Genomic DNA, 115,343 nt, shown 5'->3' with positions numbered 1-115,343 from the left:
CCCCGATCTTGTCCATTCTCAGGACAAGCTATCCAGCTCAGAGGTATGTAAACTGATTAAGAATCGGAAAAATGGCGGGTTTATGCCAATACTTATTTTCTTTTTTTCAATAGCTATTAGCTATTAATCTATTTTTATAAAAAGCAAGCAAAACAGTTGTCTGTAGGCTATGACATTATTTTCCGAGTCATTGACTCGGCAATTCGCAGCAATCTTAAAATGTCTTAATCCTAACTTTAGACTAAAAGCTAAGCCTTTTTATGACGCTCCCAAAAGTACATAAAAAAAGAGCAACCTGAAATTTTTCAAGTTACTCTAATTTCAAATTCATCTAAATTGTTTTACTGGGTTTAACTCGCCTGACGTAAACGATATTGCTGCACTAAAAAATCATGCAAACTCGGCACATCATCTGCAATGGTTAAAGGCTGATAACGCTGCAACACCTCTACACTATGCACGCCATAACTCACGCCTACACGCGGCATGGCAATGTTTTGTGCCATTTCCAAATCGTAAGAAGTATCACCCACCATAATCGCTTGCCCGACCTGCACATCGGTACTGCTCAAAATTTCCTGCAACATTAAAGGATCAGGTTTAGATTTGGTTTCACTTGCAGCACGTGTCGCCACAAACAAATCCTGACTTTTGGTTTGCGCCAACACTCGGTCTAAACCTTTACGGCTTTTGCCTGTTGCCACTGCCAATTTCAGTCCCAAACCTGACAACTCATCGAGCATATCTGCCACACCCTCAAACCAAGCATCGGTTTTTGAGTGTTCGACATAGTGTTCTGAATAGCACTGCAAAATCGCTTGATGCAGCTCTGGCACTTCAGGAAATAAACGCTGTGCCACTTCAGGCAAACCCAAACCAATAATACTTTTAGCCGCAGCATCGGTCAGGGGTTGCTGAAATTGTTGTGCTGCGAACTGCAAACTCGCCACAATTTGACCGACGGAATTAAATAAGGTGCCATCCCAATCAAAAATGATGAGTTCTACAGGTTTATTCATATTAGGTTCCTAAATTTGATTCGGCTTTTAAATTCCCTCGCTTTACCTTAACTCAAAAGGATAAACGACCAAGAATCAGCACATATATCACAACAAATATTCGATACGCGAAGGGCGACATGGATGTCGCCGTTTCGCTGTGGCACAGAGATGTTCCATCAGCGAAACAAAAGTTTTTTGTTACTTTTCATCTTTGAAAAGTAAGGCATAGCCTATACACCAAAAATTTAAATTAAAAACTATAAAATGTGGCTGTGAATTACCCCTAAAAACCTCATCTCCTTGTTGCGAAACAATGTTCCTCATCTTTAAAAAGAAGCAAGCTGCTATCGCACAACAGAGAGTTACAAAAATTAAAACTCAGGTGGCGCCGTCGGCTTATCCGCCTTTTGCGCTCTCAACTGCGCCACCAAACTCTGCATATCTTCAGGTAAAGGCGCTTCAATCACAGGATAGCCTGGAATTTCCAAACGCATGGCATGTAAGCACAAACGACGTGGCGCAGGACCCCGATATTCAGTTTGATGACCATATTTATCATCACCTACTAGCGGATGCCCAATACTTAAACCATGCACACGAATTTGATGGGTACGTCCAGACAATGGCGAAGCATATACCAAGCTTGCATGCATAAAACGCTCTGCCACATTCCACTGGGTTTTAGATTCTTTACCTTCTTTAGACACACGTACACGACGTTCGCCATTCGCCAATTCATAACGATGTAACGGCGCATCAATCAATTGTTTATCCAAACTCACCTGCCCTTTGACAATGGCAGCATAAGTTTTTTGGATTTTATGTTCGCGCAATAAATCTTGCAGGGTTTTTAAGGTACTGCGTTTTTTGGAAATCATCACCAAGCCTGAAGTATCACGGTCAATACGGTGAATCAATTCCAAATATTTTTTACCTGTCGCAGCACGTAAGCCTTCAATCAACCCGTAGGCAACGCCACTGCCGCCATGGACTGCAATGCCCGAAGGTTTATTCACCACCATCAAGCCTTCATCTTCATAAACCACACGGCTCAATAAACCCTGTGCCACCTTGTCTGAAATTGGAGCAGCACTGTCGTCTTTTTGTTCATAGCGAATCGGCGCCACACGAATTTGATCGCCAATATTCAGTTTGGTTTCTGCTTTAATGCGCTTTTTATTGACCCGCACCTGCCCTTCACGAATCAAACGATAGATGCGACTTTTAGGCACCCCTTTTAAACGACTAAACAAAAAATTATCGATGCGTTGACCCGCTTGATGCTCATCCACTTCAAACCAAGTGACACTTTGCCATTGTTGGGTAGAATTCATACAGTTAAGAGACCTAATAAAATACTAAAATTGATTAAAAACTGATCATTTAGGCTATGCTTTACACAAGAAACATAAGCTTAGCCCATAGGCAGATGATGCAAGGTTTGATATAGTCAGCGCACGGAAACCATCGTCAGTGGGTTCACGTTGAATCTTTTCAGGTTTTTCTGAAATAGAGCAATCAACCAACATCCCACTACATACGAGCAGGTCCCAAAAGAATTATGCCGACGCCGAAGGCTTATTATATCGGCAAAAAAGCAAACTGTTGCGTTTAATTGTACCTCAGGTACATAAATCAGTTTGCCTGAAAAAATATGTCGCCAACTCCAGTTGGTTTTTAAACGTAAACTGATACACATCAGATTAGTCGCACCCTGAAAACCACTTCAGGCTAAAGCGTTTGATGTATTGGATCTGCACAATTTGTAAAGATACGACGATAATTCCGTATCAAGACACTCTATCTATGAAAGAAGAGATGATCTTCGAGCAATGTGACAGTGAAAGTTACACACATCCAATACACCGCTCGTCCGCCAGTGAAGCGATCAGGTGACTTTATCCGTTTAAAGGTTAAAGCCGTATTGCCATCATCAATACGTGAATCATACACCGCAGCCCCACACAAAAAGGCCGGTAAAAAAAGCTCAGACCACAATTGGTTTTTTTGAGATCTGAGCAGTTGATCCGTGATGCTTGATGTTCGCTACGTGTCTAGCGATTTTTTGCTGTGTATCACTATTAGGTGTTACACCCATGAAACGTATGTTGATTAATGCAACACATGCCGAAGAAATTCGCGTTGCACTTGTCACTGGTCAGCGTCTTTACGATTTCGATTTAGAAAATCGTACCCGTGAACAAAAAAAATCGAATATCTACAAAGGTCATGTGACCCGTGTAGAACCTTCTTTAGAAGCCGTATTTGTTGAATACGGTGCAGGTCGCCAAGGCTTCCTGTCGATGCGTGAAATCGCAAACTCTTATTACAAAGCCGACCCTCGCCAAACTTCTAATATTCGTGAACTGATCACTGAAGGCACTGAGCTTTTGGTACAGGTAGAAAAAGAAGAACGTGGCAACAAAGGTGCTGCGCTCTCTACCTTCATTTCTTTGGCTGGTCGTTATTTAGTGCTTATGCCAAATAACCCGAAAGGTGGCGGTATCAGTCGTCAAATTTCAGGTTCTGTGCGTGAAGAACTCAAAGAAATGTTGGCATCTTTAAACGTGCCACGCGGCATGAGCGTGATTGTACGTACTGCGGGCATTGGTCGTTCACAAGAAGAATTACAGCTTGATTTACAACACTTGCTTGACCTTTGGGCGCAAATTCAAAACACCGCAAGCTCTGGCCCATCGCCAATGTTGGTACACCAAGAAGCAGGTGTGGTGACACGTGCGATTCGTGACTACTTACGTGATGATGTTGCCGAAATTTTAATTGACTCAGAACAAGCTTATAACGAAGCCTATAACTTCGTAAAAGCCGTGATGCCACGTCAGTTAGACAAGCTAAAAACCTATACTTTAAATGAGCCGCTATTCGCGCATTTTGGTATCGAAAGCCAAATTCAAACAGCTTATGAGCGTGAAGTTAAATTGCCTTCAGGCGGCTCAATTGTCATTGACCAAACTGAAGCATTAGTTTCAATCGACATCAACTCGGCTAAGTCTACCCGTGGTCAAGATGTTGAAGATACTGCGCTTAATACCAACCTTGAAGCTGCCGAAGAAATTGCGCGTCAATTGCGTTTACGCGACATCGGTGGTTTGGTGGTCATCGACTTTATCGACATGACCAAAGACCGCAACCAACGTATGGTTGAAGCCAAACTTCGTGAAGCAACACAAAGTGACCGCGCACGTATTCAATTTGGTCAATTATCACGTTTTGGTTTAATGGAAATGAGCCGTCAGCGCTTACGTCCATCACTTGAAGAAGCGACTGGTTACGTTTGCCCACGCTGTCACGGTACAGGCATGGTACGTGACCTACGCTCTCTTTCACTTTCAATTATGCGTAAAGTGGAAGAAATTGCCCTGCGTGAACGTCATGGTGAAGTTCAAGTCGAAGTACCTGTTGAAATTGCAGCATTCTTACTGAATGAAAAACGTCACAGTCTGGTTTACCTTGAGCAAACTTCAAATGTGCGTGTGACTGTATTACCTCACCCACACTTAGAAACCCCGCATTACGAAATTTCGTATAATCCTGAAGGCTTTGCACCAACCAGCTATGAACGTACTGAAGCAACTCGTTCAAGCGAAAAAGAGTTGGGTTATGAATCTTCTGAATGGCATTTAGAAGAAGCCGATCAATCGCACAGCCACGCTGCTGCACCTGCGGCAGAAAAAACTTCTGCAAGAAAACCACAAGCAGCACAGCAAAATAAAGCATCTGCACAACAGCAGCTTGCACCTGCGGCAGCCACAACAGCTGCAAGCCCATGTGCATGGTTAGAAAACCTGTTTGTTCAAAAGCAAGCCAGCACCATTGATCAAGCACGTAGTGCCAACAATGCGGCGGCAGCCATTGAGCAAATGGTAAATAGCGGTGCCGTGAGCCGTGGTCAGTTTGGTCAAATTGCAACTGCATCTGCTGCCCCTGCTGCAAGCAGTCAAAATGTATACCTTACACCATCGACAGTGGCACAAAAAACTGAACGTGACTCTGCAGAGAAATCTGCTGAACGTGAAGACAAACCTGCTCCGCGTCACAACAACAAAAAGCCGCGTCATAGCAACAACAATAACAACAAGCACAAAGAGCAACGTGAGCCACAAACTCAGCACGACAATCAACAACATCAAGTGCATGAAGAAGTGGTTCAGATGTCGCGTCAGGAGCAACGTCAGGAAGCGCGTGAAAACAAACGCAATTCTCGTCGTCAGCACAGCAATGACCAAGCACCGCAGCAGCAAGAAGCTCAAAATAACAATGAGCAGCAAAATGCCGTGCCACGTCGTGACCGTCGTAACCAGCCTCGTCCAGAACGCCCAAATCGTCACCGCGACCCAAGCGTATTGAATGAGCAAGCACCTACCGCAGTGGCTTCTAATCAGCCAAAAGTGGACTTAATTGATGCACCGCGTCAAGAGTTCAACACGACGGCTTTGGTAGTGAATGTCGATCAAGCTCAAACTGAAATTGTGGCATTGAATGCTGCGCCAGTAGCGGCTGAACCAGTGACAGCAGTAGAAGCAACTATGCTTGAAACGGTTACTGAACCAACTCAAGCTGTTGCAGTGGTAGAAGCTGCAACCGTTGTTGCAGAAGAAACAGCTGCACCTGCGGAAGCTCAAGCACAACCGACTGCGCCTGCAAAACGTGCCAGCAATGACCCGCGTCAGCGTCGTCGTCAGCAACGTGAAGGTCAAGCGCAGCAAGTAACTGCACCAAAGTTAACACCTTCACAGGTGCCAACTTTAGCGCAATACAGCATTGGTAGCCTGATTCGCCACGTCTATGGCGAAGATTGTTCAGTTCTGATTGAACAGTTTGGTTTAATTCCAACGTTCAATCGTGCTTTGCAGAAGTTCACTGACGAGTATGCTGCAAGCCTTGTTAGCACTGCGCCTGTGGCAGAGAAAAAACCTGTCACTCGTGATGTGGAAGTTGCCAAAGCTGCTCCTGAAGCTGAGCCTGCACCTGTGTTAGACCTAACACCACCAAAACCAGTGTCAGATAAGCGTGTTGCCAACGATCCGCGTGAGCGTCGTCGTTTAGCCAAACAAGCTGCTGAGCAAGCATTGGAACAAGCCAAGCAAGCACAGGCAGTAGAAAAAGCTGAAGCGGAAAGCACACCTGCAGCAGAGCCAACGACTGAAGTTGTGGCAGCTACAGAAGGATCTGTAGAAGCAAGTTCTACGGTAGAAACGTCTGCAACAGTAAGCACTGAAGTCGAAGCAACTACAGAAGTAAACCCTGAAGCAGTGGCTACAACTGAAGCTACTCAGCCTGAGTTGAACGCGCAAGACGACCTTGCACAAGCTGTCACTGAAACTGCAGCAGCGCAAGAAGAAACTGCCGTTGAAGTGGTCGCACCTGTACAAGCGGAATTGGCTGTAGACGACCCAGTCGAAACTGCTGAATCTGAACAGGACAAAGCAGAGAAAGAGAAAACTGCGCGTCCGCGTCGTCCACGTGGCCGTCCACCTAAAAAAGTAACTCCGCCAACTGAGTCGTAATTCGCACTTTTGCAGCGGAATAAAAAAATCCAGTCATTTTAATGGCTGGATTTTTTTTGCTACTTTAGAGCAAATGCAGTGGTGACTTAAATTTAAGCAAGTTAATTTGGTGTTAGGTGTTTTTGATTTTTAACAGCTTTTATAAAAACATCAGTCAAAGCTAAAAATTAGGTTGATTGCACTAGGACTAAGGGATTACAAAACAATAAGACGCGATGCTTTGCAGATGCAACGGATGATGACAAAAACAGGATTCTTATGTACCAGATGACAAAAAGCGATTTAATTGGCTTAACGGATGTTGCGGCAAAAATTCCGCAGTTTATGACTAAAGTGCCCCACCTGATCACAGGGTTAAAGCAAGCCTATTTACGCACACCCAATACGCCTGCAGGCTTAGGTCTTGCGTTTGAAAAAGCCGTGCATCGTAACCCGCATGGTTGTGCCTTGATGTTTGAAGATCAGCAGTACAGCTATTTGCAGCTCAACGCATGGGCTAACCAAATTGCACATTACTATTTAAGCATTGGCGCACGCAAAGGTGATGTCATTGCGGTGATGTTGGAAAATCGCCCTGAATTAATTGCCAGTGTCATTGGCTTGGCAAAAATTGGCGTTATCGCGGCTTTGGTCAATACCGCACAAGTCGCCAAAGTTTTGGCGCACAGCATCAATTTAGTCAAACCAATTGCCGTGATTGTGGGGGAAGAATGTCGCCAAGCCATTGCCGATATTCGCCAAGAACTTGAGCTTGCAGAAAATCGTCTGTATTGGTTTGCAGATCAAAATACCCGTACCGATGCCGGCACTGCGCCTGAAGGTTTTCAAAATTTAGCGCAATGCATTGCATCATTCCCAAGCTTTAATCCTGCCACCACACAGTCGGTACAGGGCAAAGATGGGCTGTTTTATATCTATACCTCAGGTACAACAGGCTTGCCTAAAGCGGTGATTTTCACCAATAGCCGTTGGACGTTGGCTTATGGTACCTATGGTCATGTCTTGGGTTTAAATCAGGATGATGTGATGTACTGCACTCTGCCGCTGTACCATGCCACAGGTATTGTGGTGTGCTGGTGTGGCGTAATTGCAGGCAGTGCCACCTTTGCCATCCGTAGAAAATACTCCACTTCATGCTTCTGGCAAGATGTACACAAATTCAATGCCTCTGCGATTGGCTATGTGGGCGAATTGTGCCGTTATTTAATGGATGCGCCTGCTTCTGATTTAGAGCGTGGGCATCGTGTGACCAAAATGATTGGCAATGGCATGCGTCCTAATATTTGGAGCAAATTCAAAACACGCTTTGGCGTTCAGGAAATTCTGGAACTGTATGCGTCTAGCGAAGGCAACGTCGGCTTTAGCAATGTGTTTAACTTTGACAACACGGTTGGTTTTTCACCGACACCTTATGCGGTCATTCAGTTTGATAAAGAAAAAAATGAACCCGTACGCGATGCCAAAGGCAAATGCATGAAAGTCAAAAAAGGCGAAGTCGGCTTATTGATTGGAAAAATCACCCGTCGCTCACCGTTTGATGGCTACACCGACCCTGAAAAAAACAAGGCGGTGATGATGCAAAACGTGTTTAAACAAGGCGATGCCTATTTTAACACGGGCGATTTAGTCCGCGACATTGGCTTCCGTCACGCCCAGTTTGTTGATCGTTTAGGTGATACCTTCCGCTGGAAAGGTGAGAACGTATCCACCACAGAAGTAGAAAACATTGTCAGTGACTATGAAAAAATTGCTGAAGCTGTCGTGTATGGCGTTGAAATCCCACATACCAATGGTCGTGCAGGTATGGCTGCTATTACCTTAAACGAAGGCTGCCAGTTAGATGAACAAGACTTGCGTCAAATGCTGGTGGAGTTTAAAAAAGCAATGCCCGCTTATGCAGTACCCGTTTTTTTACGCATTCAAAAGCAAATGCAAACCACAGGTACATTTAAATATCAGAAGAACACCCTGAAAACTCAAGGTTTTGATTTAAAACAGTGTGATGAAAAAATTCTGGTGTTATTGCCAAACCAATCTGCTTATTGCGAGCTGACCCAAGAAATTTACGACAATATTCAACAGTATCAATATCGCTTCTAAGCCACTATGTTGCCTATTTTTTGATTAGATACGACAAATTTGTTGCATTTATAATCAAACATAGGCAACTTTTTTATTTTTTACTTGCGCTCGCTTCATATCTTGCTACAATACGCTCCATCAAACGAAGTGGTGCTTAAAACCCTCTGGTTTTTCTTGCACTTCACAATCAAGCCTGCTTGATTGCTGGTTCAGGGTCGTTAGCTCAGTCGGTAGAGCAGCGGACTTTTAATCCGTTGGTCCCGCGTTCGAATCGCGGACGACCCACCATTTCCTTGATCAACCTTAGATGGGTCGTTAGCTCAGTCGGTAGAGCAGCGGACTTTTAATCCGTTGGTCCCGCGTTCGAATCGCGGACGACCCACCATCTTCTTCAAGGTTGATACTTTAAAAATGATCATCGTCATTTTTACTCCTCTGGGTCGTTAGCTCAGTCGGTAGAGCAGCGGACTTTTAATCCGTTGGTCCCGCGTTCGAATCGCGGACGACCCACCATTCCTTCTAAAAAATCTTTAAATTACCAGTCATCACAGCACTGTTCTGTGGATCGTGCAGTTTCGTAATTTACTATAGAATTCCCGTATTCTGCCCTGTTTGACTAACACTTTTATCCACTACACCTTGCTCAATTCAGTTGTAGACGATGTGCCATCATTGATAAATCATACTTTACACATCCCAAATAAAAACTTGATGTAAAAAAACAAAAGCCCAAAAGTTTTTCACGAATGGGCTAAGAATTGAATGAGCGAATAATTAACTTGCTCTGATTAAATGATAATTTTGCGAAGGTAAGGGATTGGTTTTAAAGTATTCACGATTATTTTCTGTCGCAATCGCAATTTTGTTTTTATCCATAATTAAATTATGATCTTGATCAACATTATAGTAAAAGTTCACCCCAGAGGCGCGTGCCACCACAATTTGATGCGCGTCTTCATCATAGAACCATAAGTCTTTGCGGTATTTTTTTTCATTGTCGTAACTGATTTGCCCCGCATTGACAAAAATACGATGCGCTGTCCCATCAGGCAATAAGGTCAGAATATAATCGACTGTTCCGCGTTCGCACATAACAAACTTATCTTCACAGCTAATCTGAATGGTATAGCGTCCCACATAAGTTAGATGATTCTCGGGAATATGATGTTCCGTTGCAGCCGTTTGTATGGGTGCGGTTGCCTGCCCTGCCACCTCAGTCAGTCTTTTGGTTTCTGCCTGTTCTGTATATTTTTGCACGGCAGCTTGCTCAAGTTGTGAATCATCGCATCCAAGCAATGCCACTGCACTCCATATTGAAACTGCGCAAATATTTGATTTAGCTGACACACTATCCCTCATATAGAGTGACCAGACTGAATACTCAGTCCTATTCAAACCACTGAATAGGCAGCTCGATGTAAGCCATGCTTTTCCTCAATCCTTTGTGGTCAAGCGCTTACTCTGCCCATCGCTTCTTTAGGATATTTTAGGTGGATGCTGGTTTAAGCAACACCAAATGTTACATAACTTTACTAATTGCCTTGCTTACCGCCCTTTAAAAACCCAAGTGCATCACCATTTTTATTTTATATATAGATGATGTGCTGTGAAGCTAAACATCAGCCTGTATTTATTTTGAATTTTAGATCTCTTAAGGAGAATTAGATGGCCAATGTTGGTTTATATCGCTCAAACCGCTCAAATATGATTGCTGGGGTTATGGGTGGTATTGCTGAACGTTTTGGTTGGAACGCAAATTTACTGCGCTTAATTTTTGTGATTGTTTCCGTGATGAGCGCTGCCTTTCCTGGCATTTTGGTGTATTTGGTGTTGTGGTTGGTGATTCCTAAACAAAACCAGTCGAATACAGCAAACTATACTCAGGGCTACACAAGACCTGTGCGCACAGTCAATCCTGATCAAGACCGATAAACGGTATTGAAATTTGAAAGACTGACCATATTTAAAGATTCATAGGCTTGAATCGTTTACCGATTCACTCGTAGACACCACCCTATTCACACAACTTTCTTCTTTTTCGCTACGATTGCTCCCCCAAGCATCGTAGCTTTTTTTTGCCTTTCAACCTGCACCATATTTCAGAGTGTCATAACAGTTCAGTGTTTTCAGAATTGAAGCGTGTTGAATTCGCATCGACAATGTGAGTCAATCAATTCGTCTTTACAGCAAGCTGTTGATTCAAGACGGCAATCATGTCGGCACGGCTAATAATCCCCACCAAACGCTGCTGTTCTACCACAGGAATATAGTTAAAAGAACGCTCGACAAAGTACGGCACAAGGTCTTGAATACTTTGTTGCGGTTGCACCGTGACCACTTGGCGCAACATGATATGTTTCACCTGATGTTTCCAGCTATACGGAAAATCTGTTGCGTGTTTAAACCATTCCACCACTTCATACAGCGCCAAAGTTCCGACCAAATGTTGTTCAGTATCAATGACAGGTAAACTCATTAAATTCATGTGTTTGAATTTTTCTAAAGCACTGTGAATATCATCATCTTGGTGCAAACTGACTACATCTTTACTCATAATATCTGCACAAGTCAGTGCTTGAGTTTGTCGTTCACTGGCTTTGTGCTGCGCTTCTAAAATGATTTTTTGTAAGTCGTATTCACTAATATCTAGCAACTGGGTTTGTGCATCTAAAACATCTTGAATATCTTGCGGCTGAATAGTGGCTTTTTGAGTAGGCGTTGGGTCTTGGGTACGTTGATTCAACTGTGGCGTTTGAGGATAAGGCTTGCCAATCATGCGGTTAAATACGATTGCAATCATCATCAGCAAAACTGAATTAAGCAGCACAGGATAAAAGATGAAGTGATAACCCAGCTCACGCACGGCATCTCCGCCAAGCACTGCGGTAATGGCCACTGCTCCACTCGGTGGATGCAGCGAATCGGTGGTCATCATCAAGAAAATAGATAAAGCCACAGCCACACTAAAGGCTTCGGTTAAATTTGGAATATATAAAGCACAGCTCACGCCCATAATTGCTGCAATACTGTTCCCAACTACAATATTCCACGGCTGCGCCAAAGGACTGGCAGGCACAGCAAACAACAATACCGAAGATGCACCCATTGGCGCGATATACCATGCGTTAATATCGCCCAACACCCACCAACTGATCAGGGAAGATAATGCCAAACCCAATAATGCGCCCAAACCACAAAGTAGGCGTTCTTTTAACGGCAATACTTTAAAATTGGGTTTCAGCGTATTCAGCCAATCAAGTTGTGAATGAAACACGGGCAGGCAATCCAGTGGTGACAATTGGACAAGATTATAAGGCAATCATTTAGTAATGATGTATTTGTTTTATATCTTTCATTTATCAGTGAATTTGTAAAACCCCAAACAACCAACCGCTAGTTGTGCTTTAACCTTTGCCAGCACCCCGCAAAATCCTTATAATTGAGCACAATTTTTCTCTAATTTTAAGTGGATGACCATGAGTCGCGCCATATCGCATATTGATACCTTTCAAGGCTTAATTCTTGCCTTACAAAACTACTGGGCGGAGCAGGGCTGCGTCGTTTTACAACCTTACGATATGGAAATGGGTGCAGGGACATTCCACACTGCCACTTTCCTACGTGCTTTAGGTCCAGAAACATGGAACGCGGCGTATGTACAACCATCTCGTCGTCCTAAAGATGGTCGTTATGGCGAAAACCCGAACCGCTTACAACACTACTATCAATTTCAGGTGGTGCTGAAACCAAACCCAGACAACATCCAGCAGTTGTATTTAGATTCTTTAAAAGCGATTGGAATTGACCCATTGGTGCATGACATTCGCTTTGTGGAAGATAACTGGGAATCTCCAACACTTGGCGCGTGGGGCCTAGGTTGGGAAGTATGGTTAAACGGTATGGAAGTGACGCAATTCACTTACTTCCAGCAAGTGGGTGGAGTTGAATGCTACCCTGTAACAGGCGAAATCACTTATGGTCTTGAGCGTTTGGCAATGTACCTGCAAGGTGTAGACTCAGTTTACGACTTGGTTTGGACTAAAGGACAGTTTGGTACTGTGACGTATGGCGATGTGTTCCATCAAAACGAAGTTGAACAATCGACCTATAACTTTGAATACGCACCTGTAGAAAAAATGTTTGAACTGTTTGACTTCTATGAAGTAGAAGCGAGCCGTTTAATTGCAGCAGAATTACCATTACCTGCTTATGAGCAAGTGATTAAAGCATCTCACTGCTTTAACCTGTTGGATGCGCGCGGTGCAATTTCTGTGACTGAACGTCAGCGTTATATTTTACGTGTTCGTACTTTGGCACGTTCTATTGCACAAAGTTATGTGGCTGCACGTGCAAAATTAGGCTTCCCAATGGCTGAACCGCATTTACGCGATGAAGTCTTGGCACAATTAAAAGCACAGGTTGAAGCGGAAGCCAAAGCGCAAAATACTGAGGAAAGCAAATAATGTCTAAACATACAGTTTTATTTGAACTCGGTTGCGAAGAACTCCCACCGAAAAGCTTAAAAACCTTACGTGATGCACTACTTGCAGAAACTGAAAAAGGTTTGAAAGATGCAGGCTTGGCTTTTGATGCAATTGAAGCCTATGCAGCACCACGTCGCTTGGCACTTAAAATTGCTAATGTCGATGCCGCACAAGCAGACACACAAAAACGCTTTGACGGCCCTGCTGTTCAAGCTGCTTACGATGCCGAAGGCAAACCAACCAAAGCCCTTGAAGGCTTTATGCGCGGTCAAGGCATTACGGTAGATCAAGTCTCTACATTCCAAGCAGGTAAAGTTGAAAAAGTGTGCTACTTAAAAGACGTGAAAGGTCAAAGCCTTGATGCGTTATTGCCACACATTTTACAAACAGCATTGGACAACCTGCCAATTGCAAAACGTATGCGTTCTGCTGCAAGCCGTACTGAATTTGTGCGCCCAGTAAAATGGGTCGTTTTACTTAAAGATCATCAAGTAATTGAAGCAACGATTCAAGACCATCAGGCAGGTAATGTCACTTATGGACATCGTTTCCATGCACCTGAAGCTATCACTTTAACGCATGCCGATGAATATCTAGCGAAGTTAAAAGCTGCTTACGTTGTGGCGTCGTTTGAAGAGCGTCAAGCGATCATTGATCAGCAAGTAAAAGCATTAGCGGATGAAGTGAATGCGATTGCAATTGTTCCTGCGGATCTACGTGACGAAGTCACTGCACTGGTTGAATGGCCGGTAGCTTTACGTGCCAGCTTTGAAGAACGCTTCCTTGCCGTTCCTCAAGAAGCCCTGATCACTACCATGCAGGATAACCAGAAGTATTTCTGTCTGGTGAATGCTGAAAACAAATTACAGCCTTACTTCATTACCGTTTCAAACATTGAGTCTAAAGATCCGACTCAAATTATTGAAGGTAATGAGAAAGTGGTTCGTCCACGTCTGTCAGATGCTGAGTTCTTCTTCCTGCAAGACCAGAAACAGCCATTAGCTTCTCGTAAAGAGAAACTGGCCAACATGGTATTCCAGGCACAACTGGGTACTTTGTGGAACAAGTCTGAACGTATTGCTAAACTAGCTGTCGCACTTGCTCCGATTACGGGTGCAAAAGCTGAAGATGCTGAAAAAGCTGCCCTGCTTGCAAAATGCGACTTAACTTCTGAGTTAGTAGGTGAATTCCCAGAACTTCAAGGCATCGCGGGTACTTACTACGCACGTCTTGAAGGTGAAAATGACGAAGTTGCAGAAGCTTTAGGTGAACAATACTTACCTAAATTTGCGGGTGATGTGCTTCCACAAACCAAAACAGGCACGACCATTGCCCTTGCAGACCGTTTAGACACGCTCACAGGTATTTTTGGTATTGGTCAAGCGCCGACAGGTTCTAAAGACCCATTTGCATTGCGTCGTTCTGCGATTGGTATTTTGCGTTTAGTGACTGAAAATAATCTTGATGTTTCAATTGAAGAACTGATCAAGCTTGCTTTGGCAGCTTATGGCGATGTATTGAAAGACCACGACAAGACGTTAGCGGATGCTGTTGCATTCCTTGAAGGTCGTTACCGTGCGAAATACGAAGACCAAGGCGTTGCGGTAGATGTGATTCAAGCCGTTCAAGCTTTATCACCAAAATCTCCACTAGATTTTGATAAGCGTGTGAATGCAGTAAATCACTTCCGTGCCTTGCCTGAAGCGGCTGCATTGGCTGCTGCAAATAAGCGTGTTGCCAACATTTTAGCCAAAGAAACCGCACCTGAAGGAAGCGTCATTGAAGCAAACTTGGTGGAAGATGCAGAAAAAGCATTATTCGCTGAACTTGCAAAAATCACACCTGTGGTTGAGCCATTATTGGCAGCAAAAGACTACACCACTGCACTCTCTCAATTGGCTGCATTACGTGCGCCTATTGATGCCTTCTTTGACAGTGTCATGGTGATGGCTGATGATGCTGAGTTGAAAGCCAACCGCTTACGTTTACTCGCGCAATTACGTGATTTATTTACACGTGTTGCAGATGTAAGTGTGTTGCAGCACTAAAGTCTTAATTGCTTGTAAATTAAAAGAAACCCCGCTATAAGTTAGTGGGGTTTTTTATTTTTCTCAAAAGTATGAAATTATCACAAGCTCAAAAAGCATTAGAATTTTTAAAATCTAATCCTAATCAAAAATTTACAGCTAGATTTATTGCTGATAAATTAATTGCTACATATCCTCAAGATTATATCGAGAAAAGAAATAATATTAAATTTGAAAACAATGAGGGTGCTTTTAAACAACAAGTTATTCGAGAGTTATATAGTATTTTCCCAGACTTAATTCAAAATAATCCTTGTGTAAAATATCAAGAAAGACCACGTCCACGCCAATATTGGTATGACCCCCCTTCAAATCTTTCACCAACAACAGGAATTGACTTCCATAATTCATTAATTATTGATGCAGAAGACAATAATCCACCACCAATTCAAGAAAAAATATTTTCAGAGTACGACTTATACCCTATTCTCATCGAATATTTGTCTAAAGAGCTAAACCTCTATAGCCTGAGAATTGATGAAAAAAAGTCTTCAAATAATCGAGGACAAAATGGTAATCAATGGTTACACCCTGATATTGTTGCTATACAGCCTATTGATAAAAAGTGGCATGAACTAGTGAAGTCCTGCGTTAAACATGGTTCAGGTCAGAATGTTCGCCTTTGGTCATTCGAGGTAAAAAGAACTAAATAACTCAAATATTAGAAGTAGCTTTTTCCAAGCAGTCAGTAATTCCAGTTGGGCAAATGAAGGATATTTAGCTGCGACCTCAATTTCTACCAATGACGTTGAAGAAGAACTGCGTATGCTTTCAGCTTTACATGGTATAGGTGTAATTTTACTCAACCCAGAAAATCCAACTGAAAGTGAAATCTTACTTCCTGCTCGCAGAAGACCCGAAGTGGATTGGCAATCAATAAATCGAATTTTGACTGAAAACTTGGATTTTAAAAACTTTATAGAGTTAGTTTCTATCTACTATCAAACTGGACGTATTCGTTCACAAGATTGGAATCATTAATCTGTAGGCATTTCACTTCAGATTCCCTATACTCAACCTAACAACACTCAACAAGAAAACAAGCTTATGAAACTTAAAACACTCATTTTATCGGGTTTAACTTGCCTTTCTCTTAGTGCGTGTACTTCTGCACCTGTCATTCCACAGCTCACAGCAGGTGTTTTACAAGAAGTGAAAAACATTGAAGTTTACCCAGACACTGTCAATAACAGCGCCAAACTCACAAAATTTATTGATAAATGCGTGATCGAATTTACAGGCACGCTGCAAGCAGGTCGTTCTATTGAACAGTGGGCATTTAAAGGCAATAGCTTAATTTCAGCAGGTTCTGCAACATTTGCACAAGATGGAACCAGCACAGCAACTAACTTTGACTTACATGATGCAACCGTGCAAAAAAACTTTATTACCCTACGCAACCATTTTCATAAAGATGCGCTTGCACAATGCAACTAAGCTAAAAACAGCTTTGAATGTATCTTGATGTAGCAAGATTGTTGGACTTTCAATATAAATGCAGCATCACTGGATATTTCAAACTAAGATGATAAAAGCAGTGTAGCCATTGTTGCCCTGCTTTAAAAACTCTCCAGAGTAACAAGACCCACAATTTTATGTGGGTCTTCTTCTTTAAGCCTGAAATGCTGCCATAATTTTAAATATTGTAAATTTCACCTAAAAATACATCATACTTGCGAAAAATAAACACTGCAGATCATCTAGGCTTTATACAATGCAGTACATTCTATTCAAAACCTTTCAACGACCAGTATTCGGCATCCTAAGAGGCGCAGCACAATGAAAAAGATCAATATCAGCATTTGTATTGGACTATTGCTCAGTAGTGCTTCAGTGTGGGCACAAAGTAGTGATACGCAACCTCAAAGCAACAAACCAATTCAGCCTTATGCAGACAATCCAAACCTCTTGCATGTTTGGGCATATAAAACTCAGGAAGGTGTGATTCAGGCTGCACAAAAAGTTGGTGAAGTAACCGAAAAAGGTATTGAAAAAATTCGCCCATCCGCACATCAAGCTTTAGACAACGCCAAGCAATTAGGCAGTCAGGGTGCGGCTCAAGCCAAACATACCGGGCAGCAACTGGCCAACAATGTAAATACTAAAATTCAGGAAACCAAAGAAGTGATTACGGGACAAAGTGATCATGCCGTACCTATCTATCAAGCACCATTAAGCGCGCCTTCGCAGAATATCGCCCCTGCAGCCACCACTACCGCACCTAATCAGGAAGCACAAACTCAGGCTGCACCAAGTGCAGAGGCTGAAGAAGAAATTAAAGTGATTAAACTATAATTTTTTTGATTTATTGGTTGCTTGAAAAGCACAAAAATAACTCAGCGCAAATAAATAAGCCTGCATTTAATCTGCAGGCTTATTCATGTGATAGCGTATCGATTTTTGAACTTGTCGGAATACATAAGCGCCTAATCCCAACAATACCAACAAACCTAAAGCGAAAAATAGATAAGCCTTCGGCTCAGGCGCATCTACAAATAAAGTCGCAGATAAAATGAAACTGGACAGCAAAACAAGCACAGCAGGCATCAACAACTTGGTCATACATACTACCCTTGGAATGATCAACAAAACCATGTTTTAAGATCATCTTAGCCCAATGGCAAAACAATACAAGTGTCTAAAATTTAAACCTTCTAAATAATGGATCAAACTTTGCAGCTTACTGTTCCAGTTCTAGGGTAAATTTGGCAGTATCTGGCAAATCTTCCACAAAGTCGTTGCCGCCAAACTCATCACTGCTCAGGTTCAAATCTTTATAGCTCAACACAAAATAGTCGCTATATTTTTTCAATATTAATGGGTGCATGCCTGCAGCAAGTGCATCTTGTTCCTTGCATAGTTTCATGACATGACGATCATTCATACTGATTAAGTAGCGTTCATCATTCAGATAAATTTGCACCAAACCACTGCCCTTTGCATAAATAGGAATCAGGAATTTATGGTTTAAGGCAATTGCATGTGCGGCATAGCTCTCAATTTTTTGGCTGATGATGTTAAACACCAAACCATGACCAAAATGGTCGAGCAAGACATTACGATTTTCATACGGTAACTGAATTTGTAAGCCAAGTTTGTTTAAATCGTGCTGATCGACCTGTTTATTGCTAAGCAAGGAGCGAATCAGGTTTTGTTTCAACTTGGCATCAAAAAAGTTACTGTCTAGCTGTAAGTTATTGTATTTTAAAATACGACCTAAAGACCAGCGATGGTTCGGCAAGACATTTTCAATCACTTTACGATAGTAAAACTTGCTGTTCTTTTTCACCTTGCGAATTTTTTGGTAAAAGAACGGCGCATCAAAAGGATGGGTTAAAAAGTCATTCAGTAATTCAGAGTTGGCTAAAATCGCAATTGCATCATGCCCTGTAAATGGCAAATGTAAGGTATGTAAATGCGGAATTAAAGGCTGAATTTTTAAATAATGCCCACGATCTTCAGCATAATATTGGTCATAGACCACAATATATTCACGCTGTGCCGATACATCTTGCGCTTGAATGCGCATATTGGCATTTAAGTCTGCATGATAAAACATGTTATAGCGTGGGTCATGAATATCTTCAGGGTCAATTGAATATTGCGGCACCAAAGCCACAATGCGGTTTAAATCCAGCAAATTGGAATATTTAATTGCCGCATAGCCACCCATTGAGCCGCCATAGCCCACGCGAATTTTAAACGGAGCAATCAGGTCTTGAATGGCTGCCAACATGGCACGCATAGAAGCTTCAGGAAACCATGATTTTTCCTTAGGCATGACCCCAATCACATTAAAATGAAACTTTTCCAGTGATTTTTCGGCATTAATAGACGTTCCTTTGGCCCGTGTAATTAAATCGCCAAAAGAAAAAATCAGCTCCTGAGATGAGCCTTTCATGAAAATAGCGCGGATATGTCCGTCTTCAAAAATTATGTGTTTGTCCATTCCCACACCGGCGCCAAGGCGCTGAATTAAACCGTTACTTTAAACTTGAATACCCTGTACGCAAGTCCAAAAGTGAATATGTTATTTTATAGATGCACAGCAGATTAAAAATCGCAAAATATGACACAATCTCTACATCCTGCCGCACAACAAGGTTTTGCTTTAGGGGCAAACCTATATCAACAAGTTCGTCCCAGTTACCCGCAAGAAGTCGATGTTTTCCTGCAAGATCAACTCCAAGTTCCACTTAATAGCAATATTGTAGACTTGGGTTCTGGCACAGGAAAGTTCCTGCCACATTTGCTCAAACTGACAACTCAGCTTATAGCGGTAGATCCGATTGCCAGCATGTTAGCCGAATTAGAACAACTTTACCCACAAGTTAAGACAATTCAAGCACGAAGTGAGCAATTACCACTGCACGATCAATGTGCAGATTTGGTGAGCTGTGCGCAATCTTTTCATTGGTTTGCCAATCTGCAAAGTTTAAAGGAAATTCACCGAATCTTAAAACCGCAAGGTCATTTGCTGTTAATTTGGAATCAACGTGATATTTCAGTCAATTGGGTCAATGCACTGGCAAAGATGATTTTGCCTTTTGAGGGCGATACACCGCGTTTTCACAATCAGGACTGGCGTCAGGTATTTGCCGATACAGATTTATTCCAACTTACTCACGAGCAGAAATTTCATCACACGCATGTTGGTACAGTTGAACAAGTCGTGTCTAAGCGTTTGCTTTCGACCAGTTTCATTGCTGCAATGCCAACTGAACAGCAACAACAACTCAAAACACAATTTGAACAATTAGTATTAGAATATACGAATAAGCATGTGCAAGATGAAATTGAATTTCCCTATTGCACACATTTGTATGTCTATCAAAAAGTTGAATGAGAGGGAGCAAATAAATGCAAATAACCTTTAAACACGCGATTGCTCCCTTAACAATTTTTTTGGCGTTCTCCCTCAGCGCTTGCGAGCGCAGCAAAGTAGAACATGCAGACAAACTCAGCCCTGAAGATCAAATCATGCAAACTCAGGTCGAGCAAGCCGCGATTCAGCCCTTTGAAATGACTGCGGATGACCCGCATGATATTCAATTGCTGATGGATTATGAACAACGCAATGACCAAATGAGCAATGATTTGGAAGATGAGTTAGAACGCTTGCATGAAAGCCAACAACTCGATGCTGCATTTGCACAAAATCGCCTGCAGGACAACATTCAATCTGCCTTGAGTATGCTCAAAGAACTGGATTTAAAGACACCGCAAGGGCGTTATATTCAAGGCCTAATGAGTCATTATTGGGAACAGCAAGCGCAATATCTAGCAACTCAAAATACAACTTCTGCACCTTATCCTGTCAGTAAAGAACAACGTCAGCAAGGCTTAGCAGACTTGCTACAGGCGCAGCAACAACTGGAACACTGGCGTGGGCAGTATCCTCAACTTGATGAATAGCGTGATTTTACGGACGCTGCTGTAAATACTGATGCACTCCTTCAGCGGCAGCGCGTCCTGTAGCAAAACAGGCTGTCAGCAAATAGCCGCCCGTTGGCGCATCCCAATCCAGCATTTCACCACAGAGAAAAACGTGTGGATTGGAATTTAACTGCAATTGTGCAGATAAAACCTCACGTTTGACTCCGCCCGCACAGCTAATTGCTTCTTCAATAGGACGAAAACCCTTTAAAGGCACCGTTAAATTTTTAATCTGCTGCGCCAATTGCATAGGTTGCTGCCAAAGGGCTTTATCCACCAACTCACGCACGACTGCAGACTTCACGGCATCCAAACCTGTCTTACGCCAAATATTGCTTACAGACTGTTTTTTGGAAAGTTGCAACTTTTGGCAGAGTTGCTCAACGGTTAAATCGGGTAGCAAATCGAGTTGTAACTGCAGCGGTTGTCGAGCGTGCTGCAACTGTCGCAATGCTCGCCCTTGCTTATAAATTAAGCCACTTTCCAAACCATAATGGCTAATCACAATATCGCCCATGCTCGGTTCAGTACCTTTCACCCATGCTTGCACACGTTTTAAAGGTTGCCCAAAAACAGGCTGCATATAGTTAGACCAGTGACATTCCACTCCTGCATTGCTGGCTTGGAAAGGCTGAATTTCATTGGCAGATAACCAACGCTGCCATGCACCATCACTACCCAATTTCGACCACGACACTGCCCCACATGCCATCACAATGGCGGCAAATTGCTGTTGTTCAATGTGACCTGTACTTAGATTTTGAATACTGAGTTGATTGTTCTTTAAATCACATACCTGATGCCGATAATGAAACTGCACGCCTGCATCAACCAAGCGTTTTAACCATTCGCGTAGCAAAGGTGCGGCTTTCATTTCTTGTGGAAAAATTCGCCCCGATGAACCTACATAAGACTGAATACCTAAACCCTGCATCCAGTTTTGAATCCAAGCCGCATCCCATTGTTGAATCCACGGCGCCAACCATTCCGCCTGATCATAACGCTGAATAAATTGTGCAATCGGTTCTGCATGTGAAATATTCAGACCCGTTTTACCTGCCATCAAAAACTTACGTGCCGCTGAAGGTTTCTGCTCATAAACATGCACATCATAGGCATACTGGCTCAGCACTTCGGCAGCCATTAACCCTGCTGGCCCTGCTCCTATAATTGCAATGCGCTGTTTCATGCCTGTTTACTCAGTTGTTGCACTTGAATCTGCAAGCGCTTTCGCCTCAACTGCAGCAGGTGTTAAAGTTGGCTGCTGTCCTTGCAAAGGCTGAAAATCATCAAAACGGGTTGTATAAGCTACTGGTTTGGTGATCAACAGTTCCTGACAACGCTCGCCACGTGCTAAATATTTGATTTCAAAGTGAGTGCGTGCTGAATCTACTGGAACATCCTGCTGAATAAATGGCAACTTCCACACTTCAATCAGCTGTTGCTGTGCTTCTGCAATATATTCAGGAATATTACTCACCAAAGTAATGCTGCCACCTGCTTTTAAGCGTGACAATAAAAACTCAAAAAACGGCATATTCAACCAACGCTGGGTGGCATTATGCGGTTCTGGATTCGGATATAAAATAAAGAATTGCTCGACTTGAGCAGGAAATAAAGCATGCACAATCCATGGAATCGCATCGGCATGAACAATCTGTAAGTTCTGCTGACCTTCAAGCTGATGCTGTTTTTGCATCGCCAAAAATTTTTCACGGGTGCGCTCAATTGCAATCAACTTGTGCTCAGGATGCTGCCCGCTAAACAATAGGGCGTGTTTACCTTTTCCGGCCCCAATTTCCACACAAACCGATTCATTGGCAATGGCTTGAAAATCACGAGGGGCATGCATACGCTGTGCTTGAAATTGACGAATTGGCATAATCAGATCAAACTTACAAAATTCGGCACAAGTCTATCAAGTCAGGTGCTATTTGCCTAATCCAATCCTGCATTTTTCATTTGGAGTTGATCATGCCACGCACTTTTCCTTGCCCTCGTTGTGGTGAACCTTCGCAATGGGAAAACAATCCATTTCGTCCTTTTTGTTCTGAGCGTTGCAAGCTCATTGATTTAGGCGCATGGGCAAATGACGAGTATCGTTTACCCACCCAAGATGCTCCGCAAGCAGAAAACTCTGAGGAATAAGCAATAAATTTCCACGCCAAATATTGCCTAAAACTACACACAGTTTCATGGAATTTTTCACATTTTTAGAAAAATTATTCAAAATTTAGTTGTTCTATAATTGCTTTCAGCAGAATTAGCACAGGTTATACTTTGCACTATTCGTGACTCCGTCACTGCACATAACAATAAAGAAAGCAAAAAATAACCTAGGAACATTTCACCATGAAAATCATGTTAAAAGGAATTGTAATGCTGTGTATTTTACTCTCTACCAGCAGTTTAGGCTTTGGACTGTACGCGCATGATTTACTCATGCTGTGCATAGGCATCTTACTGACAATTTTCACAATGCTGTTTGCAATTGAAAGCAAACAAATGCTGAATAATCCCTTTCGCAAATAAAAAAGTCAGCGACTGCTGACTTTTTCTTAAAGCATAAATACACACTGCTTTTAACCTGCTTGCCCTGCTACAAACGGGTTATGCTGTTTTTCAAAACCAATGGTGCTGATTGGCCCATGCCCCGAAATAAACTGGGTGTCATCAGGCAAACTAAAACACTCGCGCTGAATTGAATCTAATAATTGTTGATGATTCCCACGTGGAAAATCGGTGCGTCCAATCGAGCCTTTAAATAGCACATCGCCTGTCCACAAGACGCCATATTTTGCATTATAAAACATCACATGGCCTGGGGTATGCCCTGGTGCATAACGCACTTCAAAGCTTTCTTGACCCAATTGCAGCACTTCACCACCCTCTAACCACTGTGTAACCGTGACTTGTTCAGGGATAGGAAAACCATAACGTGCAGACACTTCTTGCAGTTGATCTAACCAAAAAGCATCTTCTTTCTGTGGACCAATCACAGGAACATTCCAGTAATGTTGCAACGCACCAACAGCCCCCGCATGGTCTAAATGTCCATGAGTGAGCCACAAAGCTTTCACCGTTAAACCCAACGCTTCAACTTCGGCTTTCAGCTTTTCAGGCTCACCGCCTGCATCAATCAAAATTGCTTCTTTGCTTTCTGCATCCCACACAATCGAGCAGTTTTGCTGAAAAGCGGTGACGGGAACAATTTTGACTTGCAACATGGTGGCGAACCTCAAAAATTAATGGCTTAGGTTAAGCTTTACAGCATCAAGATTAGCTTGAAGTAAATGTTTGAGCAAATCCAAATGATCGGCACGGGTATTCAGTGCAGGAATATAGGCATATTCTTTGCCACCTGCTTGTAAAAACAATTCTGCGTTTTGAATTGCCAATTCTTCTAGCGTTTCCAAACAATCTGCAGAAAAAGCAGGACTCATAATTTGCACCGACTTCACGCCCTGCTGTCCCCATTCTTCAAGTAAGACATCGGTATAGGGTTTGACCCATTCTTGTTTACCAAAACGTGACTGGAAGCTAATTGCCCACTGATCATCATTTAAATTTAAAGCATCGGCAAGCAATTTGGCCGTGATCCGACAACGCTCTGCATACGGATCACCCTTATCGGCATACGGCTGTGGAATGCCATGAAACGACATCAATAATTTTTCTGCCACACCATGCTCGGCTTGAAATTCACGCACACTTTGCGCCAACGCCTGAATGTATAAAGGATGCTGATAATAATCACGAATGATGGATAAGCCCGGCAAATTACGCTGCTGTGGCACCCATTTGGCAACGGCATCATATAAAGGTGCAGTCGAAGTTGCCGAATATTGTGGAAATAAAGGGAACAAAATCACGTGATCTTGAGGATTTTGACTCAAAGCTGCCAAAGCCTGTTGAATACCCGGATTGCCATAGGTCATTACCGGTAGAATATTCAATTCAAACTCAGGATATAGCGGCAATAACTGCTGTTTTAAAGCATCAACCTGTTGCAACAAAATTTCCCGCATCGGTGAATCTTGCTGCCAGACCATGGCATAAGCATGTGCAACACGCTTAGGACGAAATGGCAAAATGAATAAGTTCAAAATGATTTGCCAAATCGGTTTTGGAATTTCAATCACCCGTTGATCGGATAAAAACTGCTTTAAAAAACGGCGAACCGCTGCTGCAGTCGGTTCATCAGGCGTACCTAAATTGGCTAAAAGAACGGTTACTTTGGGTTTTGCTGTAGACAACATCCAGCCCTCGTGTCTGATGATTGAGCCCGACTACTTTAACAGTTTTTTCACTCTGTATTGAGAGATTAATACGGTGTTTTAAATGAATAAACCCGATCGGTATCTAGCAAATTGCTCTCTAAAAGTTTTTGCGCTTTTGCCGTGGTTTGCCACAACATCCGCTGACGATCATCACGCCCCGCCTGCACAATCCAGTCATTTTGACGCATTTGCATTTTAATCTGATGCAAGGCCCGAATATTGATTTGGGCACGTGCAACTGCATGCGCACGTGGCATGATCCGACGTGCATCCTCCAAACCAGTTTCATTCAAATATTCATTCATGCGTTTCGAAAAATATTCTTCAGGGGTTGGATGAATAAAAGTATTGCCTAAAATTGCCAACAACTGCGCCCAACTTAAACTTCGCTCAACTTTCAGCTCTCTAAAGTTACCATCCTGATAGGCATGCATGCGATATTCAAAACGATATGATTCATTCATCGACACTTTAGATACGCTTAGAAACGGGTCTGCTTCGCGCTGTCCCACATCGGTTTCCAGCTGACGTAACTTACTTTTTAAACGTTCAATTTCATCATGCAAAGCTTGTGTATTTTGCGGGCGCACCCAACCAGAAGTCGGATAACGTTCTAGCATTTGCGACATATTAAAGCGGACAGCAAGCTCTAAATCACGCAGAGTGCGGTAGCTAAACACCTGATCGACTTCTTGTTGTAATAATTTACGGAACTCTTTGAATTTTTCACGCAATTCAGGTTTTTCATCATGTAAAGATGAATCACGTGAATCTGGGTCTTCGTGCATAAATACAATGATCGGCTTTTGCTTGGTGACTGCATAAATATACTCTAAATGCATGTAACCCACGCCCGATACCGATTGCTCACCATATTGGCTGCCCAGTAATATCACCACATAATCGCAATCATCAATTTGACGACGTGCAAAAGCGGTACTGAGTGGGGTGCGTTGCTCTAATCCCCACGAAAAAAAACCCATTCCCACCAATGTTTGAGCCAAGATCACCCGTTCTGGCTGCATATCTGCCCCAGACGTCGAGATAAAGACCTGATAGCGCTTATCGAGCATTGGTTTCCCCTCTCCTATTGCCATTACAAGTCGGTCACCGTCTACTTGTAATGCCTTTCCCCAATCATAAAAAAATTATCTTAAAGTCAGTCCACAGTACTCACATTTGCGATACTCCAAGAAATATTGCCTGGAATAAGATGCTGCAACACGGGCTTTAATTGTTCTGCATTGTTCCCGCTGACATAACACGCAATTTGTAAAGTATCTGCCAAACTTTGTTCAAATAATAACTCATTTTTAATTAAAATGCGGGAAGTTTGACGCGCAACGGCAATTCCTGAGTCAATTAATGTCAGTTTCTGACCAAAAATGGACTCAATCGCAGGTTTTAGGAAAGGATAATGGGTACAACCGAGCACCAAATAGTCCGCGCCCTGATCGACCACAGGTTGCAAACTCTGCTGTAAGGAACTTAAACATGCCTCACTCATTTGCGCCCCTTGCTCAACAAAAGGCACTAAATCTAGATTGGTGACATTCAAGACTTGCACTTGAGCAGGAATCGCAAAACGCTGCATCACATCTTTAATAAGTTGTCCGCGAAAAGTCGCAGGCGTCGCAAGTACAGCCACAGTTTTGCTTTGGCTATTTAATACGGCAGGCTTTAAAGCAGGCACTAAACCAATAATGGGAAAATCTTCGCCGTAATGATCGCGCAGATAATCTAGACTAAAAGCAGAAGCAGTATTACACGCCACGACCGCAACTTTACAACCTTGTCGATATAACCATTCGATTGCAGCTGCAGTGAGTTCTCGAATATTTTGATCATCACGTGGGCCATACGGCACATGTGCAGTATCGGCATAATAAAGGATGCGCTCATTGGGCAAATATTCTGCAATTTCAATGGCAACTGACAAGCCTCCTATGCCCGAATCAAAAATACCAATTGGCGCACTGGCTTGTGCTTTTGGCATGGCTTGATTTAAGGGAGAAACAGGATGAATGGCTGTCATAGCAAGAGATTCAGCAATACAAAATGGGATGAATAAAGCTTAAACCTCAGCTGCTTAAATGCAAGTGCAAATCACCACTTTTCAACGATAAAATCGTTTCGCCCTGCGCATTTTCACTCAGCTCGCCCAATTCCACCAAATGTAAAAAAGCCGCACGCTGAATCAGGGCATTAATACCAAAACGCACATGCACATAAGGACGCAGCTCACCTGCATATTCACGCATAAAAATAGGATGCTCGGCATCAACAATCACAATATCCTGATGTGTAGTGATAAGTTGAATATAATTTTGCTGTCCGATTTCGACCACATCAACCTGATTGATGAACAAAGGCTCATCTTCTACCTGGATTTCAATTTGTTCCACTGGGGTTTTTAAATAAAACTTGCCCTGCTCTTTCCATAACACACTAGAAAACAGATCAACCAATGCCTGACGTTTGATCAATTGACCTTCGTGCCACCATTCTCCATTGGCTTTGACCAGCAAATCCATTGCTCCACAATGCTTTGGATGCCATTGCTCCAAAGGAGGGATTGATCTTTTGTGACCTGACTGTCCAGTTTTTATATATTGTGCAATGTGCATTAAATTTTTATTATCAGCCGTAGCTACATTTTCTGTCGGTTTGATTGAATTATCGTCATGCTTCATGCTGCAGTACCTTACTGACGGAAAAATAATACGATTCAGCCAATTGGCTAAGACTCGGTTTAAAACTATACTAGCTCACAATACTTACCCATACTGTAAAAGACACGATTAAATTTGTGTCTGGCAACTAAAAATACTCATGGCAGCACCGTTGCTTGATGCGGTTGCCACCTTCAATTATATGAGGAGTCCTACATGGAACACATCGAACGTGAATCGATGGAGTTTGACGTAGTCATCGTAGGCGCAGGCCCTGCGGGTCTTTCTGCTGCGATCAAAATTCGTCAACTTGCAATTGAAAACAATTTAAATGATCTGTCCGTTTGTGTGGTCGAAAAAGGCTCTGAAGTTGGTGCGCATATCCTTTCGGGTGCAATTCTTGAGCCTCGCGCCATCAACGAGTTATTTCCTAACTGGAAAGAAGAAGGTGCGCCTTTAAATGTGCCTGTGACTGAAGATAAAACTTTCTTCTTGATGTCACCTGAAAAAGCTCAGCAAGCACCGCATTGGATGGTGCCTAAAACCATGCATAACGATGGTAACTACGTGATCTCGTTAGGCAACGTGGTGCGTTGGTTAGGTCAAAAAGCCGAAGAATTAGAAGTTTCTATTTTCCCTGGCTTTGCGGCATCTGAAATTCTTTACCATGCCGATGGTACGGTTAAAGGCATCCAAACTGGTGACATGGGCATTGGTAAAGATGGCGAGCCAACGCATAACTTCACACCGGGTTATGAACTACATGCCAAATACACCATTTTCGCAGAAGGCTGTCGTGGTCATTTAGGTAAGCGTTTAATCCAGCAATTCAATTTGGATAAAGATGCCGATCCGCAACACTACGGGATTGGTATTAAAGAACTTTGGGAAATTGACCCTGCAAAACACAAACCAGGTTTAGTCATGCACGGTGCAGGCTGGCCATTAAGTGAAACAGGTTCTTCAGGCGGTTGGTGGTTATACCACGCAGAAAACAACCAAGTGACTTTGGGTATGATTGTGGACTTGTCGTATACCAACCCACACATGTATCCATTTATGGAAATGCAGCGCTGGAAAACTCACCCTCTAATTAAACAGTATCTAGAAGACGGCAAGCGTATTTCTTATGGTGCACGTGCTGTGACCAAAGGTGGCTTTAACTCATTGCCAAAATTCACCTTCCCAGGTGGTTCTTTAATTGGTGATGATGCAGGCTTCTTAAACTTTGCCAAAATCAAAGGCTCTCATACCGCCATGAAGTCTGGCATGCTTTGCGGTGAAGCAGTATTTGAAGCGATTGCTGCAGGTGTCGCAAAAGGCGGTGACTTGGCGATTGCTCGCGTAACTGAAGGCGAAGATTTCTTTGTGAAAGAGCTAACGGCTTACACTGAAAAATTCAACAACAGCTGGCTGAAAGAAGAACTTTATAGCGCACGTAACTTTGGCCCTGCAATGCATAAGTTTGGTCAATGGATGGGTGGTGCGTTTAACTTTATCGACCAGAACGTGTTTAAAGTACCATTTACTTTGCATGATTTAGTGCCTGATTTCAGCGCACTCAAAACTGTAGATGCAACCAGCTTTAAACCGAACTATCCAAAACCAGATGGCAAGCTGACTTTTGACCGTTTATCTTCAGTGTTCGTATCGAATACCGTACATGAAGAAAATCAGCCAGCACACTTAAAGTTGACAGATACCTCTATTCCAGTGAACGTAAACTTACCTAAATGGGATGAGCCTGCACAGCGCTACTGCCCTGCGGGTGTTTATGAAATCATGGAAAATGATGATGGTTCAAAACGCTTCCAGATTAACGCAGCCAACTGTGTTCACTGTAAGACTTGTGACATTAAAGACCCATCACAGAACATCACTTGGGTAACACCTGAAGGTGGCGGTGGTCCGAATTACCCGAATATGTAATTGCGAATCGCAATTGAGAAACCCAAAAGCAGTGCCTCGGCACTGCTTTTTTTATACACAGTTTACAAAATTACCAAGGTCTCATAATCCCTTACATTTTTCAGGTATTTCTCTATTCAAAAGCAGGCGATTGAATAACTTTCCTTGTTATGCTGTTTTTGCTTATTTTTTATCTTTTCTATTTTTAGTTTTTTATTTCGTTTTTTTCAGACTTGAACAACCGAAAATGTTGTTTTGTCAGCTTTTATACAATGCTATTCGGCATTTTATGCAGCACTTAGCACGGTAGCAAAATGTTGTAGATGCTGACTAAAACTGACTTGAGTGGAGTATAAAGCAGTACTTTGAGTTTTATCTTGCTCAAGCATTTGGTTGTTCTTCTTATTTTCATTAGAAGAGGAATTCCAACATGCTTAATTTAACAGACACCCTCAACCAACTTAAAAATGTGCAGGCACAACCTGCAGTCAGCTTATTTCTACCCACACATCGTACCTTTCCAGACAATCAGCAAGATGTGATTGCTCTTAAAAACCAACTTAAACAACTCGAAGAACGCCTGTTGGCAGACTATGACAAACGTCTAGTGGCACAAATTTTAGAACAGATTCATCATCAAACCAAAGATTTGAATCCCAACTACCATTTAGACAGTCTGGCTATTTTTGCCACAGCCGACAGTGCACAAGTACTGCGTCTGCCATTCCCTACCCAAGAACGTATTGTGATTGATCAACAATTTTCAGTGCGTGATTTTATTCGTGAGCTATCTTATGCAGTGCAATACTATGTGGTAGTGATCAGTCGTGAAATTGGACGTCTGATTAAGGCCTCCAATGATCGTGTAATCCATGAGTTTTCTGTAGATGACAGCGACTTGAATGAACGACTGCCACATGGTGCATTTCCTGTTCAAAATGATAACTTATATAGCACCAGCGGTGCAGAACGTGCCACAGCCGCCAATGAAGACCGTTTACTCAAAGAGTTTTTAAACCGTGTCGATAAAAATGTGCAAACTGTACGTGCCAGTGAGCCATTGGGCTTGGTCATTGTGGGTGATCGACGCAATATCAGTTTTTATGAATCTATTTGCGACCAACCCAATGCCATTATTTTCAGTGTAGATAACGTCACTCAGCTAGAACAAGGCAGCGCACAACACATTATTGACAGTATTCAGACCGAGCTAAAAAGCCATCAACAACAATTGCATCAGCAACATGCGCAGCAACTGGATGAACTCTATGCCAGTGACCGTGTTGTGACCGATCTGCAGCAAATTTATCAGGCAGTGTTGCAAAATAATGTCGATACTTTATATGTTCAACAAGGCTACATGCAGGCGGGTTGGGTCGATACCGACCAGCAACGAATTTATCTAGATCAAGCGCACGCACCTGACAGCGCACAAGCCACAGACGATGTGATCAACCATATTATTGATGCAGCACAGCAACACGCTGCCAATATCGTATTTATTCCTGCCGATTATTTACAGTCCAAAGCACCACTGACTTTAATGAGTCGCTATGCGGTCTAAAACTCAGTCCATTTGACTGTGATCTAAAAAACAGCCATGCAGATTTATCTACATGGCTGTTTCAATCAAGATTCAAACTTCTCATTCATACGCAAATCTACGCTTTCGCATGACTTTCTCATGAATAAAACGATCAATTAGAATCGAGTCGTTACCGCCAACTGTACCCGATGACTGTCGCTATGTGATCGCCCGCTATATTCATAATTCAAATTGAGAAAACTATGTTGTCCAAAGTGAAGTTGTGAACCTAAGGCAGCATGATATTGACCTTGATCGGCATGCCATGCATCAAACTTCAGTTTCTCCGCTGTGCCTACATAATGGGTATCTAAATATGCTTTTTCCTGAATCGGTTGGCTGTAATACAAGCTGCCTTGCAATTGCCATGCTGGATTCAACTGGTAATTGGCTTGCAAACCTGCACCAAAATTCCAGCGCTGCATCACCAAATCATCTAAGCTGTTGACACCATCCTGCTGAGTTTGTTCGGCATGAACATAATGTTGGAACGAAGCGTCTAAATACGGTTGAATCTGCATTTTTTGACTGAGTGGATAGCTATAATCTAGACGCAAACCTGCGGCATACATTTGTCCATCAAACTGTATTTTTTGTGCTTGAGCATGACCACGCTGCGCGTCAACATCCACCTGCATGCCTTTTAACCATGCCGCGACACTTAAATCACGATTAAGCTGCTGTGCTGTCCCCATAGTTAGTGCATAGGCTTTGCTCTGACTGCTATTTTTTGAGCCTGTTTGTACGGCATCATCTAAGTTCAGTTGACTGAAATCGGCCTGCGCTGCCAAGGTCATCCCTGCCAGTTTTGTTGCCACACCAACACCTTGATGATGACTACGGCGCTCACTATTTAAGCCGACATAATCCATATCATAACTTTGGTAATCACCCGAAAACCAAAGCTGTTTGGGTTGTGCGGTTGCCAAACGCTGTGCAAACTGACGTTCTTGCTTGCTGCTTTCTTCTGCGACATTTAAAACGGTATTGGCATAAAAACTTGGATCAAGTTGATGAAACAGTTGATTCAATGCCTGCGTAGAAACTGTACTTTCAGCAGCATTGCTATAACGTATAGTTTGAGCAAAATTGTTAAATAAGCGATTGGCAAAAACTTTTTCAGCATCTTCCAGCGTTTCTAACTGTTGTTTCTGATCAAGACTTGCTAAAACTACATCTAAATTACGGGCAACCTGAGTACGTCCTTCAAGTTCAGCAGCAAGAGCCGCCACCGTTTCAGTCGATTTACGCTTTGCCGTAATCACCACATCGGTATTGATTGTATCTGCCGCACGTACAGGCTCGCCCGTTGCATTCAGTTCAGGACGATAACTAACTTGTGTCAACTCAAATAATGGATTGCTTGAGCGATAAGCATCGAACTCACGCTGTACGCCTTGTTGCGCACGTAATACGGTAGTTTGTGAACCTTGTGCAGTAATAAGTGGCTGATCAAGTGGCACTTCATCAAACAGGTTCAACGTCCCTGCCAAATTGGCAGTTCCCGTTACCGTCAGCAAATTGCCAAAACGTGCTTTAAAACCCGCATGTTGCTGCTGATCTGCAGCAATCTGCATCGAATAGTTGCCTGTGATGGTTAAATTGCCTTCCTTTCAAGAAATGCACTGCCTGTTTCGACTTCTAAAGTGTTTTGTGAGGGTTCAAGTTCTTGAATCGTACTACCCATCTCAACTTCAGATGTATCTTGTGGTACTTCAATATCTTGAATTGCACTATCGACCAAAACGGTGTCGGTTAAAGCAGGCTCTACTGCAGGTGGAGCTACCACATCGACAGGTTGCTCTGCTTCTGACGGAGGTGATTCAAGTGTAGGTATCGTATCAGGCTGATTGACATCATTATTTTCTAAAACGGTAGCATCATCGCTAGGTACAGCATCATTGCTGTCTAAAAGTGAATCTTCAGTTGGTGATGTATTGCCATGATCTGTACTGCCACCACTCAAACCACCACCATTGGATGATACATCGCCATGATCTAGCTCTAAATTCACAGGAGGTTGATCGGTAATGGGTGCAGATGGTGCGACAGGTTGCTCTACTCCGCTGCCAATGCCTTCATTTGTAGTCGGTTGATCTTCTTGGCTGACATTTTCTGCCCCCAACACATCAGTGACTTGAACCGTGCTTGACTGAGAGCCTGAACCCGATGAACAGCCTGAGATACTCATGGTCAATAAACACGCCACACTCAGTGGCTTTAAAGAAAAGTTTTGCTTTTTATCTAAAATCATACCGTACTCAATCAAAATGATGATAACGCAAGATTTATTGATGATTGATCACGTAAAAAATTAAGCAGATTTTGCTCAGTCTAAATGGCATATTTTTTTAAGATAAAGACAATCAGTTAAGCCCCCCAAAATTATTTTTCTTAACTTGACTACTTTAATGCGACAGCTTAATCAGCTTTTTCAGCCTTATAAAACATAAACACTGCCATATAACATTCAAACCAAGCAAAACCCCAAATCTGCTTAATTTTATCCCCAAATGTTCTGCAATCGAACTCAATAAACTGATCGCATTATAGGCTAATTTTTCCATATATTAAAAAATATTTAAAATAATTTGTTAAAAATCAATAACTAAACAATAGAATAAACTCACACTCTAAAAATTATTTCTTATACAACACACAGAGCTTTGTTAGATTTTGCACAAGCACACAACTTGCCCTATAAATGCAGAAAAGTTGAAAAGTCCCTTAAAAAATGTGTAGCAGATAACGCAACTCGTGGATCGTTTCGCCATTTTTTAACTCAAACTGTGAAGCAGGTGGGATTGATGCAAAATTGATGAAAAATTAAAAATAAAGTTGAACGTCATGGCTAAAAACACAAAAGGCATATTTCAACTTGCATGAATTGCAAATGAAATATGCCTATATGGATCACATGACTATTTTATCGTGTTTAAATTATAGTGTTCTAAAAGTGCTGAGGCTAATTTTTGCCTATTAGCCTTTTTTCACCAAATAATGAAATTCTTTATTGCCTTGCTCATCTAAGCGTTCTTCTTGCAATAACAACTCATGCCCCAAATGCATGCAAAATTTTGGAATATCCCAAGACGTCGAATTGTCAGTTGCAAACACTTCAACCACATCGCCAGACTTAGATTTGCGAATGGCTTGATGCAACATCATCACAGGTTCAGGGCAACGCAAACCACGGGTATTCAGTTGAATGCTAGGTGTGACAGAAAGTTCAGACATGCACAGACTCGGTATTAAAACATCGGGCTAGTTTAGCATAAAGCGCAGCCTTGTTTTATGTGTTCCCGCTACGCATAGCAACACATCTCGTGACGTAATTGCCGTCATTTTCTCCCAAGATTAGCAATAGACAACTGTATTTTCTAAGGTATGATTAAGCTAAGTTTTTTAGATATAAAGAGTCTTTAGGAAAGATCATGCACGAGGAATCAGGCCCATCGTGGGGTATGCGTGGCCTAAGAAAATGGTTAGGCACTGCACCAGAAACCCGCGATGAATTGCTAAAATTAGTACAAGATTCACGTCGTTTTTTAGAACCCGATACGGTGGCAATGCTCGAAGGTGTTCTGGATTTACCTGCCACCAAAATCCGTGAAGTCATGACCCCACGTACCGCCATGATTAGCTTACAAGAAGATGATGAGCTACTCGACATTTTGCATGTACTGGTCGAATCGGCACATTCACGTTTTCCTGTGTTCTCATCTGACCAACCCGACAACGTGGTGGGGATTTTATTAGCAAAAGATTTATTGCCTTTACTGACTGAACAAAGAACCAAAGTCGATATTCGCGCCTTAATGCGTCAGCCGTTATTTGTGCCTGAAAGTGCTCGTTCAGACCAAGTATTGCGTATGCTCAAAAACACCCAAACCCATATTGCAGTGGTGATTGATGAGTATGGCACCACTTCGGGCTTGGTTACTTTAGAAGATATTTTAGAAGAAATTGTCGGTGAAATTGAAGATGAACACGACAATATTGACGAAGAAGCAGAATACATCATCCCCGATCACGACCCAAAAACGGCAAATACTTGGTTAGTACAAGCACTTACACCAATCGAACATTTTAATAATGTTTTAGATGCAGATTTTTCTGACGATGAAGTAGAAACTGTGGGCGGTTTATTGCTTCAGGAAATTGGTTTGGTGAGTGATTTGCAAGGACAAGTGATTGTGATTGGCAACTGGGAGTTTACCATTCTTGAAGCAGATGCCCGCACTATTCATCTGATTCGAGCCGTACGTCAATGAGGACTTTTTTTTCCAAGCTGTCTAATCCTGCAGAACATCAACAACTGCCCTTAATTTATCCATTAATCATTGCCCTATTGGCAGGTGCAGTGTTTAGTTTGGCACTTGCTCCCTATCATTACTGGTGGATTGCCTTACTTTCACCTGCTTTGCTGTATGCGACTTTAAGCAAACGCACCCCGAAACAGGCCTTTTTGATTGGTTGGTCTTACGGGATTGGGTTGTGGTTTGTCGGAGCATTTTGGCTCTATACATCCATTCACGTCTATGGCGACACCAATGCCTTTTTAAGCGTGCTGATGATTGTCATTATGGCGCTGTTGATGGGTTTGTTTACTGCCGTACAAACGTGGTTATATCGTCGGTTTTTCCCTGAAACACCACTGACTTTTGCACCGCTATGGGTATTTTTTGAATGGGCGAAAACTTGGGTCTTTACAGGTTTTCCATGGCTGTTTGCAGGTTATGCCTTCACCGAACGCTTTTTGGATAGCTATGCACCGTTGTTTGGTATTTTCGGGGTGTCTTTTGTGGTCATCTTGCTGGCCTGTGCGTTGGTTGAAGTCCTTAAAAAGCGTATCTTCTGGCTGATTCCATCGGCAATTTTACTTTTGGGTGCATGGGGTGCAGCACAACTCAGTTTTGTAACTGCAAAATCTGAAAAGCCACTCTCGGTTTCTCTGATTCAAGGCAACATTCCTCAAGACTTAAAGTGGCTAACCGAATACCAAATTAAGACCTTGGAAATTTATACCCGCTTGACCCGAACTGAATGGGGACGCGACATTATTGTCTGGCCTGAATCATCCATTCCAATGTTCCAGACCGATATTGAACCGTTTTTGGATGCCATGAAAACACAGGCTGAAAAAACGGGCAGTTCGTGGGTGACAGGTATTCCGTATTGGGACTTGCCTGAATCACAAGTGCAGCAACATCCAATGTATTACAACAGCATTATGGCAACGGGAGATGCGGCTGAAGGCTTGTATAAAAAGCAGCGTCTGGTGCCTTTTGGTGAATATATTCCGCTTTCAGGCTTACTGAGTTGGGTACTACCTGCGATGCAAAATGACCCATCCATGAGTGGTTTTTCACGTGGAGCGTCTGAGCAAAAACCGCTTGCAATTAAACAGCATCATTTGGGGGCAGCCATTTGTTATGAGGTGGCTTATCCGAACCTGACCCGCCGCAATGCTAGCCAAAGTGACTTTTTGGTAACAGTATCCAATGATGCTTGGTTTACGGGTACTGCAGGGCCATTGCAACATTTACAAATGGTACAAATGCGCGCCAAAGAAAATGGACGCTGGTTTGTTCGTGCCACCAATACAGGTGTGACCGCATTTATTGACCATCATGGGCATATTGTCAAACAAGCGCCAATGGATCAGGAATTTGTGCTGCGTGGTGATCTGCCTGCCATGCAAGGTCAAACACTGTATACCCAACTCAGCGATTGGCCTGTGCTGATTTTCTCATTGCTGTTGTTAATTATGGGGTGGATTTATCGACCACGTCAGGTGGATGTGTCGTTTAAATCACGTCGTTAATAGTACTGTTCAATAGCGGCTAGAAATAACCATTCATAAAAAAACCGAGCATTAAGCGCTCGGTTTTTTTTGGAGTTCACTGAATCAATATATAGACTCAACTCATCTTCTATTAAGGCTGATAATAAATGTCGGCATCGGTACCTTCACCACCCTGCTGACCATCTGCACCAAAAGAATATAAATCAAATGGACGACCTTCTGAACCCGGAATCACATATTGGATGTCATTATCCCAACTGTCTTTCGGATAGCCCCCTTTCACATAACCGCCTGGCAACCAGTTTTTAGCCGAAGCAGGCTGATTCACCAAGGCATCTAAACCACCGTCTTGCATTGAAGGATATTTTTGATTATCGAGTTTGTATTGATCGAGTGCGCCAGCCACACCTTTTAAAGTAATAACCGTAGTATCTACTTTGGCTTTTTCACCACGTCCCATTACGTTCGGTACGATTAAAGCCGCCAACACACCTAAAATTACAATCACCACCATGACTTCAATCAGGGTAAAACCAGACTGTTTACTCGGTTGCTTCTGTTTCATTCAATCTCTCTCATTTATTTATATCAATTCGACATTTATTTTAGATTCTGTTTGAAGAACGATGCTTCAAAACGATTTAAATCATATTGTTCATATTCACAATTGGCAGCATTACCGCAATCACAATCACCAGTACAATACTCGCCATCAGTACCAACATCAACGGTTCTAATAATGCCAACAGGGTAGAAATCAGTGTGGTCACTTCACGGTCTTGCATGTCTGAAGCACGTGACAGCATACGGTCTAACTCGCCCGAGGCTTCACCACTTTTGATCATTTGTACCATCATCGGTGGGAAATAACCACTGCGCTCTAATTGCGTCGCCAAGTTACCACCTTCAGTGACTTTTTCTGCCGCCAAATTGACCGCATCACGAATGACCCAGTTGTTACTGACCGCAGCACCAATATTTAGCGCATCCACCAAAGGCACACCCGACTGAGTCAAAATAGACAAGGTACTGGCAAAACGCGCGGCATTAATCCCACGTGATAATTTTGCAAATAACGGCAACTTTAAGGTTAAACGGTCAAAGGCATAATGCCCTGCGGTGGTGCGTAAAAAACGCACCAACAACAATACCCCCACCACAGAAGCCACCAGTAAAAACGGCCATGCAACACGAATAAAATCACTGGCTTTCATTAATGCCACGGTGATCCACGGCAAGGCATCTTTGCTCTGATCAAAGGTTTTAACAATATCGGGTACGACATAAGTCATTAAACCCATCACAATCGCAAAAGACATCAGCATTAAAATGATGGGATAAATCATCGCCCCTTGAATTTTTTTCTGCATGGCAAAGCGGTTTTCGGTGTAATCTGCCAATTGTTCCAGAATTAAATCCAAATGCCCCGAACGCTCGCCTGCGGCAATGGTGGCAATATATAAGTCTGGAAAACGCCCCGATTGTTGTAAAGCATTGGCCAGTGAATAACCTTCCAAAACTTTGGAACGCACCGACATCAGCAAATTTTGCACATGGGCTTTTTCACTTTGTTTACCCACAGCGCGAACGGCTTCTTCCAAAGGAATCGCAGCAGCCACCAAAACCGATAACTGACGGGTCAGCAAAGCCAAATCATAGGCGGTGATTTTTTTCTGAAACCATTGTTTGCCACTGTGTTTATCTTTTTGTTCAACGGTATCGACACTGACAGGAATCCATTCTTTGTCACGTAATTGCTGACGGATTTGTCGTGCAGAATCACCCTCTAAAACACCTTTTTGCTGCTTCCCTGAAGCGTCAATGGCAGTAAATTGATATGCTGGCATTGTAATGCTCTAATTTTCCAAAATTTCTTGCAACGCAGTTGCGTCTGACCACTAAAATCATTCATATTCTTAGATATAAATTCTGTGCTCACTCTAACACATGCCAAAGTCGAGCACGAAGCAATTTTTCACAGGACGATACGACTTTTTCTATGCCAGATTCCACTTTAGACCCACAGCCTGTTTATCGTATTCGAGTGGCTGTACCCGTATATCTTTACGACTGCTTCGATTATATGCTCAGTGCAGCACAATATCAGCAAGCAGAAGTGGGCGCGCGGGTCTTGGTTTCTTTTGGTCGGCAAAACTTGGTCGGAATTATTGTCGAAAAACTGGCACTCGACACCCCAATTGATCCACGTTTTAAACTCAAAGCCATTAGCGAACTGTTAGATGAGCAAGCGATTTTAGACCCTAAAGTTTTAACTTTGTTGACATGGTCGGCACAATATTATCAATTCCCGATTGGTGAAGTGATGCAAAGTGCCTTACCTAGCTTATTGCGCCAAGCCAAACCCTATAATTTATTGGCACGTACTTGGAAATTGTTGGATGCACATGCCGAAGCTAAAATTACACGCTCAGAAAAACAACAAGAAGCCTATAAAATTTTAAAGCTGCATCCTTCGGGAACTTCTGAAAATATTTTAAATTTGGCAGGCATTGAAACAGCAACCCTAAAAGCCTTGGCGAATAAAGAAATTTGCGCATGTGTTTTGGAAGCCCAAGATTTTAGCCCAATGCCAGTGACTTTGGCGCAAATGCCTTTAACCCCTAATCCAGATCAGAAAAAAGCCATCGACAGCGTACTTAAAGTACGGCAGCAATATAAGGCATTTTTACTGGATGGTTTAACGGGTAGCGGTAAAACTGAAGTGTACTTACACATCATGCATGAGGTACTAAAACAGGGCAAACAAGTGTTGGTGTTAGTACCTGAAATTGGTCTAACGCCACAAACCATTAGCCGTTTCCAATCGCGTTTTCACTGCCACATCGCCCTCTTACATTCAGGTTTAAATGATTCCAAGCGTTTGCAGGCGTGGCAAGCCGCACAAACGGGCAAAGCCTCGATTATTTTAGGTACACGTTCTGCGATTTATACCCCATTGCCAAATTTAGGCTTGATTATTTTAGATGAAGAACACGACCTGTCTTTTAAACAGCAGGAAGGTTTTCGCTACCATGCCCGTGATGTTGCGCTCTATCGTGCCCATCTGGAAAATTGCCCTGTTATTTTAGGTTCGGCAACTCCAAGCATTGACAGCTATGCACTAGTCGATCAAGGCAAAATGCAATGTCTGGAATTAAATCAACGCGCGGGCACGGCACTCATGCCCAAAATCCACCTGATTGATTTAAAAATTGCCAAAAAACAGCACGGTATTAGCCAACAATTGATTGATGAAATCAAAAAACGCTTGGCTAAAAAAGAACAAGTTTTGGTGTTTTTAAACCGACGCGGCTATGCACCCGTATTGATTTGTGAGAGCTGTGCATGGCAAGCCAAATGCCCACATTGTGATGCCAACTTTACCCTGCATCATCAACCTTATGTGCATTTACACTGCCACCATTGTGGGACAATTCACCGCAAACCTGAGCAATGCCCTGCCTGCAACCATGAAGAACTCAAACCTGTGGGCATGGGCACCGCCAAAGTGGAAGACAGTTTAAATGAACTGTTCCCAGATATAGATGTGATTCGGGTAGATCGTGACTCAACCAGTCGTGTTGGCAGTTGGCAAAAAATTTATGACCGTATTCAACGCAGCGAACCACTGATTTTATTGGGCACGCAAATGCTGGCCAAAGGGCATCATTTTCCGTATGTGACATTGGTGGCAATTTTAGATATTGATTCAGGCTTACTTAGTGTGGATATTCGCGCACCTGAACGCACGGCTCAACTGATTGTGCAAGTGGCGGGACGTGCAGGGCGTGGTGAGCATAAAGGTGATGTTTATTTGCAAAGTGTGCGTCCTGATCATCCACTTCTCACCACATTGGTCGAGGGAGATTACCGCAAGTTCGCCAAACAAAGTTTAAAAGAACGCAAAGCTGCACAATTACCGCCTTATCGTTACAGTGCTTTGATTCGCTGTGAATCTAAAAGTCAGGAATTAAACCAGCAATTTTTACAACAACATGCACAATGGCTTAGAGAACATTCAGAACAATTAATTGAAATTTGGGGGCCGATTCCTGCGCCAATGGAACGTAAAGCAGGACGTTTCCATGCACACATGGTGTTGTTGTCTAAAGATCGGGCACGCTTACATTTTTATATCAGGAACTGGTGGCAAAATATGTTGCATGAAAAGCCATCCAGCATGAAACTAAGTTTAGATATAGATCCGCAAGAATTTAGCTAATACTGTAAATTGAAACTTAGCTGTATCAGCACTTATTTCAATAATCCACCGCTTTAAACTTTGGATGACCACATGTCCTTATTGTTACAAATAACCATTTTTCTAGGCGCTTCATTGGTTTTGGTTCCCTTACTAAAACGCTTTGGTATTGCGACCGTATTGGGCTATTTGTTTACAGGCATTTTGCTAGGGCCTAGCGTATTCAATATTGCCAGCGACCCCGATGATATTCAGGAACTGGCAGAATATGGTGTGGTGTTCCTGATGTTTATTATTGGCTTAGAACTGCGTCCACAACGGCTGTGGGAAATGCGCAAGCCCATTTTTGTTTTGGGTAGTTTACAGGTCGGCATCACGGGTATTCTACTTGCAATCTTGGCTTTTTTTGCCTTACAGCAAGGCATTGCCTCAAGTGTGGTGATAGGTTTTGCACTGGCACTTTCCTCTACAGCCTTTGTGCTACAAATGTTGCAAGAAAAGCAGCAACTCAACAGCAGTTATGGACAACAATCCTTTTCCATTCTGCTGTTTCAAGATATTGCCGCCATTCCTTTAATTGCCATCATTCCCATGTTAGCAGGTGCAGAATCGACTCATCATGGCATTGCTTATTTTGCTGCAATCATGGCGACCTTTAGCGGTTTGTTCTTATTTAGCCGTTATCTCATGCGTCCATTTTTTCGTTTTGTGGCTAAAAGTGGCGCACATGAACTGATCACTGCTGTCGGTTTATTCATTGTACTTGGCGTGGTCAGCATTATGGATGTGCTGGGCATTAGCACCACCTTAGGTGCATTTTTAACAGGCGTATTGTTGGCAGATTCCGAATTTAGACATGAGTTAGAAGCCAGTATTGCCCCATTCAAAGGCTTATTGCTAGGCTTATTTTTTATGACCGTCGGGATGAGCACCGAACTGGCAATCTTAATGAATACCCCTTGGCTGATTGTAGGCGGTGCATTGCTGCTCCTGCTCATCAAACTGATTAGCCTCACGGCCATTGCCCGTTATTTCCAATATTCTTGGCGCAATAGTTTGTTGTTGGCGACTTGCTTGGCACAAGGCGGTGAGTTTGCCTTTGTGGTGCTCAGTGTCGCACAAAGTGAAAGTGTGCTCAGCCAAGCCATGCTGCAACCCCTGACCTTAATTGTGACTTTATCGATGGTGCTGACCCCAATTTTATATTGGTTGATGAGCAGTCAAATTATTCCTCGCTTAGAACGTGAAAAATCGCCTGAATATGACGAAATTCCCGATACACATCACCCCATGATTATTGCGGGTTTTGGTCGTTTTGGACAAATTATTGCCCGTGTGGCGTACTTGCAGCATCTGCACTTTACTGCCATCGACAGCAATATGGATAAAATTGATTTTGTGCGGAATTACGGCGGTAAAGTCTATTATGGCGATGCCACTCAACCTGAAATTTTACGTGCCGCAGGCATCGAGCATGCCAAAATCTTTATTCTAGCCATTGATGATATTGAAGACTCAATGAACGTGGCACGGCATATTCGCCTGAATTATCCAGCGCTAAAATTACTGGTACGCGCTCGTGATCGTCATCATGTGCACTTATTGCGCGATTTAGGCGTTACCTATATTTGGCGTGAAACGTATTTATCCTCTTTAGGCATGGCCTATCAGGCTTTGCGCGATTTGGGCATTAATGAAAAAGATGCCTATAAAAGCATTGAGTTGTTCCGTGATTATGATGAACAACTCTTGGCACAACAGCAGCACATTTATACCGATGAACAAAAAGTATATGAAACCCATCGTAACGCTTTGGCAGAACTGGAACACCTGTTTGAAAGTGATGCACAAAACCGTGAAATGCCCTTGGGTGTCGATTTAAAACGCGGCTTGCATAGCAGTCATATTGATGTAACACGTGATGCAGCAAACTGACTTGTGTTTTACAATATTGCCACCATTAAAACAGGGTTATGGAGAATTTTATGTCTGATTTACGCCAACGCTTTTTTATTGAAGATAGCCCTGTTCGTGGTGAAGTAGTTCATCTCGAAGAAGCTTTGCAAACCATTTTGAAACAACGTGATTATGTGCCTGCGGTACAAGTGTTGTTGGGAGAAATGCTTTGCGCCACTGCCCTACTGGCCAGTACCCTAAAAATTAAAGGGCGTATTAGCTTACAAATTCAGGCATCTGGCACATTTAAATGGGCCATGGCGGAATGTAACCACTTGGGTGAAGTGCGTGCGTTGGCAGACTACGAACAAGACCCGCGCTTTTTAAGCGCTGAAGACAGCAGTACCGTCCTGAAAAGTTTGGTCAGCCCTGTACTGTTTATTAATATCGAGCCTGAATTTGGTGAGCGTTATCAAGGTATTGTGCCTTTGGACAAAGCCAATTTAGCTGAATGTTTAATGCAGTATTACGACTTATCGGCACAAATTCCAACTCGTATTGTGTTGGCAAGCAATGCCGAACGTGCGGGCGGTTTGCTGATTCAATTGTTGCCGCGTAACAGTGAAGAAGAACAACAACGGGTCGATGAAGATTTATGGCCGCGTGTGACCATGCTGACTGAAACCTTAAAAGCGGAAGAATTGACTGATTTAGACGTCAATGAAATTTTGTACCGTTTATACAATGAAGAACAAGTGCGTTTGCCTGAAGTGGAAGCCTTACGTTTTGGTTGCACTTGCTCCAAAGAGCGCTGTGCCAATGCCTTAATGCAAATTGGTGTTGCTGCGGTACGTGAAACTTTGGAACATCAGAACCCTATTACTATGGATTGTCAATTCTGCAGCACACAATATAGCTTTAGTGCCGAAGAAGCCTTAGGTTTATTTGGAGAACATCTCAGTTAAATGGCATGGTGAATACCATGATTAATATGTGATGCAATGCTGAAAATTCATCAAAAATGAGCAGTACATTCTGCTCATTTTTTATTTACGTGATGACCATCGTCAAAACCTATTATTTTATTACTTTTCATGTGATTAATTTCACAAAACTTTCATGCAATTACTAGAAAATACCGCGTAAATTGGGTATAAATAATCCCATATTTTTTTTATGCCTTTATATATTTTAGGCTGCTTCTTCTCTGGGATATTGATTTTATGAACACCCTGTTCTTTTCTCGTTTAGCATTCATCAGCGCGATTTGCTGTTCAAGTTTAGCTTATGCAGCCAATGCAGACCCACTTTTGGGCAAATGGAAAACATTAGACTACCGCACAGGTTTTTCATTGTCTGACGTAGTCATGAGTAAAGATAAACAAGGTGCGTATGCCGCTACGATTATAGAACTACGTGCGGTTCCTGGCGCACCGCGTTTGGAAAATTGCACACTCTGTACGGGTAAAAATAAAGATAAGCCACTGTTAGGTTTTGTGCCATTAAGTCACTTAAAAGCTACGCCAAGCAATCAAATTGAATTTTATGAAGGTGACTATTTAGACCCGCGCACAGGTAAACAATATAAAACTCGTGCACGTTTAAGCAGCAATGGCAAACATTTAACCCTTTATAATGTAGACCTTGCCACCAATGCCAGCCGCAAAATGACGTGGGTGAAATACTGATTTTATTCCTCACCAATGCGATAAAAGCTGTGTTCTGCACACTTTTATCGGAATGATTAGATTTAAATTACCAACTCCATAACACTTATATCTTTTCCTGCCTGACATCTCACACTGCTCAATTTGCTTGTTTATTACATTCTTGCTATAAAACCCGAAATAGAATTTTTACTCTATTTTTTAAAATAACAATTTTGGGGATGCTGTTCATGAAAATAAATTTCAGAGGGATTTTTGCGGGTTTCGTTTTAACAACCCTCTCAAGTGTTGGCTTTGCAGAAAGCGATCTACTGGTCGGTAAATGGAAAACCATTGATGATCGCACAGGTTATTCACGTGCCGATGTCGAAATTCGCAAAAAGCCAGATGGCACTTATGAAGGCATTATCGTGGAAACCCGTAATATTCCGGGTGCAGAAAAAATGGTGATTTGTAGCAATTGTCCAGGTAACTTAAAGAATAAACCTTTTATTGGCTTGCCATTTATTTGGGGCTTTAAACAAGATGCTAAAAACCCACGTGAATTTAACCAAGGTCATGTTTTAGACCCAATTGGCGGTAAAGTTTATAAAGGCAAAGCTCGTTTAAGCGCTAACGGTAAGCGCCTCACCTTACGTGGCTATGTAGGTGTTTCAGTGATTGGTCGCAGCGTGACTTGGGTAAAATACTAATTCCAAAAACTAAGATATTGATTTACAGGGTTCTTTTTAAAGAGCCCTTTTTATTACCAAATTTTGAAACAATCCTTTTAAACACCGTACGACCGTTCAATCCAAAATATTGAAATAAAGGATGGCATTGAATAAAAAATAGACTAATATCTATAAGACATCTATACGCACAAGCCAAATTGACACATCAATATAACAGGCGTGAGCACAGCAAAGGGTTGGCTGAATTTCACCAAAGGAATACAAATAAAAGATTCTATTACAGCGTACACAGGCTAAATTAAAGAGAATCACTTATTGGATATCCACCAATTATTGATGTAAAGCAATCCCTCATTTCAGGCGAGCCAACTCGTTTGAATTCGATCAGAAGGAGTATGCCATGACCACCATTTTATATCGTGAAATCACTTCAGACGGACAGCACACAGAAATTATTGAAGAATTTACCCAGTTAGATTTAAAAAAATTTGCCGAAGCGTGTGGGCAAAGCCCTGAATGGGTCTTACAACTTTTAGAATATGACATCCTGCCTTCCCGCCCTGCCGAACGTATCCACCAATTTTTTGGTGAAGATGTCAGCCGTGCACGCCAAGCCTATCGGTTGCAACGTGATTTTGATGCCAGTTTTTCAGCTGTCGCCATGATGCTTGACCTGATTGATGAAGTACAAAAATTACGTAAAGAAGTTAAACATCTGAATTTTCAACATAGTTAATCCTCACGCTCTAGCTGTGTGATTCATCACCTTGCTAGAGCGTTTTTCTTTCTATGCCCGTAAATTTTTTTGATGAGAATGATCTACACAATGAAAACTAAAGACTGCAACAAGAAGATTAAAAATATGTTTCCTGAGTTTCGTGATTTAATTCAGGGATTACGCGACAGCAATCCACATTTTTCAAAAATTTTTGAAGATCACGAACAGCTAGACCGTGAAATCAGCCAGTTAGAGCTTGATCCTGTGCATCAAATTAATGATGACATTGAAGCGCTGAAACGCAAAAAATTAAGACTAAAAGATGAAATGTATCACTTGCTGCGTAATGCACAAAATGATCAATTGGCTTAAAAATACATACAAGTCTGAACTGCAAATCCTCATACGATCAAATGCAGGACACAGCAAGAAAAGACAAAAAGCAAAACAAGATGGCGTATTCAAGTCTGAAAACAGCATTCAAAAAACTGCCATCTTGAGCTAAGTGTCTGCCTATCTGGTTCAATCTGTGGATAAGCTTATCAGTCCTATGGATAACTTTTGAGGTCTGTGGACAACTTTTATCAACGAATTATCTTGTGACATATATTGGATGTGGAACTCAATTTATCACCACATCTGCAAGTCTATCTTCTGGATTATTTAATTTTAGTCAGTTTTTCGACTTCTTTAATGGTGCCTTTCACGGTTTGCTTAATGGGTTCATAGTCTAAAAACCAAAATAAATTCATGGGTTGGTCATTATGTTGCTGTGCCAACATATCAATCACACTTTTTTCACCCAGACCGACAAGGTGCCTACGATAAAAATAATACAGCAACAACAAAGTAGTCATCACCATTACCCCAAGCATGATCCAAAAGGCCTGTGCGTGTTTCAGCCCCGGCATAAACTCAAAGTTCATACCATACACCCCTGTAAATAAAGTCAAAGGTGCAAAAACTGCGGTAATGATGGCTAAAATCCGCATGTTTTCATTGGTCTGGTTGGCAATAGCAGAAAAATGCAGATCAATTGCGGTTTGCACTGCAGAGCGTAAGCGAATGGTATGCTTTTGAATTCGTTCAATGTGACTGGTCAAATCATCCAAACGTACCAAAATAATATCCTGCCGTTCACTACGTTTTTTGCCACGTAAATGTGGGTAGTTATCGACAATTTCATCACGCAATTCCTGCAAGGCTTCTATTTGCTCTTCACATAAATTTTCAACTTGCTGAAACGCCATATTTTCTTGCAGCAATTGATGCCAACGGGTAAAACGACGATGTCCCTGCAACAACTCTTGTTGCCAATATTCCACACGGCGGGTTAGCGGCATGCGAATATCCAAGTAATCATCCGCTACCAAATTCAGTAAACGCAACGTTAAATCTAATGGTGTTGCTGCCAGTTTGCGTGCTTTATTCTGTTCTTCAATCGGGCGTTGTACCGCTGCTTCCACACGTGACAAATAGCTTTCCATGACTTTATTGCCCTGTTCCCGCACACTAATCAAAATCTGCGGTGTCATAATAAAGCTCATCGGCGTAGTGGCCAGTCCAAAAATCCGTTCATGTTTCTCCCCGACTTGTTGCCCTGTTGCAATACGGTCTTCGGGTGTGATCAGTTTACGGAAAATCAATAAGTCATAATCATCTAAAGTATCAAACGCACATGGATGCTCTATATTTAAAATATCGCGCACATGATATTCATTGAGCGATAATTGACTGTACTGAAAAATCTCTTGTTGCCACTGTTCTGCACGGTTAAGCACATCATCACGGGTGCAATCAATCCAGATAAATTCAGGCTCAAGCCCTTCAATTGGCTGTTTTTGCACATAAATATTGGTTTTATGATTGGTATGCAGATAAAAATAATAACTTTGCATAGAACGGGCACTCTATTTCAGTTTTCTTGTACGGTTTTTTGAGATTTTAAGATGTACTCAGTTTAAGCATGGATCAGGCTTCTTTTCAAATACATGCTGTAATTTATGCCGCTTTTCATACAACAAAGATGGTTTGTACGATGCAACAAAATTTTTAGCATAAAAAAACCCGCATTCAGATTGAATACGGGTTTTTTGACCATTTCAGATCATCAACACAGCATTACGCTTGTTCGATATCTTTCATAGTTAATTTGATACGACCACGGTTGTCTACATCAGCAACCTGTACTTTCACTTCCTGACCTTCTTTCAACACGTCTGCAACGTTGGCAATACGCTCATTTGAAATTTGAGAAATGTGAAGTAAACCGTCAGTACCCGGAAGGATATTTACGAACGCACCGAATTCAACAATACGGATTACTTTACCTGTGTAAATTGTACCCGGCTCGATTTCAGCAGTTAAAGCCTGAATTTTTGCAACAGCAGCTTGTGCAGCAGCTTTGGTTTCACCAAATACGCGCACTGTACCGTTGTCTTCAATATCAATTGCCGCTTTAGTTTCTTCAGTAATTTGGCGGATGGTAGCACCACCTTTACCAATCACGTCACGAATCTTGTCTGGGTTGATGTTAATCACTTGGAAAGTTGGTGCATGCATTGAAATTTCTGGACGCGCACGTGAAATCACTTGGTTCATTGCATTTAAGATATGCATACGACCTGCATAAGCTTGGTTTAATGCAACTTCCATGATTTCTTCAGTGATGCCTTCAATCTTGATGTCCATTTGCAATGCAGTAATACCGTTGGCAGAACCCGCAACTTTAAAGTCCATGTCGCCAAGGTGGTCTTCATCACCCAAAATGTCAGAAAGTACAGCGAAACGCTCGCCTTCTTTCACTAAGCCCATTGCGATACCCGCAACTGGTGCTTTCAATGGAACACCTGCATCCATAAGTGATAACGATGCACCACAAACAGACGCCATAGAAGATGAACCGTTTGATTCAGTGATGTCCGATACGATACGAATCACATACGGGAAGCGATCTGCTGCAGGAAGAACTGCTTGCACACCACGACGTGCCAAACGACCATGACCAATTTCACGACGTTTAGGGCCAGATTCACGACCTGTTTCACCTACTGAATATGCAGGGAAGTTGTAGTGCAACATGAAGTTGTCAGTTTTAGTACCCGATAAGGTATCAACCATCAAGGCATCACGTGTATTACCTAAAGTGGTGGTAACCAAAGCCTGAGTTTCACCACGGGTAAACAATGCAGAACCGTGCGCACGGTCTAGAACGCCAACCTGTACGTCAAGCGCACGAACGGTTTTGGTGTCACGGCCATCAATACGTGGTTTACCAGACAAGATGTTGTCACGTACGGTACGGTATTTAAGATCTTCAAAGAGTTCGTTCAAGTCATCTGCAATGCCAGTTTCGTCATTTTCAGGAACGAATTGCGCAACTGCTTCTGCTTGAAGTGCATCTAATGCAGCATAACGGTCTTGTTTGATGGCAATGGTATAAGCTTCAGAAATTTTTGCTTCAAACGCTTCTTTTAATTTTGCACGAAGGTCTTCGTTTTTCTCTGGAGCAGTCCAAGTTGACTCAGTTGCACCTGCAGCTGCAGCAAATTCTTTGATCGCTTGAATCGCGATTTGCATTTCGTCATGACCGTAAAGCACTGCGCCTAGCATTTGGTCTTCTGAAAGTTCTTTTGCTTCAGATTCAACCATCAATACAGCAGATTCTGTACCTGCAACCACAAGGTCAAGGTCAGATTGCGCCATTTGTTCAAAGTTCGGGTTAAGCACGTATTCGCCGTTGATTAAACCCACACGCGCCGCACCAATTGGGCCACGGAACGGTGTACCTGCAATTGCAAGTGCAGCAGACGTACCTAACATTGCAGCAATGTCAGCTTCCATGGTTTTGTCAGAAGATACAACAGTCGCAGTAACTTGAATTTCGTTGTAGTAACCTTCTGGGAACAACGGACGAATTGGACGGTCAATTAAACGTGAAATTAAAGTTTCTGCTTCAGAAGCACGGCCTTCACGCTTACCATAACCACCTGGGATACGACCTGCAGCATATTGTTTTTCTTGATAGTTAACAGTCAGTGGGAAGAAATCTTGACCCGCTTTTGCTGTTGGTTGAGCAACCACTGCAACCAATACAGTCACGCCACCCATAGTAATCATTACCGTGTTGGCTTGACGCGCTACACGACCAGTTTCAAGTACAACTTGGTGCTGACCAAATTGGAATTCTTTACGAATAATATTAAACATCGACATGTTTTATTTTTTCCTAGTTCTTGTGAACAATTATTCTCGTGGAGACCCCTAAGGTTTGGCATTCACAATACAATTGTTTAGGTAAATGACAAAGCTTAGAAGCCGACCTCACTCGAATGAAACACGATTTTTAAACACAAAGAAGGAGCGAATCATTCGCCCCTTCCACTGATCTAGCCAAGGCTAGATATACTTTAGTTTTCAGTAATACAGCATTCAACATGCAATAGTCCGAAAATAAAAGCTTAAATCGAATTAACGACGTAAACCTAAAGCAGCAATCAATGCGCTGTAACGAGTCACATCTTTGCCTTTAAGGTAGTCAAGTAACTTACGACGTTGGTTAACCATACGGATTAGACCGCGACGGCTATGGTGGTCGTGTTTGTGCTCTTTGAAGTGACCTTGTAAGTCATTGATTTGAGCAGTTAAAAGCGCTACTTGAACTTCTGGTGAACCAGTGTCGTTTTCAGCACGAGCAAATTTAGCGATGATCTCTGCGCGATCTGCGTTTGTTAAAGCCATTCGATTTCTCCGAGATGCTTAATAAAAAGATTTGATACCGATCAATTGATTGCTCAATTGACTGCCGTGCATCACTACAGCAAGGGCATTATTTTAAGGCAAAAACGTGCCGATTGCAAAACAGAACGACAAACAAGCACTTTTAATTTTGAGATGTACCAATAAAAGTATGATTTATGCTAAGGGTATACACATCATGTTAGGTATAAAGTGTCTAAGGAAAATAAATATACAATTGTATATGATTGATAATATGTAATATTTTGCCAACTGCTTTTCATCCACTGGAATATTTTGCCGTTAAAATAAAACAGCCCGAGCATAGCTCGGGCTGTTTTTTGCGCTGTAGTTTCTTGTCTTATTATTCTTATTGTCTTGTTTATTGTGGTTATTTGCGCGTTTTCGCGTCTTATTCTCTGAACATTCCTGTTCTTGCTTTCACGTCCTTGTGTGGTAGATTTTGCCACAATACTAAAGTGAAAGAAGTCGTATTTCTCGTATCTGTTTGTAAGCTTTTTCTTACAACAGGTAAGCATTGTCAGCATTTTGCAAATCACCCAAACTTACAGGCATAAAAAAGCCCTGTAGTCTCTCCCAAAACTACAAGGCTTAGCGGCTGTAAGTTTCCTCTTCTCACTCACGTCCTGTCAGTTCGCTGTCTTTCGACATTTATCGTTATTATTCTGCGATTATGCTCAACTATCCCTATTGAGCTTTTTATGTGAAGTCATCTTCTCAAAAAGATCTTGAAATCTCTATGCGCAAATTTCTCGAATCAATGTAAGCCATTTCGTACAAAACCATCTCTTATTCAGTTTTACTTAACAATCCAAAGCGTCATTAATTCTGGCTAATAAACCACTGCTGCGACGGGTACGAATCATCAAAGCTTGCTGCAAAGCTTGCGCATCAACCAACAAACTTACGACTTTTTTAGCACGGGTAATGGCAGTGTAGATCAGCTCCTTACTCAGCAAGTTTTTTGCCGCAGCATCCAACACCACAGCTGTATGAGTAAATTCAGAACCTTGCGATTTATGAATAGTAAGTACAAATGCGGTTTCAATATTTTTAGGTAAGCGTGTTGCAGGCACCCACTTATTTAAACTTGGAAAATATACTTCAAACTGGCGCTGATCATTCTGCTCTCGCATAAAACAGATGCCAATATCACCATTCGACAACCCCAGTTGATAATCGTTATAGGTCATCATGACGGGGCGTCCTGCATACCAATCGCCATGTTTGGTTTGTTTTAACTGTTGCAACAAGCGTTTTTCAATCTGCAAATTCAGTTGTTGTAAACCCAAATGACCATGACGAATTGCGGTTAAAATACGGTAATCATCAAATACATTCACCACATTCTCAACATGCGCTTGAAATGCTGTACTTGATTGTTCCAAGCCCAAAGTATGTGCTTTTAATACCGCTACATAAGCCTGATAACCATACATCAGCTGATCATAATAATGCGCTAAATTTTCCGCTGAAATTTGCCCATTTTGCTGAGGTAAATATTGCAGTTGTAGGGCATCTATTTCGACTTGCTTAAATTGAATTGGCTTTAATTCACCTGCTGCCACGACTTGCTGTTCAAACTCAGCCAAAACCTGTGCAGGAGAATGTTCTTGCTGAATAAACTTCGCCATTGCGCCAATTTTTGCACCTTCAGCAAAACGACGTGTGGTCACTAAATTGACACGGTTATTTGCGAGTTCAGGCACTTGCTGTAAATCGGCCAATACTGTACCGACATCGACTGAAGCCAATTGATTGGCATCGCCCAACAGAATTAAACGTGCCTGCGCAGGAATGGCAGCCAATAACATCTGTGACAGGCTTAAATCCAGCATCGACGCTTCATCGACCACAATCACGTCATAAGGTAGAGGTTGTTTAGCGTGAAAACGTGGCTTGCCTGTATTGCCTAAGCCCAATAAACGATGCAAAGTCATGGGTCGTAATTGACGTAAAGCATCGACATTAAACATTTGTAAAGCTTGACTATTCAAGGCATTTTGCAAAGCTTCATCCATCCGCTGTGCCGCTTTGCCTGTTGGTGCAGCCATCGCAATCCGAATATTTGGCAAAGCTTGATTAAGCACCGCAACAATATGCGCCAAAGTATAGGTTTTTCCTGTACCTGGCCCACCAGTGATAATACTTAAACTTTGAGTTGCCGCAGTCTGTAACGCTTTTTGCTGCTGTGGATCTTGCAATAAATTAAGCTGCTCGGCTTGTAATTCAAAGGACAAAGGCGGCTGCGCCTGAATCCGTAAAATATCGCTAGCAACCTGATGTTCCAGTTTCCAGTAGCGATACAAATACAAACGCTGCCCATCAAATACAAACGGTGCAATTTGTGGATCAGGATTTAAAGCGCTACGCTGCAAGTTCATGTGCAAATGTTGCAATGCCGCCACTTGTTCTGCGGTTGCAGGAATACAGCTATCCCCTTGCTGAATAGCATCGAGTACCTGTTGCATCAAAATTTGCGCTGAAGCATCAAAAGTGACATTGCTAAATGGCGGCTGACATAGGTAATCCATCCACGCCTGCATTGGCGTTTGAGCTGAATTTAAGTGAATATGCTTGTTTTCCACACAGTTATCCTCAAAGTTATCCACAGGATAAGCAATTGTTTTATTAAGTCGATAAGCTGACTTAGCGTTATTTTTTAAGTTCAAAGTAACCCAATATTTGATCTAGTTGCAGAATAAATTCCGCATCTGGCCGCCAATGACAAACCCCTTGCCCTGCTTGCCCCTGCATACCACGCAAATACAAATAACTGGCTCCACCCAAATGTTGCCGAATATCATAATCTTGCAAACGACTGCCCAAATAACGGTGCAACGCCACCAAATACAAGGCCGCTTGTAACCAATAACTCGATTGGGTCATGTTGTGTTCAAGGTTGGTTTTTTCATAATCGCGCTGATCGGCACCCAAATAATTACTCTTATAGTCGGCAATGTGATAACACTGCCCATCAAAATAAACCAAGTCGATTGAGCCTGTCAGATAACGCGCAGTAGCGGCTTCATTTAAATCTTGAATAGGATGTCCCGCATCTTCAAACAATTGCTGAATTGCTTGAATAAATAAGCGCTGATCTGCCAACGCCAAATAGAATGGAAACTCTGATAAATAATGTGCAGTAGATAAGGCGGAAAGCTGGAAAGTATCGTGCAAAGGAGTATTCAACACATCCTTCAGCCACTCGGTCATGTGCGCAAAAATATCTGCTTCCTGCACAGTCGCGCTGCCTTTGGCAGTGTCGAGTTTTGCAATCAAATCTACCAATAACACATCTGAATTAAACTCTTTGTCGTTATGAAAACGGCGTTTGACTTCTTCAAAAATGTCATCATGACTGGCTTGAAAGTCGATATATTCAAAGAGTTTATGTAAAAAACTCCCCGCTTGAGTACCACGCTGAAAATTAGCTTTGATCCATGCAATCGGTTGAGCCACCTGTACGATTTCCTGTTCCGTTTCGACAGGTTCCTGATTGATTTCGTCGGCAGCAGCAGCCTGCTCCTCGCTTGCCAATGCCAAAGTATCGCTACGCATGGCGGCAGGTAAATGTTGTGCCAAGCCACTAAAACTGGTTTTGGTTCGTGGATAAAAACGACGCTGCGGAAAATCTGCAGCTTCAATCTTAATTTCTTGCACTTGTTCAAGTTGTAATGCTGCCGCCAATTGTGTCAGAGGTGCTTCATCACAGCTCCATGCTGCTGCAATTTCTGCTGAACTTGGCGCTTGTAAACGCCAGACATTTAAACCAGCAGATTTTGGTGCAGCCTCTTTTTTACCTTCTTTTGCAGGCGTAGGCTGTTTTAGCATCGCATAGACCCGATAACTGGCACGGGTGAGTGCCACATACCAAAGCCGATTCAACTCTGCCAAACGGCGCTCACTGTGCTGCTGCATTGCTGTGGCATCGATGTCTTTATGTTTAATGGCAATGATGCGTTGTTCAATGCCTTGCGCTTCCTGTGTTGCAAACACCAAAGCAGACTTGTCAGATTTGGGGGACTGATCTGCCGACATCAAAAACACGACTTTAAATTCTAAGCCTTTGGACTGGTGAATGGTCATCAGTTTCACGCCTGCCGCATTAGAAAGTTTTCGTTCAATTTCCCAATCGCGTTTGGCAGGTGATTCAACTTGCTGTAAATACCAGTAATACAGCATGTAAGCCCCTTGATGGCGTTCACTTTGACGACTCAGCAATTCGGTTAAATGGCGTAAATTCACCACATGCCGTTCATTGTCAAAACTGCGTTTCGCCACCAAATTTTCCCAAACTTTAAATAAGTTTAGGCAGTAATTCCATGCGGTTAAAAAGCCTTTATTGACCCACATTTCCCGAATGCAGTCGAAGTCATAAATAAACTGACCTAACCCCTGTTGCTCAAGTTCAATCAACTGTTGCAGGTTATAACCCAATAAACGTGTCAGTAAGGCACGCTTGACCTTGGCTTCATCATAAGGATGTAAAATTGCAGTTAAAATTGCCGCCACATCTTTGGCTAAAAAGCCTGTAAAAACACTGCGCTGGCTACTTCTATTGACCTGAATTCCAATCCGCTCAAGCTCGTATTGGGCTTGATCTAGCTTTTGATGACTGGTCGATAAAATGGCAATATCATCAGCTTGCAAAGCAACTTTGCCTTCAGAATGATCAAAATATAAATCGCCTGCGATACCTTGATTTAATAACTCACGAATTTTTCGTGCAATTTGAATGGACTCATCCTGTTCATGTTCCACTGTTACCCAACGCAGCGGTGCGGGATTGGCCTGTTGCCGATCCATTAAGGCAGGATGAGGACGTGAACCAGCAATAACAGGATCATAAATCACTTTTTCACCAAAAGCGGGTTGGCGTTGAAATAACTCATCCACCACACTGACCAGCTCTTTCACTGAACGATGATTTTGTCTGAGCGAGTAAATGCGACCTTGTTTTTTCAGCACATCATCGCGGGCATTGTTATAGGTCAGCATATCACCACCGCGGAAACCATAAATCGCCTGCTTAGGATCGCCCACCATAATCATACAACCACGCGCATACCACTTTGGATTGCGCCAAATTTGTGCCAGCATGTCATCTTGATCTTGGTTGGTATCCTGAAATTCATCCACCAAAATCAGTGGATAACGCGTATGCACAAACTGTGCAAAACGCTGCCCACGTTCTCCCTGCAAAGCTTCAGCTAAACTGCGAATTTGTTGGGCAAAAGTGGTTTCCCCTTTTTGCTGTAAAAGTTGCGGTAAACGCTGTTTGACGTGTTGTACCAAATAGAATTTTAAATTGGTCTCCACCAATTCAATTTGATGCTCAAAATTAAGTTTGGCATCCACCACTGCTTTGATTTTTCCGATCACAGGATGATCAAAAAAAGCATCTTGCACCTCTTGCGTACATGGTGCTTTCGCTTTGTTAAAAATTGATTTTCTGAGCTTACCGTCTTGGTTCAAATATAGTGCAAAGACCGCATTAAACAATGCGGCAAGATGTGAATTAAAATAATGTTCTAAAGGGCTGTGCTTAATTTTTTCAATCAGTTTTGGCAAAGTCACTGTAAATAGTGGCTGCAACCCCTTCTTATCACTCCCCGCGACATAATCGGAAAAATTAAAGCTATATTCACCATCATAATATTCTTTTAATTCTTCAATTTGCGTCATGGTGATACTGGCTAAATTCTGCAACGCCTCTGCTAAATCCTGAACCTCCAACTGTGCCTGATCTATGCCTTGAATCTCTGCCGATGCAAAATTCAAACTGGTATTGACCAGACCCTCATAATCGGCTGCCGATTTCAACCGCCCACATAACAGCATATAGTCCACAACATGCTGAGGCTGCGCCTGAATCCATTCTCGCAGCACATCATGCACCAATTGTTCGGTATAGACCGATGCTTGGTCAGTAATATTGGCGCGCTCAATTTTGCCGCTTTCAAAGGAAAATTCACGCAATAATTTTTGGCTAAAGCTATCCAGCGTTCCGACAAATAATTCATCCAGTTGCGCAATCACCAACTTCAAACGTGAACTGGCATAGTCTAGTTTTAAACGATATTCCTGCAAAATATGTTTGAGTAAAGGGTCTTGTAGTTGTGTAATTTTCTCTGCAAGGGCACGCTGATCTAAAGACTGGTTTAAACACTGATCGATATATTGTTGGGTTTCAAGCAAACGTGCACGAATACGACTTTTTAGCTCGGCTGCTGCGGCACGGGTAAATGTGGTCGCAATCACCTGATTAGGCAAATAATCTTTCAGGAAAATCCGCACCATTAAACTCGATAAAGTATAGGTTTTGCCTGTACCTGCCGATGCTTCAATCCAATGCAAACCTTTAAATTGCATCTCTTGAATTGGGTCATAACAAATTGGGAATGGGCTAGATGAGTTCACGCAGATTCCCCTTGTTTTTGAAGATTTTTCGCAGACTCATAATTTTCAATGATGGGCTGATACAGTCGATGGCTATATTGCTGAAACGCCTCAATCAACAACGGTTCAGTTTCACTGTCTTGAAAAATAAATGCCCAGTCTGGGTGGTTTTTCTCACTTTCATCAATAAAACCTCCCCAAGCACCGTCATGCCAATGTTTTACGAAGCTTTCCATATTCAAAACCTGATCGGACTGAGCTTCATCCCATTGGATTTCAAATTCTTTTTTATCGTTCATTTTTAGAACTAAAGCCGCAGGCAATAACACAGGATATTGCTGTGCGTGTTTCCAGAACTCAAACCACTGGGCTAAATACTCGTGTGCTTGCTGTGCATTGATATTGGCAAAATGAATCACCGCATCTTTACACACCACAATCCGCTCTAAATCTTGATGTTCTGTGTTCTGATAGGCCACCCAAAACAAATATTCCAACCACACTTCGGCATATTTTTTTGGCCTGGCACTTGCTGCCACCACACTACACCAAAGCTTTGTAGGCTGTTCAGGCACTTGAATACGGATATGCAAATGCGGATTCATTTTCCAAAGCTGTTGCGTTGTTGCGGTTGCTTCATCTGCAAATTGCTGGAGTGTGTCACGTAAATATTGCTGTTCTTGCAGTCCCGTTTGAAACGTGGCATTTAAGGTTTTACCCACAGGCAAGGTATCTTGCAACAAGCTTTCTGCATCTTGCTCGCCATGTTGGAGTAAAAAATCACGCACACTATATTTTTCCAAGCCATTTAAAATCAGCGGCTCGTGGTTCATTGCAGCAGTGTCGGATTGTAAATTTTCGACTCCAATCGCTTTTAAATAGGCACGTGCAGGGAAACATACATCTCGAATCCATTGCATACTGTCGAGTACCACCACGTCTTGTGGTAATAATGGATATTCACCAAACCATGCTTCGCGTGGTGTGGTTTCTTGCTGCATTTGTTTGGCAACCCGATACCATTGATCTTTAAAGCGAACTTCACGGCTTTCGGCAAAACGCAGTTGATCAAAAGGTTGCAAACTATGCAGGTGATAAAGAGATTTCAATTGCGCAGGAATCTCGACACCGTTCAAGTTTAAGCGTGAATCGCTAGCCCTATCGGGATGTTTCACAATCAATTCCAAATGCTGCACAAATTCCTGCACCAGCACGGATGGATCACGTACCTCACCATCGCTGACATCAAAACCGTTATAAAATAACCAAACACTGTCTTGCGCCAACAATAAACTGTCTAAAAACGCCCCCTGATCATCCTCAATGCGTGAACGATCTCCCAGTTGTGGTTTTAATAGTTGCATCAAATCAAAAGCCAATTGCTGATCACGACTTGGGAACACGCCATTGTCCAAATTCAACATCACAATCAACTTATATGGCAGCGGACGAATTGCACCAATTTGGCTAAAGGTAATGGCGCCCGATGGACTGGCTTGTTCGAGTTGGGTTTCGAGCTGGGCTGAAATTTCTTGCAGAATATAATCCAGCGGTAAGCTTAAATGACGCAAATCTTGACCCGACTGCACATCAAAATAACTGGCTAAGGTCAGCATACGGTCATGTTTTTGCACCAAACTAAACACCGATGCCAACACATCTACCCCTGCATCCTGAAACTCACTCAGGTCTTGCATCAGTTGTTTAAGCCAATATTCCACCGTTTTGGCTTGCCCCAATTCATGCTGAATTAGCCAATCACGGCGCTGTGCAAAATCCTGATAAATTTGAACCAGTTTAAAAATCAATTCAAAATCGCTACTTTGCACATCGGCATAACTTAAAGTGTGCTGAACCACGCAATGCTCTGGCACTGCAACGCCCAAAGCCAAACGATCTAAAGCAAACTTTAAGCTGAACCGATAATCTTGATCATCTGCACTCAGGCTGCGTTTTAAATGCTCGGCATCTAAACCACGTTTAAAACCTGCATTGGCCAACAACTCATTCATGCGCTCAATATTGTTTAAATTCAAGGCATAACGCTGTTGTGTGGCAGCCAAACTCAACCAGTCACCAAACTCCTCAAAGCTAAAACGTCCTTGTACCAACGCTATACGCCCAACCACCGCACGCCAAGCATTGTGAATATCTAAAGAGCTGATACCTGCTATTTGAATAGGCAAATACACACTATCTTGACTGAGTTGATGCCCTAAAGTAGCTTGATTCTGCTGTGCTTTTTGTTGTCCTTTCTGATAGAGATCACGCTCACTTGGCGGTGCAGCAAATACGCTGCGAATTAAAGACTCTTGTTCTTTGAGTTTCGGACTCAATACCAAAATATCACTGGCTTGGCGGCTGTCATCTTGTCCTAGCCATGCAATTAAACGATCTTTGAGTACCTCAAGCTGACGTAAACTTGAATGACACACATGAATTTGCAATGACTCATCGGCAGGATCTAAGTCATACGCCTGCGCGACTGGCTCAACCAAATTCAATACATCCGATTGAATTTTACCCAGTAAATGCTGCGGCTCTTCTTCAGGGAAAAGATCATACCACTCGCCTTCATCACCACTTGACAACGCCGCCAATAAAGAAAAGTGATCACGTGCCTGTTTACCAAAGCGTGTCAGCAAAGGATGATGTGACTCGCGCATATCGGCATTAAATTCGCCATTATATTTTTTGATATATGCAGCAATATCATCATCACTTACGGTTTTATTTTGACTTTCCATCTCACGAATAAAACGACTTTTGATTCGCGCATCCATGTTTAATTTCCACTTAGGATCGACCATGTCTGCCCAATATTCTTGCGATGGGTTGTAATGCAGAATAAAAATATCCATATACTGCGCCAAACGGCGGATAAACAGCAACTGACTTGGCGGCAAATCCAATAAGGTAAAAATCACCAACTGTTTGGGTAATTTGTTAATACACGAATTTGGATTTTCAGGCTCGCCCAAAGCTTGCCAAAATTGCAGATCAATCTCCTGCATTTTTTCAAAATCTGCATGAAAAATATGCAACCACAACCAACTTTGCCATTGCTCTAATTCTTCGGCTTGCTCTTGAGTAAATGCGGCTATTTCCAATGCCGCTTGTTTTTCTTCTTCGCTCTCAAAGTTTTTAGGGATATAAATTTGCTGCTTTAAGTTCAGGCGTTTCTGTTGTCCCCAAACCGCTAACCAATTGCTTTGACATTGGCAGACACCCTCGCAGCCTTTTTGGCAAAAACCACGATAAACCATGTAATTGCTAAATAAACGTGAAACTTTATCTGCCACCCAATACAGCATGTTTTGCTTTTTGAGCTGCTTTTCTAAACCCTGTGACAATTGCTCTGCGCTGTCATAAATTCGCTGAATCAAACGATGTAAAGCATGCTCGGCAGGAAGTGGGTTTTGTTCGTGTTGTATCCACGGTTGTAAGTCATAAAACACACGCCATTGCATCACAATACGCGGAATATTTGCCTGACGCACCCGATCTTTATCGTCTAAAACTGCCTGATAAGCGGCCCATTGAAAGGCACGAATACGATGATGAAATTCAGTATTGGCACTAATGCCTTTTTGCTCGGCTATTTTTTCCGTCAGCCACTTTTCTACTGCCACTGAAGGCACAATAAAATGCTGGGTTTGTAGCACCTGAAGCGGATTCGATGTCGGTTGACGTATGGTTTTCAGCATTTCATTGACTAAAACTTCTATACGTTGGCTTTGTATGACATGAATCGCCATAAGGTATCCTTTAATTTATTTTGAATAAGAATGTATTAAATGTACTAGAAGGCCGTTGATCTATCATTTGCCTCAAGCACAACAAAAGAATAAAGATTATTGGCTATACACTTACAACGGTGTATGCCACTTTACAAGCATACTTTTATTGCCTACTTTATTCAAAAAGTGCTTTGAATAAAGTGGTTTAATTTACCAAACAGCATACGATTATCCGCCATTTTAAGGTTGTACTTATGATAAAAAGAGAGACAATTCCAGACAGTATTGATCCAAGCCTAGACTTGGAAATGATTCGTGCAGAATGCCTAGAACTGGTCAAAAAACGTGCCTATTTTTCTGCAGGTGCAGCCGTCATTCCTGTGCCGTTCTTAGACGTTGTCATTGATGTGGGCATCTTGTCGCAACTGATTCCAGAAATTAATGCACGTTTTGGCTTATCTCCTGAGCAAGTCAGCGTGTATGATCCTGAAACCCGAAAAGTCCACTGGAGCGAATTGCGTAAACGCGGTGTGGAATTTTCAGGCTTAGTCGTGGCGCGTACTGCAGTAAAAAAATCCCTGAATAATGTCGCAGCCAAGTACATCACCAAACAAGTCACCAAGTTTATTCCATTGGGTGGACAAATGGTGGCAGCAGGTTTGGGTTATTTTATTATGAAAAAAATTGCCGAAACGCATGTTGAAGAAAGCTATAAACTGGCAAAAAGCATTCAGCTTAAACAAGCCAAAGTTGTGAATGCTTAATTTTTAAACTAAACAGACTCAAATTCAGCTAACTTAACACGCAGTCTTTGCATCCTCGAGGCAGATTATTCTGCCTTGAGTTGTTTCAAGATGGTTCTTAAAATTTCCAAACGTGCTGCATTTTTGTCATTACTCGGAATGATGTGCCACGGTGCATATTCGGTACTGGTACGTTGCAGCATATCTGCCGCTGCCACCAAATAATCATCCCAACGGCTACGGTTGCGCCAGTCTTCATCTGTAATTTTAAAACGCTTATGTGCGGTTTCCTGACGTGCTTTAAAACGCAGCTCCTGCTCATCTTTACTAATGGCTAACCAAAATTTGATGACGACAGTTTGATGATCATTTAAGTCTTTTTCAAAACGGTTGATTTCGTCATAAGAACGCTGCCATTCCAGTGGGCTAATCAAACCTTCTACACGTTCTACCAATACCCGACCATACCAAGAACGGTCAAAAATATTGATTTTTTCTTCAGGCAGAATTTTCGTCCAAAAACGCCACAAATAAGGACGACTAATTTCAAAGGCTTCAGGTGCACTAATGGTGTAAATTTCGTATTCACGCGGATCCAGTTTTTTTACAATCCGTTTAATCGCGCCGCCTTTGCCTGCTGCGTCCATTCCTTCAAAAACAATGCTGACATTACGGTTATCTAAACGCAGTGCATCTGCCACTTTTTTCGTGAGTTTCTTTAACTCTGCTTTATAGTCATCCTCATTGACCGATTCAGATATAGGATTAAGCAAAACTTCTGGAATTTCTGCAGCTTGCCAAGTGATGCCCGAACTGGTCGGATGCACAGGACAATGCTCTAAAGCACGTAAAATATGCTGTGCAAATTGTTGATCGCGGATGGTTTCATCTTCGCAATCAATCATAATCCAGTCATCGGTAAAGCGTTGGCGCAGCTTTTGCAAGCTGTCATATTGCTTTTTATTGCGCCAATCCAAACCGTGCAATTTATGCCAATGCACTTCGCTCGGTTCCATATCATCTAGTCGTTTTTGTAGTGATTTCCACGATAAATCGAACCAGATTTTAATGACATCCACATGGTTATTTTTTAAGTCTTCTTCATAGGCACGCATTTTTTCGACATAGTTATCAAACATGGTGTCATCAATTTGTTTAGACACATGCATGGCTGTGCTTAATAAGTCACTATACCAATTGCCAAACATCACCATAATTTGACCTTCGGCAGGAATAAAACGTGCATAAGGCTGCCAAAGTGTCTGTTTGGGATTAAACGGGTGTGGCGCATCGGCTTTTACCCTTAAATAACGCGGATCGACCCATTCCCTAAGTTGTTTGACCGACTCTCCTTTCCCCGCCAATTCAATGCCGCTCACTAAAATCAGCAAACTTTTGGCATTTTTTTCACCTTTGGTATTTTTTAAAGCATATTGGGCTTCAATTAGCTCGACTGAAAGTTGTTCTTCTTCCATGAGTTTAAATTCAGTATGTGCTTGTGACATCATCTACCCTATTGTTGTGTTATTTAAGCTCTGCTGATCATTCGTCTATATTTACGATATTAGAATGAGCGACAGACTTTGATCAGTATACGAATATCGACCCATTTTTTAACAACTTTTCGCGTATTTTTGTAGATTAATCTCACACACTGACCTTTGCCGTTTGGAATTCTGTGTAATTTGTCATAGCGACGAGATCAAACTCACATTAAGATTTGCCCATTCAACTCAATAATGAGACACCCTATGTCTAAACTTGCTGCTTTAGATGAGCTGTTAGAACTGTATTATCAATTTAAATATCATAAAAATCCTATGCTTTTTCAACGCTTACAAGATGTTCAAGCATGGCAAAAACAGCGTATGCAACGCACCCATGCCACACAGTTTGCCGAAAAGCACAATGTCTTGATGGCTGAATATTTTTTAAACCGCTTATATGGCGGTCCAGATTTTGACGCTTTGGCAGGTCAAATTGCTCGCCTACTGAAATATGCACACAAAGCTGAAAAAATCATCCCTGAAAATGCAATAAAAACAGGGACTTCTGGGGTAAGTCTGGCGATTTTGGCAGTGCAGTTAGATGAACAAGTCGCGATACAATTGCTACAGGACTATCCTGAAAATATGCCTTTAAATGATGAGATGATGCGTCTGACTTATTTAAAGCTCGATCAGGGCGAAGCACGCTTAAAACAATTAAATATGTTGGATGAACTGGGTAAAAACCTAGATAAATATATGCGCTCTTTTGTGGTCTATACCGCTTTTAAAATGTGTAAAGGCGCGGCGCAAAAATACAGTTTTCAAATTATGTATGAGTTTATGCAAGATGGCTTTTTAGCCATGAAACCATTAAAGTCTGCAGAGAAATTTGTGAAGCAATTTACTACCACAGAACGGGAAATTATTGCCAAAGTACATGCAGGTGATTTACATCCATTTTCATAATCCCAATGTGTGAAATAACCAACACTTATTCAGCACACTTACGCTATCTTTGGTTTTTTCTGTATATTATTCATAACAATTGCATGATGATTACTGTACAAGTGCTTAGAATCTGTCATCATGCATACACTGCAGCCTTAAGCCTTTTTATCCTGAGGAGTGACTCCAATGTCGAATGAAAATCAAACGCCTACCGCTACTCCCGAGTCGGCACAACCAACAGACAAAGTGAGTCCATTCTTAACCGAACCTCTACCGCAAGGCGCTCCACAAGGTCAGCAACAATCTTTAGAACAAAAATTAACGGATACACCTGTTACGGGTTCAGTGCCAAAATATAATTTGCCGCGCGGTGCCAACACAGGCAATGTCGGTGCAACCACACACTTCGGCTACCAAACCGTCAGCAGTGAAGATAAAGCCCAGAAAGTCGCAGAAGTCTTCCACTCGGTCGCAAGCAAATACGACATTATGAACGACTTAATGTCATTTGGTATTCACCGCTTATGGAAACGCTTTGCGATTAATATGTCAGGTGTACGTCGTGGTCAGCGCGTACTGGACATTGCAGGCGGTACGGGTGACTTAGCCAAAGTCTTTAGCCGTGAAGTTGGCCCTACAGGTCATGTGGTACTGTCAGATATTAACGAATCTATGCTGAATGTTGGCCGTGACCGTCTAATTGATGCAGGCTGTACCAATGTCGATTTCGTGTTGGCGAATGCCGAAACTTTAGAACCATTTGAAGACAACAGCTTTGACTTACTGACTATTTCATTTGGTTTACGTAACGTGACCGATAAAGATGCAGCTTTGGCAGCGATGTACCGCGTACTCAAGCCGGGTGGTCGTTTATTGATTTTAGAATTTTCAAAACCAGTATTTGAACCGTTCTCAAAACTCTACGATTTATATTCATTCACAGCATTGCCATTGATGGGTAAAATTGTCGCAAACGACTCAGAAAGCTACAAATACTTGGCTGAATCTATTCGTATGCACCCAGATCAACGCACTTTAAAAGGCATGATGGAACAGGCAGGCTTCCAAAACTGTGATTACCACAACCTGACTGGTGGTATTGTTGCCGTTCACCGTGGTTTTAAACTCTAAGGCGTACCGCAATGTGGTCAATTCTCGCCCTTGGTGCAGTTGAGAAACTGATTCATCATGTTATTGATTTGGATGCGATTACTCGCATCCAGCTCAACCAACTACACGGCAAAATGTTGCGTGTGGTGCTCGATTCGCCACAGCTTTCTGTAGATGTCTTTTTTGATGACAACAAAGTTCGTTTAGAACCTACTGCAACAGGTCACAGCGAGCAGCCTTCTATTTTTGAGCATGAGAAGCGCTCTAGCTTCGCAAGGTTTGATCAAGCGCAAAATATCAGCCCCGCAACGGCCACTTTGCATGTTAAAAATGTGGTGCAATTGCTTAAACTGTTGCTATCCGATGAAGTGGGCAATATTCCCCTACAAGGTGACTATCATCTTTTACAAGATATTCAGCGCATTATGCAGCAGGCTGAACTAGACTTGGCCGCACATTTAAGCCCTTGGATTGGTCCTGCTTTGGCTCATGAAGTTGGCAAAATTCAGCTTGCACCCAAGCATTTAAAACGCAGTCTACACAGCCATTTGTTCTTTGCTGAAGATGCCCTAAAAGAAGACAGTGGTTTATTTGCCCCACGCTGGCAAATGGATGACTTACAACAAGATACGCGCATTTTTCAACAAAATTTAGACCGTGCCGAAGCCAAAATCCAACAGCTACAAACGCAGCTTGATGCACAGCCAGATACCGCTTCTGACACCTTAAACTCCATTCAGCCCTAGGGAATAAGTCTTTATGATTCCGCACGTTTCACGTTTACTCGAACTTTGGCGCATTGCCGCGCACTATAGACTCGACACGTTGTTTCCTGCGGAAGAACTACCAGAAAAGGCACGTCATGCACTCAGTTTTATTCGCATGCACCCTGCGGCTTGGTCAAGTAAAGAGCGTAAAAACCCGCTGAAGCTCAAAGAAGCTTTAGAAGAAATGGGACCACTGGCGATTAAACTTGGGCAATTACTGTCTACACGTCGTGACCTGATTCCGCCTGAAGTTTTACAGCAATTGGTGTTGCTACAAGACCGTGTCAAACCATTCGGTTCTGACGTGGCACAAATGCGAATTCAGCAATCGCTCAAGGCAGACATCAACACCCTGTTTGCCCGTTTTGATGAGCAACCTTTAGCAGCAGCCTCCATTGCGCAAGTCCATACCGCTGCCTTGCATGATGGTCGTGAAGTCGTGGTTAAAGTCACCCGTCCCGATATTCGCCAGCAAATTCTACAAGATTTTGAAATTCTGGAATGGCTCGGTGCAGCACTGGAAAAACGTCTGGAAGCGGCACGTGCTCTACATTTATCTGAAATTATTCAGGACTATCGTCAAATTATTCTCAACGAACTGGATTTGACCTTAGAAGCGGATAACACCCGCCGCATGCGTCACTACTTTACAGGCTCAAGCATGATGTATGTGCCTGAAGTCTATATGGACAGTAAAGATGTAATGGTGGCAGAGCGCATTACAGGCGTGCCAATTTCCGACACAGCAACCTTTGATCGTTTGGGTATGGATCGTGCCGATTTGGCAGAAAAAGGCCTCACAATTTTCTTTACCCAAGTGTTCCGTGACAACTTTTTCCATGCCGATATGCATCCTGGCAACGTCTTCGTGGAAACCATCAATCCGAATAACCCGCGTTTTATTGCGCTAGATTGTGCGATTATGGGCGAGCTGTCCAAGCATGACCAAATGACCGTAGCGCGTATGTTGCTAGCAGTGATGAACAGCAACTTTATGCAGCTGATTCAAGTCGTACATCAAGCTGGCTGGATTCCACCAGGCACAGATCAAGATGCCCTCGCCCGCGAAATGCGTCGTACTGTCGGGCCAATGGTGTCTAAACCGATGCACGAATTGGACTTTGCTGGCATTCTGATTCAGGTCATGGATATTGCACGTCGTTTCCATTTGGAAATTCCACCACAATTGATGCTGCTACTGAAAACATTGGTGCACGTTGAAGGCTTGGGCACAGACTTATATCCTGAACTGGATATCTGGAAACTGGCAAAACCAATTTTAACGGATTGGATTAAAGCCAATATGAATCCAGTCAAAAATATCAAAGAAATTGGGCAGCAAATTCCCGACCTGTTACTAGGTGCACAAGACTTACCAAGTTTAATGATTGACAGTTTAAATGGTTTAAAAAACCAATCGGCTTGGCATTCCAAACAATTACATGAATTACAAAGCATGCGTCTGCAAATGGAACATCAGCAAAAACGCAGCTGGATTTTTGGCAGCATTATGGCCATTTTCCTCTCCATTGCGATTATTGCACCGTGGTATGTCTCTATTGTTTTAATCGCGTTGGCAAGTTTCTTGGCGATTTGGCGTATAGCCAAATAAAGCCACATTGCTTGATAACAAACTGATTAGACGATAAAAAAATTAGAAAGCCTGTTTTAAAGCAGGCTTTTTTATCACGCTGATTTTCTCTAACTCATCCTAAAAACTACCGCATGACTCATCAGTCACCAAGTGATGCCTCTCGCCATTGTTGCAAAAATCACCACGCCTACAATTAATGCACATTTGTAGCGTTATAGATCAAGCATGACTCAGCTTTTGCATAAACGTGCCCCTGCACTCAGTATTCGCGCAGGACATCTGGCACGCCAACTGATTGAACAAGAAGGCTTACATGCCCAACACGTCGATATTATTCCAGGTGCAGCAGGCGGCCCCAAAGGTATTGGCATTCAAGGCTTAGACCAAGCTATTTTTGGCGAGTTTTTTGCCCAAGCCCCAAAGCGTCGTACTGTGGTCGGTTCTTCAATTGGCAGTTGGCGCTTTGCCAGTATTTTGGCGTGGGGCGCAAAACAAGGCACTGAACGCCTGTCCGATTTATATACCAACTTGTATTTTCATAAAAAAATGTCGCGCCAAGAAGTCGCTGAGATTTGTCAAAATATGCTGTTTGAACTGATTCAGGGACAGCAACAACAACTGATTCAGCATCCTGACTATCACCTCACGGTCATTTCCGTCAAAGCTCAACATATTTTCCAAAGTGACCAAGCCTTGCCTTTGCTAGCATCTGTGGCTGGAATTATTGGTAGCAATGCCATTGCGCGCAAACATAACCGCTTATTTATGCAACGCGTCATCAGCCAACCTGCGCAAGGTCAGCAGTTTATGGTAGAGGATGATTTTGTCACCCATTACCAAGCCCTGAATGAGCAGAATGTCGCACCGTGGCTGCTCGCCTCAGCGTCTATTCCCGGGGTGATGTCTGCTATTCGTGACATTCCTGATGCGCCCGTGGGCAGTTATCGGGATGGTGGCTTAATTGACTACCATCTAGATTTACCTTACCAAAGTCAGGGCATTGTGCTGTACCCACACTTTACCGACAGCATTACCCCTGGCTGGTTTGATAAAATGTTGAAGCATCGTAAAGCCAATCCTGAAAATCAGGCCCGGACACTCTTGCTATCACCTTCGGCAGAATATTTAAGCAGCTTGCCTTTAGGCCGTTTGCCCGATCGTAAAGACTTCACCTTAAAAGGTTTAGATCAGGCACAGCGCATTCGCTTATGGAAACAATCGGTGGCAGAAAGTCAGCGTTTGGGCGATGAATTTCTGGAAATGGTGGAAAAACAAAACTTCCCTCAATTTATGCAAACGCTTTGACAGTACAAATCTGGCAAGATAATTTAGGTAAATTGTCTTGAATCACGTACACTATAGGGACGATGCAAAATCGTGCGCTCAGAAAATAGCGTCCATACAATTTAAATTAATTTTGGTGAACAACTCATGAATAACTTGCAATGGCTCGATGAAGTAAAATTTAACGAACAAGGATTAGTGCCTGCCATTGCACAGCATCATCAAACAGGACGTGTGTTGATGGTGGCGTGGATGAACCGTGAAGCCTTGGCACTGACTGCCGAAAAAAATCAGGCGGTGTATTTTTCACGTTCACGCAATAAATTGTGGCACAAGGGTGAAGAATCTGGACACTTTCAAACTGTGCACGAGATTCGTCTGGACTGCGATGCCGATGTGATTATCCTGCAAATTGAACAACATGGTGGAATTGCTTGCCACACAGGGCGTGAATCTTGTTTCTATCGCAAACTCACCGCCAATGGTTGGGAAATTGTAGATGCACAGCTGAAAGACCCGAATCAAATTTATGGTGAACAAGCCGCCAATGCTCACACCTTAGCCATGAGCCAATCAAAGGCACAAGCTGAACAGGTTGAAGTTTTGGCTTATTTAGGGCAAATGATGAGCGAGCGCAAAATCGCTAATCCTGACTCATCTTATGTAGCCAAGCTATACCATAAAGGCTTGAATAAAATTTTGGAAAAAGTCGGTGAAGAAACCGTGGAAGCAATTATTGCCGCCAAAGATTTCAACACCGAAGCCAATGCCAACAACAAAAATGACCTGATTTATGAAGTGGCCGATTTATGGTTCCACAGCATTGTCATGTTGGGTTATTTCGATATTGAACCGCAAGTGGTACTGAATGAATTGGCTCGTCGTCAAGGTTTATCAGGCTTGGTTGAAAAAGCCAACCGTAGCCATTAACGCGAAAAGCCAACCCTGATCTGTGTCTGTAATCACCAAGCCTCGCCCGACCTATGAGCAAGCCACTGCTATAGATAATGCACGTCTGGGCAAATCTTTTAAAGTGATTGCCTATGCAGGTACAGGTAAAACCACGACCTTACAAATGATCAGTGATGCCATGCCAGAACGGCGTGGCATGTACTTGGCATTTAACAAAGCCATTGCCGCAGAAGCACAAAGTAAATTCCATCGTCAGGTCGATTGTCGTACATTTCACTCGCTTGCATATCGCAGCGTTCCACGTGGAGTCACCGACAAATTACGCCTACCCCGTTTAAGTCCAAGTTTTATTGCCAAAGAGTATCGTTTAGAACCGATTACCCTTAGACGTATGATGGGCGGACGCTATGAAAAATATGTGTTGATGCCAAGTCGTTTAGCCAGTTTGGTGGCCAATGCCGTGAGTCATTTCTGCTCGACCAGTTCGCAATACCCTGCCCCACGACATTTACAAGCACCCAGTTGGTTGCATCCAGATGACATCGACACCTTACAAAAGCATCTTTATCCTGCGGTAGAACGACGCTGGTTGGAGTCAATTGACCCGAATCATCAGGCAGGCATTGGACACGATATTTATCTGAAACTTTGGGCCTTGTCTGAACCCAACATTCCTGCCGATTATGTGCTGTTTGACGAAGCTCAAGATGCCGACCCGCTCATGCTGGGCATTTTACTCAAGCAACGTAATACTCAAGTGATTTATGTGGGCGATGCGCATCAGCAAATCTATGCTTGGCGTGGTGCAATCAATGCCATGCAGCAATTACCTTTGCCTGAATCACGACTGACCACATCGTTCCGTTTTGGTGAAGAAATTGCCCTGACCGCCAATGCCATTTTAGGTGGGCTGAATGAAACCGTGCCACTCTTGGGCAATCCAGAATTACATTCCAAAGTGGTCAACAAACCCCATACCAAAATGCGTGATGCGATTTTATGCCGTACCAACGCCCGTGCCATGGAACTGCTACTGGCAGGTTTAGTGCATGGCGATAAAGTCAGTCTGCAAGCCGACCATGTGCGCTTAAACCGTTTTGTGGATGCTGCCGCGATGCTCAAACAAGGCAAACGTGTGACCGACGTTCCGGAACTGGCATGGTTTAACTCTTGGCATGATGTACATGAATATTGTGAAACCAACGATGGCAGCGACATTAAACCTTTGGTCAAACTGGTGGATGATCATGGTACTAATCCACTCAAACGGGCGTTGGCAAAAATCACCCCAATTGACCAAGCCGACTATATTATTTCGACAGCGCATAAAGCCAAAGGTTTAGAATGGAATCGGGTACATATTGAAGACGACTACCAATTTAAACTGAACGACAAAGAGCATAAAATTAGCGATGAAGAATTAAGATTACTGTACGTGGCATGCACACGTGCTAAAGTCAGTTTAAATATTCATCATATTTACGATTTGGTACAACAACTGAAAATAAAAATGCCGACATCGTTACGCAAAGCGGTGGGGTAATTGCAGCAGGTGCGCTATGAAAATTACATCGGTTCATTTCAGACACATCACCCATTTTGCAGACCTAAAACTCGAACTCAATTATCACGACCTGCCCATTACGCTTATTTTGGCAGACCAAAGCGCGGGTAAAACCTCGCTGTTACGATTTAGTTATCAAGCACTGACTTGGTTTGCCGCTCGCTATAAAGACTTACGCACTGCGGGTTTGGTGATGCAAGATCAAGATATTTTGTTCAACCGCTTGCAAGCTAAAATTGATGTTTGTGTGGAAATTCCAGCAGAAATAGGCAGTTTGGCAGAATCAAGCAACACGCAAATTGAAAGCACCCAACATTGTGACTGGCAATTATATAAAACCCTGAATAGTAGCGGCGTAGGAGTAAGCAAAGCAGAAACCGCCAAGCTTGAAAAAATGGTGCAGCTCTATCAACACACCATTAAACATGACCCGATGCAAGGTCTACCGCTGATTGCCTACTACCCTGCAGAACGCTTCGTGAATGAAGTTAATTTACTCAATAAAAATAATCCGCTGATTTTACAACCTGGACATGCCTACGAAATTGCTGCGATTCCATTCACGACATTTACTCGTTTTTTTGAATGGTTGCGGGAAATTTCCGATATTGAAAATGCCCAAAGTGCGCAGCTTTTACACAAGCTATATCAGCAACAACAAAGCGAACTCGCACAAACCCTGAATCAGTCCTTATTGCATGCCTATACCCAAATGCATGCACCGAGTTTACAAGCACTGAAAGATGCCTTACAAATCGTGCTGCCTGAAATTGAAGACCTATATCTACAACATCTGCCTAAATTACAACTCATGGTGCGCTGTCAGGGCAAAGATATGCTGTATCAGCAATTGTCGAACAGTCAGCGCAACTGGATTGCTCTAGTAGGCGATATTGTACGTCGCCTCTGTTTGCTAAACCCAAACAGTTTGTATCCGTGTCGCGAGGGAGATGGTATTTTGTTGATTGACCAGATTGATCATCAGCTCGATCAACAACAGGCCGCACAAATACTGACTCGTTTACATCAAGCTTTTCCGCGCTTACAAATTATTGCCACAGGCAACCGCAGCGAACTTTTGGAACAAGCGGAACGCTTTCAATGTTTAAAACTGGAACATCAACAGCTGCATCCCATCGCATGGCAAAGTTTACAACCGCAGTTTGCAGAAATTTATGCTGATGTGCTAGAAACCACTCACACGACAGAAGACGTCAGCCTACAAGAACAAAACCCAACACAATTAGGCACGGCTGAAATTTTGCAGCAGATTCAAAACCATTTAACTGCCGAACAAAAACAGGAATTGCTGCAACGCTTACAGCAATTGGATAGTGAGCCAACACCTGATCAATTGCCTGAATCTTAATTGCCGAAGTCTTTCAACGCATACTTGGGCAAAAAGCAAGGAAATACTTTATCCCGCATATAACAGACGGTATATAATGACTTTGCTGTATGCAAAAAAAATTGATGTTGTTTTATTCATGTAATAAAATCAGATTAATTTTGAACTTTTATAGTAAAATCCGATTTTGCTGTAGTTTTTAAAGTTGCGCAATACAACTTTTTTTATACCTTGAATAGTGTCTATTGACCTTTCAAACACGGTGAATGCTGTAAAAATGCAGCAGATGCAGATCAACTTCATCCATAGTTCAACTAGGTTGTAGATTGACGCATCTAAATATTTTTAACACAGCTTTAACCAAACCAAGCACAACCTTATTCGCTGCATCGTCAGCGAAAGATCAGCATATTTTTTGCTGCTTGAGCCGCCTAGCCATGTAAAATTATTTTTGCATGATCTTGTTTTGAGTTTAAGTTGCGACAATACGCTCATCAAAACAATAGACTACGTGTTTACTGACACGACTGATTGGCTTTCAAGATTGAATCTTTTGGATGGTGTGTTGCTGTCCTGTAATCCTTGGAAGATAAGATTCATCCTTTAGGTTTTCAACCTATTCACGACAATGGATATGAGTGTGCTACCGATTATTATATTGTTACCGTTAGTACTGGGCACAACCCTTGTCTCGTGGCTGAAACAATTTTCACGCGGGGTAACGGCTTTAGGGGCGATTGGCGTCAGTCTGAGCAGTCTTATTCTGCTCCTGACTCAAGCAAAAGCAGTCTTTAATGGCGAAACGATCATTCAAACATGGTCTTGGCTGCCACAGTTGGGGATTGATTTAAGCTTTCGTCTAGATGCGCTTGGTTTATTATTCTCCTTGCTGATCACGGGGATCGGCACACTCATTTTTATTTATGCCTATTATTATTTAAGTCCACAAAACTCGCTCAGTAAACTCTATGTTCTCCTCATGCTGTTTATGGCTGCCATGTTGGGAATTTCGCTCTCCAATAACCTGATTTTGTTGCTGACTTTTTGGGAACTGACCAGTATTTCCTCTTTCTTATTGGTGGGTTATTGGAGCAATTACGAGGCAGCACAACGCGGCTCACGTATGGCACTGACCATTACAGGCATGGGCGGACTCGCCATGCTCGGTGGTTTTGTGTTATTGGCGCAAATCACAGGCACCTATCAAATTGACCAAATCTTAATGATGACTGAACAAATTCAAAGTCATCATTTATTTGTACCAACTTTATTGCTGATTTTATTGGGTGCATTTACCAAAAGTGCGCAATTTCCGTTTCACTTCTGGCTACCCAATGCCATGGCTGCACCCACGCCTGTTTCTGCCTATCTACATTCGGCAACGATGGTCAAAGCAGGGATTTTCTTGCTGGCGCGCTTATTGCCAATTTTTGCAGGCGCAGCGTTATATCACAACCTAGTCACCTTTATTGGTCTATTTACCCTGTGTATGGCAGCATTCTTTGCCATTTTCAAAGAAGATTTAAAAGGCTTATTGGCGTATTCCACCATCAGTCATTTAGGTCTGATCATGTGCTTACTCGGCATTGGTTCACCGTTAGCAGTAGCTGCTGCAATTTTCCACATCATCAACCACGCCACCTTTAAAGCGGCCCTGTTTATGATTGCAGGAATTATCGACCACGAATCAGGCACACGTGATTTACGTAAACTTAGTGGCTTATGGCAACTATTACCCTTTACCGCCACCCTCACTATGATTACCGCGGCCTCTATGGCTGGCGTACCGTTGACCAACGGCTTTTTGTCCAAAGAAATGTTCTTCACTGAACTGGTAGCAAACTTATCTGGCCCTGTACTGTTGGTTTCTGCAATTGTTGCGACACTGGCGGGTATTTTTGCAGTGGCCTATTCAATACGTTTGGTACACGGCGTTTTCTTTGATGGTCCAATTGGTAAAGATGTCCCAAACAAAGAAGCTCACGAACCTCCGTTTGGCATGCGTGCACCCGCAACTTTATTGGCTGTTTTATGTATTTTAGTCGGCTTGATGCCTGCCTTATTGGTCGAGCATATTGTCAATAGCACGACTCGTGCCAGTACCCAACTGTCGCAGTTTGAAGGCACACATCTGGCAATTTGGCATGGCTTTAATCTTCCCCTGCTGATGAGTGTTATTGCACTGCTTGGCGGGATCATTTTCTATTTCTCGCTCGCCAAAGGTGGAAAAATCCGTGAAATTGACCTCGACCCACATTTAGGTCAATTCCAAGGCAAACTGCTGTTTGAATTATTCTTAAAACATTTGCTACAAGTTTCACGCAAAATCAAACGTAAAACCGAAAATGGTTCACTGCAAAGCTATTTGGTGTGGATCATTGCTTTTACGGTATTCATGGTCGCGCTACCATTATTCAATCAGGGATTAACAACTGGCACACGTGAACTCACACATGCGCCTATGATTGCCATTGTTTTATGGTTATTGCTGTTCTCTGCCTGTTGGATGATGCTGTGGTTCCACCATGAGCGCATCAAAGCTGTCTTAATCAGCGGTGCAGTTGGCTTGGTCGTCACCATGATGTTTGTCGGACTGTCTGCTCCCGACTTGGCACAAACTCAAATCACGGTTGATGTCGTCACCACTGTTTTATTGCTGATGAGTCTATCGCTGCTCCCACAATTGACCCCGTATGAATCTAGCCGTTCACGTCGTTGGCGAGATGCCTTCATTGCGATTGGTGGCGGCATTGGTATCGGCTGGATTGCGTGGCTGGTTATGACTCGCGACCACAATTCAATTTCATGGTTCTTTAATCAGCAATCCATTCCACTCGGTGGCGGAACCAACGTGGTCAACGTCATTTTGGTGGACTTCCGTGGTTTCGATACCTTTGGTGAAATTACCGTCTTGGGCATTGCTGCGATTGGTACGCTGTGTTTAATGGATGGTATGCGTGCGCACGGCACTATCATGACCCAAGGTTTAACCTATCGCTTTAATCCTTCACCGTTGATGCTGCGGATTACCGCCTCATGGATTTTACCTATCGCCCTTGTGGTCAGCCTGTATATTTTCTTGCGCGGTCATAACTTACCAGGCGGTGGCTTTATTGCGGGCTTAATTACCGCAATGGCGTTGATCATCCAATACATTGCGCTTGGTCAAGACCACACCGAACAAATGCTCAAAGCTAAATCTGGACGTTTATACGAAATCTGGATTGGCGTGGGTTTAAGTATTGCAGGTCTGACAGGACTTGCCGCATGGTTCTGGGGACGTCCATTCCTCACCAGCGCACATATTTATGTCAATCCTCCGATTATTGGTGAAATGCACCTCGCTTCGGCTGCCTTATTTGATGTAGGCGTGTATGTCACGGTGGTTGGTGCGGTAATGTTGATGATTTCTGTCTTGGGCGACTCACGTCACTCAGGCATGTCTGGCCCACTTCCAAAGGAGTAATGCAATGATTAGTATTGAGTTTTTAATTGCGTCTGCCATTGGAATGTTAGTCGCGACAGGAATCTATTTAATTTTACGTGCCCGTACCTTTCCTGTGGTTTTGGGCTTGGCGATGATTGGTTATGCCGTCAATATTTTCTTATTCAGCATGGGGCGTATTCAGCTCAATGCACCTGCAATTTTGACTGAAGCTTCAAAAGTCACCGACCCATTACCACAAGCCTTGGTATTAACCGCAATTGTGATTGGTTTTGCCACCACCGCATTTATTGTGCAATTGGCGCTGCGTAGCCGTTATGAAACAGGGACAGACCACGTCGATGCCAAAGAAGAACATCCACTGCTTGACCCACGTGAGGATGAGCCATAATGACTGATTTCCTCCAATTTTGGCTACAGCATTCACCTATTTTTAGCATCCTGATTCCAACCTTTACCGCATTTATTTTAGTGCTATTAGGCAATCCGGGCTTTGGTTCACTCTCACATGACTGGCGTCAGCCATGGCGTCGTGGCATTAGCTATCTTTCTGCCACACTCGGTTTAGTCACTGCAATTAGCTATTTAATTCAAGTCAGCAGTGGGCAAATTATTATTTATAATTTGAGCGAATGGGCCGCCCCGTTTGGCATTATTTTAGTGCTAGATCAACTGTCTGCCCTCATGTTAGTACTGACTTATTCACTTGCCTTGCCATTACTGTGGTTTTCCAGCAAAAAATGGGATGAACGTGGTCGCTATTTTCATACCATGGTGCATTTCCTACTCATGGGACTTTGCGGTGCATTCCTCACAGGCGACTTATTTAACCTGTTCGTATTTTTTGAAATCTTGTTGCTCGCCTCGTATGTGTTGTTATTGCACGGTCAAGGCAAAGCACGTTTTCAACTCGGGATTCATTACGTCACCATCAACCTGTTGGCCTCTGCCCTGTTCCTAATTGGTTTGGGGATGATTTACGGCAGTGTCGGCAGTTTAAATATGACCGATGTGGCGCGTCTGATTCCGCTACTCGATGCTGATGCACATAAAATTGCGGTGGCAGGTGGCTTACTGTTATTTGTGGTGTTTGGTATTAAAGCCGCCATGCTTCCTGTCGGTTTCTGGCTACCTAAAACCTATGCCGTGGCGACAACCCCTGTGGCAGCCTTATTCACTATCATGACCAAAGTCGGTGTGTATGCCATTTTGCGGGTCAATGGAACCGTATTTGATGATGCGCTGAGCCATAAAATCCTACAAGACTGGTTACTGCCGATTGGTCTAATTACCTCACTGTATGGGGTCATAGGCGCAATTGGTGCAGAGCGCTTACGTCGTTTTGTCGGTTTTATGGTGCTGTCTTCAATTGGTACGATCCTGATTGCCATTTCGATGATGAACACACAGGCATGGTCAGCTGCACTGTATTACTTGGTACACAGTACTTTAATTGCAGCGGCTTTCTATTTGCTGTGCGGCTGGATTACCTCACAACGTGGCGCATTTAAAGATCACTTCAATATTGCCCCACAAATGAAGCAACATAAAGTATTGGCAATCACGTACTTCATGATCGCCTTAATGATGGCAGGTTTACCACCGTTTAGTGGCTTTTTGGGTAAAGTCTTTATTTTACAAGCCACCGCCAATATGGCACATCAGGGCTGGATTATTGGCATCATTCTCTTAGTCAGCTTACTCAGTATTATTGCGTTCACCCGTGTCGGCTTTATTTTATTTTGGCGCGCGACCAAACCTGAAGATGATGTACAAACTGAAGCCTATTATGAATATCAGGCACTACCTGCGATTGCACCGCCCCGCAATGACCGTGTCATTTATTTACTGCTGACGGGTTTAGTGCTGTACGTGGTATTTGCCAATCCAATTCAACAATATATGCTGAATACTGCACAGCAGATTCAACATAATGCGGCCTATGAAGCACTGATTCTGAAAAAAGACCGTGCTGCAAATGTGATTAGCGTACAACCTTATGATCCATTGTACTTACCTGAAACCAAGTACGGTGGCGAAGCAATTGACACCAATGCACATTTAATTCCCTATGTGATTGATCCAAACACCTTGGAAGGCGAGCATATTTCTGACTATAAACAACGTCAGATTCAACAGCAAAATCGTGAGGAAGCACAGCAACCTAGCGATACTCAACTCAAACCTGCGGAGCCCTAAACATGCAAAAAACGAGACCAAAAACTTCGTTTTGGGATAACCTGCTGCCACACCCGTTTGTATCTGTATTGGTGGCACTGAGTTGGCTGATGTTGGCGCATAGTGTTTCTGCAGGGAATCTGTTGATGGCACTGGTCTTGGCGTTCTTGATTCCTAAATTGATCCAGCCCTTTATTGCGCGTACACCAGACATCAACTGGACTGCAGCCATTCGCTTATTCTTCGTGGTGGTCTGGGATATTATGATTTGTAATATTCGTGTCGCAAAACTGGTACTTGGCCCAACAGACCGTATGCAGCCAAAATGGTTCCGTGTCCCTCTCGAAACACAACACGAACAGGTCAACAGTATTTTGGCGATGATCATTACCACCACACCAGGCACGGTTACAGCAGGTATTGACCAAGACCGTGGCGATATTTTGGTGCATGCCTTAAACACTGCAGATGAAAGTGTAGATATTCAAGACATCAAAAATCGTTATGAAAAACCGCTGATTGAAATTTTTGGTGCACAGTCAGGAGAAAAGCAATGATGATTCTGCCTTATGCACTTGGAATCTGCATGGTTGCGATTACGCTGTCCATGTTTATGTGCCTATATCGCCTGATTATTGGCCCTTCAATTGTAGACCGCCTGTTGGCCTTGGATACCTTGTTTTTAAATGCGACCTGCTTGGTGGTGGTTCTGGGTATCTATTGGACCAGTACCTCATTATTTGAAGGTGCGTTATTGGTGGCGATGCTAGGCTTTGTGTCTACTGCAGCACTGGCGCGTTACTTCACCAGTGGTCATGTGATTGATTAAGGAGAATGAACATGCAATTACTCATGGAAATTTTAGTGTCATTCTTTTTAATTATTGGCGCATTTTTCATGTTGGTGGGCGGCATTGGCATGGTTCGCCTACCCGACTTATTTATGCGACTGCATGCCCCTACAAAATCCAGCACTTTAGGACTAGGCAGTTTCTTAATTGCAGCCATTATTTATGCGGCATTTGAAGGACGATTTGGCTTTGCAGAAGTATTAATCACCCTATTTGCGTTTATTACCGCGCCTGTTTCTGCCAATTTAATGGCGCAGGCCGCACTTCATTTACGTTTACGTTCGATGAGTGGTAATGTGCCTGAAACCTTAGATCGTCCATTACCGTGGCAACGCCAACGTCGTAATTTACGTCGCTACGAAAAAAAATCTAATGATGATTTGGTGTAGAGCAAAAAAAAGCATCGTATCCCATATGATCTTGCTTACATTGCAAAAGCTCAAACATGATAGATAAACATTCATTGATTCTGATAGACAAAAAAATGCCACCCGAAGGTGGCATTTTTTATCATCACTGATTTATTCTTCATCTTGCTTAGGTGCTGCAGGAGGTAAATCTTTTACCGCTTCTGCAATCAAACCAAACATATAGTTACCATAGGCATTGGTTTTATCGTAGTGAAAACGCAAACGCGGGGTAATACGTGTCTTAATACGACGGCTTAACTCATGGCGCAAGAAGCCTGATGCTTTATTCAACACATCCAAGGTTTCTTTATTTGCCGTTTCGCTTTGCTCATCGCCTAATTCACGTCCCATGACGGTCACGTACACTTCCGCATATCCTAAGTCTGGGCTCACCTTCACTGCAGAGATGGTCACAAGACCACCTAAGCGTGGATCTTTCAGCTCTTGGCGAATCAGTTCTGACAGCTCACGCTGTACTGTATCCGCCATACGCTTCAGACGTTGACTACCCGCCATTAAAGACTCCGTTTAATCAATTGAACATCGTACACTTCAATCTTATCAAGTGGTTTGATGTCTTTATAGCCTTTTACTGCAAGACCACATTCCATACCTGCGCGAACTTCTTCCACCACGTCTTTATAACGACGAAGTGACTCAAGCTCACCTTGGAATACCACCACATCATCACGTAATACGCGAATTGGTTTGTTACGGTGAAGTACGCCTTCAAGTACCATACAACCTGCAGCTGCACCGAACTTACTTGAGTGGAACACTTCACGCACTTCTGCAACACCCAAAATAGTTTCACGGTGTTCAGGTGCAAGCTTACCGCTCATCGCATCTTTCACATCATCAATTAATTGATAGATGATGCTGTAGTAACGAATGTCAATACCATCGGCATCGGCTTTTTGACGCGCAGTATTGTCAGCACGTACGTTAAAGCCCAATAATACAGCTTCTGAAGATTCTGCAAGCGTAACGTCAGACTCGGTGATCGCACCTACGCCTGAACCAATCACACGTACACGTACTTCATCGGTAGACAACTCACCCAATGCAACAATCAAGGCTTCCAAAGTACCACGTACATCGGTCTTCAATACCACATTGACAAATGGAACGTCTTTTTTGCCCATTGATGCCATGATGTTTTCAAGACGCATCGCGCTTTGACGCTCTAGACGTTTTTGACGCTCACGATCCATACGCGCATCGGCAACTTCACGTGCTTTCTTCTCGTCATTTACAACAAGAACTTCGTCACCCGCCATTGGCGCTTCAGGTAAACCTAAAATTTCAACTGGAATTGAAGGACCTGCAGATTTAATACGCTTACCGTTTTCATCGGTCATGGCACGTACGCGACCATAAGATGAACCTGCAAGAACCAAGTCACCTACATTCAAAGTACCGTTTTGTACCAGAATTGAAGTCACTGCACCGCGACCTTTATCTACACGCGCTTCAATCACCACACCTTGCGCTGCACCTTCTTCAGATGCTTTCAATTCCATCATTTCTGCTTGAATTGAAATTAAATCAAGAAGTTCATCAATACCTTGACCTGAATGCGCTGAAACCATTGCAACAGGTACGTCACCGCCCCATTGTTCAGGTACGATTTCTTTGGTGGTCAATTCATTCAATACGCGGTCTGGATCAGCCGATTCTTTGTCCATTTTGTTAATGGCAACAATGATTGGCGTACCCGCTGCACGCGCATGGTCAATCGCTTCTGCAGTTTGTGGCATTACACCATCATCTGCCGCAACGACCAATACCACGATATCTGTTGCTTTCGCACCACGTGAACGCATTGCAGTAAACGCTGCGTGTCCCGGTGTATCTAAGAAGGTGATAATGCCTTTGTCGGTTTGTACGTGGTATGCACCAATGTGCTGGGTAATACCACCCGCTTCGCCTGCAGCCACTTTGGCACGACGAATACGGTCAAGTAATGATGTCTTACCATGGTCAACGTGACCCATGATGGTCACCACTGGTGGACGTGTCGTTTGAACACCACGTGCCTCTTCAGCCGCTTCGAGTAAGTTATCTTCAGCTTGCGTATCCGATACTAGAACTGGGTTGTGGCCCATTTCTTCAACTACAAGTGCCGCAACTTCTTGCTCAATCGCTTGGTTTTGCGTAACTAACTCACCCATTTTCATGAGTGATTTAATCACTTCACGTACTTTAACTGCCATTTTTGCAGCCAAGTCTGCAACCACAATCGTTGCACCAATTTCAACATCATAAACTTGTTTTTTAACTGGTTTTTCAAAGCCGTGCTTGTTGGCTTGGCTCGTTTTCAAACCGCGTTTATGTGAGTTTTGGCTGAAAGACTGTTCTTCCTGACCACGACGACCACCTTTTTTCGGTGAACGTGTATTGGTGGTGCTGGTACCACGCTTGATTTCACGGTCTTCTTTGGCAAATGAATCTTCATAAGCCTGACCCACAAGACCAGCCGCCAATGGAGAATCATCTACCACACGAATGGTAGCGGTTGCATCTTCATTTGAGTATTTAGATGCCATCTGACGCATTTGCTCAAGCGTACGTTGCTGCGCTTCTTCAGCCGCTTTACGACGTGCTGCTTCTTCAGTCGCTTTCAACTGAGCTGCTTGCGCTTCACGTGCTTTCTTTTGCTCAGGCGTTTCAGTGACCTTCACTGCTTGCTTCACAATTGGCTTGTTGGTTGACTTACGTTTCACCACAACCGCAGCTTTCGCAACTTCTTGCTTGGCTGTTTCTTGCTTCGCTGCTGCACGCATTGCATCTAAAGCTTGTTTCGCTTTTGCAGCACCTGCTTGAGGCGCGTCTGCTTTCGCTTTGCTCTTTTCTGCCACGTCACGTGCTTGCTGTTCTGCTTGCGCTTTTTCAGCTGCTTCCGCCTGTGCTTTTGCCAGTGCTTCCGCTTTAATCTGTTCAGGATCAGGCTTTACAAATGTATGCTTCTTACGAACTTCTACATTAATCGTTTTCGCTTTGCCCGAAGTACTTGCCACTTTAGCGGTACTGGTGGTTTTACGTTTCAACGTGATTTGTCCTGCATTACCCTCTTGACCGTGAACCTTTTTTAAATGGTTCACTAGGGTACTTTGTTGTTCAGTGGAAATAATATCGTCAGCCTTACGCTGTGGTAAACCTGCGTCACGAACCTGTTCCAGGAGTTTCTCAACTGGACGACCTACACTGAGCGCTAACTCTTTAATCGACTTGTCCGTCATATATTACCTCCTAGTTAAACCATGATTCGCGCGCTTTCATAATCAATTGACCCGCTTTATCTGTACCTAGACCTTCAATATCTTCGATATCGTCAGTCGCTTGGTCAGCTAAATCATCAACTGTGATGACACCACGAGCGGCAAGCGCATAAGCGATCTCTTGTGTCATGCCTTCCATTGCTAGAAGTTCTTCACTCGGATCTTGGATATTTTCTTGCTGTTGCAATGCGTCTGCCAATGCCACTTCTTTGGCACGACCTTGTAACATTTCAACAATTTCTTCATCTAAATCAATTTCGTCAAATGTTTCCGCAGGAACATACGCAATTTCTTCTAATGAAGTGAAGCCCATTTCTACCAATGCCATCGCCAAATCTTCAGCAATGTCTAGACGTGAAACAAACAAGTCTAAGTATTGTTGCGCTTCATTTTGCTGACGTGCGTGATACTCTTCTTCAAGCATCATGTTCAGCTTATAACCTGTGAGTTCAGAGGCTAAACGTACGTTTTGACCTTGTGAACCAATGGCACGCGCTAACTGATCGCTAGTGGCGAAAATAATGTCAGCAGTACGCTCTTCTTCATCAATCACAATACCCGATACATCGGCTGGCTCTAAAGCACTGGCGATATATTGTGCTGGATCATCAGACCACACCACAACATCAATACGCTCACCATTTAACTCTTGCTGTACCGCTTGGATACGTGTACCACGCATACCAATACATGCACCTACAGGGTCAATACGATGGTCGTTGGTTTTTACTGCAATTTTTGCACGTACGCCCGGCTGACGCGCTGCTGCTTTAATTTCGATGATTTCTTCAGAAATTTCTGGAATTTCTTTTTTCATCAATGCAATCAGCATTTCAGGCTTGGCACGTGACAACAACAATTGTGCACCACGACCTTCACGGTTCACGCTGTACAAAATTGCATTCACACGCTGCTTAGGACGCAAAATTTCTTTGGCGATCATTTCTTCACGCGCCAAATATGCTTCTGCATTGTCGCCCAAATCAATAATAAAGCCATCTTTGGTTTGCTTTTTCACTTCACCGTAAATCAGCTCGCCTACTTTGGCTTCATAAGCATCTGCAACCAATGCGCGTTCTGCTTCACGAATTTTTTGCACAATCACTTGCTTGGCAATTTGCGCAGCAATACGACCGAAGTCAATTGACTCAACTTCAAGTTCGCGAATATCGCCAATTGACCACTTTGCAGGGTCTACATCAGAAATTGCATCTTGGCATGCAGGCATTTCATGATCTTCATCTGCCACCACTTCCCACTGACGGAAAGTTCTGTAGTCACCTGTTTTACGATCAATTTCCACACGTAAGCGTGCTTCTTCTGAGTTTGTGCCTTCGTAGAATTTCTTTTTCGTCGCAGCAACAAGAGCCTGTTCAAGCGCCTCAAAAATTGCCTCACGACTTACACCTTTTTCGTTACTAACCGTTTCAACGACGGTAAGAATTTCACGTGCCATAAGTCACCTATTCGTTCAGATTCTTATTAATTTGATTAATCCTGGTAAATCAGGTTTGCTTTATCAATATTGTGACTGTCAATCTCCAATACCTGCTGTTTTTCCACCTCGACCTGAATGGTTTCATTTTCCAGATCTACAGCAACCAATTTCGCTTGAAATTTACGACGGTTTTCTACAGCACTGATTAAACGTAACGCAATGGTTTGCCCAATATACGCAGGCAATTGCTCTGATTGGAAAAATGGACGATCCCAACCCGGTGATGACACTTCAAGCGCATATTCACCTGAAATTGGATCATGCACATCAAGCATTGCACCAACTTGCTGGGTTACACGTACACAATCTTGTACACCAATACCGCGACCTTGCTCTAATTCGCCATCTTCATTTAAGACAGGTTCTGCATTTTCATCGACAGCTTTGTCGATATAAATACGTAACAAAGAACGCTTACCTTGTGGAATAAACTCGATTCCCCAAAGATCCACATCACATGCTTGCACTGCTGGCGCAATTAAGTCCTGAAGTGCTTGAGTTTTATTTGATAGCTTCATTTACTCTCGTCATTCTGCTGCGGTTCAATGGTCTTATTTGACCACTACACATTCATACAAACTATAGTAGTAGTGAAACATGACACTTTGACTTTAGGCCGCGCACGGCTTGTATCGACACTACACGATAGCCAATAAAAAAGGGCGTAATCGCCCCTATTCTTGCACAGTAAAACCAATATCCACTGTGCAAAAAGGCCCACCTAGTTGTGAGCCTCTTTAGAAACTTGGTTGCGGGGATTAGACTAAATCTAACCATCTTTGCTAGTTTATTGTGCTGAGTTAAATCAAATAAAACTAACGTACCACACCATTAGAAACTTGGTAGCGGGAGCTGGATTTGAACCAACGACCTTCGGGTTATGAGCCCGACGAGCTACCAGACTGCTCCATCCCGCATCAACGTGCAAATATTATATACAAAAATGAATAAGTTTTCAATCAAACTTAGCATGTTTGCCTGACTTGACTTAAGCTGCACCTTAGTCAGATTTTGGTAGCGGAAGCTGAATTGAGCTAACCACCTTCGCCAAGTTATCAAGAGTTGAGCCCGACGGACAATCAACCAATCAAAACAGGCATTACCAAACCATTAAAAAATGGTAGCGGGAGCTGGATTTGAACCAACGACCTTCGGGTTATGAGCCCGACGAGCTACCAGACTGCTCCATCCCGCAACAACATGTAAATACTTATCTCAACCTAAAATAATTTAAGTTGCCTACGCTTAATTTACGATAAGCTTAGGATTGATTGGTAGCGGGAGCTGGATTTGAACCAACGACCTTCGGGTTATGAGCCCGACGAGCTACCAGACTGCTCCATCCCGCATCAACAGATTTGCTGCTTAACACCAACTTATGTTTTCTGGATTATAAGTTGGTGCGGAAGGGGGGACTTGAACCCCCACGCCCGAAAGCACTACCACCTCAAGGTAGCGTGTCTACCAATTCCACCACCACCGCAGCTGTGACGCATTCTAGTCGCATCATGCGAAAAAAGAAAGTGCTAAATAAAATTATTCAGCGCTTTTAGGCGCAGTTGGTGAAGTTTCAGGCGATACTGGCTGTGCAGGTGCAGTCGTTTGTACAGTCTGCAAACTATATGCACCTGTGGTTTGTTTCTTGGCAAACACCGCTAAAGTTAAACTGGTTGCAAAAAACAATGCTGTTAAAATTGCCGTTAAACGGGTTAAAAAGTTACCTGAGCCTGACGCACCAAATACGGTTGCCGCACCACCGCCACCAAAAGAAGCGCCTGCATCTGCACCTTTACCATGCTGAACCAAAATTAGTCCAATCATTAAAATGGCTAAGATAATATGTACTACCAGCACAAATGTTTGCATGCTGAACTCCTCATTATTGTGTATTTGCAAAGGCTTGCGCAATTTGATGGAACGATGCCGCATTTAAGGATGCACCACCGACCAAAGCACCATTAATGTCTGGGCAGGCTGCTAACTCTACGGCATTTTCTGGTTTTACACTACCACCATATAAAATCGGTAGAGTCACCGCATAAGCGGTGATTTGGCTTAAACCTTCACGGATTTTTGCATGCATGGTTTGCGCATCTTCAGGTGATGCGGTCTTGCCTGTACCAATTGCCCAAATAGGTTCATACGCAATCACTATCTGTTGCCATTGCTCAGCGTCAACCACAGCAGCAATATCACAAATTTGTTGCAAAACAACTTGCTCTGCCTGACCGCTTTCACGTTGTTGCAGACTTTCACCCACACAATAAATAACTGTCAAACCTGCCTGCAAGGCATTTTTAACTTTTTCATTCAAAATGCTTGGTGTGTCTGCAAAAAGTTCACGACGTTCTGAATGCCCAACCAATACATAATCAATTTGACTGTCTTTTAGCAATTCTGCACTGACTTCGCCTGTATATGCACCCAAACCCGCAATACGGGAAAGGTCTTGTGCAACGGTATAGACAGGACGTACTGCCTCGCTCAATGCAGCTTGAATTTGAGTTAAAGCCAAAGTGACAGGTGCAATCCCCAAATGACACTTTTCAGCCTCTACAGGGCTGTCTTGTAATAATGTTTTAAATTCAGAAATAAGTTGCTGAGCATCGGCATGTATCGGATTCATCTTCCAATTGCCAACCACCCAAGGCTTAATCGTCGTAGCCGACATAGAATAACCTGCAAAAACAATTCATTTAATCGCGCACATTCTACACGCAAATCACATTTCTGCTGAGTTTTTTGTACAAGCTTTGCATCAAACTGCTGCATGAAGTATCTTTTCATGGCAGGACTTACAATTTTTTTAGCAGATTAATGTAACTGGTTCATGCTTTTAGGCGATACTTAGGTGGTGACAGCACTTTCAGATATGGTATTTTTGTGCAACAAAAGTATAATTTTAAGATACCAATTATAAACAATCTTGATTTTGAGGACGTTGGGGAATGTCAGTACAACAAGCTACACCTAGATTTACAGGTTTTATTCGACGTTTGGTCGAAGATGGGCTCGTTTCTGCTGAAAATATGCAAACTGCCATTAAAGCCGCACAAAAAGATAATGTTGATATTGTTCCCTATCTCATTCAAAACCTAAATATCGCGCCTTTAATCATTGCTGAAAAAATTTCTAATGAGTTTGGCGAACCTATTTTTGATTTAAGCGTGTATGACTCTGCGCTCATCGTGCGTGAAGGCATTGATGAAAAACTGTTCAGCAAATATTGCATATTGCCTATTTTTAAACGCAATCATCTGCTTTATGTTGCAACCAGTAACCCGACCAATATCGAAGCAATGGATGCCATTCGTTTCAACAGTAAAATGAATATTGAAGCCATTGTGGTCGAACACGATAAATTGGTAAAACTGATTGAACAAAACTTTGCGAGTGAGTCTGCTTTTGAATTTGAAGATGATGACTTCGATCTCAACTTTGAAGATGGTAACAGCGAACCAGAACAAGCTGCAGAAGATGAACCGCAGGGTGATGAATCCCCAATTGTTAAATACATCAACAAATTACTGATTGATGCAATTCGCATGGGTGCTTCGGACTTACACTTTGAACCGTATGAAAAAACCTATCGAGTGCGTTACCGTGTCGATGGTGTATTACGTCAAATTGCCACCCCACCCTTACAGTTAGCTAACCGCTTGGCATCACGTTTAAAAGTGATGTCCCAAATGGACATTTCTGAAAAGCGTGTCCCGCAAGATGGTCGTATTAAATTAAAACTATCTAAAAATAAATCCATCGACTTCCGTGTGAACTCGTTGCCAACATTGTTCGGTGAAAAAATCGTACTGCGTATTCTTGACCCATCTAGCGCGATGCTTGGGATTGACGCTTTGGGCTATGAACCAGAACAAAAAGAATTGTTCATGGAAGCCTTAGAAAAACCGCAAGGCATGTTACTGATTACAGGTCCAACGGGTTCGGGTAAAACGGTATCGCTATATACAGGCTTAAATATCTTAAACAGAGAAGATACCAACATTTCCACTGCCGAAGACCCTGTGGAAATTAACTTAGAAGGCATCAACCAGGTTAACGTCAACAATAAAGTGGGCTTAACCTTCGCTGCCGCTCTGAAATCTTTCTTACGTCAAGACCCTGATATTGTCATGGTGGGTGAGATTCGTGACCTTGAAACTGCAGAAATTGCAATTAAAGCAGCCCAAACAGGTCACATGGTTTTATCTACCCTCCACACCAACAGTGCGCCAGAAACTTTAACGCGTTTACGCAATATGGGCGTTCCTTCCTTTAACATCGCAACTTCGGTAAACCTCGTCATTGCACAGCGTTTGGCACGACGCCTATGCCCGCATTGCAAAGCTCCTTCCGATATTCCAAAACAAAGCTTATTGGAAATGGGCTTTACTGAAGCCGATTTGAGCAATCCAGAATTTCAGGTCTATCAACCTGTAGGCTGTTCTGAATGCCGTGAAGGTTATAAAGGACGTGTTGGTGTTTATGAAGTGATGAAAGTCACACCAGAAATTTCTAGAATTATTATGGAGGATGGTAATGCCATCCAAATTGCTGATGCGTCAGCAAAATCGGGGTTTAACAATCTGCGTCGTTCGGGGTTACTTAAGGTCATGCAGGGGGTGACTTCATTGCAAGAAGTCAATCGTGTGACCAGTGAATAGTTGTAAAATTTAAAATAAGGATAAATACGCATGGCTGTCAAAAAAGCACAGATGATGCCCACCTTCGTTTATGAAGGGATTGACCGCAAAGGGGCTAAGTTAAAAGGGGAAATTCCAGCGCGTAATATGGCCTTGGCAAAGGTCACATTGCGTAAACAAGGGATTACCATCAAGACGATTCGCCAAAAGAAAAAGAATATTCTTGAAGGCTTAATGAAAAAACGGGTGTCGACCTTAGACATCACTATTTTCACGCGTCAGCTTGCCACTATGATGAAAGCAGGTGTGCCTTTGGTACAAAGCTTTGAGATTGTTGCCGAAGGTCTTGAAAACCCCGCCATGCGTGAAGTGGTTTTAGGCATTAAAGGTGAAGTGGAAGGCGGGAATACCTTTGCTGGCGCATTGCGTAAATATCCTCAATATTTTGACAACCTATTTTGTTCTTTGGTCGAATCTGGTGAACAATCGGGTGCCCTAGAAACCATGCTAGATCGTGTCGCGATCTATAAAGAAAAGAGTGAGTTACTCAAACAAAAAATTAAAAAAGCCATGAAATACCCTGCAACGGTCATTGTGGTGGCCGTGATTGTGACCATTATTTTGATGGTGAAAGTCGTACCTGTGTTTGAAGAGTTGTTTAGCTCTTTTGGTGCGGACTTGCCTGCCTTCACTAAAATGGTGGTGAACATGTCACAATGGATGCAGAAATACTGGTTTATTCTGATTATTGTGATTGGGGTCATCATTGCAGGTTTCTTGGAAACTAAAAAACGCAGTAAAAAATTCCGTGACTTCTTAGACAAAGCGGCACTGAAAGCGCCTATTTTTGGTGACTTGGTCTATAAAGCGATTATTGCACGTTATAGCCGTACTTTAGCCACTACTTTTGCTGCTGGTGTACCCTTAATTGATGCCTTGGAATCTACCGCTGGGGCAACCAATAATGTGGTCTATGAAGAAGCCGTGATGAAAATTCGTGATGATGTTGCGACAGGTCAACAGCTACAATTCGCCATGCGTGTCACCAATAAATTCCCGTCTATGGCAGTGCAAATGGTAGCCATTGGTGAAGAATCAGGTGCGCTAGATGCCATGCTAGATAAAGTCGCAACCCACTATGAAAACGAAGTCGACAACGCAGTAGATGGCTTAACCTCAATGATGGAGCCGTTGATTATGTCTGTCTTGGGTATTTTAGTGGGTGGTTTAGTTGTCGCCATGTACCTTCCAATCTTCCAAATGGGTTCTGTGGTTTAATGCAAGAATTAATCGCGTACTTTATCCAAAATCCAACTGCGCTCTATATCGCAGTTGGACTTTTTAGTTTATGTATTGGCAGTTTTTTGAATGTGGTGATTTACCGCACCCCAAAAATGATGGAACAGGAGTGGCGTAATGACTGCCAAATGTTATTACATCCTGAACAAGCCATTATTGATGAAAGTAAAATCACCCTGAGCAAACCTGCATCGACCTGCCCCAAATGTCACAACCCAATTCGTTGGTATCAAAATATTCCTGTGCTGAGTTGGTTGGTATTACGCGGTAAATGTGGCAACTGCCAAAACCTGATCAGCGTACGTTATCCAATGATTGAAGTATTAACCGCTGTTTGCGCCCTGATTGTGCTTGCGGTATTTGGCCCAACTGTACAAATGCTGTTTGGTTTGCTGCTCACTTATACCTTGATTGCACTCACCTTCATTGATTTTGATACACAACTCTTGCCAGACCGTTACACCCTGCCTTTGGCTGCACTGGGTTTGGCAGTCAACAGCTATGCCATCTATACCTCACCGACATCGGCAATTTGGGGTTATGTAATTGGCTTCCTATGTCTATGGGTGGTGTATTACCTGTTTAAAATCGTCACAGGCAAAGAAGGCATGGGCTATGGTGACTTCAAGCTCCTTGCCGCTTTAGGTGCATGGATGGGGCCGATGATGTTACCCCTGATTGTGCTACTATCGTCCTTAGTTGGGGCTATTATTGGCATTATTCTGTTAAAAGTGCGTAAAGAAAACCAACCCTTTGCATTTGGTCCGTATATCGCCATTGCGGGCTGGATTGCCTTTTTATGGGGCGAGCAAATCATGAAAGTATATTTGGGACAATAAGGACAGCACATGCGTTTTGTTTTGGGTCTAACAGGAGGAATTGGCAGTGGCAAGTCTGCAGCCAGTGCGTGGTTCGAGACCCAAGGCATTGTTGTGGTCGATGCGGATGTTGTTGCACGTGAAGTGGTTGAAAAAGGACAGCCTACCTTAAAGCAAATTCAACAACACTTTGGCGATTGGGTTTTACTTGAAAATGGCGAACTAGATCGTCGCGCATTACGTGAACACATTTTCAAAGAACCAAGTGCACGACAAGCACTTGAAAAAATCACCCACCCTGCAATTCGTGAATCGATTATTCAACAATTAGATACTGCCGACAGTCCCTATGTGGTTTTGGTTTCACCACTCTTGTTTGAAACCAATCAACATCAATTGACCCGACATACATTATTGATTGATGCTACTGAAGCCCTACAAATTCACCGTGCTTCACAACGTGATGGTCAAACGGTTGAGCAAATTCATAAAATTATTCAAGCACAAATGCCACGTGTTGAAAAACAACGCCTAGCCGATGACATTGTGCTAAATGATGGGCATTTAGATCATTTGTATAGCAAACTTGAAGTATTGCATCAGCAGTATTTAAAGCGAGCGATGCAGTAAGCAAATTAATCTGACTGTTGTTTTTGCTGTTCAAGTTGAGCTTTTAAGCTGTCAGGTCGGGCCCACCAACGCCAAGGTTGCAAAGCACCAATCCCCATACCCACCAAGCCACATAAAATTGCTAAACTCAAAGGTTCACCCAATAAAGGGACAGCAAGAATCGCAGCGATAAACGGCGCCAAGGTCACAATACTGCCAGTTTTGAATGCTCCCAAACGCTTAATTGCCTCGACATAGCTAAGTGTTGCGATGATCACCACAAACACTCCATGAAAAATAGTTTGCAGCAATAAATGAATCGGTTCAGGTGTGCTGAGTTGTTTCGGGAAAAACAGTACGTAAATCGGGACATAGACGATTGCCGACCAAATTGCGACACCCGCCATAGCATGCCAAGCGGAAAGCTTCCATTGTCTTAATAAAACCGTAAACACACCCCACCAAATAGCGCTGATAAAAAACAGTCCATCCCCAAGTCCAAAGGCAACACCTGTTTCTTGATACATCAGCGCACTCATACCCGCAATGGCGGTCAGCATAATTACAATACTGATCCATGTGTGGCGGTCAAAAGGCACTCGAAATAATACCCAAGCCGCAATGCCGGTACAAACAGGAATACAACCATTCAGAAAAATGGCAGCATGCGCAGCGGGTACATAATGAAAAGCACTATACGCAGTCAGGCAATAGCCTACTCCACCAATCATTGCCAAAATAAAAGGCTCTTTTTTCCATAAAAATGCCGTATCTTTTTTCCAGATAAGAATCGGCATTAAAATACAAAAAGCCAAAGCAAAGCGTAAGGCGGTAATATCCCAAGCACTGATCTGCCATTGTGCATTCAGCCGAGCAGTTAGGGTAAAACCACCCCAAATGCACATGGTAACAAGCACCAAAGCATAACCTTGCTTTTGGGGAGATAGACGAATCACGGTGTTGAAAGCATCAATAAAATAGCAAATACAAAATCAGCAATTAAGCCTGACGCTGACGACAAGCTTCATACAAGGCCATACCTGTTGCAACACTGACATTCAGACTTTGCAGATTTCCTGCCATTGGAATAAATACGGTTTGATCACATTGTGACTGGGTAATTGGGCGTAAACCTGTATCTTCTGCGCCCATCACCACGCATACTGCTGTGCCTGTAAAGTCAAATTGCTGAATTGGCAAAGCTTTTTCATCCAGCATCGTACCCACCACGCGCACATTAAACTCTTGTTTCAAATGCGCCAAAGTACGTGCCAAATTGGTCACTTGGATAAATTTGACTTTTTCTGCACCACCTGCAGCTACTTTGCGTGCAGTTGGGGTCAAACTTGCTGAACGATCACGCGGCACAATCACGGCAGTAACCCCCATCGCAGCGGCAGTACGGATACACGCACCCAAGTTATGCGGGTCGGTGACTTGGTCGAGCGCCAAAAGTAAAGGCTTGCTATCAGCCTGCAACAAGGCATCCAAGTCTTTTTCATTCAGAGTTGGATGTGGGCGTACTGCAGCCACCACTCCTTGGTGAAAAGGCAAACCTGCCAGTTTTTCCAAGCTGTCACGGCTGGCTTTTTGCACACTAATGCCAAATGGTTCGGCAAGTTCTAAAATCTTTTGTAAACGCTGATCATCACGCCCTTTTAAGGTAAAAAGAGTTAAGACGCGCTCTGGCTCAAGCTCCAATAATGACTCCACCGAGTGAACGCCATAATAATATTCAGGTTTTGCCATGAACGACCTCTAATTAATGCACCAATAAACCAGCGAAAACGAAAAATCCTGCAAAGCTGACTTTACAGGATTTCAATAAGATCTAGTTTAACCGATTCGGGTGAAAATTTCTTGATTCAATTCCGCTTGATTGGGTGCTCAAGCAGGAGAAAAATGAAATCTTAATTCAATACCCTATTATCGGCTGATTAGCCTTCTAAGTGGCACACGTAATCGAGCACTTCATCGGTTTCGATGCTGAAACGGCTATTGCCAGGCACATAGAACGATTGACCCGCGCGGAATAATTCACTTTCTTCGCTATCGGCAATTTTGACACGACATTCACCTGAAATAATTTCCATACGTTCAGGTACATGCGTTTCGAAAGTCAAGGCTTGTTCAGTCGGTAAAATTACCCCTAAGGTTTTTTTGGTACCGTCTTCAAATTGCACCGTGTGACTGATGCATTGCCCACCAAAATAGACATTCGACTTTTTCACAACTGATACATGATCAAACTGAGCTGACATGCGTATTCTCCAGGTAACGCGTTTTTATATTTTTGACTGATGTAGTTTAATTCTGTCCTCAGAACTAATCAATCTGTGTTTACAGTGGGCTTTGCGTAAATTGAACAATGTTTCAATACGCAGCATGCAACACGCTGACAGCACAGTCTAAGCCAATGCCAGAGGCATGCAAAGTACTCTGCTCTAGATTCTTCCCCACTAAAGTGCTAAATCTGAATGTGAAACAGATCACAAATAGTATGTGTATCATTTAAGTTTCACCCGATCAGGCAGCACCTAAAAACTTCCTAAGCGAATATACTGCAATTTGATGACTATCAAATGAAATGGTCAACGAGTCTTGCGTTTTATATAGGATGCTTATCGGGTACATTTTTTGTTGTTTGTGCTGCAATTTAAGCTAGAATTAAACAGACGAAAATAACAGCCTTGTTATGGCATTTCCAAAACTTAACTCTCTTTCACTGACACTTTTCGCAGCTTGGATGCGTTTATGCTGACTCATTTAACACTGATTAACTTTGCCCTTGCCGACCACTTAGCACTGGATATTGAAACAGGTTTTAACGTTCTGACAGGGGAAACAGGTGCAGGTAAATCCTTACTTTTAGATGCGCTCTCTGCCTGTTTAGGTGAACGTACCGATACCAATTATGTACGTTTTGGCTCAGATAAAGCCGATGTGACCGCGAGTTTCAGTTATCAGAACAATAGCCCTGAAGCACAATGGCTAAAAGAACATGAATTAGATGATGAGTCTGGTGAAATCCATTTACGTCGGGTAATTTTTGCCACAGGGCGCAGCAAAGCATGGATTAATGGTCGTCCAAGCAGTTTGGCAGAGCTGAAAGAAATTGGACGCTTACTGGTACAGTTATACAGTCAGCACAGTCAGCAACAATTGCTCGAACCGCCTTATCCAAAGCACTGGCTTGATCGTTATTATAATTTTTATACCCCTGCCCAAGCAGTACGTGATGCTTATAGTACCTGGCAAAAAAATATCCGACAGCATCAGGCGGCGCTGGATGCACAGGCAACTCGCAAGCAGCGCATCGAAACTCTAAACTTACAGCTCGAAGAACTCGAAGAACTGGTACAAATCGATTATAAGGAGATTGAACAAGAGTTTGATCGCCTAAGCCATCATGAACATATCATGCAGGACTGCAGTTATAGCTTAAATGCCTTAGACGAAGCCGAGCAAAATATCACTCAGGAAATTGCTTCGATTATTCGCCGCTTGGAATCTCATGCGGGACGCAGTGAACAATTATCAGAAATTTATAACTCATTGTTAAATGCGCAAAGTGAATTAGATGATGCGACAGCCAATTTACGTCAGTTTATTGATCGTCAAAGCTTTGACCCTGAACGCATGGAAGAACTGAATCAAAAATTAGAAGTCTTTCATCGTTTAGCGCGTAAATACCGCACACAACCTGAATTATTAAAACAAGAATTTGATACTTGGCAAACTGAGCTCACTGCTTTACATGAACTTGAAGACCCTGAAACTTTGGCAGAACAAGTCGAAGTGGCACATCAGGACTTTTTAGCCAAAGCACAACATTTAGATGACATCCGTCGTGAAGCAGCCGCACCACTTGCCAAACAACTGACCGAGCAAGTCAAACAGTTGGCACTGCCTGAGGCACATTTTGAATTTAAGTTTGAACCTTTAGAGCAGGTTTCTGCGGAGGGGTTAAGTTTTATTCAACTACTGTTTACTGCCAACAAAGGTATTCCTGCTCAGCCATTAGCACGTGTGGCTTCTGGTGGCGAATTATCGCGGATTGCCTTGGTTATGCAAGTCATGAATGCCGAAAAAACCGAAGCTGAAGTTTTGGTTTTTGATGAAATTGATGTCGGGATTAGTGGTGGTACTGCTGAAATTGTGGGGCGTTTGCTCGCAGGTTTGGCGCAACACGTTCAAATTTTATGTATTACCCACCAAGCACAAGTAGCTGCACAGTCTGATCAGCACCTTTTGGTGAAAAAGCGTCAGACCGACCCTGCCAGCAGCACCATTGTTGAATTAGAAGAAGATGCGCGTATTTTAGAATTGGCACGCATGACAGGCGGCGTTGAAATTAATGACACCACCCTGCAACACGCCAAACAATTACGCCAATTGAAGTTTCAACAGGCTTAAAAAATAAATCCCCTGATTTTCAGGGGGATTTATTTAGGTCTAAAACAAGCTTAATCATTATTTACCATTTCACAGGTTGGTCACTTGAACCAGGTGTCATTTCATAACCTGGAGAGGTATCATAAAATTGACTGCTAGAAGATTGCACAGGTTGTAGTTTAAGACCCTGTAAAATTTCAGGATTTAAACTTTGGGCAATCTTATCTGCAGTACTATCATTTAAACTATTATTTAAAAGATTCTGTGTCATCAAGTTCGATAAGGTACGATTAAAAGTCCCTGCCGCAACTACCTTACTGGTATTCGCTTCAATCACTCGCCACGTTAAACGCACCTGCTCTGCACCAGCATTTAACCCATACATTTGTTGACCGCTAGCAACTGACAAATCGTTAATACGCCCCACGAGTAAATAATCAGCACCTACTTTTTGACCAATACGCGCTAACTCATGCGGTGCACCATCCCAATACAGGAAGTCATTTTCAAATTGCATTTCATCTATGTAATGACGATCAACAACACTTAACTGCCCTGACTGTGCCAAATAAGTACCTAAAGTATCTGATAATTCTTGACTAAACTCAGAAGCAGAAGCACCGCTGGCTAAGCGGTTATTTTTTTCTGCCATTTGAAATGGCAAGACTGCAATACGGCGCATGTGTTGATCTTGTACAGTAGATTCAAACTTCACCACATGTGCGCGAACTTTAGCGCGATAATTATTTTTGGCACCAGAAACACTCAAGACCTGAAACTTGGTGACAGAACCCGAACCTTGATTGGCTACACTAAATACAGGTGAAACTTTACCCGTATATGTCCAGCCCTGATTATTTACAGATAAAGAAACTGTTTCTTCATAATTCATTTGTGACGATACCGAAGCACCATTCACCGATTGAACTGCAATCAATAATGCTTCAGAAATAGCTTGGTGTTGTGTTGGACCACTACCCGTTGCCTCTTTAATCACTTCTTTAATCGCAGCAAAAGCAGGACTACACAGTAATCCAGATAATAAGCCTGCAAATAATATTTTTTTCATGTTCTATTCTTCAACAGCAACTGCACTTATCACAGCGCAGTTGCTTTCAGATTAAATTAAAGACCAAAAGTTGAGCGCTTTGCTGCCTTACGGATTTCTTTTTCGCCTGTCCACTCTACAATGCCAGTTTGTAAGTTCTGCAATTTAAATGTGAACTTGTAATACACATCGCTCTTACCACCTGCATTTTTTACAATACTAGATAGATTGCCATTGAGCATATATTCAGCACCGATATGTCCACCAGTACGCACTGCAGTCGCTTGATTGACCATGCCGCTTTGCTTTTGATAGGCAAGTTGCTGCGCCATCGCATTAACAGATTTCATATCTACAAAACGAAACTTCCCTGAATTAATTAATTTGTTCTGAATCGTATCTGTAATAGATTCTGTATCGATATGTTCTTGTGTCTTGTTATGAATACGATCAAGCACAATGACTGGACGACGAGTTTGCGTCATTTGCACCACAGGTGGGAAGGTCAGCATATCATCCACCATCTTTGCAGCAATCATTTGTAGATCTGTCGATCCAAAATCTTTCGTTAAAGTTTCTACAGCTTGAGCATCACCATAACTCACTGCACTACCCGTTGTTGCACAACCTGTTGCCAAAACAGAAGTTGCTACCACAGTCATGATTAACTTTGCATTCATTGCTCTATCTCGCTTATTTCTTTAAATACACAACAACATCTACAGCCGATGGATTTGGTGCTAAAGATTGCACGCCCTTCACCTCTCGACCCGTTAACTGAATTGGTTTCCAAATCGCACCTTCAGGGTTCACTTCGGCCCCATGTGCATCGACCCATACGATTTTGTAGCTAAAATCTTTGTTATTGAAACGGCGGTTTTTAATGGCAATTGATGCCTTTTTTAAGTCGCCTGCCATAGACATTCCCACACGCTCAACAAATACCTCAGTGGTTAAGACTGGGTTATTGGTAATGGTGCGAATACTTACTTCGTTATTCGCATCTGTCTGTGTAGACAAAGCATTAGGGGCTGTACATCCAACCATCGCCGCAGCACTAAGACCGAGTAATGCGAGTTTTAACTGATTTTTCATAAAGTTCTCTTCAAAATTATTGGCGTGGAATACTACTTACACTTGCTGTAATTTTGTCATTTACATGATGTGCATAAACAAATACTGTCTCATTGGCTTTTACATCTAACTTCACAGAGGAGCTTGACAAATTACCTGACGATAACTGTAAGTTGTGTATCCCTGGCGTTAAGTTCAGACGTGCAATTTGCGTATTACTTGGCAAAGTTGTCCAAGCTCGTAAATCTGCTCGCTCGGTTGCCATATTGAGCACGTTACCTGCCAATTGCCCTAAAACACCAAATTGGTTACCAAGCTCTTTTTGAGCAGCATATTTGGCTGTGGCACGAATCACTTGGGTTGTTAAAGTTCCAACGACTTTTTCTTTTAAGTCTTTAACAGCCAATGCACCAATATCACTAATCACATAACTGTCTTGCAAAACTCGGTTATTCAGCTTCACTTTCAGGCTTTTGGGTGCAACATAAGTGCTAGGTTCATAAGTCGCAAAAGCAATGTTGATAATGCCGCCTGGAGTCGGAATATCTAACTTATTTTCAATTTTCTGTGGAACGATACCTTGTTCAATAAATACAATAACAGGCACACTACTATTACTTTGTTTTGCAACCAATTGATCTAAACGCTTTACATCTTTAGCAATCTGCTCATCAGGCTGTAACTCATAAGCTTTTTTGTAATCCACCAAAGCATCGTTGTATTCGCCTAAGGTTTCCCACAAGTTAGCTGCCATATAAAAAGCATAAGCATTTTGATAAGTATTCTTAATCTTGCCCGCAATTGGATCTAAGCCAACAAATGCCTCATCTAAAACATGCAATGCGGCATTTGAAGATGCATTTGCTTTTGTATTTTTCTCTTTTTTCTTTTCAAACTCAGCCTGATGTGCCAGTTCAATTTCACGCTGAATGCCCTGTGCAACACGCATTTCTACTGCAGCAGCCTCAAGGTTTTTTAGAAAAATATAATTTTTGGCTTGAGAAATATGCGCCAATACCTGTTCATGAGGTGGCACCAAATAAGGCACCACCGAATCATTACTCACCATAGAAAGTGCTTTAAATCCGACCCGACTCAGACTAATTTTTGCACGACTTTTTTGTTTATCTAGCAATTCAAAAGCCTGCTTATAATGATTCAAACTTTCTTCATACTGATGATTGACTTGTAATAAACGTGCCTGCTCCAGTAAATATAGTACGCCGTCTTTTGAATCTACTTTATCTTTAAATTTAGCAGCTAAATCTTCAGATAAATGATTATTCAAATGACTGCGAAACAAATTACCTTCTTCATTATAAGTTCCAAAAATTGCTGCTTGAGAAAAAACTGAAGCTGAAAAAACAGCAGCAAACAAACTTCCCTTTATTAAATAATTCATATTAAACCATCAAAAAAAGCTATAAAAGATGAAAATTTCACCATCTTACAAACAATTAATTTTTGTTTCAATATGTATTTTATGTATATTTATTGAAACATATCAAGCTATAAAAAACACAAATTTTACACTAAAGTACAAAACTTACAAAAGAGATAAACAAACTTATAGATTTTTTATATTAAAAAACCACTACTCATTAGACAAACTTAATATTTAATAAAAGAGAATCTAAATGTAGTAAAACCGCCTATTTTGCAATTAAAAAACAGAAATCACATTCGTTAAAATTAAAAGTAGATTAAAAAATATACACTAAAACATTTAAACAAACCCACATCACAAAGATAATAAAGCAATCAATTATTATGTTCCTATATCTTCAACTTTGTAACTAAATAGATAAATTTAATGACATCATTTTTTCTAAATTTTAAATTTATTCTTTTATTTATCCTTTGTCTCACTTTTACCAAAGCAAAGTTGTCATCACAGTGGTTTTATGGGATAAGTACAGCTAAGAAATGTATATTTGCATGATTTGGCTGTAACTCGTTTACGTTTCCAAGTCGGTTTACAGTTCTGTTTGCCACCCCCTCAGATTAAGGAGAATTGCTTAGGTGACTAAACAATATCTGACGCATCGCTGTCTCATAGCCCCGCCCGATATGAATGATGAGTTTTTTGCAAACACCGTCATCTATTTGGCACGTCATGATGAAGACGGTGCGCAAGGCATTATTATCAACCGTCCATCGGGTATCCAAATCAAAGAATTACTCAATGATTTAGATATAGACGCAGATAATGTGCATCCTCACGAAGTTCTACAAGGTGGTCCATTACGACCTGAGGCAGGTTTTGTTTTACACACAGGGCAGCCAACTTGGCATTCATCTATCGCTGTTGGTGAAAATGTCTGTATCACCACCTCTAAAGATATTTTAGATGCGATTGCCCACAACGAAGGCGTTGGACGTTACCAAATTGCCTTGGGCTATGCCAGTTGGGGCAAACAGCAACTGGAACAAGAAATTGCCCGTGGCGATTGGCTCATTTGTGAATCGGACATGGACTTGATTTTCAATTTACCTTATGACGACCGTTGGGATGCCGCTTATCGTAAAATGGGCGTAGATCCAGCATGGTTATCTTCAGAGATTGGTCATGCCTGAAACAACACAAGCCCAAACTATCATGGCATTTGACTTCGGTACGCAAAAAATGGGCATGGCTGTGGGGCAGGCACTAATTGAAAGTGCGACCCCACTCGCCCTCTTCCCCATGAAAGATGGCATTCCACAATGGGAAAACTTGCTGAAAATCATCAAGCAACATCAGCCACAATTATTTCTAGTGGGCTTACCTTTAAATATGGATGATAGCGAGTCGGAACTGTCTACCCGTGCACGTAAGTTTGCCAGACGCTTACGCCATCAAAGCAATATCAACACCCTAATGGTCGATGAACGCCTAACCACACGTGAAGCACGTGATGAGCTTGATCATTATCAAGCCCAAGGGCGTGGCAAAAAGCTCGCAGCCGACAGTCTTGCCGCAGCACTATTGATTGAAAGCTGGTATCGTGAGCCTCACGGTATTCAGCCTTAAAACCTGTTTCTGAATAGATAACAACGACAAACGAAAGAATTGGGATATTGATCGTTAGAATGCCTAAGACCATCTTTAAAAAGTCTATTGGTCTGGCGATTTTTTGATATAAAGTGACACCATCCTTTTGGTGTGAATGGGTAAATCCGCATGGCACTGTCTAGCTTTGGCAAGATTCTCACAGTCTTAGACTTATTTTCGACCTCTCGTCCTGTGATTAATGTCGATACCATTAGTGCTGAACTCGGTTTATCTAAGCCCACCAGTTATCGCTATTTAAAAGAATTGGTGTCAGCAGAATTACTGCAACGCATGAGTGGCACTTCTGGTGATTACACCCTTGGGCCCAAAATTGCGGTATTAGATTATATTTCCCGCACCACAGACCCATTGGTCACCATCAGCACACCGTTTATGAAAAAAATTGCAGAACGCACCGAGTTTTGCTGTTTGCTGACCCAGCTCAATCAAGATTCGTGTATTGATGTGCACCATGAAATTTTCAAAGACACACCATTACTCTCGTATGGTCGTGGTTGTCCACGTCCTGTCTATGTTGGCTCATCCCCTAAAATTATTATGGCGCACTTGCCCAAGCAAAAAATTTTAGACTATTACCAGCGTTTTTCTGCTGAATTGGCACAGGTCAACTTTGCACAGAATGAAGACGACTTTTTGCAACAGATGCGCAAAATTAAAAAACAAGGCTATTATTTTTCGAACGGCGAACTGAGTGCAGAAATTGCAGGTTTGTCTGTCCCGATTCGCTTTTCATCTAAAGACGCACCTTATGCCTTAACGTTGCTGGCTTCAAAAAACCGTTTTGAATTTGTGAATTTGCAAAAGCTGATCGAAATTTTGCATGATAATGCCCAACAAATTGAAAAACAGGTTGAAACCCTGAATACAGATTTAAGCTTAGATGTGAGCTAGGCCTAGCATGGTAAAATTTTAATCTGAGGATGATCTTATTTAGAAACGCTATGAAAATAACGAAAAGTGAGATTAATCCTGGGTTGTAAAATTTTACTCGATTTAATTAAAGCATGTTTCCAATGCTGCTGTGTTTGTCCTCGCATCACCAGCAACTGACCACTCTGCAATAAAAGCTCCACTTTATTTGCCGTACGTTTATGCTTAAAACTGAGCTTACGGGTTGCGCCAAAACTCAATGAAGCAATAACGGCATTTTTTCCTAAATTTGGCTCATCGTCACTATGCCACCCCAAGCCCTGCGTACCATCTTGATATAAATTTGCCAAACACGAATTAAAGGGATGCCCCCCCCAACGCTCAACTTGCTGTTTTAGTCGCCACAAAGCAGGTTGCCAAACATGAGCTTGCTTTAAAGCCCCCGAATACCGATATTGATACTGTTCATCGCCATACCATGCCACTTGGCGCTGTGTCCGATAATACTGACCAAATAGCAGGCCTTCATCGGCTTGCCATGCCAAATGCTGTAAAAAATATTCCAAATAACGTGCGCTATGCTCTGCACTTAGCACTACGCCATAATCCTGAACAATACCATCGTAAGGCAACACATTGTCACATCGTTCAGGTGCAAACAATTCCAGATTCATGGCAATTCCAGTAATTAGCTTTGTTTAGCATCTAAATGAAAAGTTAAACGAAAGATTGCACACAAAATGATACAGGATCTTGGCTTGTGAGTAGATGGCTTCATCCTTAGACTTAAAGCAAACCTGCTTATAAAAATAACAGCTTATGAATTTATGGAATTTGTTTCAGAAATTACGTCCCTTTGTTCGTCCCTACCGAATGTTGGTGGTCGCAACCCTGATTTTGACCTTAATTGGCTCATTCACCGCCCAAGTCAATGCACTCACTTTACAATATGCAGTCGATAGCATTAATGCCTTAATTGAAGCAGGACAAGGACTTGCGGCAGGCTGGCATATCTTAATCACCATTTCAGCAATTTTACTGGGCAAAGAAATCATCAATGCCTTTGTGCAATTTGGGCAGAAGTTTTACGGTGAAAAACTACGCATTTTTGTCTCACAAGATTTAGCTCAAGGCATTATTGAAAAGTTTTTACGTTACCGTTTGGCTTTTTTTAATCAAGACAACAACCAAGCAGGCAAATTACAAACACGTATAGATCGTGGCATTGGTTCGCTCACCCGCTTAGTGCAAATTTTCTTTATTGATATTTTGCCACTCTTTACCAGTGCAATTGTGGCTTTGGGCTTAATGTATTATGCCAATTTTTATGTGGGCTTGGTCGCGACACTCATTGTGCCTATTTATTTTTGGCTGACCTATCAGCAGGCACAAAAACTAGGAAGCTGGCGACGTAATTTACGTGATGGACGTGAGAAAAAAAGCCAAGGGATTCTCAGCATCATCAACTCAATTACCGTGATTAAATCATTTAACAGAGAAAGCATCGAAGCAGAAAAACAACTCACCCTGCAGAAAAAACTGACCCACAATCAAATGCAGACCCGCCAAACCAGTTTTTTATTTGATGGTTTAAAAAGCTTTATTGAACAAATTGGCGTGGTGCTGATTATTATTTTAACTGCTTATTTTGTGTTAGATAGACAAATGAGCATCGGCATGATCATGTATCACGTGTTGCTGTTTGGCAATGTTTCTGCCCCAATTCGCTCATTGCATCGTATTTATGATGAAGTCAATGATGCAATGATCTATTCAGAAAGCTTCTTTCAAATTTTGGAAGCCGAGCATGAAATTGAGCCAAGTGGTACGCTTAAACCAGTTATTCGAGGGCAGTTTGATCTGCAACAGGTAAACTTTTTTTATCCGAATGGACATCATGCACTCAAAGACATTCAAATGCAGATTCAACCCAATAAAATTACAGCTTTGGTGGGCTTGTCTGGGGCGGGAAAATCGACCCTGATCAGTTTATTAGATAAATTCTATGAACCGCAAAATGGTACGATTCAACTCGATGGAATAGACATACAACAGATCGATACTCAGTATTTACGTGATCATATTGGCTTGGTCTTACAAAAAAATCATATTTTCCAAGGCTCTATTTTTGAAAATATTCGTTATGGCAAAACCGATGCCAGTTTAGAAGATGTCATACAGGCTGCCAAAAAAGCCTCTATTCACGAACAAATTCTACAATTGCCACAAGCTTATGATGCAGATGCCCTGATGCTTTCTGGTGGTCAGCAACAACGGATTGCCTTGGCTCGAATGTTCCTTAAAAATCCGCCAATTATTTTTTTAGATGAACCCACTGCAAGTCTAGATGCTATTGCAACTGAACAAATCAAGCAAAGTCTGGATGAAATCAAACAGGGACGTACGGTTATCATCATTTCACACAGCTTATCGCAAATTATTGATGCCGATTACACCTATGTCATGAAGGAGGGCAGAATTGCAGAACATGGTGAACATGACACGCTTTATCATCAAAATGGGGTCTATAAAGAAATTTTTGATGCGATGGCAAAGAGCTTAAATATTGAAAAAATTGCCAAAACCTTTGAAGACGATGCCGAAGAAGAAACTCATAGCTAATAAAAAGTGCTTCAGGATAGAAGCACTTTTTTATGAGGAAGCTCTGTGTAAAGCCTGCTTTAAGGCTGTTTCAAATAAGGCCAAGCGGCTTTTAAGTAAATAAACATCGACCAAAGCGTTAAAATCACAGCGGTATAAAGCAGTAAATACGCCAACATTTCTAAAGGTTGCCAGTTCAATAAAAATACTGAAATTGCAATCATTTGAAATGCAGTTTTGTATTTACCTACAGTAGACACGGCCACACTTGTACGTGCGCCCAATTCGGCCATCCACTCACGCAATGCAGATACAGTAATTTCACGAGAAATAATCACAATCGCGGCGAAAGCCATAGAAATAGTGGGTTGCCATTGCACTAAAACAATCAATGCTGCAGCGACCATCAGTTTATCTGCTACAGGGTCGAGGAAACGCCCAAATGCAGAAGTCTGATTTAAAGAGCGTGCCAAATAGCCATCAAACCAGTCGGTCACGGCAGCGATCACAAAAATAGAAGTCAGCAAAATATGACGTGTCATACCGCCATCGTAACCATTTACGCCCGTTGCAGGCGGCCAATACGCCACCAACAAAAAAACAGGAATCAAGGCGATTCGAGCCAAAGTTAATATATTTGGAATGTTCAGGATACGACCTGTTGTCATAGACACCGCCAATGTTTCCCCTCTTTACGCTGCATATTCACAAGTTTTTTGAGGATTTGTCATCGTGAATAGGCTTCACTTTATACGAAATGCTAGTAGGTGTCACTAGGCAAACACGGTGATGGTCTGTCGGGCAATCGCTATTAGCCGATCCTGATCATCCCATAAGTGCGCATATTCTGTGGCATAACCACCGCTAGCATGATCGGTAAAAACTTTATATTTCATCCAATCTTGCAGCTGATTTTGCAAAGGATTGACGTAGGTCACATGCCAAGTCAGTGAACTGGCAGGAGCGAGCTGCTCAAACATCGGCAGTACTCCAGGCGGCCACATATCAAAAGCCACCATCAAATCGGCAATGGTCATGGCACGATTCGTATGCTGTTTTGGGTTAAAACGCATCCAGCCTGCAAAATCAGGTTTATGACTAGCAGTAAACGGATATTGTCCTTCAGACCAAACCAAATCCATCTGCTGAAAACATTCAGGTGCTAAAGGATGATGCTGTGTAACAGGCAATTCCGTTGCAGGTGGAAAATTGGGCGCAGTACGTTCTTGTTGCACCACAATGCTGGATTCACGTGCCGCACCAAAACTGGCAATTAAAATGCTTTGTACTGCATCATCCTGCCATAAACGAACTTCGACACTGGTCACAGATTTGCCTTCACGCAGAATTTCCGCCGTGAGCCGTGCCCGACCTTGTTGCACAGGTCCGACAAACGTGACACTGCTGCTTAGCAAGCGCTTTTTCGGATCGGCAATACAAAGCTGGGCTTTTTGCATCATCAAACCTGCCACCAATCCACCATAAATAGTGCGCCCCTGTAACCACCCAAGCGGGATGTCTATCCATTCTTGCTCGGCAATGGCTTGATAGGTCTGTAGCAACGACATAGCTTTTCCTTAAACAATGTTGTGGTTGATATTACAGGGTTTCGATCTGATGTGAATGTTCAATGACGACAGAGTCAATGCACTTTTTTGCTATTTACCTTTGTAGAAAATACTGCTTTTTATGCAGTAAATAGGGTCTGTTGACAATTCGTCTATGTTTGCGACGTGAGAGATATATCTCGCAAGATTTTTAGCTAATATAAGGCATGAGGCAGGAAATTTAGTCATTCATGCAGCACTTTATAAATCGTACGCGCCATTACTTCACCCAGTCCGGGTACTAAAGTCAACTCTTTTTCAGAAGCTTTCAGGACACCTTGTATGCCACCAAAATGGGTGAGTAAATCACGACGACGTTTTGGCCCTAAGCCCGGAATCACTTCAAGTATTGATGAGCCACGTTTTTTATCGCGCTTGGCACGGTGCTTGGTAATTGCAAATCGGTGTGCTTCATCACGTACCTGCTGAATCAAATGCAGCGCCTTATGATCTTCAGGCAGCTGAATTTTGCTGCCATCGGTAAAATGTAGCGTTTCTAGACCAGGTTTGCGTCCTTCGCCTTTGGACACCCCAATCATAAAGGCATCCAATCCTAACTCCTGCATGACCTCCATCGCCATATTCAACTGCCCTTTACCGCCATCAATCAGCAATAAATCGGGCAGCATGGCTTTTTTATAACGGCGCGTTAAAGCTTGGCGCATGGCAGCATAGTCATCTCCAGCCTGAATATCCTGAATTGAAAATTGTCGATAATCACGTTTGCGAATACCACCACTGTCAAATACCACGCAAGATGCCACAGTGTCTTCGCCCATAGTGTGCGAAATATCAAAACATTCAATCCGATCAATCGGGCGTCCAACCACTTGCTCTAACTGATGAAAACGCTCATTTAATTCAAAGTGATTGGCGAGTTTACCTTTAATGGCATGCTGCACATTCATTTGTGCCAATTCTTGCCACTCGGCACGGGTTTCACGCACTTTATGTTTAATTTGAATTTTTTTATCGAAGTGTTGCTGTAAGGCTTGTTCCAACTCTTTGCAATCTGCCACTTCCACATTAACAATCAATTCCGCTGGAATTTCATCGGCCACCTGAAAGTAAAAGTTGGCAATAAAATCGGCCAACATTTGCCCCAAATCATCGCCCAACATATCAGGAAAATAGCTTTTACCGCCCAGCATTTTGCCATTGCGCACATGCATAATTTGCACACAGGTCACACCTGCCTGATAAGCAATTGCGATAATATCGGCTTCGCCTTTGAGTTTATAAATGGCTTGCTGTGCCTGCACATCACGCAACAAAGCCATACGGTCACGGTAAAAGACTGCTTTTTCAAATTCCAACGCTTCGGCTGCAGCTTCCATTTTGGCAATCAATTGCTGATTCAGTTCTTTACTATCGCCCTGTAAAAATCGAATCGAATTATTAACATCTTCTTTATATTCTTCGGGCGAAATCAATCCTACACACGGTGCCGAACAGCGTTTGATCTGATATTGCAAACACGGACGCTGCCGTTGAGCAAAATAACTGTTTTCACACTGCCGCACATTAAACAGTTTTTGTAACACCACCAAAGTATCGCGGGCATTGTACGCACTCGGATAAGGCCCAAAAAACTTGCCTATCTGATGCTTGCCTTTGCCGCGTCCACTGGCAATACGCGGATAAGGCTGATCTGCCGACACAAAAATATAAACATAGGACTTATCATCGCGCAGCATAATATTGTACGGTGGACGATGCAGCTTAATCAGATTTTGTTCAAGCAATAACGCTTCAGTTTCGGAACGCACCACCAAAGTTTCAATATCATAAATACGCGCCACTAAAGCCTGCGTTTTAGGATGCTCGATGGTTTTGACAAAATAACTCGACACTCGGTTTTTTAAATTTTTGGCTTTGCCGACATATAACAACTCCCCGTCTTTACCCAACATACGGTAAACCCCTGGCAATTGGGTCATATTTGCCAAAATTTTCTCGATATGCTCACCTGCGTTTGGGTTCACGAGTCATCCTATTCTTGCTACATTCTTTACATGATGTGCTGCTTTATCTGATTTTTTCAAGCTTTATCCTGTGGCATAGCGCATGATCTATCCACTAAAACGATCAGCTCAGTGCTAAAAACGATCAGTCGGCAACACAAGATTTGCTATGCTCAGGCATCTTGTCAGCAGAAGGAAAGTGCAGGATGACGACCGCACCACACGGCATACCGACCATTCAATCCGCAACGTCCCAGCCGATCAGTACACATCAGTATGTATCCGCCAAAGACCGTTTGATTGGCAAGCCGCGCTTTCATTTTGAACCTACACAAGTCATGCAATTGTTACGTCAACGGATTATTGGACAAGATGCAGCGCTGAATGAAATCGAAAAAATGCTGTATGTGGTCAAGGCCGATTTCTCCAGCACAGAGCGACCACTTTCAGTGACTTTAATGCTTGGCCCGACAGGTGTTGGCAAGACCGAAACGGTGCGCCTGATTGCCGAAGCCATTTATGGTCGCCCCGATGCCTTCTGCCGCATTGATATGAATACCTTGGCGCAGGAACACTATGCGGCTGCACTCACAGGCGCGCCTCCTGGCTATGTCGGCTCTAAAGAAGGCCATAGTTTATTTGATGAAACTGCGATTGCAGGTTCGCACACCCGCCCAGGCATTATGCTGTTTGATGAACTGGAAAAAGCCTCAAGCGAAGTGATACGTGGCTTAATGAATGTGCTAGATACAGGCAAACTGACCCTGACTGCAGGCACCAAAACCATCGACTTTCGCAATTGCATGATTTTTATGACCAGCAATGTGGGTGCTCAAGCCGCACAACAATACTTAGATAAATTGAATCTGTTGCCGCAAAAAGTACAACAACTGTGCTTAAAACGCATGCCCACACAACGGATCATTGAAAAAGTCATGCAGCGTAAATTTGACCCTGAATTTTTAAATCGGATTGACCGTAGTTTGCATTATCAAGCGGTATCTGCTGATGCCCTGCCGCAATTGGTTGAAATTGAATTGGAAAAGTTAAACCATCGCCTGCAGCATCAACAGCGCCAAGTCGAACTCACTGCAGCAGCTAAAGCCTATTTTTATCAGGGGCATGATATTCGTTACGGCGCGCGGCATTTGGGGCGTAAAATTCGTACTGAACTTGAACCCATTTTAGCTTTATATTTTTTAAAGTATCCTGAAAAATCGGAAATATGTGTAGATTGCAGTGCAAATCAATTGCACCTCAAAATAGAATAAGCCCGCGACTTATGCTGCGCGAATCTTGAGAATGCTGCTCTGCTCATCTTCAAAGTTTTGATGCTTATTTTTGCTTAAAAAGCCTAGGGTCTGTTGACAATTCGTCTATGTTTGCGACGTGAGAGATATATCTCGCAAGGTTTTTTAGCTGATATAAGGCATGAGGCAGGAAATTTAGTCATTCTAAATGACTGACTCATAACGCAATAGCAGCAAAAAATATGCTCGCCCCCTTGCGCAGCAAACAAAGCAGTGCTTTGTTCTTGCTCATGTGGCTAAAACTTTCTCAGATTGCGTTATGAAACTTGGCAATAGTCTCGCTATTCCCTGCGTTTCATGCCTGATCTGCTCAGTTTTAGCCTACAGCGCAAGCCATTTATGAAATGTCAACAGACCCTAGGGATTATTCGGTAATTTCCATTCCCAAGGCTTGACTAAATTTGGTCTGATCTTTAGGTGAAACCAATACAAATTTTGGCTGCCCCGCTAGAAGATAATCAATTTTTAAACGCTTCAGCGACAAAGCAGGTGACGCTACCGAATTATTGGTTTTAGATATTTTTTGAATACTGTCGCGTGGAATGTCCCATTTTAAAAACATGCAACGGATCTGCAAGCGTTCTGCATCGACCTGATAGCGCGTATTGAACACAGGCCACCACAACACAAAAATGGTAATGAAATACACCCCTGTGTGCACAGGAAATGCTGGCATCGTGCCTTTGGCGTACATGGTCAGCAATAACTGAATCAATAGACCAGACATACAAATCACAAAAGCCAAAACCCACCAATCTTTTTTAGAACGAAACGTTTGCATAAAAATTCCCCTATTTACTTCATTCTATACATAAAAGTAGGTCTGGATTAAAGCTCGTTGCTGAAATTGCTCAAAAATGTCATAAAAAAACGCCCCGAAAGGCGTTGTGATACTCTAAAACACATAAGGGCGAATAAAAATTAAGAAGAAAATCCCGAGCATTAAAAACCATTTTAAGAAATAGTACACACGACTATTTTTAGCTTTTAAAGCCTTGGCTTTTAAACGCACTTGATAGACATAGCCAAAGACTTTATTTAAGCCACCCGTCTGATCGCCTGCCTCATTCGGAGAGCTTGCTGCGGTCATCACATTTTTGCCAAACCAGTGATTAAACTTTTGCATCCAGCGAGATTTTAACGGACGCTCGACATCGGCAAAGAAAATAATACGGTTTTGAGAAGTGCCATTTTCAGCATAGTGAATATAGGTTTCATCAAACACCACACTTTCACCATCACGCCATGAATACCGCTCACCATCGACATCAATAAAACAACGGTCATCATTTGGTGTCATCAATCCCAAGTGGTAACGCAATGAACCTGCATACGGGTCGCGATGACGCACTAAACGACTGTCGGGCGCTAGTTCAGTAAACATCGCCGCCTTAATGCTAGGCAAAGTTTTTAATAATGCTGTGGTTTTTGGACATAATTCTGCTGCTGATGGATGCGCGGAGTCATACCATTTTAAATAAAAGCGCTTCCAGCCTGTTTTAAAGAATGAGTTAAAACCCAAATCATCGTAAGTACTTGAAGCTTTAATACCACCCTGTTCATATAAAGCTTTGGCTTCATCACGAATCATTTCCCAATTGTCATCCAAAACCTTTAAATCTTGAAAGTGCTGGGTGTCGATATAAGGTTGATTCGGCACTTTAGAAAATAAGTACATTAAATAGTTGATCGGTGCGAGAATGGTAGAATGGTCAAAAAACTGACGATAAAAACTATGACGCACCTTGCCGCGCTGTTGAATATACAACGCTGAAGCGATAAAAATCGCCAAAATAACCCACTTCAACATAGAACAACCCAAATTGCTGAAAACAGCTGAAATTCAAAAATGGCGCATATTCTACTCAATTTCAGCGCATGAGGTCATAGCAGAAAATAGAACACAGCATTGCAAATCGCTATCCCCCCTATCCAGCTTCACGCTTTAAAACATCACCATCCAAACGATGGATTGACTTTTCTGTCCCAAACAACCCACTGATAACATCTATTTATCAAGCTTTTCTAAATCGAAAATGCAATACAACCTGATTAAAAATAAAAGAGAAAACAATCACTTTCATCTTTCTTTAAACATAGGATTTTAAAATCGGGTCAAAAAGCAATTCCGAGCTATGAGAAAAATCATGACCCTTGCGTCACGGCTTGATACAACTTGCTATATTTTTTTTCGATATAGTTATCGTAAGATTAGCGAGGCATATATGTGTGCAGGACTATCGCACACGCTTCATAACATCAACTTAGAAGTCCTCCAAAATAAAGGAGATCAGGCATGATCCACGCTGGCAATGCCATTACCGTCCAAATGCTTTCGGACGGAATTGCAGAATTCCGCTTTGACTTACAAGGTGAGTCGGTCAACAAATTTAACCGTGCAACGATTGAAGACTTTAAAGCTGCGATTGAGGCTGTTAAAGCAAACAATGAAGTGAAAGGTTTAATCGTCACTTCTGCGAAATCAACCTTTATCGTGGGTGCAGACATCACCGAATTTGGCGCAAACTTCGCTCAAGGCGAACAAGCCATTGTGGATTGGGCATTGCCTGTTCACGACATCTTCAATGCTTTTGAAGATTTAGAGATTCCTAAAGTTGCTGCAATCAATGGTATGGCATTGGGCGGTGGCTTTGAAATGTGTTTGGTATGTGACTACCGTGTCATGTCAGACCAAGCACAAGTGGGCTTACCAGAAATCAAACTCGGTATTTTCCCGGGCTTTGGTGGTACGGTTCGTTTAAGCCGCGTTATTGGTATCGACAATGCGGTTGAATGGATGGCAATGGCCAACCCTAAACGTCCTGATGCTGCACTTAAAGACGGTGCTGTAGATGCTGTAGTTGCTGCAGATCAATTACAAGCGGCTGCGCTTGATTTGGTTAAACAAGCCATTGCAGGTCGTTTGGACTGGAAAGCAAAACGCCAAGAAAAATTAGACCCAGTGAAATTGAACCCACTTGAACAAATGATGGCGTTCAACACTGCAAAAGGTGCGGTATTAGCCAAAGCGAATCCTGCACAATACCCTGCACCAAAACTCATGCTTGATTCTTTACAAGCAGGTGCAAGCTTGCCACGTAATGACGCACTCAAAGCGGAAGCGGAAGGCTTTGCTAAAGCTGCCGTAACGCCACAAGCAGGCGCGTTGATTGGCTTGTTCATCAACGACCAAGTGGTGAAGAAGACCTCGAAAAAATATGAAAAAGGTGCACATCCTGTGAACCAAGCGGCTGTACTCGGCGCGGGTATCATGGGCGGTGGTATTGCTTACCAAGCGGCAAGCAAAGGCACACCAATTATCATGAAAGACATCGGCAACCCACAATTAGCATTGGGGATGTCTGAAGCAAACAAATTGCTGACCAAACAAGTTGAACGTAAAAAAATGACACCTGCCAAAATGGGTGAAACTTTGGCACGTATCCGCCCAACTTTAAGCTATGACGAGTTTAAAGAAGTAGATATCGTGATTGAAGCCGTGACTGAGAATCCGAAAGTCAAAGGCATTGTGTTGGCTGAAACTGAAAAATCAGTACGTGAAAACACCATTATCGCGTCAAACACATCAACCATTTCGATTACACGTTTGGCAGAAAACCTACAACGTCCAGAAAACTTTGTCGGCATGCACTTCTTTAACCCAGTGCACATGATGCCATTGGTAGAAGTGATTCGTGGTGAAAAAACTTCACCTGAAGCGATTGCGACTACTGTGGTGCTTGCTCAGAAAATGGGTAAAACACCAATCGTAGTGAATGACTGCCCAGGCTTCTTGGTGAACCGCGTATTGTTCCCTTACTTTGGTGCATTCGACTTGTTACTTAAAGATGGCGCAGACTTCCAGCAAGTTGACAAAGTCATGGAAAAATTCGGCTGGCCAATGGGCCCTGCTTACCTGATGGACGTTGTTGGTATCGACACGGGCGTTCACGGTGCAGAAGTCATGGCAGAAGGTTTCCCAGACCGCATGAAGCCAGACTATAAAGGCTCAATCCAAGTCATGTACGAAAACAAACGTCTTGGTCAAAAGAATGACGTAGGTTTCTACAAATATGAATTGGATCGTAAAGGCAAGAAAGCCAAAGTGGTCGACCCAACTGCGTATGAGCTTGTAGCATCTGTCGCAACATCTGAAAAGCGCGAATTTGATGCACAAGAAATCATTGACCGTATGATGTTGGCTTTCTGTAATGAAACAGTACGTTGCTTAGAAGACAACATCGTGGCGACACCATCTGAAGCAGATATGGCGATGATTATGGGTGTAGGTTTCCCTCCATTCCGTGGTGGCCCATGCCGTTATATCGACCAAACAGGTGTTGCTGAATACGTTGCGCTTTGCGACAAATATGCACACTTAGGAAAAGCTTATGAAGCGCCACAAATGTTGCGTGACATGGCTGCTAACAACAAAAAATTCTACGGTTAAGGAGCAACGTGAATGGCTACTTTAAATCCACGTGACGTTGTCATCGTTGATGGCGTACGTTCTGCAATGGGTAAAACCAAAAACGGTATGTTCCGCAATGTACGTGCTGACAGTCTATCGGCTGAATTGGTTCGTGCTTTAGTTGCTCGTAACCAGTTTGATGTCAACGAAGTTGAAGATGTGATCTGGGGCTGTGTTAACCAAACCCTAGAACAAGGTATGAACATTGGTCGTAATATTGCATTATTGGCTGATCTTCCAAAAACAGTAGCGGGTCAAACTGTAAACCGTCTGTGTGGTTCTTCAATGCAAGCGATCCACACCGCTGCGGCACAAATTGCAACCAATCAGGGTGATATTTTCATCATTGGTGGTGTAGAGCACATGGGCCACGTGGGCATGATGCACGGTATCGACATCAACCCTGCTGCATCGAAGCACTATGCCAAAGCCTCAAACATGATGGGCTTAACTGCTGAAATGTTGGGTCGCATGAACGGTATTTCTCGTGAAGAGCAAGATGCCTTTGGTGTGGAATCACACCGTCGTGCATGGGCTGCAACGCAAGAAGGCCGTTTTAAAAACGAAATCATTGGCATTGAAGGTCATGATGCAAACGGCTTTAAACAACTATGCGACATCGACGAAGTGATTCGTCCAGATGCTAACCTTGAAGCATTCCAAGCTTTACGTCCTGTATTTGATCCGAAAGGCGGTACCGTAACTGCGGCGACATCTTCAGCATTGTCTGATGGTGCATCTGCGATGTTGCTTATGTCTGCTGAACGTGCACAAGCTTTAGGTTTAAAACCACGTGCGGTGATTCGCTCTATGGCAGTTGCAGGCTGCGATGCAGCAATCATGGGTTATGGCCCTGTACCTGCAACTCAAAAAGCGCTTAAACGTGCTGGCTTGTCAATTGCAGACATTCAAACCTTTGAATTAAACGAAGCGTTTGCTGCACAAGGTTTGTCTGTTCTTAAAGGCTTAGGCATTTATGATCAGCAAGATCGTGTGAACTTGAACGGTGGTGCAATTGCACTCGGTCACCCATTGGGTTGTTCAGGTGCGCGTATCACCACCACATTGCTGAACGTGATGGAACAACAAGACACGCAAATTGGTCTTGCGACCATGTGTATCGGTCTTGGTCAAGGTATCGCGACAATTATTGAGCGTGTGTAAAAAGTCTTCGTAATAAAAAAATCCTCGCATCATGCGGGGATTTTTTATTTTGTTGTTTTGAGCTGTTC

The 115,343-nt window shown here is 42.7% G+C and carries 95 protein-coding genes and 7 tRNA genes; 54 read left to right on the top strand and 48 right to left on the bottom strand.

Annotated elements, in window-relative coordinates:
- Positions 1 to 350: 350 nt before the first annotated feature.
- Both VF675_RS01505 and VF675_RS01500 read right to left on the bottom strand, forming a co-directional pair.
- Positions 351 to 1,019 carry an HAD-IA family hydrolase gene (locus VF675_RS01505; RefSeq protein WP_207973883.1) on the bottom strand — a complete coding sequence of 223 codons (669 nt, stop codon included), beginning with the start codon at positions 1,017 to 1,019 and terminating at the stop codon, positions 351 to 353.
- A 353-nt stretch (positions 1,020 to 1,372) separates the two neighbouring features.
- The gene (locus VF675_RS01500; RefSeq protein ID WP_136144183.1) at positions 1,373 to 2,335 is read right to left on the bottom strand and encodes an RluA family pseudouridine synthase; all 963 of its coding nucleotides are present in this window, start codon (positions 2,333 to 2,335) and stop codon (positions 1,373 to 1,375) included.
- Between the two features lie 762 nt (positions 2,336 to 3,097).
- Here VF675_RS01500 and VF675_RS01495 point away from each other — a divergent pair.
- From VF675_RS01495 to VF675_RS01475, 5 genes are all read left to right on the top strand, one after another.
- The gene (locus VF675_RS01495; RefSeq protein ID WP_440204645.1) at positions 3,098 to 6,529 is read left to right on the top strand and encodes an Rne/Rng family ribonuclease; all 3,432 of its coding nucleotides are present in this window, start codon (positions 3,098 to 3,100) and stop codon (positions 6,527 to 6,529) included.
- Positions 6,530 to 6,787: 258 nt separating this feature from the next.
- On the top strand, positions 6,788 to 8,629 hold the full coding sequence (locus tag VF675_RS01490; RefSeq protein ID WP_131261071.1) for a long-chain-acyl-CoA synthetase: 1,842 nt from the start codon (positions 6,788 to 6,790) through the stop codon (positions 8,627 to 8,629).
- A gap of 194 nt (positions 8,630 to 8,823) precedes the next feature.
- Positions 8,824 to 8,899 (top strand) — tRNA-Lys (locus VF675_RS01485).
- Positions 8,900 to 8,920: 21 nt separating this feature from the next.
- A tRNA-Lys gene (locus tag VF675_RS01480) sits at positions 8,921 to 8,996 on the top strand.
- Positions 8,997 to 9,048: 52 nt separating this feature from the next.
- Positions 9,049 to 9,124: transfer RNA gene (locus tag VF675_RS01475), tRNA-Lys, on the top strand.
- 261 nt (positions 9,125 to 9,385) lie between these two features.
- On the opposite strand, the gene VF675_RS01470 is transcribed toward VF675_RS01475, so the two are convergent.
- Complete coding sequence (locus VF675_RS01470; protein WP_218618907.1) at positions 9,386 to 9,913, bottom strand: hypothetical protein; 528 nt, start codon at positions 9,911 to 9,913, stop codon at positions 9,386 to 9,388.
- Positions 9,914 to 10,276: 363 nt separating this feature from the next.
- On the opposite strand from VF675_RS01470, the gene VF675_RS01465 reads away from it, so the two are divergent.
- Entirely contained in the window at positions 10,277 to 10,543 is a 267-nt protein-coding gene (locus VF675_RS01465) for a PspC domain-containing protein (RefSeq protein ID WP_004976022.1), read from the top strand.
- Positions 10,544 to 10,781: 238 nt separating this feature from the next.
- Here VF675_RS01465 and VF675_RS01460 read toward each other — a convergent pair whose 3' ends face one another.
- Positions 10,782 to 11,885, bottom strand: coding sequence for an HPP family protein (locus VF675_RS01460; protein WP_004976020.1), 1,104 nt, complete (start codon positions 11,883 to 11,885; stop codon positions 10,782 to 10,784).
- A gap of 202 nt (positions 11,886 to 12,087) precedes the next feature.
- Here VF675_RS01460 and glyQ point away from each other — a divergent pair, with 202 nt between their 5' ends.
- From glyQ to VF675_RS01430, 6 genes are all read left to right on the top strand, one after another.
- On the top strand, positions 12,088 to 13,074 hold the full coding sequence (gene glyQ, locus VF675_RS01455; RefSeq protein WP_004976017.1) for a glycine--tRNA ligase subunit alpha: 987 nt from the start codon (positions 12,088 to 12,090) through the stop codon (positions 13,072 to 13,074).
- On the top strand, positions 13,074 to 15,143 hold the full coding sequence (glyS, locus tag VF675_RS01450; RefSeq protein ID WP_440204644.1) for a glycine--tRNA ligase subunit beta: 2,070 nt from the start codon (positions 13,074 to 13,076) through the stop codon (positions 15,141 to 15,143). The genes glyQ and glyS overlap by 1 nt, the downstream gene beginning before the upstream one ends.
- 71 nt (positions 15,144 to 15,214) lie before the next feature.
- Positions 15,215 to 15,835, top strand: a complete 621-nt coding sequence (locus tag VF675_RS01445) for a hypothetical protein (protein WP_440204643.1) — start codon at positions 15,215 to 15,217, stop codon at positions 15,833 to 15,835.
- Positions 15,836 to 15,947: 112 nt separating this feature from the next.
- Positions 15,948 to 16,163: a hypothetical protein gene (locus tag VF675_RS01440; RefSeq protein ID WP_440204642.1), complete on the top strand. Its 216-nt coding sequence runs from the start codon at positions 15,948 to 15,950 to the stop codon at positions 16,161 to 16,163.
- 66 nt (positions 16,164 to 16,229) lie between these two features.
- The gene (locus VF675_RS01435; protein WP_179988480.1) at positions 16,230 to 16,619 is read left to right on the top strand and encodes a hypothetical protein; all 390 of its coding nucleotides are present in this window, start codon (positions 16,230 to 16,232) and stop codon (positions 16,617 to 16,619) included.
- 342 nt (positions 16,620 to 16,961) lie between these two features.
- The gene (locus VF675_RS01430) at positions 16,962 to 17,477 is read left to right on the top strand and encodes a hypothetical protein (protein ID WP_180062002.1); all 516 of its coding nucleotides are present in this window, start codon (positions 16,962 to 16,964) and stop codon (positions 17,475 to 17,477) included.
- Between the two features lie 66 nt (positions 17,478 to 17,543).
- Here the strand turns inward: VF675_RS01430 and VF675_RS01425 are convergent, their stop codons facing one another.
- Both VF675_RS01425 and VF675_RS01420 read right to left on the bottom strand, forming a co-directional pair.
- Positions 17,544 to 17,744, bottom strand: a complete 201-nt coding sequence (locus tag VF675_RS01425; protein ID WP_104852993.1) for a hypothetical protein — start codon at positions 17,742 to 17,744, stop codon at positions 17,544 to 17,546.
- Positions 17,745 to 17,862: 118 nt separating this feature from the next.
- Positions 17,863 to 19,131, bottom strand: coding sequence for a hypothetical protein (locus VF675_RS01420; RefSeq protein WP_131261080.1), 1,269 nt, complete (start codon positions 19,129 to 19,131; stop codon positions 17,863 to 17,865).
- 120 nt (positions 19,132 to 19,251) lie between these two features.
- Between VF675_RS01420 and VF675_RS01415 the strand changes: the two genes are divergently transcribed.
- Both VF675_RS01415 and VF675_RS01410 read left to right on the top strand, forming a co-directional pair.
- Complete coding sequence (locus VF675_RS01415) at positions 19,252 to 20,028, top strand: class I SAM-dependent methyltransferase (protein ID WP_167845740.1); 777 nt, start codon at positions 19,252 to 19,254, stop codon at positions 20,026 to 20,028.
- Positions 20,029 to 20,042: 14 nt separating this feature from the next.
- Positions 20,043 to 20,597, top strand: coding sequence for a hypothetical protein (locus VF675_RS01410; RefSeq protein WP_440204641.1), 555 nt, complete (start codon positions 20,043 to 20,045; stop codon positions 20,595 to 20,597).
- A 7-nt stretch (positions 20,598 to 20,604) separates the two neighbouring features.
- On the opposite strand, the gene VF675_RS01405 is transcribed toward VF675_RS01410, so the two are convergent.
- Together VF675_RS01405 and VF675_RS01400 are read right to left on the bottom strand one after the other, a co-directional pair.
- Positions 20,605 to 21,807: a TIGR03862 family flavoprotein gene (locus VF675_RS01405; RefSeq protein WP_440204640.1), complete on the bottom strand. Its 1,203-nt coding sequence runs from the start codon at positions 21,805 to 21,807 to the stop codon at positions 20,605 to 20,607.
- A 6-nt stretch (positions 21,808 to 21,813) separates the two neighbouring features.
- Positions 21,814 to 22,506 (bottom strand): SAM-dependent methyltransferase, encoded by a 693-nt coding sequence (locus tag VF675_RS01400; RefSeq protein WP_286381073.1) that lies wholly within the window; start codon positions 22,504 to 22,506, stop codon positions 21,814 to 21,816.
- 86 nt (positions 22,507 to 22,592) lie between these two features.
- On the opposite strand from VF675_RS01400, the gene VF675_RS01395 reads away from it, so the two are divergent.
- Both VF675_RS01395 and VF675_RS01390 read left to right on the top strand, forming a co-directional pair.
- Positions 22,593 to 22,766, top strand: a complete 174-nt coding sequence (locus VF675_RS01395; protein ID WP_004975985.1) for a DNA gyrase inhibitor YacG — start codon at positions 22,593 to 22,595, stop codon at positions 22,764 to 22,766.
- 204 nt (positions 22,767 to 22,970) lie between these two features.
- Positions 22,971 to 23,150 (top strand): hypothetical protein, encoded by a 180-nt coding sequence (locus VF675_RS01390; RefSeq protein WP_440204639.1) that lies wholly within the window; start codon positions 22,971 to 22,973, stop codon positions 23,148 to 23,150.
- 50 nt (positions 23,151 to 23,200) lie between these two features.
- Here VF675_RS01390 and VF675_RS01385 read toward each other — a convergent pair whose 3' ends face one another.
- From VF675_RS01385 to VF675_RS01365, 5 genes are all read right to left on the bottom strand, one after another.
- Positions 23,201 to 23,845 carry an MBL fold metallo-hydrolase gene (locus VF675_RS01385; RefSeq protein WP_178866025.1) on the bottom strand — a complete coding sequence of 215 codons (645 nt, stop codon included), beginning with the start codon at positions 23,843 to 23,845 and terminating at the stop codon, positions 23,201 to 23,203.
- A gap of 18 nt (positions 23,846 to 23,863) precedes the next feature.
- Positions 23,864 to 24,877 (bottom strand): ferrochelatase, encoded by a 1,014-nt coding sequence (hemH, locus tag VF675_RS01380; RefSeq protein WP_104852985.1) that lies wholly within the window; start codon positions 24,875 to 24,877, stop codon positions 23,864 to 23,866.
- A 65-nt stretch (positions 24,878 to 24,942) separates the two neighbouring features.
- On the bottom strand, positions 24,943 to 25,971 hold the full coding sequence (locus VF675_RS01375; protein WP_096901324.1) for a DUF4062 domain-containing protein: 1,029 nt from the start codon (positions 25,969 to 25,971) through the stop codon (positions 24,943 to 24,945).
- Positions 25,972 to 26,057: 86 nt separating this feature from the next.
- Entirely contained in the window at positions 26,058 to 26,933 is an 876-nt protein-coding gene (gene murI, locus VF675_RS01370) for a glutamate racemase (protein ID WP_004975969.1), read from the bottom strand.
- A 46-nt stretch (positions 26,934 to 26,979) separates the two neighbouring features.
- Complete coding sequence (locus VF675_RS01365; protein WP_004975967.1) at positions 26,980 to 27,591, bottom strand: DUF1285 domain-containing protein; 612 nt, start codon at positions 27,589 to 27,591, stop codon at positions 26,980 to 26,982.
- Positions 27,592 to 27,786: 195 nt separating this feature from the next.
- Between VF675_RS01365 and VF675_RS01360 the strand changes: the two genes are divergently transcribed.
- Entirely contained in the window at positions 27,787 to 29,499 is a 1,713-nt protein-coding gene (locus VF675_RS01360; RefSeq protein ID WP_180168308.1) for an electron transfer flavoprotein-ubiquinone oxidoreductase, read from the top strand.
- A 409-nt stretch (positions 29,500 to 29,908) separates the two neighbouring features.
- A complete protein-coding gene (locus tag VF675_RS01355; RefSeq protein ID WP_180072353.1) occupies positions 29,909 to 31,042 on the top strand; it encodes an AOC03_06830 family ribosome hibernation factor in 1,134 nt (377 codons plus the stop codon).
- Positions 31,043 to 31,179: 137 nt separating this feature from the next.
- On the opposite strand, the gene VF675_RS01350 is transcribed toward VF675_RS01355, so the two are convergent.
- The 3 genes from VF675_RS01350 to tusA all read right to left on the bottom strand — a co-directional run bounded on the left by VF675_RS01350 (position 31,180) and on the right by tusA (position 34,300).
- Positions 31,180 to 32,640, bottom strand: a complete 1,461-nt coding sequence (locus VF675_RS01350) for an autotransporter outer membrane beta-barrel domain-containing protein (protein ID WP_131261087.1) — start codon at positions 32,638 to 32,640, stop codon at positions 31,180 to 31,182.
- A 20-nt stretch (positions 32,641 to 32,660) separates the two neighbouring features.
- Positions 32,661 to 33,317: a hypothetical protein gene (locus VF675_RS01345; RefSeq protein WP_131261088.1), complete on the bottom strand. Its 657-nt coding sequence runs from the start codon at positions 33,315 to 33,317 to the stop codon at positions 32,661 to 32,663.
- 725 nt (positions 33,318 to 34,042) lie between these two features.
- Positions 34,043 to 34,300, bottom strand: coding sequence for a sulfurtransferase TusA (gene tusA, locus VF675_RS01340; RefSeq protein ID WP_178318649.1), 258 nt, complete (start codon positions 34,298 to 34,300; stop codon positions 34,043 to 34,045).
- Between the two features lie 197 nt (positions 34,301 to 34,497).
- Here tusA and VF675_RS01335 point away from each other — a divergent pair, with 197 nt between their 5' ends.
- Both VF675_RS01335 and lnt read left to right on the top strand, forming a co-directional pair.
- A complete protein-coding gene (locus VF675_RS01335) occupies positions 34,498 to 35,337 on the top strand; it encodes a CBS domain-containing protein (protein WP_004975954.1) in 840 nt (279 codons plus the stop codon).
- Positions 35,334 to 36,890 (top strand): apolipoprotein N-acyltransferase, encoded by a 1,557-nt coding sequence (lnt, locus tag VF675_RS01330; RefSeq protein ID WP_004975952.1) that lies wholly within the window; start codon positions 35,334 to 35,336, stop codon positions 36,888 to 36,890. The genes VF675_RS01335 and lnt overlap by 4 nt, the downstream gene beginning before the upstream one ends.
- A 112-nt stretch (positions 36,891 to 37,002) precedes the next feature.
- On the opposite strand, the gene gspG is transcribed toward lnt, so the two are convergent.
- Positions 37,003 to 37,437 (bottom strand): type II secretion system major pseudopilin GspG, encoded by a 435-nt coding sequence (gspG, locus tag VF675_RS01325; protein ID WP_004975950.1) that lies wholly within the window; start codon positions 37,435 to 37,437, stop codon positions 37,003 to 37,005.
- Positions 37,438 to 37,513: 76 nt separating this feature from the next.
- On the bottom strand, positions 37,514 to 38,719 hold the full coding sequence (gspF, locus tag VF675_RS01320; RefSeq protein WP_004975948.1) for a type II secretion system inner membrane protein GspF: 1,206 nt from the start codon (positions 38,717 to 38,719) through the stop codon (positions 37,514 to 37,516).
- Positions 38,720 to 38,871: 152 nt separating this feature from the next.
- Here gspF and VF675_RS01315 point away from each other — a divergent pair, with 152 nt between their 5' ends.
- The 7 genes from VF675_RS01315 (at position 38,872) to VF675_RS01285 (ending at position 46,400) form a co-directional block, all read left to right on the top strand.
- On the top strand, positions 38,872 to 41,094 hold the full coding sequence (locus VF675_RS01315) for a primosomal protein N' (protein ID WP_440204638.1): 2,223 nt from the start codon (positions 38,872 to 38,874) through the stop codon (positions 41,092 to 41,094).
- A 72-nt stretch (positions 41,095 to 41,166) separates the two neighbouring features.
- Positions 41,167 to 43,008: a monovalent cation:proton antiporter-2 (CPA2) family protein gene (locus VF675_RS01310; protein WP_154321101.1), complete on the top strand. Its 1,842-nt coding sequence runs from the start codon at positions 41,167 to 41,169 to the stop codon at positions 43,006 to 43,008.
- Positions 43,009 to 43,058: 50 nt separating this feature from the next.
- Positions 43,059 to 43,934 carry an Hsp33 family molecular chaperone HslO gene (gene hslO / locus VF675_RS01305; protein WP_004975941.1) on the top strand — a complete coding sequence of 292 codons (876 nt, stop codon included), beginning with the start codon at positions 43,059 to 43,061 and terminating at the stop codon, positions 43,932 to 43,934.
- A 258-nt stretch (positions 43,935 to 44,192) separates the two neighbouring features.
- A complete protein-coding gene (locus tag VF675_RS01300) occupies positions 44,193 to 44,657 on the top strand; it encodes a DUF2147 domain-containing protein (RefSeq protein ID WP_004975938.1) in 465 nt (154 codons plus the stop codon).
- A 209-nt stretch (positions 44,658 to 44,866) separates the two neighbouring features.
- On the top strand, positions 44,867 to 45,328 hold the full coding sequence (locus VF675_RS01295; RefSeq protein ID WP_004975935.1) for a DUF2147 domain-containing protein: 462 nt from the start codon (positions 44,867 to 44,869) through the stop codon (positions 45,326 to 45,328).
- A 382-nt stretch (positions 45,329 to 45,710) separates the two neighbouring features.
- Positions 45,711 to 46,046 carry a chaperone modulator CbpM gene (locus VF675_RS01290; RefSeq protein ID WP_004975930.1) on the top strand — a complete coding sequence of 112 codons (336 nt, stop codon included), beginning with the start codon at positions 45,711 to 45,713 and terminating at the stop codon, positions 46,044 to 46,046.
- Between the two features lie 90 nt (positions 46,047 to 46,136).
- Positions 46,137 to 46,400 (top strand): YdcH family protein, encoded by a 264-nt coding sequence (locus VF675_RS01285; protein WP_026438326.1) that lies wholly within the window; start codon positions 46,137 to 46,139, stop codon positions 46,398 to 46,400.
- Positions 46,401 to 46,687: 287 nt separating this feature from the next.
- Here the strand turns inward: VF675_RS01285 and VF675_RS01280 are convergent, their stop codons facing one another.
- The 6 genes from VF675_RS01280 to VF675_RS01255 all read right to left on the bottom strand — a co-directional run bounded on the left by VF675_RS01280 (position 46,688) and on the right by VF675_RS01255 (position 60,946).
- Positions 46,688 to 47,926 carry a magnesium transporter CorA family protein gene (locus tag VF675_RS01280; protein ID WP_004975927.1) on the bottom strand — a complete coding sequence of 413 codons (1,239 nt, stop codon included), beginning with the start codon at positions 47,924 to 47,926 and terminating at the stop codon, positions 46,688 to 46,690.
- A gap of 223 nt (positions 47,927 to 48,149) precedes the next feature.
- Positions 48,150 to 50,237 carry a polyribonucleotide nucleotidyltransferase gene (gene pnp / locus VF675_RS01275; RefSeq protein ID WP_171257431.1) on the bottom strand — a complete coding sequence of 696 codons (2,088 nt, stop codon included), beginning with the start codon at positions 50,235 to 50,237 and terminating at the stop codon, positions 48,150 to 48,152.
- Between the two features lie 261 nt (positions 50,238 to 50,498).
- Positions 50,499 to 50,768: a 30S ribosomal protein S15 gene (gene rpsO / locus VF675_RS01270; protein ID WP_004975922.1), complete on the bottom strand. Its 270-nt coding sequence runs from the start codon at positions 50,766 to 50,768 to the stop codon at positions 50,499 to 50,501.
- Positions 50,769 to 51,589: 821 nt separating this feature from the next.
- The gene (gene recD, locus VF675_RS01265) at positions 51,590 to 53,332 is read right to left on the bottom strand and encodes an exodeoxyribonuclease V subunit alpha (RefSeq protein ID WP_440204663.1); all 1,743 of its coding nucleotides are present in this window, start codon (positions 53,330 to 53,332) and stop codon (positions 51,590 to 51,592) included.
- Positions 53,333 to 53,441: 109 nt separating this feature from the next.
- Entirely contained in the window at positions 53,442 to 57,161 is a 3,720-nt protein-coding gene (locus tag VF675_RS01260) for a UvrD-helicase domain-containing protein (protein WP_440204662.1), read from the bottom strand.
- A 44-nt stretch (positions 57,162 to 57,205) separates the two neighbouring features.
- On the bottom strand, positions 57,206 to 60,946 hold the full coding sequence (locus VF675_RS01255) for an exodeoxyribonuclease V subunit gamma (RefSeq protein WP_440204637.1): 3,741 nt from the start codon (positions 60,944 to 60,946) through the stop codon (positions 57,206 to 57,208).
- 236 nt (positions 60,947 to 61,182) lie between these two features.
- Here VF675_RS01255 and VF675_RS01250 point away from each other — a divergent pair, with 236 nt between their 5' ends.
- A complete protein-coding gene (locus tag VF675_RS01250; RefSeq protein ID WP_004975913.1) occupies positions 61,183 to 61,692 on the top strand; it encodes a hypothetical protein in 510 nt (169 codons plus the stop codon).
- 65 nt (positions 61,693 to 61,757) lie between these two features.
- On the opposite strand, the gene pap is transcribed toward VF675_RS01250, so the two are convergent.
- Positions 61,758 to 63,176 carry a polyphosphate:AMP phosphotransferase gene (pap, locus tag VF675_RS01245; protein ID WP_225531132.1) on the bottom strand — a complete coding sequence of 473 codons (1,419 nt, stop codon included), beginning with the start codon at positions 63,174 to 63,176 and terminating at the stop codon, positions 61,758 to 61,760.
- Between the two features lie 246 nt (positions 63,177 to 63,422).
- Here pap and VF675_RS01240 point away from each other — a divergent pair, with 246 nt between their 5' ends.
- From VF675_RS01240 to VF675_RS01175, 14 genes are all read left to right on the top strand, one after another.
- On the top strand, positions 63,423 to 64,127 hold the full coding sequence (locus VF675_RS01240; protein ID WP_004975910.1) for an FFLEELY motif protein: 705 nt from the start codon (positions 63,423 to 63,425) through the stop codon (positions 64,125 to 64,127).
- 168 nt (positions 64,128 to 64,295) lie between these two features.
- Complete coding sequence (gene ubiE / locus VF675_RS01235; protein ID WP_004975907.1) at positions 64,296 to 65,240, top strand: bifunctional demethylmenaquinone methyltransferase/2-methoxy-6-polyprenyl-1,4-benzoquinol methylase UbiE; 945 nt, start codon at positions 64,296 to 64,298, stop codon at positions 65,238 to 65,240.
- Positions 65,241 to 65,251: 11 nt separating this feature from the next.
- Positions 65,252 to 65,965: a ubiquinone biosynthesis accessory factor UbiJ gene (locus tag VF675_RS01230; RefSeq protein WP_440204636.1), complete on the top strand. Its 714-nt coding sequence runs from the start codon at positions 65,252 to 65,254 to the stop codon at positions 65,963 to 65,965.
- A gap of 13 nt (positions 65,966 to 65,978) precedes the next feature.
- Positions 65,979 to 67,598: an ABC1 kinase family protein gene (locus VF675_RS01225; RefSeq protein ID WP_178866013.1), complete on the top strand. Its 1,620-nt coding sequence runs from the start codon at positions 65,979 to 65,981 to the stop codon at positions 67,596 to 67,598.
- 207 nt (positions 67,599 to 67,805) lie between these two features.
- Positions 67,806 to 68,885: a patatin-like phospholipase family protein gene (locus VF675_RS01220; protein WP_131261096.1), complete on the top strand. Its 1,080-nt coding sequence runs from the start codon at positions 67,806 to 67,808 to the stop codon at positions 68,883 to 68,885.
- Between the two features lie 126 nt (positions 68,886 to 69,011).
- Positions 69,012 to 69,794 carry a bifunctional phosphoribosyl-AMP cyclohydrolase/phosphoribosyl-ATP diphosphatase HisIE gene (gene hisIE / locus VF675_RS01215; RefSeq protein ID WP_440204635.1) on the top strand — a complete coding sequence of 261 codons (783 nt, stop codon included), beginning with the start codon at positions 69,012 to 69,014 and terminating at the stop codon, positions 69,792 to 69,794.
- Positions 69,795 to 69,816: 22 nt separating this feature from the next.
- Positions 69,817 to 71,319 (top strand): UvrD-helicase domain-containing protein, encoded by a 1,503-nt coding sequence (locus VF675_RS01210; protein WP_004975892.1) that lies wholly within the window; start codon positions 69,817 to 69,819, stop codon positions 71,317 to 71,319.
- A 16-nt stretch (positions 71,320 to 71,335) separates the two neighbouring features.
- The gene (locus VF675_RS01205; protein ID WP_286381349.1) at positions 71,336 to 72,709 is read left to right on the top strand and encodes an AAA family ATPase; all 1,374 of its coding nucleotides are present in this window, start codon (positions 71,336 to 71,338) and stop codon (positions 72,707 to 72,709) included.
- A 607-nt stretch (positions 72,710 to 73,316) separates the two neighbouring features.
- Entirely contained in the window at positions 73,317 to 76,154 is a 2,838-nt protein-coding gene (locus tag VF675_RS01200) for a monovalent cation/H+ antiporter subunit A (RefSeq protein ID WP_096901338.1), read from the top strand.
- 4 nt (positions 76,155 to 76,158) lie between these two features.
- Complete coding sequence (locus VF675_RS01195) at positions 76,159 to 76,524, top strand: Na+/H+ antiporter subunit C (protein WP_004975886.1); 366 nt, start codon at positions 76,159 to 76,161, stop codon at positions 76,522 to 76,524.
- Positions 76,524 to 78,332: a monovalent cation/H+ antiporter subunit D gene (locus VF675_RS01190; protein ID WP_440204634.1), complete on the top strand. Its 1,809-nt coding sequence runs from the start codon at positions 76,524 to 76,526 to the stop codon at positions 78,330 to 78,332. Before VF675_RS01195 ends, VF675_RS01190 begins: the two co-directional genes overlap by 1 nt.
- Before the next feature lie 2 nt (positions 78,333 to 78,334).
- Positions 78,335 to 78,868: a Na+/H+ antiporter subunit E gene (locus tag VF675_RS01185; protein WP_225531135.1), complete on the top strand. Its 534-nt coding sequence runs from the start codon at positions 78,335 to 78,337 to the stop codon at positions 78,866 to 78,868.
- Positions 78,865 to 79,140 carry a monovalent cation/H+ antiporter subunit F gene (locus VF675_RS01180; RefSeq protein WP_004975880.1) on the top strand — a complete coding sequence of 92 codons (276 nt, stop codon included), beginning with the start codon at positions 78,865 to 78,867 and terminating at the stop codon, positions 79,138 to 79,140. Before VF675_RS01185 ends, VF675_RS01180 begins: the two co-directional genes overlap by 4 nt.
- Positions 79,141 to 79,151: 11 nt before the next feature.
- Positions 79,152 to 79,550: a Na+/H+ antiporter subunit G gene (locus VF675_RS01175; protein WP_019836076.1), complete on the top strand. Its 399-nt coding sequence runs from the start codon at positions 79,152 to 79,154 to the stop codon at positions 79,548 to 79,550.
- Positions 79,551 to 79,682: 132 nt separating this feature from the next.
- On the opposite strand, the gene VF675_RS01170 is transcribed toward VF675_RS01175, so the two are convergent.
- The 10 genes from VF675_RS01170 to tpiA all read right to left on the bottom strand — a co-directional run bounded on the left by VF675_RS01170 (position 79,683) and on the right by tpiA (position 87,021).
- On the bottom strand, positions 79,683 to 80,087 hold the full coding sequence (locus VF675_RS01170) for a ribosome-binding factor A (protein WP_004975876.1): 405 nt from the start codon (positions 80,085 to 80,087) through the stop codon (positions 79,683 to 79,685).
- Entirely contained in the window at positions 80,087 to 82,813 is a 2,727-nt protein-coding gene (gene infB, locus VF675_RS01165) for a translation initiation factor IF-2 (protein ID WP_004975874.1), read from the bottom strand. Before infB ends, VF675_RS01170 begins: the two co-directional genes overlap by 1 nt.
- Positions 82,814 to 82,823: 10 nt before the next feature.
- Positions 82,824 to 84,308, bottom strand: a complete 1,485-nt coding sequence (nusA, locus tag VF675_RS01160) for a transcription termination factor NusA (protein WP_440204633.1) — start codon at positions 84,306 to 84,308, stop codon at positions 82,824 to 82,826.
- A gap of 35 nt (positions 84,309 to 84,343) precedes the next feature.
- Positions 84,344 to 84,868, bottom strand: coding sequence for a ribosome maturation factor RimP (rimP, locus tag VF675_RS01155; RefSeq protein WP_440204632.1), 525 nt, complete (start codon positions 84,866 to 84,868; stop codon positions 84,344 to 84,346).
- Between the two features lie 322 nt (positions 84,869 to 85,190).
- Positions 85,191 to 85,267, bottom strand: a tRNA-Met gene (locus VF675_RS01150).
- Between the two features lie 201 nt (positions 85,268 to 85,468).
- Positions 85,469 to 85,545 (bottom strand) — tRNA-Met (locus VF675_RS01145).
- A gap of 77 nt (positions 85,546 to 85,622) precedes the next feature.
- Positions 85,623 to 85,699: transfer RNA gene (locus VF675_RS01140), tRNA-Met, on the bottom strand.
- Between the two features lie 49 nt (positions 85,700 to 85,748).
- Positions 85,749 to 85,833, bottom strand: a tRNA-Leu gene (locus tag VF675_RS01135).
- Positions 85,834 to 85,886: 53 nt separating this feature from the next.
- Positions 85,887 to 86,216, bottom strand: a complete 330-nt coding sequence (gene secG, locus VF675_RS01130; protein ID WP_004975868.1) for a preprotein translocase subunit SecG — start codon at positions 86,214 to 86,216, stop codon at positions 85,887 to 85,889.
- Between the two features lie 13 nt (positions 86,217 to 86,229).
- On the bottom strand, positions 86,230 to 87,021 hold the full coding sequence (gene tpiA, locus VF675_RS01125; protein WP_019836081.1) for a triose-phosphate isomerase: 792 nt from the start codon (positions 87,019 to 87,021) through the stop codon (positions 86,230 to 86,232).
- A 277-nt stretch (positions 87,022 to 87,298) separates the two neighbouring features.
- Between tpiA and pilB the strand changes: the two genes are divergently transcribed.
- The 4 genes from pilB to coaE are packed head-to-tail and all read left to right on the top strand — an operon-like array spanning position 87,299 to position 91,737.
- Positions 87,299 to 89,011 (top strand): type IV-A pilus assembly ATPase PilB, encoded by a 1,713-nt coding sequence (pilB, locus tag VF675_RS01120; RefSeq protein ID WP_004975865.1) that lies wholly within the window; start codon positions 87,299 to 87,301, stop codon positions 89,009 to 89,011.
- Positions 89,012 to 89,041: 30 nt separating this feature from the next.
- Positions 89,042 to 90,268 (top strand): type II secretion system F family protein, encoded by a 1,227-nt coding sequence (locus VF675_RS01115; protein ID WP_004975864.1) that lies wholly within the window; start codon positions 89,042 to 89,044, stop codon positions 90,266 to 90,268.
- Entirely contained in the window at positions 90,268 to 91,128 is an 861-nt protein-coding gene (locus VF675_RS01110; protein ID WP_096901344.1) for a prepilin peptidase, read from the top strand. The genes VF675_RS01115 and VF675_RS01110 overlap by 1 nt, the downstream gene beginning before the upstream one ends.
- Before the next feature lie 9 nt (positions 91,129 to 91,137).
- A complete protein-coding gene (gene coaE / locus VF675_RS01105) occupies positions 91,138 to 91,737 on the top strand; it encodes a dephospho-CoA kinase (protein WP_353675424.1) in 600 nt (199 codons plus the stop codon).
- Between the two features lie 5 nt (positions 91,738 to 91,742).
- Here coaE and VF675_RS01100 read toward each other — a convergent pair whose 3' ends face one another.
- From VF675_RS01100 to VF675_RS01090, 3 genes are all read right to left on the bottom strand, one after another.
- A complete protein-coding gene (locus tag VF675_RS01100) occupies positions 91,743 to 92,672 on the bottom strand; it encodes a DMT family transporter (protein ID WP_440204631.1) in 930 nt (309 codons plus the stop codon).
- A gap of 43 nt (positions 92,673 to 92,715) precedes the next feature.
- The gene (rlmB, locus tag VF675_RS01095; protein WP_004975856.1) at positions 92,716 to 93,465 is read right to left on the bottom strand and encodes a 23S rRNA (guanosine(2251)-2'-O)-methyltransferase RlmB; all 750 of its coding nucleotides are present in this window, start codon (positions 93,463 to 93,465) and stop codon (positions 92,716 to 92,718) included.
- Between the two features lie 188 nt (positions 93,466 to 93,653).
- Positions 93,654 to 93,977 carry a pyrimidine/purine nucleoside phosphorylase gene (locus VF675_RS01090; protein ID WP_004975854.1) on the bottom strand — a complete coding sequence of 108 codons (324 nt, stop codon included), beginning with the start codon at positions 93,975 to 93,977 and terminating at the stop codon, positions 93,654 to 93,656.
- A gap of 493 nt (positions 93,978 to 94,470) precedes the next feature.
- Between VF675_RS01090 and recN the strand changes: the two genes are divergently transcribed.
- On the top strand, positions 94,471 to 96,132 hold the full coding sequence (gene recN, locus VF675_RS01085; protein WP_440204630.1) for a DNA repair protein RecN: 1,662 nt from the start codon (positions 94,471 to 94,473) through the stop codon (positions 96,130 to 96,132).
- A 61-nt stretch (positions 96,133 to 96,193) separates the two neighbouring features.
- On the opposite strand, the gene VF675_RS01080 is transcribed toward recN, so the two are convergent.
- Genes VF675_RS01080 through VF675_RS01065 form a run of 4 tightly spaced genes read right to left on the bottom strand, consistent with a single transcriptional unit; the run spans position 96,194 to position 99,635 of the window.
- Positions 96,194 to 97,180, bottom strand: coding sequence for a CsgG/HfaB family protein (locus VF675_RS01080; protein WP_004975851.1), 987 nt, complete (start codon positions 97,178 to 97,180; stop codon positions 96,194 to 96,196).
- 56 nt (positions 97,181 to 97,236) lie between these two features.
- Positions 97,237 to 97,839 carry a penicillin-binding protein activator LpoB gene (lpoB, locus tag VF675_RS01075; protein ID WP_440204629.1) on the bottom strand — a complete coding sequence of 201 codons (603 nt, stop codon included), beginning with the start codon at positions 97,837 to 97,839 and terminating at the stop codon, positions 97,237 to 97,239.
- 13 nt (positions 97,840 to 97,852) lie between these two features.
- Complete coding sequence (locus tag VF675_RS01070) at positions 97,853 to 98,254, bottom strand: DUF1425 domain-containing protein (RefSeq protein ID WP_004975847.1); 402 nt, start codon at positions 98,252 to 98,254, stop codon at positions 97,853 to 97,855.
- A gap of 16 nt (positions 98,255 to 98,270) precedes the next feature.
- Positions 98,271 to 99,635, bottom strand: a complete 1,365-nt coding sequence (locus VF675_RS01065) for a COG3014 family protein (RefSeq protein ID WP_440204628.1) — start codon at positions 99,633 to 99,635, stop codon at positions 98,271 to 98,273.
- Between the two features lie 620 nt (positions 99,636 to 100,255).
- On the opposite strand from VF675_RS01065, the gene VF675_RS01060 reads away from it, so the two are divergent.
- The 3 genes from VF675_RS01060 (at position 100,256) to VF675_RS01050 (ending at position 102,179) form a co-directional block, all read left to right on the top strand.
- Positions 100,256 to 100,810, top strand: a complete 555-nt coding sequence (locus VF675_RS01060) for a YqgE/AlgH family protein (protein WP_440204627.1) — start codon at positions 100,256 to 100,258, stop codon at positions 100,808 to 100,810.
- Positions 100,803 to 101,246 carry a Holliday junction resolvase RuvX gene (gene ruvX, locus VF675_RS01055; RefSeq protein WP_104852952.1) on the top strand — a complete coding sequence of 148 codons (444 nt, stop codon included), beginning with the start codon at positions 100,803 to 100,805 and terminating at the stop codon, positions 101,244 to 101,246. Before VF675_RS01060 ends, ruvX begins: the two co-directional genes overlap by 8 nt.
- A gap of 150 nt (positions 101,247 to 101,396) precedes the next feature.
- The gene (locus VF675_RS01050; protein ID WP_440204626.1) at positions 101,397 to 102,179 is read left to right on the top strand and encodes an IclR family transcriptional regulator; all 783 of its coding nucleotides are present in this window, start codon (positions 101,397 to 101,399) and stop codon (positions 102,177 to 102,179) included.
- A gap of 35 nt (positions 102,180 to 102,214) precedes the next feature.
- Here the strand turns inward: VF675_RS01050 and VF675_RS01045 are convergent, their stop codons facing one another.
- Positions 102,215 to 102,832, bottom strand: a complete 618-nt coding sequence (locus tag VF675_RS01045; protein ID WP_440204625.1) for an alpha-ketoglutarate-dependent dioxygenase AlkB family protein — start codon at positions 102,830 to 102,832, stop codon at positions 102,215 to 102,217.
- A 145-nt stretch (positions 102,833 to 102,977) separates the two neighbouring features.
- On the opposite strand from VF675_RS01045, the gene VF675_RS01040 reads away from it, so the two are divergent.
- Positions 102,978 to 104,780: an ABC transporter ATP-binding protein gene (locus tag VF675_RS01040; protein ID WP_440204624.1), complete on the top strand. Its 1,803-nt coding sequence runs from the start codon at positions 102,978 to 102,980 to the stop codon at positions 104,778 to 104,780.
- Positions 104,781 to 104,839: 59 nt separating this feature from the next.
- Here the strand turns inward: VF675_RS01040 and pgsA are convergent, their stop codons facing one another.
- The 3 genes from pgsA to uvrC form a co-directional block, all read right to left on the bottom strand.
- Positions 104,840 to 105,427, bottom strand: a complete 588-nt coding sequence (gene pgsA, locus VF675_RS01035) for a CDP-diacylglycerol--glycerol-3-phosphate 3-phosphatidyltransferase (RefSeq protein WP_168417596.1) — start codon at positions 105,425 to 105,427, stop codon at positions 104,840 to 104,842.
- Positions 105,428 to 105,532: 105 nt separating this feature from the next.
- The gene (locus tag VF675_RS01030; protein ID WP_096901351.1) at positions 105,533 to 106,327 is read right to left on the bottom strand and encodes a thioesterase family protein; all 795 of its coding nucleotides are present in this window, start codon (positions 106,325 to 106,327) and stop codon (positions 105,533 to 105,535) included.
- Positions 106,328 to 106,551: 224 nt separating this feature from the next.
- Complete coding sequence (uvrC, locus tag VF675_RS01025; protein WP_004975832.1) at positions 106,552 to 108,351, bottom strand: excinuclease ABC subunit UvrC; 1,800 nt, start codon at positions 108,349 to 108,351, stop codon at positions 106,552 to 106,554.
- Between the two features lie 185 nt (positions 108,352 to 108,536).
- Here uvrC and VF675_RS01020 point away from each other — a divergent pair, with 185 nt between their 5' ends.
- Complete coding sequence (locus tag VF675_RS01020) at positions 108,537 to 109,601, top strand: AAA family ATPase (protein ID WP_179988504.1); 1,065 nt, start codon at positions 108,537 to 108,539, stop codon at positions 109,599 to 109,601.
- A gap of 403 nt (positions 109,602 to 110,004) precedes the next feature.
- Here the strand turns inward: VF675_RS01020 and VF675_RS01015 are convergent, their stop codons facing one another.
- A complete protein-coding gene (locus VF675_RS01015) occupies positions 110,005 to 110,421 on the bottom strand; it encodes a PH domain-containing protein (protein ID WP_440204623.1) in 417 nt (138 codons plus the stop codon).
- 114 nt (positions 110,422 to 110,535) lie between these two features.
- A complete protein-coding gene (gene lpxO, locus VF675_RS01010; protein WP_440204622.1) occupies positions 110,536 to 111,450 on the bottom strand; it encodes a lipid A hydroxylase LpxO in 915 nt (304 codons plus the stop codon).
- A gap of 486 nt (positions 111,451 to 111,936) precedes the next feature.
- Between lpxO and fadB the strand changes: the two genes are divergently transcribed.
- Positions 111,937 to 114,090, top strand: a complete 2,154-nt coding sequence (gene fadB / locus VF675_RS01005) for a fatty acid oxidation complex subunit alpha FadB (RefSeq protein WP_179993495.1) — start codon at positions 111,937 to 111,939, stop codon at positions 114,088 to 114,090.
- Positions 114,091 to 114,102: 12 nt separating this feature from the next.
- Positions 114,103 to 115,275, top strand: coding sequence for an acetyl-CoA C-acyltransferase FadA (gene fadA, locus VF675_RS01000; RefSeq protein ID WP_004975824.1), 1,173 nt, complete (start codon positions 114,103 to 114,105; stop codon positions 115,273 to 115,275).
- Positions 115,276 to 115,343: the final 68 nt, after the last annotated feature.

Origin of the sequence: Acinetobacter sp. Lyrl_1 (assembly GCF_051948795.1) — a bacterium.
Lineage (GTDB): Bacteria > Pseudomonadota > Gammaproteobacteria > Pseudomonadales > Moraxellaceae > Acinetobacter > Acinetobacter towneri.
This window is presented reverse-complemented; position numbering and strand designations above follow the sequence as displayed.

Coding starts and splice junctions, on each gene's coding strand:
- VF675_RS01505 (WP_207973883.1), bottom strand. CDS start 1,019: ATGAATAAACCTGTAGAACTCATCATTTTTGATTGGGATGGCACCTTA.
- VF675_RS01500 (WP_136144183.1), bottom strand. CDS start 2,335: ATGAATTCTACCCAACAATGGCAAAGTGTCACTTGGTTTGAAGTGGAT.
- VF675_RS01495 (WP_440204645.1), top strand. CDS start 3,098: ATGAAACGTATGTTGATTAATGCAACACATGCCGAAGAAATTCGCGTT.
- VF675_RS01490 (WP_131261071.1), top strand. CDS start 6,788: ATGTACCAGATGACAAAAAGCGATTTAATTGGCTTAACGGATGTTGCG.
- VF675_RS01465 (WP_004976022.1), top strand. CDS start 10,277: ATGGCCAATGTTGGTTTATATCGCTCAAACCGCTCAAATATGATTGCT.
- glyQ (WP_004976017.1), top strand. CDS start 12,088: ATGAGTCGCGCCATATCGCATATTGATACCTTTCAAGGCTTAATTCTT.
- glyS (WP_440204644.1), top strand. CDS start 13,074: ATGTCTAAACATACAGTTTTATTTGAACTCGGTTGCGAAGAACTCCCA.
- VF675_RS01445 (WP_440204643.1), top strand. CDS start 15,215: ATGAAATTATCACAAGCTCAAAAAGCATTAGAATTTTTAAAATCTAAT.
- VF675_RS01440 (WP_440204642.1), top strand. CDS start 15,948: ATGCTTTCAGCTTTACATGGTATAGGTGTAATTTTACTCAACCCAGAA.
- VF675_RS01435 (WP_179988480.1), top strand. CDS start 16,230: ATGAAACTTAAAACACTCATTTTATCGGGTTTAACTTGCCTTTCTCTT.
- VF675_RS01430 (WP_180062002.1), top strand. CDS start 16,962: ATGAAAAAGATCAATATCAGCATTTGTATTGGACTATTGCTCAGTAGT.
- VF675_RS01425 (WP_104852993.1), bottom strand. CDS start 17,744: ATGACCAAGTTGTTGATGCCTGCTGTGCTTGTTTTGCTGTCCAGTTTC.
- VF675_RS01420 (WP_131261080.1), bottom strand. CDS start 19,131: ATGGACAAACACATAATTTTTGAAGACGGACATATCCGCGCTATTTTC.
- VF675_RS01415 (WP_167845740.1), top strand. CDS start 19,252: ATGACACAATCTCTACATCCTGCCGCACAACAAGGTTTTGCTTTAGGG.
- VF675_RS01410 (WP_440204641.1), top strand. CDS start 20,043: ATGCAAATAACCTTTAAACACGCGATTGCTCCCTTAACAATTTTTTTG.
- VF675_RS01405 (WP_440204640.1), bottom strand. CDS start 21,807: ATGAAACAGCGCATTGCAATTATAGGAGCAGGGCCAGCAGGGTTAATG.
- VF675_RS01395 (WP_004975985.1), top strand. CDS start 22,593: ATGCCACGCACTTTTCCTTGCCCTCGTTGTGGTGAACCTTCGCAATGG.
- VF675_RS01390 (WP_440204639.1), top strand. CDS start 22,971: ATGAAAATCATGTTAAAAGGAATTGTAATGCTGTGTATTTTACTCTCT.
- VF675_RS01385 (WP_178866025.1), bottom strand. CDS start 23,845: ATGTTGCAAGTCAAAATTGTTCCCGTCACCGCTTTTCAGCAAAACTGC.
- hemH (WP_104852985.1), bottom strand. CDS start 24,877: ATGTTGTCTACAGCAAAACCCAAAGTAACCGTTCTTTTAGCCAATTTA.
- VF675_RS01375 (WP_096901324.1), bottom strand. CDS start 25,971: ATGCTCGATAAGCGCTATCAGGTCTTTATCTCGACGTCTGGGGCAGAT.
- murI (WP_004975969.1), bottom strand. CDS start 26,933: ATGACAGCCATTCATCCTGTTTCTCCCTTAAATCAAGCCATGCCAAAA.
- VF675_RS01365 (WP_004975967.1), bottom strand. CDS start 27,591: ATGAAGCATGACGATAATTCAATCAAACCGACAGAAAATGTAGCTACG.
- VF675_RS01360 (WP_180168308.1), top strand. CDS start 27,787: ATGGAACACATCGAACGTGAATCGATGGAGTTTGACGTAGTCATCGTA.
- VF675_RS01355 (WP_180072353.1), top strand. CDS start 29,909: ATGCTTAATTTAACAGACACCCTCAACCAACTTAAAAATGTGCAGGCA.
- VF675_RS01350 (WP_131261087.1), bottom strand. CDS start 32,640: ATGCAGATTGCTGCAGATCAGCAGCAACATGCGGGTTTTAAAGCACGT.
- VF675_RS01345 (WP_131261088.1), bottom strand. CDS start 33,317: ATGATTTTAGATAAAAAGCAAAACTTTTCTTTAAAGCCACTGAGTGTG.
- tusA (WP_178318649.1), bottom strand. CDS start 34,300: ATGTCTGAACTTTCTGTCACACCTAGCATTCAACTGAATACCCGTGGT.
- VF675_RS01335 (WP_004975954.1), top strand. CDS start 34,498: ATGCACGAGGAATCAGGCCCATCGTGGGGTATGCGTGGCCTAAGAAAA.
- lnt (WP_004975952.1), top strand. CDS start 35,334: ATGAGGACTTTTTTTTCCAAGCTGTCTAATCCTGCAGAACATCAACAA.
- gspG (WP_004975950.1), bottom strand. CDS start 37,437: ATGAAACAGAAGCAACCGAGTAAACAGTCTGGTTTTACCCTGATTGAA.
- gspF (WP_004975948.1), bottom strand. CDS start 38,719: ATGCCAGCATATCAATTTACTGCCATTGACGCTTCAGGGAAGCAGCAA.
- VF675_RS01315 (WP_440204638.1), top strand. CDS start 38,872: ATGCCAGATTCCACTTTAGACCCACAGCCTGTTTATCGTATTCGAGTG.
- VF675_RS01310 (WP_154321101.1), top strand. CDS start 41,167: ATGTCCTTATTGTTACAAATAACCATTTTTCTAGGCGCTTCATTGGTT.
- hslO (WP_004975941.1), top strand. CDS start 43,059: ATGTCTGATTTACGCCAACGCTTTTTTATTGAAGATAGCCCTGTTCGT.
- VF675_RS01300 (WP_004975938.1), top strand. CDS start 44,193: ATGAACACCCTGTTCTTTTCTCGTTTAGCATTCATCAGCGCGATTTGC.
- VF675_RS01295 (WP_004975935.1), top strand. CDS start 44,867: ATGAAAATAAATTTCAGAGGGATTTTTGCGGGTTTCGTTTTAACAACC.
- VF675_RS01290 (WP_004975930.1), top strand. CDS start 45,711: ATGACCACCATTTTATATCGTGAAATCACTTCAGACGGACAGCACACA.
- VF675_RS01285 (WP_026438326.1), top strand. CDS start 46,137: ATGAAAACTAAAGACTGCAACAAGAAGATTAAAAATATGTTTCCTGAG.
- VF675_RS01280 (WP_004975927.1), bottom strand. CDS start 47,926: ATGCAAAGTTATTATTTTTATCTGCATACCAATCATAAAACCAATATT.
- pnp (WP_171257431.1), bottom strand. CDS start 50,237: ATGTTTAATATTATTCGTAAAGAATTCCAATTTGGTCAGCACCAAGTT.
- rpsO (WP_004975922.1), bottom strand. CDS start 50,768: ATGGCTTTAACAAACGCAGATCGCGCAGAGATCATCGCTAAATTTGCT.
- recD (WP_440204663.1), bottom strand. CDS start 53,332: ATGCAGGCGTGGATGGATTACCTATGTCAGCCGCCATTTAGCAATGTC.
- VF675_RS01260 (WP_440204662.1), bottom strand. CDS start 57,161: ATGCAATTTAAAGGTTTGCATTGGATTGAAGCATCGGCAGGTACAGGC.
- VF675_RS01255 (WP_440204637.1), bottom strand. CDS start 60,946: ATGGCGATTCATGTCATACAAAGCCAACGTATAGAAGTTTTAGTCAAT.
- VF675_RS01250 (WP_004975913.1), top strand. CDS start 61,183: ATGATAAAAAGAGAGACAATTCCAGACAGTATTGATCCAAGCCTAGAC.
- pap (WP_225531132.1), bottom strand. CDS start 63,176: ATGTCACAAGCACATACTGAATTTAAACTCATGGAAGAAGAACAACTT.
- VF675_RS01240 (WP_004975910.1), top strand. CDS start 63,423: ATGTCTAAACTTGCTGCTTTAGATGAGCTGTTAGAACTGTATTATCAA.
- ubiE (WP_004975907.1), top strand. CDS start 64,296: ATGTCGAATGAAAATCAAACGCCTACCGCTACTCCCGAGTCGGCACAA.
- VF675_RS01230 (WP_440204636.1), top strand. CDS start 65,252: ATGTGGTCAATTCTCGCCCTTGGTGCAGTTGAGAAACTGATTCATCAT.
- VF675_RS01225 (WP_178866013.1), top strand. CDS start 65,979: ATGATTCCGCACGTTTCACGTTTACTCGAACTTTGGCGCATTGCCGCG.
- VF675_RS01220 (WP_131261096.1), top strand. CDS start 67,806: ATGACTCAGCTTTTGCATAAACGTGCCCCTGCACTCAGTATTCGCGCA.
- hisIE (WP_440204635.1), top strand. CDS start 69,012: ATGAATAACTTGCAATGGCTCGATGAAGTAAAATTTAACGAACAAGGA.
- VF675_RS01205 (WP_286381349.1), top strand. CDS start 71,336: ATGAAAATTACATCGGTTCATTTCAGACACATCACCCATTTTGCAGAC.
- VF675_RS01200 (WP_096901338.1), top strand. CDS start 73,317: ATGGATATGAGTGTGCTACCGATTATTATATTGTTACCGTTAGTACTG.
- VF675_RS01195 (WP_004975886.1), top strand. CDS start 76,159: ATGATTAGTATTGAGTTTTTAATTGCGTCTGCCATTGGAATGTTAGTC.
- VF675_RS01190 (WP_440204634.1), top strand. CDS start 76,524: ATGACTGATTTCCTCCAATTTTGGCTACAGCATTCACCTATTTTTAGC.
- VF675_RS01185 (WP_225531135.1), top strand. CDS start 78,335: ATGCAAAAAACGAGACCAAAAACTTCGTTTTGGGATAACCTGCTGCCA.
- VF675_RS01180 (WP_004975880.1), top strand. CDS start 78,865: ATGATGATTCTGCCTTATGCACTTGGAATCTGCATGGTTGCGATTACG.
- VF675_RS01175 (WP_019836076.1), top strand. CDS start 79,152: ATGCAATTACTCATGGAAATTTTAGTGTCATTCTTTTTAATTATTGGC.
- VF675_RS01170 (WP_004975876.1), bottom strand. CDS start 80,087: ATGGCGGGTAGTCAACGTCTGAAGCGTATGGCGGATACAGTACAGCGT.
- infB (WP_004975874.1), bottom strand. CDS start 82,813: ATGACGGACAAGTCGATTAAAGAGTTAGCGCTCAGTGTAGGTCGTCCA.
- nusA (WP_440204633.1), bottom strand. CDS start 84,308: ATGGCACGTGAAATTCTTACCGTCGTTGAAACGGTTAGTAACGAAAAA.
- rimP (WP_440204632.1), bottom strand. CDS start 84,868: ATGAAGCTATCAAATAAAACTCAAGCACTTCAGGACTTAATTGCGCCA.
- secG (WP_004975868.1), bottom strand. CDS start 86,216: ATGCAAACATTTGTGCTGGTAGTACATATTATCTTAGCCATTTTAATG.
- tpiA (WP_019836081.1), bottom strand. CDS start 87,021: ATGTCGGCTACGACGATTAAGCCTTGGGTGGTTGGCAATTGGAAGATG.
- pilB (WP_004975865.1), top strand. CDS start 87,299: ATGTCAGTACAACAAGCTACACCTAGATTTACAGGTTTTATTCGACGT.
- VF675_RS01115 (WP_004975864.1), top strand. CDS start 89,042: ATGGCTGTCAAAAAAGCACAGATGATGCCCACCTTCGTTTATGAAGGG.
- VF675_RS01110 (WP_096901344.1), top strand. CDS start 90,268: ATGCAAGAATTAATCGCGTACTTTATCCAAAATCCAACTGCGCTCTAT.
- coaE (WP_353675424.1), top strand. CDS start 91,138: ATGCGTTTTGTTTTGGGTCTAACAGGAGGAATTGGCAGTGGCAAGTCT.
- rlmB (WP_004975856.1), bottom strand. CDS start 93,465: ATGGCAAAACCTGAATATTATTATGGCGTTCACTCGGTGGAGTCATTA.
- VF675_RS01090 (WP_004975854.1), bottom strand. CDS start 93,977: ATGTCAGCTCAGTTTGATCATGTATCAGTTGTGAAAAAGTCGAATGTC.
- recN (WP_440204630.1), top strand. CDS start 94,471: ATGCTGACTCATTTAACACTGATTAACTTTGCCCTTGCCGACCACTTA.
- VF675_RS01080 (WP_004975851.1), bottom strand. CDS start 97,180: ATGAAAAAAATATTATTTGCAGGCTTATTATCTGGATTACTGTGTAGT.
- lpoB (WP_440204629.1), bottom strand. CDS start 97,839: ATGAATGCAAAGTTAATCATGACTGTGGTAGCAACTTCTGTTTTGGCA.
- VF675_RS01070 (WP_004975847.1), bottom strand. CDS start 98,254: ATGAAAAATCAGTTAAAACTCGCATTACTCGGTCTTAGTGCTGCGGCG.
- VF675_RS01065 (WP_440204628.1), bottom strand. CDS start 99,635: ATGAATTATTTAATAAAGGGAAGTTTGTTTGCTGCTGTTTTTTCAGCT.
- ruvX (WP_104852952.1), top strand. CDS start 100,803: ATGCCTGAAACAACACAAGCCCAAACTATCATGGCATTTGACTTCGGT.
- VF675_RS01050 (WP_440204626.1), top strand. CDS start 101,397: ATGGCACTGTCTAGCTTTGGCAAGATTCTCACAGTCTTAGACTTATTT.
- VF675_RS01045 (WP_440204625.1), bottom strand. CDS start 102,832: ATGAATCTGGAATTGTTTGCACCTGAACGATGTGACAATGTGTTGCCT.
- VF675_RS01040 (WP_440204624.1), top strand. CDS start 102,978: ATGAATTTATGGAATTTGTTTCAGAAATTACGTCCCTTTGTTCGTCCC.
- pgsA (WP_168417596.1), bottom strand. CDS start 105,427: ATGACAACAGGTCGTATCCTGAACATTCCAAATATATTAACTTTGGCT.
- VF675_RS01030 (WP_096901351.1), bottom strand. CDS start 106,327: ATGTCGTTGCTACAGACCTATCAAGCCATTGCCGAGCAAGAATGGATA.
- VF675_RS01020 (WP_179988504.1), top strand. CDS start 108,537: ATGACGACCGCACCACACGGCATACCGACCATTCAATCCGCAACGTCC.
- VF675_RS01015 (WP_440204623.1), bottom strand. CDS start 110,421: ATGCAAACGTTTCGTTCTAAAAAAGATTGGTGGGTTTTGGCTTTTGTG.
- lpxO (WP_440204622.1), bottom strand. CDS start 111,450: ATGTTGAAGTGGGTTATTTTGGCGATTTTTATCGCTTCAGCGTTGTAT.
- fadB (WP_179993495.1), top strand. CDS start 111,937: ATGATCCACGCTGGCAATGCCATTACCGTCCAAATGCTTTCGGACGGA.
- fadA (WP_004975824.1), top strand. CDS start 114,103: ATGGCTACTTTAAATCCACGTGACGTTGTCATCGTTGATGGCGTACGT.